Annotated in this window: 109 protein-coding genes and 2 tRNA genes (2 of these 111 cut by a window edge); 58 read left to right on the top strand and 53 right to left on the bottom strand. The window is 59.2% G+C overall.

All coding sequences use genetic code 11. The annotated features are described in order from the left end of the window. The 4 genes in view from moaC to P2W41_RS10470 are tightly spaced (at most 8 nt apart) and all read right to left on the bottom strand, a layout consistent with a single transcriptional unit that may run on beyond the window. Window positions 1–137: the 5' portion of a cyclic pyranopterin monophosphate synthase MoaC gene (moaC, locus tag P2W41_RS10485; protein WP_292895541.1), read on the bottom strand. It extends 364 nt beyond the left edge of the window; the window shows 137 of its 501 coding nt (coding positions 1–137); its start codon is at window positions 135–137; its stop codon lies off the left edge, out of view. Between the two features lie 3 nt (window positions 138–140). Continuing rightward, window positions 141–956: an indole-3-glycerol phosphate synthase TrpC gene (gene trpC / locus P2W41_RS10480; RefSeq protein WP_292895543.1), complete on the bottom strand. Its 816-nt coding sequence runs from the start codon at window positions 954–956 to the stop codon at window positions 141–143. Continuing rightward, complete coding sequence (trpD, locus tag P2W41_RS10475; protein ID WP_292895545.1) at window positions 953–1,990, bottom strand: anthranilate phosphoribosyltransferase; 1,038 nt, start codon at window positions 1,988–1,990, stop codon at window positions 953–955. The genes trpC and trpD overlap by 4 nt, the downstream gene beginning before the upstream one ends. 8 nt (window positions 1,991–1,998) lie before the next feature. Further along, window positions 1,999–3,885 carry a SurA N-terminal domain-containing protein gene (locus P2W41_RS10470; RefSeq protein ID WP_404933093.1) on the bottom strand — a complete coding sequence of 629 codons (1,887 nt, stop codon included), beginning with the start codon at window positions 3,883–3,885 and terminating at the stop codon, window positions 1,999–2,001. 175 nt (window positions 3,886–4,060) lie between these two features. Here P2W41_RS10470 and tpiA point away from each other — a divergent pair, with 175 nt between their 5' ends. The 16 genes from tpiA to P2W41_RS10390 all read left to right on the top strand — a co-directional run bounded on the left by tpiA (window position 4,061) and on the right by P2W41_RS10390 (window position 19,399). Next, window positions 4,061–4,807 (top strand): triose-phosphate isomerase, encoded by a 747-nt coding sequence (gene tpiA / locus P2W41_RS10465; protein ID WP_404933092.1) that lies wholly within the window; start codon window positions 4,061–4,063, stop codon window positions 4,805–4,807. A 257-nt stretch (window positions 4,808–5,064) separates the two neighbouring features. Further along, entirely contained in the window at window positions 5,065–5,451 is a 387-nt protein-coding gene (gene secG, locus P2W41_RS10460) for a preprotein translocase subunit SecG (RefSeq protein WP_292895551.1), read from the top strand. Window positions 5,452–5,587: 136 nt separating this feature from the next. Next, complete coding sequence (locus tag P2W41_RS10455; RefSeq protein WP_292895553.1) at window positions 5,588–7,225, top strand: CTP synthase; 1,638 nt, start codon at window positions 5,588–5,590, stop codon at window positions 7,223–7,225. 87 nt (window positions 7,226–7,312) lie between these two features. Beyond that, complete coding sequence (locus P2W41_RS10450) at window positions 7,313–8,218, top strand: VOC family protein (RefSeq protein ID WP_404933090.1); 906 nt, start codon at window positions 7,313–7,315, stop codon at window positions 8,216–8,218. Continuing rightward, complete coding sequence (gene kdsA, locus P2W41_RS10445) at window positions 8,215–9,045, top strand: 3-deoxy-8-phosphooctulonate synthase (protein ID WP_404933089.1); 831 nt, start codon at window positions 8,215–8,217, stop codon at window positions 9,043–9,045. The genes P2W41_RS10450 and kdsA overlap by 4 nt, the downstream gene beginning before the upstream one ends. A 106-nt stretch (window positions 9,046–9,151) precedes the next feature. After that, complete coding sequence (eno, locus tag P2W41_RS10440) at window positions 9,152–10,426, top strand: phosphopyruvate hydratase (protein ID WP_404933088.1); 1,275 nt, start codon at window positions 9,152–9,154, stop codon at window positions 10,424–10,426. 76 nt (window positions 10,427–10,502) lie between these two features. Next, window positions 10,503–10,823 (top strand): septum formation initiator family protein, encoded by a 321-nt coding sequence (locus P2W41_RS10435; protein WP_292895561.1) that lies wholly within the window; start codon window positions 10,503–10,505, stop codon window positions 10,821–10,823. Window positions 10,824–11,033: 210 nt separating this feature from the next. Beyond that, a complete protein-coding gene (gene pdhA / locus P2W41_RS10430) occupies window positions 11,034–12,095 on the top strand; it encodes a pyruvate dehydrogenase (acetyl-transferring) E1 component subunit alpha (protein ID WP_292895563.1) in 1,062 nt (353 codons plus the stop codon). Next, a complete protein-coding gene (locus P2W41_RS10425; protein WP_404933087.1) occupies window positions 12,061–13,503 on the top strand; it encodes a pyruvate dehydrogenase complex E1 component subunit beta in 1,443 nt (480 codons plus the stop codon). The genes pdhA and P2W41_RS10425 overlap by 35 nt, the downstream gene beginning before the upstream one ends. Before the next feature lie 14 nt (window positions 13,504–13,517). Further along, window positions 13,518–14,846, top strand: a complete 1,329-nt coding sequence (locus tag P2W41_RS10420; protein WP_404933086.1) for a pyruvate dehydrogenase complex dihydrolipoamide acetyltransferase — start codon at window positions 13,518–13,520, stop codon at window positions 14,844–14,846. A 33-nt stretch (window positions 14,847–14,879) separates the two neighbouring features. Next, window positions 14,880–15,518, top strand: coding sequence for an SGNH/GDSL hydrolase family protein (locus P2W41_RS10415; RefSeq protein ID WP_404933085.1), 639 nt, complete (start codon window positions 14,880–14,882; stop codon window positions 15,516–15,518). Window positions 15,519–15,534: 16 nt separating this feature from the next. After that, window positions 15,535–16,086 (top strand): HdeD family acid-resistance protein, encoded by a 552-nt coding sequence (locus P2W41_RS10410; RefSeq protein WP_292895569.1) that lies wholly within the window; start codon window positions 15,535–15,537, stop codon window positions 16,084–16,086. A 69-nt stretch (window positions 16,087–16,155) separates the two neighbouring features. Further along, a complete protein-coding gene (gene lpdA / locus P2W41_RS10405; protein WP_404933084.1) occupies window positions 16,156–17,601 on the top strand; it encodes a dihydrolipoyl dehydrogenase in 1,446 nt (481 codons plus the stop codon). A 73-nt stretch (window positions 17,602–17,674) separates the two neighbouring features. Beyond that, a complete protein-coding gene (locus P2W41_RS10400; RefSeq protein WP_292900152.1) occupies window positions 17,675–17,959 on the top strand; it encodes a GlsB/YeaQ/YmgE family stress response membrane protein in 285 nt (94 codons plus the stop codon). Window positions 17,960–17,966: 7 nt separating this feature from the next. Then, window positions 17,967–18,944 (top strand): lipoyl synthase, encoded by a 978-nt coding sequence (lipA, locus tag P2W41_RS10395; protein ID WP_404933083.1) that lies wholly within the window; start codon window positions 17,967–17,969, stop codon window positions 18,942–18,944. Then, a complete protein-coding gene (locus P2W41_RS10390; RefSeq protein ID WP_292895575.1) occupies window positions 18,944–19,399 on the top strand; it encodes a type II toxin-antitoxin system RatA family toxin in 456 nt (151 codons plus the stop codon). Before lipA ends, P2W41_RS10390 begins: the two co-directional genes overlap by 1 nt. Here P2W41_RS10390 and P2W41_RS10385 read toward each other — a convergent pair. After that, window positions 19,396–19,887, bottom strand: a complete 492-nt coding sequence (locus P2W41_RS10385) for a CinA family protein (protein WP_404933082.1) — start codon at window positions 19,885–19,887, stop codon at window positions 19,396–19,398. The genes P2W41_RS10390 and P2W41_RS10385 overlap by 4 nt on opposite strands. Beyond that, window positions 19,884–21,131, bottom strand: coding sequence for a bifunctional 2-C-methyl-D-erythritol 4-phosphate cytidylyltransferase/2-C-methyl-D-erythritol 2,4-cyclodiphosphate synthase (locus tag P2W41_RS10380; RefSeq protein WP_404933081.1), 1,248 nt, complete (start codon window positions 21,129–21,131; stop codon window positions 19,884–19,886). The genes P2W41_RS10385 and P2W41_RS10380 overlap by 4 nt, the downstream gene beginning before the upstream one ends. A 229-nt stretch (window positions 21,132–21,360) precedes the next feature. Between P2W41_RS10380 and dusB the strand changes: the two genes are divergently transcribed. The 9 genes from dusB (at window position 21,361) to hflX (ending at window position 32,959) form a co-directional block, all read left to right on the top strand. After that, complete coding sequence (gene dusB / locus P2W41_RS10375) at window positions 21,361–22,275, top strand: tRNA dihydrouridine synthase DusB (protein ID WP_404934962.1); 915 nt, start codon at window positions 21,361–21,363, stop codon at window positions 22,273–22,275. After that, on the top strand, window positions 22,272–23,420 hold the full coding sequence (locus tag P2W41_RS10370) for a nitrogen regulation protein NR(II) (RefSeq protein ID WP_292895583.1): 1,149 nt from the start codon (window positions 22,272–22,274) through the stop codon (window positions 23,418–23,420). The genes dusB and P2W41_RS10370 overlap by 4 nt, the downstream gene beginning before the upstream one ends. Beyond that, complete coding sequence (ntrC, locus tag P2W41_RS10365) at window positions 23,417–24,859, top strand: nitrogen regulation protein NR(I) (RefSeq protein WP_292895585.1); 1,443 nt, start codon at window positions 23,417–23,419, stop codon at window positions 24,857–24,859. Before P2W41_RS10370 ends, ntrC begins: the two co-directional genes overlap by 4 nt. A gap of 160 nt (window positions 24,860–25,019) precedes the next feature. Next, window positions 25,020–27,272, top strand: a complete 2,253-nt coding sequence (locus P2W41_RS10360; protein WP_404933080.1) for an ATP-binding protein — start codon at window positions 25,020–25,022, stop codon at window positions 27,270–27,272. A 3-nt stretch (window positions 27,273–27,275) separates the two neighbouring features. Further along, window positions 27,276–28,637: a sigma-54 dependent transcriptional regulator gene (locus tag P2W41_RS10355; protein WP_292895589.1), complete on the top strand. Its 1,362-nt coding sequence runs from the start codon at window positions 27,276–27,278 to the stop codon at window positions 28,635–28,637. A gap of 208 nt (window positions 28,638–28,845) precedes the next feature. Continuing rightward, window positions 28,846–30,222, top strand: a complete 1,377-nt coding sequence (trkA, locus tag P2W41_RS10350) for a Trk system potassium transporter TrkA (RefSeq protein ID WP_223020646.1) — start codon at window positions 28,846–28,848, stop codon at window positions 30,220–30,222. 96 nt (window positions 30,223–30,318) lie between these two features. Next, window positions 30,319–31,185: a D-amino-acid transaminase gene (locus P2W41_RS10345; protein ID WP_292895593.1), complete on the top strand. Its 867-nt coding sequence runs from the start codon at window positions 30,319–30,321 to the stop codon at window positions 31,183–31,185. A gap of 148 nt (window positions 31,186–31,333) precedes the next feature. After that, on the top strand, window positions 31,334–31,582 hold the full coding sequence (gene hfq / locus P2W41_RS10340) for an RNA chaperone Hfq (protein ID WP_007007454.1): 249 nt from the start codon (window positions 31,334–31,336) through the stop codon (window positions 31,580–31,582). Then, a complete protein-coding gene (hflX, locus tag P2W41_RS10335; protein ID WP_292895599.1) occupies window positions 31,583–32,959 on the top strand; it encodes a GTPase HflX in 1,377 nt (458 codons plus the stop codon). A gap of 44 nt (window positions 32,960–33,003) precedes the next feature. Here the strand turns inward: hflX and mazG are convergent, their stop codons facing one another. Both mazG and P2W41_RS10325 read right to left on the bottom strand, forming a co-directional pair. Further along, a complete protein-coding gene (gene mazG / locus P2W41_RS10330; protein ID WP_404933079.1) occupies window positions 33,004–33,825 on the bottom strand; it encodes a nucleoside triphosphate pyrophosphohydrolase in 822 nt (273 codons plus the stop codon). 118 nt (window positions 33,826–33,943) lie between these two features. Then, window positions 33,944–34,990, bottom strand: a complete 1,047-nt coding sequence (locus tag P2W41_RS10325) for a dipeptidase (protein WP_404933078.1) — start codon at window positions 34,988–34,990, stop codon at window positions 33,944–33,946. A 617-nt stretch (window positions 34,991–35,607) separates the two neighbouring features. On the opposite strand from P2W41_RS10325, the gene P2W41_RS10320 reads away from it, so the two are divergent. After that, complete coding sequence (locus tag P2W41_RS10320; RefSeq protein ID WP_292895605.1) at window positions 35,608–35,871, top strand: hypothetical protein; 264 nt, start codon at window positions 35,608–35,610, stop codon at window positions 35,869–35,871. Window positions 35,872–36,168: 297 nt separating this feature from the next. Continuing rightward, window positions 36,169–36,429 carry a DUF1488 domain-containing protein gene (locus P2W41_RS10315; RefSeq protein ID WP_404933077.1) on the top strand — a complete coding sequence of 87 codons (261 nt, stop codon included), beginning with the start codon at window positions 36,169–36,171 and terminating at the stop codon, window positions 36,427–36,429. A 789-nt stretch (window positions 36,430–37,218) separates the two neighbouring features. Here the strand turns inward: P2W41_RS10315 and P2W41_RS10310 are convergent. After that, window positions 37,219–37,401, bottom strand: a complete 183-nt coding sequence (locus P2W41_RS10310) for a hypothetical protein (protein WP_292895609.1) — start codon at window positions 37,399–37,401, stop codon at window positions 37,219–37,221. A gap of 482 nt (window positions 37,402–37,883) precedes the next feature. On the opposite strand from P2W41_RS10310, the gene P2W41_RS10305 reads away from it, so the two are divergent. The 18 genes from P2W41_RS10305 (at window position 37,884) to P2W41_RS10220 (ending at window position 53,088) form a co-directional block, all read left to right on the top strand. Continuing rightward, window positions 37,884–38,090 (top strand): cold-shock protein, encoded by a 207-nt coding sequence (locus P2W41_RS10305; protein ID WP_292895611.1) that lies wholly within the window; start codon window positions 37,884–37,886, stop codon window positions 38,088–38,090. Between the two features lie 280 nt (window positions 38,091–38,370). After that, window positions 38,371–38,460, top strand: a tRNA-Ser gene (locus P2W41_RS10300). A 91-nt stretch (window positions 38,461–38,551) separates the two neighbouring features. After that, the gene (locus P2W41_RS10295; protein ID WP_404933076.1) at window positions 38,552–38,755 is read left to right on the top strand and encodes a hypothetical protein; all 204 of its coding nucleotides are present in this window, start codon (window positions 38,552–38,554) and stop codon (window positions 38,753–38,755) included. A gap of 227 nt (window positions 38,756–38,982) precedes the next feature. After that, a complete protein-coding gene (locus tag P2W41_RS10290) occupies window positions 38,983–39,708 on the top strand; it encodes a FadR/GntR family transcriptional regulator (RefSeq protein WP_292895615.1) in 726 nt (241 codons plus the stop codon). 45 nt (window positions 39,709–39,753) lie between these two features. Next, a complete protein-coding gene (locus P2W41_RS10285) occupies window positions 39,754–40,716 on the top strand; it encodes a Bug family tripartite tricarboxylate transporter substrate binding protein (protein WP_404933075.1) in 963 nt (320 codons plus the stop codon). A 23-nt stretch (window positions 40,717–40,739) separates the two neighbouring features. Then, on the top strand, window positions 40,740–41,207 hold the full coding sequence (locus P2W41_RS10280; RefSeq protein WP_292895619.1) for a tripartite tricarboxylate transporter TctB family protein: 468 nt from the start codon (window positions 40,740–40,742) through the stop codon (window positions 41,205–41,207). Next, the gene (locus tag P2W41_RS10275; RefSeq protein ID WP_292895621.1) at window positions 41,207–42,715 is read left to right on the top strand and encodes a tripartite tricarboxylate transporter permease; all 1,509 of its coding nucleotides are present in this window, start codon (window positions 41,207–41,209) and stop codon (window positions 42,713–42,715) included. Before P2W41_RS10280 ends, P2W41_RS10275 begins: the two co-directional genes overlap by 1 nt. 4 nt (window positions 42,716–42,719) lie before the next feature. Further along, window positions 42,720–43,424, top strand: a complete 705-nt coding sequence (locus P2W41_RS10270; RefSeq protein ID WP_292895623.1) for an SDR family NAD(P)-dependent oxidoreductase — start codon at window positions 42,720–42,722, stop codon at window positions 43,422–43,424. Window positions 43,425–43,438: 14 nt separating this feature from the next. Beyond that, a complete protein-coding gene (locus P2W41_RS10265; RefSeq protein WP_404933074.1) occupies window positions 43,439–44,134 on the top strand; it encodes an RraA family protein in 696 nt (231 codons plus the stop codon). Window positions 44,135–44,178: 44 nt separating this feature from the next. Continuing rightward, complete coding sequence (locus tag P2W41_RS10260; RefSeq protein WP_292895627.1) at window positions 44,179–44,673, top strand: 2,4'-dihydroxyacetophenone dioxygenase family protein; 495 nt, start codon at window positions 44,179–44,181, stop codon at window positions 44,671–44,673. 354 nt (window positions 44,674–45,027) lie between these two features. Further along, window positions 45,028–46,269: a septal ring lytic transglycosylase RlpA family protein gene (locus tag P2W41_RS10255; protein WP_404933073.1), complete on the top strand. Its 1,242-nt coding sequence runs from the start codon at window positions 45,028–45,030 to the stop codon at window positions 46,267–46,269. A gap of 156 nt (window positions 46,270–46,425) precedes the next feature. Then, the gene (locus tag P2W41_RS10250) at window positions 46,426–47,529 is read left to right on the top strand and encodes a D-alanyl-D-alanine carboxypeptidase family protein (RefSeq protein WP_404933072.1); all 1,104 of its coding nucleotides are present in this window, start codon (window positions 46,426–46,428) and stop codon (window positions 47,527–47,529) included. Between the two features lie 125 nt (window positions 47,530–47,654). Further along, the gene (gene tmk, locus P2W41_RS10245; RefSeq protein ID WP_404933071.1) at window positions 47,655–48,320 is read left to right on the top strand and encodes a dTMP kinase; all 666 of its coding nucleotides are present in this window, start codon (window positions 47,655–47,657) and stop codon (window positions 48,318–48,320) included. Beyond that, the gene (locus P2W41_RS10240) at window positions 48,320–49,363 is read left to right on the top strand and encodes a DNA polymerase III subunit delta' (protein WP_404933070.1); all 1,044 of its coding nucleotides are present in this window, start codon (window positions 48,320–48,322) and stop codon (window positions 49,361–49,363) included. The genes tmk and P2W41_RS10240 overlap by 1 nt, the downstream gene beginning before the upstream one ends. 83 nt (window positions 49,364–49,446) lie before the next feature. After that, window positions 49,447–51,006 carry a methionine--tRNA ligase gene (gene metG, locus P2W41_RS10235; protein ID WP_404933069.1) on the top strand — a complete coding sequence of 520 codons (1,560 nt, stop codon included), beginning with the start codon at window positions 49,447–49,449 and terminating at the stop codon, window positions 51,004–51,006. 5 nt (window positions 51,007–51,011) lie between these two features. Beyond that, window positions 51,012–51,800, top strand: a complete 789-nt coding sequence (locus P2W41_RS10230) for a TatD family hydrolase (protein ID WP_404933068.1) — start codon at window positions 51,012–51,014, stop codon at window positions 51,798–51,800. Next, complete coding sequence (locus P2W41_RS10225) at window positions 51,797–52,621, top strand: MBL fold metallo-hydrolase (protein ID WP_292895641.1); 825 nt, start codon at window positions 51,797–51,799, stop codon at window positions 52,619–52,621. The genes P2W41_RS10230 and P2W41_RS10225 overlap by 4 nt, the downstream gene beginning before the upstream one ends. Continuing rightward, entirely contained in the window at window positions 52,618–53,088 is a 471-nt protein-coding gene (locus P2W41_RS10220) for a YbaK/EbsC family protein (RefSeq protein ID WP_404933067.1), read from the top strand. Before P2W41_RS10225 ends, P2W41_RS10220 begins: the two co-directional genes overlap by 4 nt. A 214-nt stretch (window positions 53,089–53,302) precedes the next feature. On the opposite strand, the gene P2W41_RS10215 is transcribed toward P2W41_RS10220, so the two are convergent. From P2W41_RS10215 to P2W41_RS10190, 6 genes are all read right to left on the bottom strand, one after another. After that, window positions 53,303–54,076 carry an aldose 1-epimerase gene (locus P2W41_RS10215; protein ID WP_404933066.1) on the bottom strand — a complete coding sequence of 258 codons (774 nt, stop codon included), beginning with the start codon at window positions 54,074–54,076 and terminating at the stop codon, window positions 53,303–53,305. A gap of 204 nt (window positions 54,077–54,280) precedes the next feature. Next, window positions 54,281–55,600, bottom strand: a complete 1,320-nt coding sequence (locus P2W41_RS10210) for an HlyD family type I secretion periplasmic adaptor subunit (protein ID WP_404933065.1) — start codon at window positions 55,598–55,600, stop codon at window positions 54,281–54,283. After that, the gene (locus P2W41_RS10205; RefSeq protein WP_404933064.1) at window positions 55,587–57,269 is read right to left on the bottom strand and encodes a peptidase domain-containing ABC transporter; all 1,683 of its coding nucleotides are present in this window, start codon (window positions 57,267–57,269) and stop codon (window positions 55,587–55,589) included. The genes P2W41_RS10210 and P2W41_RS10205 overlap by 14 nt, the downstream gene beginning before the upstream one ends. Before the next feature lie 114 nt (window positions 57,270–57,383). Next, window positions 57,384–57,617, bottom strand: coding sequence for a hypothetical protein (locus P2W41_RS10200; RefSeq protein ID WP_292895651.1), 234 nt, complete (start codon window positions 57,615–57,617; stop codon window positions 57,384–57,386). A gap of 162 nt (window positions 57,618–57,779) precedes the next feature. After that, entirely contained in the window at window positions 57,780–58,202 is a 423-nt protein-coding gene (locus P2W41_RS10195; protein ID WP_292895653.1) for a toxin-activating lysine-acyltransferase, read from the bottom strand. Continuing rightward, window positions 58,202–59,254 (bottom strand): hypothetical protein, encoded by a 1,053-nt coding sequence (locus P2W41_RS10190; RefSeq protein WP_404933062.1) that lies wholly within the window; start codon window positions 59,252–59,254, stop codon window positions 58,202–58,204. Before P2W41_RS10190 ends, P2W41_RS10195 begins: the two co-directional genes overlap by 1 nt. 382 nt (window positions 59,255–59,636) lie before the next feature. Here P2W41_RS10190 and speD point away from each other — a divergent pair, with 382 nt between their 5' ends. Both speD and speE read left to right on the top strand, forming a co-directional pair. After that, complete coding sequence (speD, locus tag P2W41_RS10185) at window positions 59,637–60,116, top strand: adenosylmethionine decarboxylase (RefSeq protein ID WP_404933061.1); 480 nt, start codon at window positions 59,637–59,639, stop codon at window positions 60,114–60,116. Continuing rightward, window positions 60,113–60,976 (top strand): polyamine aminopropyltransferase, encoded by an 864-nt coding sequence (gene speE, locus P2W41_RS10180; RefSeq protein WP_404933060.1) that lies wholly within the window; start codon window positions 60,113–60,115, stop codon window positions 60,974–60,976. Before speD ends, speE begins: the two co-directional genes overlap by 4 nt. A 32-nt stretch (window positions 60,977–61,008) precedes the next feature. Here the strand turns inward: speE and P2W41_RS10175 are convergent, their stop codons facing one another. The 8 genes from P2W41_RS10175 to P2W41_RS10140 form a co-directional block, all read right to left on the bottom strand. Further along, entirely contained in the window at window positions 61,009–61,644 is a 636-nt protein-coding gene (locus P2W41_RS10175) for a glutathione S-transferase family protein (RefSeq protein ID WP_292895658.1), read from the bottom strand. 140 nt (window positions 61,645–61,784) lie between these two features. Beyond that, entirely contained in the window at window positions 61,785–62,861 is a 1,077-nt protein-coding gene (locus tag P2W41_RS10170; RefSeq protein WP_404933059.1) for a BMP family ABC transporter substrate-binding protein, read from the bottom strand. Window positions 62,862–62,894: 33 nt separating this feature from the next. Then, window positions 62,895–63,809, bottom strand: a complete 915-nt coding sequence (locus P2W41_RS10165; RefSeq protein ID WP_404933058.1) for an ABC transporter permease — start codon at window positions 63,807–63,809, stop codon at window positions 62,895–62,897. Further along, window positions 63,802–64,899: an ABC transporter permease gene (locus tag P2W41_RS10160; protein WP_404934961.1), complete on the bottom strand. Its 1,098-nt coding sequence runs from the start codon at window positions 64,897–64,899 to the stop codon at window positions 63,802–63,804. Before P2W41_RS10160 ends, P2W41_RS10165 begins: the two co-directional genes overlap by 8 nt. Further along, window positions 64,899–66,485, bottom strand: a complete 1,587-nt coding sequence (locus P2W41_RS10155; RefSeq protein WP_404934960.1) for an ABC transporter ATP-binding protein — start codon at window positions 66,483–66,485, stop codon at window positions 64,899–64,901. Before P2W41_RS10155 ends, P2W41_RS10160 begins: the two co-directional genes overlap by 1 nt. Before the next feature lie 101 nt (window positions 66,486–66,586). Beyond that, window positions 66,587–67,312, bottom strand: a complete 726-nt coding sequence (gene pcsA, locus P2W41_RS10150; protein ID WP_404933057.1) for a phosphatidylcholine synthase — start codon at window positions 67,310–67,312, stop codon at window positions 66,587–66,589. Between the two features lie 9 nt (window positions 67,313–67,321). Then, window positions 67,322–67,936 (bottom strand): DUF1326 domain-containing protein, encoded by a 615-nt coding sequence (locus P2W41_RS10145; protein WP_292895668.1) that lies wholly within the window; start codon window positions 67,934–67,936, stop codon window positions 67,322–67,324. A 16-nt stretch (window positions 67,937–67,952) separates the two neighbouring features. After that, window positions 67,953–68,843, bottom strand: coding sequence for a DUF2182 domain-containing protein (locus P2W41_RS10140; protein WP_292895670.1), 891 nt, complete (start codon window positions 68,841–68,843; stop codon window positions 67,953–67,955). Between the two features lie 115 nt (window positions 68,844–68,958). On the opposite strand from P2W41_RS10140, the gene P2W41_RS10135 reads away from it, so the two are divergent. Continuing rightward, window positions 68,959–70,188, top strand: coding sequence for a UbiH/UbiF family hydroxylase (locus P2W41_RS10135; protein WP_404933056.1), 1,230 nt, complete (start codon window positions 68,959–68,961; stop codon window positions 70,186–70,188). Here the strand turns inward: P2W41_RS10135 and P2W41_RS10130 are convergent. Next, window positions 70,151–71,113, bottom strand: a complete 963-nt coding sequence (locus P2W41_RS10130; RefSeq protein WP_404933055.1) for an AEC family transporter — start codon at window positions 71,111–71,113, stop codon at window positions 70,151–70,153. The genes P2W41_RS10135 and P2W41_RS10130 overlap by 38 nt on opposite strands. Before the next feature lie 163 nt (window positions 71,114–71,276). Here P2W41_RS10130 and hspQ point away from each other — a divergent pair, with 163 nt between their 5' ends. Further along, window positions 71,277–71,609, top strand: coding sequence for a heat shock protein HspQ (gene hspQ / locus P2W41_RS10125; protein WP_007009885.1), 333 nt, complete (start codon window positions 71,277–71,279; stop codon window positions 71,607–71,609). A gap of 74 nt (window positions 71,610–71,683) precedes the next feature. Here hspQ and P2W41_RS10120 read toward each other — a convergent pair whose 3' ends face one another. Beyond that, window positions 71,684–72,310 carry an invasion associated locus B family protein gene (locus tag P2W41_RS10120; RefSeq protein WP_292895679.1) on the bottom strand — a complete coding sequence of 209 codons (627 nt, stop codon included), beginning with the start codon at window positions 72,308–72,310 and terminating at the stop codon, window positions 71,684–71,686. A gap of 274 nt (window positions 72,311–72,584) precedes the next feature. On the opposite strand from P2W41_RS10120, the gene P2W41_RS10115 reads away from it, so the two are divergent. Continuing rightward, on the top strand, window positions 72,585–74,417 hold the full coding sequence (locus tag P2W41_RS10115; protein ID WP_404934959.1) for an extracellular solute-binding protein: 1,833 nt from the start codon (window positions 72,585–72,587) through the stop codon (window positions 74,415–74,417). A gap of 10 nt (window positions 74,418–74,427) precedes the next feature. Continuing rightward, window positions 74,428–75,105, top strand: a complete 678-nt coding sequence (locus P2W41_RS10110) for a DsbA family oxidoreductase (protein WP_292895681.1) — start codon at window positions 74,428–74,430, stop codon at window positions 75,103–75,105. Window positions 75,106–75,135: 30 nt separating this feature from the next. Here P2W41_RS10110 and mfd read toward each other — a convergent pair whose 3' ends face one another. Beyond that, window positions 75,136–78,639, bottom strand: a complete 3,504-nt coding sequence (mfd, locus tag P2W41_RS10105; protein ID WP_404933054.1) for a transcription-repair coupling factor — start codon at window positions 78,637–78,639, stop codon at window positions 75,136–75,138. 12 nt (window positions 78,640–78,651) lie between these two features. Further along, complete coding sequence (locus P2W41_RS10100) at window positions 78,652–78,930, bottom strand: succinate dehydrogenase assembly factor 2 (RefSeq protein WP_292895685.1); 279 nt, start codon at window positions 78,928–78,930, stop codon at window positions 78,652–78,654. Window positions 78,931–79,037: 107 nt separating this feature from the next. Between P2W41_RS10100 and recG the strand changes: the two genes are divergently transcribed. Then, window positions 79,038–81,146, top strand: coding sequence for an ATP-dependent DNA helicase RecG (gene recG / locus P2W41_RS10095; RefSeq protein ID WP_404933053.1), 2,109 nt, complete (start codon window positions 79,038–79,040; stop codon window positions 81,144–81,146). Here the strand turns inward: recG and P2W41_RS10090 are convergent. The 14 genes from P2W41_RS10090 to P2W41_RS10025 form a co-directional block, all read right to left on the bottom strand. Beyond that, on the bottom strand, window positions 81,098–81,802 hold the full coding sequence (locus tag P2W41_RS10090; RefSeq protein ID WP_404934958.1) for a DUF502 domain-containing protein: 705 nt from the start codon (window positions 81,800–81,802) through the stop codon (window positions 81,098–81,100). The two genes, recG and P2W41_RS10090, sit on opposite strands and share 49 nt — an antisense overlap. A gap of 121 nt (window positions 81,803–81,923) precedes the next feature. After that, window positions 81,924–83,747, bottom strand: a complete 1,824-nt coding sequence (gene glmS, locus P2W41_RS10085; RefSeq protein WP_404933052.1) for a glutamine--fructose-6-phosphate transaminase (isomerizing) — start codon at window positions 83,745–83,747, stop codon at window positions 81,924–81,926. A gap of 137 nt (window positions 83,748–83,884) precedes the next feature. Beyond that, window positions 83,885–85,246, bottom strand: a complete 1,362-nt coding sequence (gene glmU / locus P2W41_RS10080) for a bifunctional UDP-N-acetylglucosamine diphosphorylase/glucosamine-1-phosphate N-acetyltransferase GlmU (protein ID WP_292895691.1) — start codon at window positions 85,244–85,246, stop codon at window positions 83,885–83,887. 72 nt (window positions 85,247–85,318) lie between these two features. Next, window positions 85,319–86,077 (bottom strand): cytochrome c biogenesis CcdA family protein, encoded by a 759-nt coding sequence (locus P2W41_RS10075; protein ID WP_404933051.1) that lies wholly within the window; start codon window positions 86,075–86,077, stop codon window positions 85,319–85,321. 170 nt (window positions 86,078–86,247) lie between these two features. Beyond that, window positions 86,248–86,323, bottom strand: a tRNA-Lys gene (locus tag P2W41_RS10070). 131 nt (window positions 86,324–86,454) lie between these two features. Beyond that, window positions 86,455–87,948 carry a glycerol kinase GlpK gene (glpK, locus tag P2W41_RS10065; RefSeq protein WP_404933050.1) on the bottom strand — a complete coding sequence of 498 codons (1,494 nt, stop codon included), beginning with the start codon at window positions 87,946–87,948 and terminating at the stop codon, window positions 86,455–86,457. A gap of 99 nt (window positions 87,949–88,047) precedes the next feature. Further along, window positions 88,048–89,778, bottom strand: a complete 1,731-nt coding sequence (locus P2W41_RS10060) for an ABC transporter substrate-binding protein (RefSeq protein WP_292895697.1) — start codon at window positions 89,776–89,778, stop codon at window positions 88,048–88,050. A gap of 127 nt (window positions 89,779–89,905) precedes the next feature. Then, the gene (locus P2W41_RS10055) at window positions 89,906–90,199 is read right to left on the bottom strand and encodes a DUF2160 domain-containing protein (protein WP_404933049.1); all 294 of its coding nucleotides are present in this window, start codon (window positions 90,197–90,199) and stop codon (window positions 89,906–89,908) included. A gap of 10 nt (window positions 90,200–90,209) precedes the next feature. Continuing rightward, window positions 90,210–91,010 (bottom strand): carbohydrate ABC transporter permease, encoded by an 801-nt coding sequence (locus tag P2W41_RS10050; RefSeq protein WP_404933048.1) that lies wholly within the window; start codon window positions 91,008–91,010, stop codon window positions 90,210–90,212. Continuing rightward, a complete protein-coding gene (locus P2W41_RS10045; RefSeq protein WP_292895703.1) occupies window positions 91,007–91,870 on the bottom strand; it encodes a carbohydrate ABC transporter permease in 864 nt (287 codons plus the stop codon). Before P2W41_RS10045 ends, P2W41_RS10050 begins: the two co-directional genes overlap by 4 nt. Beyond that, on the bottom strand, window positions 91,867–92,958 hold the full coding sequence (locus P2W41_RS10040; protein WP_404933047.1) for an ABC transporter ATP-binding protein: 1,092 nt from the start codon (window positions 92,956–92,958) through the stop codon (window positions 91,867–91,869). Before P2W41_RS10040 ends, P2W41_RS10045 begins: the two co-directional genes overlap by 4 nt. Before the next feature lie 9 nt (window positions 92,959–92,967). Then, a complete protein-coding gene (locus P2W41_RS10035; RefSeq protein WP_404933046.1) occupies window positions 92,968–94,050 on the bottom strand; it encodes an ABC transporter ATP-binding protein in 1,083 nt (360 codons plus the stop codon). Beyond that, a complete protein-coding gene (glpD, locus tag P2W41_RS10030; RefSeq protein WP_292895708.1) occupies window positions 94,043–95,602 on the bottom strand; it encodes a glycerol-3-phosphate dehydrogenase in 1,560 nt (519 codons plus the stop codon). The genes P2W41_RS10035 and glpD overlap by 8 nt, the downstream gene beginning before the upstream one ends. Before the next feature lie 102 nt (window positions 95,603–95,704). Continuing rightward, complete coding sequence (locus P2W41_RS10025) at window positions 95,705–96,478, bottom strand: DeoR/GlpR family DNA-binding transcription regulator (protein WP_292895710.1); 774 nt, start codon at window positions 96,476–96,478, stop codon at window positions 95,705–95,707. A 217-nt stretch (window positions 96,479–96,695) separates the two neighbouring features. On the opposite strand from P2W41_RS10025, the gene P2W41_RS10020 reads away from it, so the two are divergent. Continuing rightward, window positions 96,696–97,112 (top strand): DUF4864 domain-containing protein, encoded by a 417-nt coding sequence (locus P2W41_RS10020; RefSeq protein ID WP_404933045.1) that lies wholly within the window; start codon window positions 96,696–96,698, stop codon window positions 97,110–97,112. A 35-nt stretch (window positions 97,113–97,147) separates the two neighbouring features. On the opposite strand, the gene P2W41_RS10015 is transcribed toward P2W41_RS10020, so the two are convergent. From P2W41_RS10015 to coaD, 9 genes are all read right to left on the bottom strand, one after another. Then, window positions 97,148–97,876, bottom strand: coding sequence for a proteasome-type protease (locus P2W41_RS10015; protein WP_292895713.1), 729 nt, complete (start codon window positions 97,874–97,876; stop codon window positions 97,148–97,150). 35 nt (window positions 97,877–97,911) lie between these two features. Further along, window positions 97,912–98,706, bottom strand: a complete 795-nt coding sequence (locus P2W41_RS10010; RefSeq protein ID WP_292895715.1) for a transglutaminase family protein — start codon at window positions 98,704–98,706, stop codon at window positions 97,912–97,914. A gap of 10 nt (window positions 98,707–98,716) precedes the next feature. Beyond that, window positions 98,717–99,658: an alpha-E domain-containing protein gene (locus P2W41_RS10005; RefSeq protein WP_404933044.1), complete on the bottom strand. Its 942-nt coding sequence runs from the start codon at window positions 99,656–99,658 to the stop codon at window positions 98,717–98,719. An 11-nt stretch (window positions 99,659–99,669) separates the two neighbouring features. Continuing rightward, window positions 99,670–101,079 (bottom strand): circularly permuted type 2 ATP-grasp protein, encoded by a 1,410-nt coding sequence (locus P2W41_RS10000; RefSeq protein ID WP_292895719.1) that lies wholly within the window; start codon window positions 101,077–101,079, stop codon window positions 99,670–99,672. A 151-nt stretch (window positions 101,080–101,230) separates the two neighbouring features. Continuing rightward, window positions 101,231–102,361, bottom strand: coding sequence for a tRNA guanosine(34) transglycosylase Tgt (tgt, locus tag P2W41_RS09995; protein ID WP_404933043.1), 1,131 nt, complete (start codon window positions 102,359–102,361; stop codon window positions 101,231–101,233). Beyond that, on the bottom strand, window positions 102,358–103,434 hold the full coding sequence (gene queA / locus P2W41_RS09990; RefSeq protein WP_404933042.1) for a tRNA preQ1(34) S-adenosylmethionine ribosyltransferase-isomerase QueA: 1,077 nt from the start codon (window positions 103,432–103,434) through the stop codon (window positions 102,358–102,360). Before queA ends, tgt begins: the two co-directional genes overlap by 4 nt. A 56-nt stretch (window positions 103,435–103,490) precedes the next feature. Then, window positions 103,491–103,967: a peptidylprolyl isomerase gene (locus tag P2W41_RS09985; protein WP_292895725.1), complete on the bottom strand. Its 477-nt coding sequence runs from the start codon at window positions 103,965–103,967 to the stop codon at window positions 103,491–103,493. 28 nt (window positions 103,968–103,995) lie between these two features. Continuing rightward, the gene (locus tag P2W41_RS09980; RefSeq protein ID WP_292900162.1) at window positions 103,996–104,523 is read right to left on the bottom strand and encodes a peptidylprolyl isomerase; all 528 of its coding nucleotides are present in this window, start codon (window positions 104,521–104,523) and stop codon (window positions 103,996–103,998) included. Window positions 104,524–104,604: 81 nt separating this feature from the next. Beyond that, window positions 104,605–105,105 carry a pantetheine-phosphate adenylyltransferase gene (coaD, locus tag P2W41_RS09975; RefSeq protein WP_292895727.1) on the bottom strand — a complete coding sequence of 167 codons (501 nt, stop codon included), beginning with the start codon at window positions 105,103–105,105 and terminating at the stop codon, window positions 104,605–104,607. Between the two features lie 229 nt (window positions 105,106–105,334). Here coaD and P2W41_RS09970 point away from each other — a divergent pair, with 229 nt between their 5' ends. Next, complete coding sequence (locus P2W41_RS09970; RefSeq protein WP_255663312.1) at window positions 105,335–105,469, top strand: hypothetical protein; 135 nt, start codon at window positions 105,335–105,337, stop codon at window positions 105,467–105,469. A 46-nt stretch (window positions 105,470–105,515) separates the two neighbouring features. Here the strand turns inward: P2W41_RS09970 and gyrA are convergent, their stop codons facing one another. Then, the gene (gyrA, locus tag P2W41_RS09965) at window positions 105,516–108,302 is read right to left on the bottom strand and encodes a DNA gyrase subunit A (protein WP_292895729.1); all 2,787 of its coding nucleotides are present in this window, start codon (window positions 108,300–108,302) and stop codon (window positions 105,516–105,518) included. Window positions 108,303–108,533: 231 nt separating this feature from the next. Between gyrA and P2W41_RS09960 the strand changes: the two genes are divergently transcribed. Continuing rightward, on the top strand, window positions 108,534–109,166 hold the full coding sequence (locus P2W41_RS09960) for a MarC family protein (protein WP_292895731.1): 633 nt from the start codon (window positions 108,534–108,536) through the stop codon (window positions 109,164–109,166). A 98-nt stretch (window positions 109,167–109,264) separates the two neighbouring features. Further along, complete coding sequence (gene lexA, locus P2W41_RS09955) at window positions 109,265–109,984, top strand: transcriptional repressor LexA (RefSeq protein WP_292895733.1); 720 nt, start codon at window positions 109,265–109,267, stop codon at window positions 109,982–109,984. A 108-nt stretch (window positions 109,985–110,092) separates the two neighbouring features. Here lexA and P2W41_RS09950 read toward each other — a convergent pair whose 3' ends face one another. Continuing rightward, window positions 110,093–111,598 carry an NAD(P)H-hydrate dehydratase gene (locus tag P2W41_RS09950; RefSeq protein WP_404933041.1) on the bottom strand — a complete coding sequence of 502 codons (1,506 nt, stop codon included), beginning with the start codon at window positions 111,596–111,598 and terminating at the stop codon, window positions 110,093–110,095. Window positions 111,599–111,879: 281 nt separating this feature from the next. Between P2W41_RS09950 and P2W41_RS09945 the strand changes: the two genes are divergently transcribed. Both P2W41_RS09945 and glnA read left to right on the top strand, forming a co-directional pair. Then, a complete protein-coding gene (locus P2W41_RS09945) occupies window positions 111,880–112,218 on the top strand; it encodes a P-II family nitrogen regulator (RefSeq protein ID WP_292895737.1) in 339 nt (112 codons plus the stop codon). Window positions 112,219–112,290: 72 nt separating this feature from the next. Continuing rightward, window positions 112,291–113,700: a type I glutamate--ammonia ligase gene (gene glnA, locus P2W41_RS09940; protein WP_292895739.1), complete on the top strand. Its 1,410-nt coding sequence runs from the start codon at window positions 112,291–112,293 to the stop codon at window positions 113,698–113,700. 54 nt (window positions 113,701–113,754) lie between these two features. Here the strand turns inward: glnA and P2W41_RS09935 are convergent, their stop codons facing one another. After that, window positions 113,755–114,123 carry the 3' portion of a hypothetical protein gene (locus tag P2W41_RS09935; RefSeq protein ID WP_404933040.1) on the bottom strand. Its footprint extends 294 nt past the window's final position, so only the last 369 of its 663 coding nucleotides appear in the window; the start codon falls outside the window, past its right edge — the gene reads right to left on this strand; its stop codon occupies window positions 113,755–113,757.

Genomic DNA, 114,123 nt, shown 5'->3' with positions numbered 1-114,123 from the left:
TCAAGCGTCTGCGCCTGCATGAGCACAACGCCTTCGGCGACAGCTTCCCGGCTTGTCTCCTGCTTGCCGCTGACATCCACCATATGCGCTTCTCCGGAAGCGCCGATATGCGTCAGCTTCCCGGTTTCGCCGCTCATCGGTCAGTCTGCCTGATTGGCCGCATCGAGGCCCAACAGAACCCGCGTTGCTGCGGCGACATCATCCTGACGCATCAGGCTTTCGCCAACCAGAAAAGTGTTCATACCCGCACGCGCCAGGCGACGGCAGTCTTCATTGGTAAAGATGCCGCTTTCGCCGACCACGAGCCGGTCTGCGGGTACAAGCGGAGCGAGGCGCTCACTGGTCTGGAGGGAGGTTTCGAAAGTGCGGAGATTGCGGTTGTTGATGCCGATGAGCCGCGAGGACAGTTTGAGCGAACGCTCAAGTTCCTCTTCATCATGCACTTCTATCAGGCAGTCCATACCGAGTTCGAGCGCGGTGTTTTCGAGGGCGTGCGCTTCATCGTCGGATACGCTGGCCATGATGATCAGGATCGCGTCAGCACCCCAGCAGCGCGCCTCATACACCTGATAGGGCTCAAACAGGAAGTCCTTGCGCAGCGCCGGCAATCCACATGCGGAGCGCGCAGCTTCCAGAAAAGCCGGCGCCCCCTGAAAGGATGGGCCGTCAGTCAGCACCGATAGGCAGGAAGCGCCACCTTCCTCATAAGCTGCGGCAAGCCGGGGAGGATCAAAATCGGCGCGGATGAGTCCGCGTGAAGGGCTGGCCTTCTTGATTTCGGCGATCAGACCGAACCGTCCCGCCGCCTGTTTCTGGAACAACGCGTCAGCGAAACCGCGCGGCGCTTCCACATCACGTGTTTTGGCCACAAGCTCGGGCAGGGGCACAACGGACTTGGCGGCTGCAATCTCCTCGCGCTTGTAGGTTTCGATCTTGCGCAGGATATCGGTCGTCATTGCTCGTGGCCACCCTGGGGGGCTCCCCTGTTCGAAACGTCGATCAGTTGGTTCAAGGTGGTGAGTGCGTGCCCTTGATCAAGCGATTCAGCAGCCAGCGCAATTCCATCCTTCAGCGTCTTTACACGCCCCGCCACCACCAGCGCGGCACCGGAATTCAACAGGCAGATGTCACGGTAGGCGTTCTTCTCACCTTCGAGTACCGCTTTCAGCGCTTTCGCGTTGTAAGCTGCTTCGCCGCCTTTCAGATCGGCCATGGTGACCCGCTTGAGACCAACGTCTTCGGGCGTGAGTTCGAAATGGCGGATTTCACCGTTTTCCAGGGCTGCAACCTGTGTTGTTCCGGCGGTTGTCATTTCGTCAAGGCCCGCACCGTGGACGACCCAAGCGGCTTCCGTGCCCAATTGCTTGAGCACATTGGCGATCGGAGCTACCCATTCCGCAGAAAACACTCCGATCAACTGGCGTCGGACACCGGCCGGATTGGAAAGCGGTCCAAGAAGGTTGAAGATCGTGCGGGTTCCAAGTTCAACCCGTGACGGCCCCACATGCCGCATGGCAGAGTGATGTGCAGGCGCAAACATGAAGCCGAGCCCTGCCTCGTTGATGCAGTCGGCAATCCCCGGTGGGGTCAGCTCGATATTGATGCCGAGGGCGGCCAGCGTGTCAGCCGCACCCGAGCGCGATGAGAGCGCCCTGTTTCCGTGCTTCGCCACCGGGACCCCGGCACCCGCAACAATGAAGGCGGAACAGGTGGACACATTGTAGGAACCGGAAGCATCCCCCCCGGTGCCAACGATGTCCACCGCGTCGTCAGGCGCGGAAACCGGCAGCATCTTGTCGCGCATGGTTGCCACTGCACCGGAAATCTCTTCCACGGTTTCCCCACGCACCCGCAAAGCCATCAGAAAGCCACCGATCTGGCTTGGCGTTGCATCACCCGACATCATGATGCCGAAAGCCTGCCGCGCCTCGTCAAAGCTCAAAGGTGCACCGGAAGCGACCTTTGCGATGTATGACTTGAAAGCGTTCATCGCAGGCCTCAGAAGCTCAGTGCTTCCTGCATGGCGGCCCGGTTCACCGTTACCGGATATTTGCCTTGCAGGCGCGCTACCATCTGGTCGAGCAGATCATCGGCAAGCGCTGATCGCATGGCGGCCCGCTGATTGTCGGAAACGCTTTCGGCGGTTGCACTGGCGGGCTCGAACACTTCCGTCACCTTGAACAGGAACTGACCATCCCCTGCAGGATTGGTAAAAACGCCTGTTCCGTTGCGTGGGACGGAGAACACCGCAGCGACACCAGCCTGTCCCAGATCGGCGTCGTTGGCGTTGCGCTTGAGACCGCGCTTGATCTGTTTTTCCTGGCCGATTTCCTCTGCGATTTCGTCCAGAGAAGCACCTTCCTCAAGTCGCTTGGCGAACTGAGACGCACGTTCGGCCAGAAGCCGGTCCGTCTCGGCCTTCCGCCAGTCCTGCGTAACCTGGTCGCGCACTTCATCCAGCGAGCGGTCTCTTTCAGGGGTGATGCCCTCGACCTCATAGAAGACAAATCCATTTCCGCCCATGGAGAGAGGGGCGTTTTCAATGCCGGAATCGCTTTCGAACACCTCACGCAGAAGTTCAGCCGAAACGGGGAGATCTCCAACGATCGAGCCGTCGGGACGGCGGGCGCTGGCGTCAATGGCTTCAATCGTGCGCATGGAAAGTCTTAGCCTTTCCGCAGCTTCCGCCATCGATGCGCCACCGGCGCGCGCGTCTTCATAGGCATCATGCACGTCAAGCAGAACCCGGGCAGCCTCTTCCAGCGCCAAGTCCTGACGAAGCTCGCTTTCAACTTCGCTGAGTGGCTGCACGACCTCCGGCTGGATCTCTGAGACAGAAACGATCACGGGGCCAAAAGCACCGTCGATCACATCGCTGAACTGGTTTGCGTCCAGAGAGAACGCTGCTTCAGCCACGGCATCATCTGCCACTTCACTACGGGACAGGGTGCCGAGGGCGGTGTCGGCGCTGCTCTTGCCCGCCGATGATGCGACTTCCGTGAAACTCTTGCCGTCCAGCAGGTCTTTCAGCGCCGCTTCAGCTGCAGCGCGGTCGGCAAACACGATCTGGTCAATCGTGCGCTTTTCCGGTGTCGTGAATCGATCGCGGAGGTCTTCATAGGCCTTCTGCACCTGCGCGTCCGAAATGGCCTCGGGATCGGCGATGTCGGAGGGCTCGAGCTTGACATAGCTGAACTTGCGGTATTCGGGAGCCGCGTAGTTGTCCTTGCGCTCGTCGAACCATGCCTGCAAAGCGGCATCATCAGGATCCGCTACCGGCTCCACAAGAGAGCGCGGCACTGCGAGATATTCGACGGTGCGATCTTCACCGCGATAGAGCGCAAGATTCTTGAACAGCTCATCCGGAACACTCATGCCGTCCGTCGCAGCTTCGACGATCTGCTGGCGGATGGCCACCTGCTCGCGGTTCTTCAGATAGTCTTCCGGGCGCATGCCGATCTGGCGCAGCACGAAATCAAACTGTTGCCGGTCGAACCGACCGTCAGGTCCGCGAAACGCGGGATCGTCCGCGGTCAGCTGGGCAAGCTTGTCTCCGGAAAGGCCAAGGCCGAGGCGGCGTGCCTCTTCGTCCAGAAGGGCGCCGGCGGCGAGCTGCTGCAGCACCTGGTCATCCAGACCGAAGGCAACAGCCTGCTCGCGTGTCACGCGTGTGCCAAGTTGCTGCGACAGCGCATTGATCTGTCGATCATAGGCGAGACGGAAGTCCAGCATAGAAACGGAGGAATCTCCGGCTGACAGGACGTTGCGGGATTGGTCGTTCAGAACCTGTCCGGAGATGCCCCAGACAGCGAAGCTCACGACAAGAAGGCCCAGGAGCAGCTTGGCGATCCAGGTGGAGGCGGCATTTCTCAGACTGTCGAGCATGGCTTTTCCGAAGTTCCTTGGTGTGTTTGGGGTAGTGTTCCCAACGAAGCGCAATAGCGTCCCAGACGCCAAGTGTCGATAGCGGAGTGGGAATTGCCACCCCAATTGCTTTTGCATCAGCCCGTGTTTTTGCTAGGGAAGCTCCCGAGTTTGTTTTTGTTGAGGACATCGACCCATGACGCCCGGAATTCGCCCTCTGATCGCTGGAAACTGGAAAATGAACGGCATGAGCGCCGATATCGGCGAGCTGAAGGCAATGGCTGAGGGGGCGTTTGGCGGCGCCGATGCTCTGATCTGTGTTCCTGCCACCCTCATGACGCCGGCGCGGGAGGCGCTGGATGGCAGGGTTCACCTTGGTGGGCAGGATTGCCACACCGCCGCATCCGGCGCGCATACGGGGGACATTTCTGCAGAAATGCTGGCGGATGCGGGTGCGACCCATGTCCTGGTCGGCCATTCGGAACGCCGCACCGACCATGGCGAGACCGATGCTGTTGTGGCAGCAAAGGCTGAAGCCGCATGGCGCGCGGGTCTGACCGCGGTCATCTGCATTGGCGAGACCAAGGCAGAGCGCGAAGCCGGCGACACGCTATCGGTTCTTTCGCGACAGATTTCAGGATCGGTTCCCAAAACTGCACAGGCAGAGAATACGGTGGTTGCCTATGAACCGGTCTGGGCCATCGGGACGGGCTTGACGCCGACCGCCGAGGATGTGGCTGAGGCCCACCGACATATCCGCGACGAGCTGACATCTCTCTTGGGAGAAGAGGCCGGTAAAATGCGGATTCTCTATGGCGGTTCGGTCAAACCGGGCAATGCGACGGAACTGCTTTCGATCGAACATGTGGATGGTGCGCTGGTTGGTGGGGCGAGCCTGAAGGCGGTGGATTTTCTTGCGATTGCCGCCGCGTGTCCGGTTTGAGAGAACAGAAAACGCTTGCGTTGTCACCGCAAGCGCCTATGTGAGGGTGGGTTTGACGGGAATTCGGGAATTCCGGCGGGTTTGACCGAAAACCGTCACAAACGCCTTGAAAACGGTGCATTCTGTCCCGTTTTCTGGAAAAACACTCAGGTACCAGGATACGGATTTCTGCCGGTCTTGGAAAATCGGCAAAAGCCGTGTAATGAGCCGCGTCCGCACAGAGGCGGACGCTTCGAGCCGGAGAGCCGGAAGGAAACATGCAGACCGTTATCATCGTCATTCATCTGATCGTCGTGGTCGCGCTGGTTGGCGTCGTCCTCATGCAACGCTCCGAGGGTGGCGGGCTTGGCATCGGCGGCGGTTCCGGTTTCATGTCCGCACGCGGCGCTGCCAATGCCCTGACGCGCACGACGGCCATTCTGGCGGCAGCGTTCTTCGCGACGTCTCTCGCTCTGTCTCTGATCGCCCGTTACGGCGCGAGCCCCACGGATATCCTGGATCGCATCCCCGCCGGCAGCGAGCAGACGGAAGGTTCGGGCGGCGTTCTTGACCAGCTGGGCGGTGCGGGCGCTTCCGCGCCTACCGAAGAACCTACGGTTCCGGCTGACGCTGAGCCTGCAGATCAGGTTCCCACGGGGCAGTAAGCCCGGTTCGCGAGGTTGACCGGTCGCTTCGACAGCGGCCGGCTTTGCCAATCGCAGAACTTATTCACCGCGGTGCGCAAAAAGATTTGCGTCTCGTTATTTTTTGCTGGCGGAATCGCCTGTGTCCGGTTAAGCGATGAGTCCCATGGCGCGATATGTTTTCATAACCGGCGGCGTGGTCTCCTCCCTCGGAAAAGGCATTGCAGCAGCAGCCCTTGGCGCGCTGTTACAGGCCCGTGGGTACCGCGTTCGCATCCGTAAACTCGATCCCTACCTGAATGTTGATCCGGGCACGATGTCGCCCTATCAGCATGGTGAGGTCTTCGTCACCGACGACGGTGCCGAAACCGACCTGGACCTTGGCCATTACGAGCGCTTTACCGGGCGTTCGGCCAACAAGCAGGACAACATCACCACAGGCCGGATCTACCAGAACATTCTGGAAAAAGAGCGTCGTGGCGACTATCTGGGCGCCACGGTGCAGGTGATCCCGCACGTTACCGACGAGATCAAGCAGTTCGTCCTCGAAGGCAATGACGATTACGATTTCGTTCTGTGCGAAATAGGCGGAACCGTCGGCGACATCGAGGCGATGCCGTTCCTTGAGGCGATTCGCCAGCTCGGCAATGAACTGCCGCGCGGCAACGCGGTCTATGTGCATCTGACCTTGATGCCCTGGATTCCGGCAGCCGGCGAACTCAAGACCAAGCCGACGCAGCATTCGGTCAAGGAACTGCGCTCCATCGGCATTGCTCCCGACATTCTTCTGGTGCGCGCGGACCGGGAAATCCCCGCGGAAGAACGGCGCAAGCTGTCGCTCTTCTGCAATGTACGCGAATCAGCCGTGATTCAGGCGCTGGACGTGGCGCATATCTACGACGTGCCGCTCGCCTATCACCGGGAGGGGCTTGATTCGGAAGTGCTGGCCGCGTTCGGCATTGATCCTGCCCCCAAGCCGCGTATGGAGCGCTGGGACGAGGTGGCGGACCGGATCCACAATCCCGAAGGCCAGGTGACGATCGCCGTCGTCGGCAAATACACCGGGCTGAAGGATGCCTACAAATCGCTGATCGAGGCCCTGTCGCATGGCGGCATGGCAAATCGGGTACGCGTGAAGCTCGAATGGATCGAGGCGGAAATCTTCGAGAAGGAAGATCCGGCTCCGTGGCTTGAGAAGGTTCATGGCATCCTGGTGCCGGGCGGCTTCGGAGAGCGCGGCGCGGAAGGCAAGATTCTCGCCGCCAAGTTCGCACGCGAGCGCAAGGTGCCGTATTTCGGCATCTGCTTTGGCATGCAGATGGCCTGCATCGAGGCTGCCCGTTCGCTGGCAGGTATTGAAAATGCCTCGTCAACCGAGTTCGGCCCGACCAGCGAACCGGTCGTCGGCCTGATGACCGAGTGGCTCAAGGGCAATATGCTGGAGAAGCGCACGGCCTCCGGCGATCTCGGCGGAACCATGCGCCTCGGCGCTTACGATTCGAAACTTGTCGAAGGCTCCAAGATCGCGGCGATCTATGGTTCGGAAGAGATTTCCGAGCGTCACCGCCATCGCTATGAGGTCAACATCGGCTATCGTCAGAAGCTCGAAGAGTGTGGGCTTGTATTTGCAGGTCTGTCTCCCGACGGTGTGCTTCCCGAGACGGTTGAATATCCCGATCATCCCTGGTTCATCGGTGTGCAGTATCACCCCGAGCTCAAAAGCCGGCCCTTTGAGCCGCATCCGCTCTTTGCTTCCTTCATCGAAGCAGCTGTAGAGCAGTCGCGTCTCGTTTGATATTCTCACCCCGCCGCCGCAGCGGGGTGATCTTTCTTCACCGGTGGAGCACTTGCAAAGCGCCGGAGCTTGGGGCACATGCGGTGCATGGTTTCTGAAAACGACGTAACTTCCTCGCGCAATCTCGACCATTGTGTGTTGCCAACCGCTCATCTGCCGGTTGCGCGAGAGCGTTTAAAGACGCTCGGTTTTACCGTCGCACCCGATGCCGCCCATCCCTTTGGAACCGGTAATTGCTGCGTGTTTTTCAAGGACGGCTCCTATCTGGAACCGTTGAGCCGCGTCGATCCGAAGGCAGCACGCGAGGCCGAAGAAGCGGGCAACGTCTTCGTCAAGCGCGACCAAGAATTTCGGAAGCTGTTCGGCGACGAGGGCTTCTCCGCCGTTGTTCTTGGTACCGATGACGCCGACGAGGACCACGAGCGCTTTGTGGATGGCGGAATTTCGGCTGGCGACCCGCTTTCCTTTTCGCGTCCGTTCCGCGATGCTTCGGGAAAGGAGGCGACCGCATCATTTCGGCTTGCCTTCGCCGCCCCAAAGGATGCTGACGGGCATTTCTTCTTCACCTGCCAGCGTGTGAACCTGCCTTCGGGCGGGCGCGGCGCGCTGGAAACGCATCTAAATGGCGTTACCGGCACCGCGCGCATCATCCTGCTCGCCGCAAGCCCCGAAACGCATGCAGGATTTCTGAAGCGGTTCTCCGGCGCATCCCCTGAACCCGTTCAGGGGGACGGGCTCGATCTGCCACTAGGGAATGCGGTTTTGACCGTGATGACACCGGAACGCTACAAGGCCGACCTTGGCCTCGACCGTGCGGCTCCGCACGGCCAGCTCGATCTCGCGGCGATTGTCTTCCAATGTCCGGATATTGCCGGATTGCAGTCGCACCTATCCATGCAGGCTGTCCTGTTCGCCGAAGAACAGGGCAGCATCATCGTGCCGCCGGCAGCGGGGCAGGGCGCAGTTTTTGTCTTTGAGGAGTCTTCCCCATGAAACCCAATCCGCGTGTGACTGTCGGAAAGGTCGTGTTCGGCAATGACGCGCCGCTGGCGCTGATCGCCGGCCCCTGCCAGATGGAAACGCGTGAGCACGCTTTCGACATGGCAGGCGCACTCAAGGAAATGACCGACGAACTGGGCATCGGGCTCGTCTACAAGAGCAGCTTCGACAAGGCCAACCGCACGTCGCTCTCGGGAAAACGCGGGGCGGGGCTGGATGCTGCCATGCCGATCTTCGCCGACATCCGCAAGGAATTCGATGTCCCGGTGATTACGGACGTTCACACCGAGGAGCAGTGCCGGGTCGTCGCCGAAGTGGTCGATGTACTCCAGATCCCGGCATTTCTGTGCCGCCAGACCGATCTCCTGATCGCCGCAGCAAAAACCGGCAAGGTGGTGAATGTGAAAAAGGGGCAGTTTCTGGCTCCCTGGGACATGGAAAACGTGATCGCCAAGGTGACGGATTCGGGCAATCCAAATGTGATGGCGACCGAGCGGGGTACCTCGTTCGGATATAACACGCTTGTTTCGGACATGCGCGGCCTGCCGCAGATGGCGGCTATGGGCGCACCGGTTATCTTCGATGCGACGCATTCGGTCGCCCAGCCCGGAGGCCGTGGAGGTTCGTCCGGCGGTCAGCGAGAATTTGTGGAAACGCTTGCGCGCGCTGCCGTTGCGGTGGGTGTCGCTGGCGTTTTCATGGAAACACATCAGGATCCCGACAATGCGCCGTCTGACGGTCCCAATATGGTGCCGCTCCACGAGATGAAGGGGCTTCTTGAGCGCCTGATGGCCTTTGATCGTATCGCCAAGGCGAGCTGAAGCCTGTCTCGACATTGAGTTTTCGTCCGCCTGCGTTATGAAAAGCGCGAACATACCCTCCCGGTGACGGGCGCCGGGGACAACCTTCAGATCAGAGAGAGCTAAAATGACTGCCATTCTCGACATTGTCGGACGCGAAATACTGGACAGCCGGGGCAACCCCACCGTCGAGGTCGATGTGGTTCTGGAAGACGGTTCGATGGGGCGTGCCGCAGTGCCTTCGGGCGCATCGACCGGTGCTCATGAGGCCGTGGAACTGCGCGATGGCGGCAAGCGCTATCTCGGAAAGGGTGTCGAGCAGGCAGTCGATGCCATCAATGGCGAGATCTTCGAGACCCTGAGCGGGCTTGAAGCTGAAAAACAGATGCAGATCGACCAGGCGATGATCGATCTGGACGGCACCCCTAACAAGGGCCGTCTTGGCGCAAATGCGATCCTCGGCGTTTCGCTGGCGGTTGCAAAGGCGGCCGCCGAAGCCTCCAATCTCCCGCTTTACCGCTATGTGGGCGGCGCTTCCGCGCATGTCCTGCCTGTACCGATGATGAACATCGTCAATGGCGGCGCCCATGCCGACAACCCGATCGATTTCCAGGAATTCATGGTGATGCCCATCGGCGCATCCTCGATCCGCGAGGCCGTGCGCTGGGGCTCGGAAATCTTCCACACACTGAAAGCAGGGCTGAAGGATGCCGGCCACAACACCAATGTGGGCGATGAGGGCGGCTTTGCGCCGAACCTGAAAAGCGCCGAAGACGCACTGGATTTCGTTCTCGCCTCCATCGAGAAGGCCGGCTACAAGCCGGGAGAGGACGTGGCCATTGCACTCGACTGTGCTGCCACCGAGTTCTTCAAGGAAGGCAAATACGTCTACGAAGGCGAAGGCCAGACGCGCGACGGCAAGGCGCAGGCCGAGTATCTTGCAAAGCTCGTCGGCAACTATCCGATCATTTCCATCGAAGACGGCATGTCGGAAGACGATTTCGAGGGCTGGAAGATCCTCACCGACCTGGTTGGCGACAAAGCCCAACTCGTTGGCGACGATCTGTTCGTCACCAACTCGGCGCGCCTGCGCGATGGCATCAAGATGGGGATCGGCAACTCGATTCTGGTGAAGGTGAACCAGATCGGCACGCTGACTGAAACGCTCGACGCGGTGGAGACAGCGCACAAGGCCGGCTACACGGCAGTCATGTCGCACCGTTCTGGCGAAACCGAGGATTCGACCATTTCGGATCTGGCCGTTGCCACCAATTGCGGGCAGATCAAGACCGGTTCGCTGGCGCGCTCGGATCGCACGGCGAAGTACAATCAGCTCATCCGCATCGAGGAAGAGCTTGGCCCGCAGGCGCGCTACGCCGGAAAATCGATCCTGCGCGGATAAAGTCTTCAGGTGACCGTAGGGAAATAACGGTCCTTTAAGCAACATATGGTCACATGCGGGAGAAGGGTTTTTCCGCATGTGGACACGTCATCACAAACGCCGCAACACTGGCCGTCTGATCGTTCCGACGATCACGGGGCTTTTTCTCGCCTATTTTGGCTTTCACGCCTATCACGGCGATTATGGCATATACTCGAAATACAGGCTTGAGACACGGATCGCCGAAGCACAGGCCCGGCTTGATGAACTTGTCGCCAAGCGCAAGGAGCTTGAGCACAGGGTTGCTCTGGTGAACGATGGCAGTCTTGAAAAGGATATGCTCGACGAACAGGCGCGTCGTGCGCTCAATCTGGCGCGAGAAAATGAGGTCATTATCCTCATTGGCGCTGATCGTTGAATTAACTGAATTTCACTTAATCAACAATAATATGTGAAAATCCAATCGTTTAGCTGCATGGCAGCTATGCGGATTTTGAATGGCCGAATTTTGCTCCACGTGCTAGCTTCATCTACCATAAGCGGGAGATGACGGGAGGCTCACGGCGCAACCAATGCCTGACTCTACCGTTGCACAAATTCCCCGGAATGTCAGCTAGGGAGTAGAGGCATGGCGCGAGCCGCAAGCAAGACAAGTGCCGCAAGGTCACGCTCGACCAAGAAAGGGGCGTCAGGGAGTGCTGTTCAGGCACCCAAGCCACCCAAGCCGGAAGATTTTGACAAGGAACAGGAGCTTCACGCCTATCGTGAAATGCTTCTGATCCGTCGTTTCGAGGAAAAGGCCGGCCAGCTCTATGGCATGGGCCTGATCGGCGGTTTCTGTCACCTTTATATTGGCCAGGAGGCCGTGGTCGTCGGCATGCAGATGAGCATGAAGGACGGCGACCAGGTGATTACCGGTTATCGCGATCATGGACACATGCTCGCAACGGGCATGGAAGCGCGCGGCGTGATGGCCGAGCTTACGGGGCGCCGCAACGGCTACTCCAAGGGCAAGGGCGGCTCCATGCACATGTTCTCCAAGGAGAAGAAATTTTACGGCGGTCACGGCATTGTCGGCGCGCAGGTGCCGCTTGGCACGGGGCTGGCCTTCGCCAACCGCTATCGGGGCGATGACAGCGTTTCGATCACCTATTTCGGCGATGGCGCTGCCAATCAGGGCCAGGTCTATGAGAGCTTCAACATGGCGTCGCTGTGGAAGCTTCCGGTGGTCTACATCATCGAGAATAACCGCTACGCCATGGGCACGGCCGTGGCGCGCTCCTCCGCGGAAACCGATTTCTCCCATCGCGGTCTTTCCTTCAAGATCCCGGGTATTCAGGTGGATGGCATGGATGTGCGCGCGGTGAAGGCCGCCGGCGATCTGGCCGTGGAATGGTGCCGTTCGGGCAAGGGGCCGATCATTCTGGAAATGCAGACCTATCGCTATCGCGGCCATTCCATGTCGGATCCTGCCAAATACCGCTCCAAGGATGAAGTGCAGAAAATGCGCTCCGAACATGATCCCATCGAGCAGGTGAAGCAGCGTCTGGTGGCGAACAAATGGGCTGACGAAGACGAACTGAAGGCCATCGACAAGGAGGTGCGCGAGATCGTCGGTGATTCGGCCGAATTCGCGCAGACGGATCCGGAACCGGATGTGTCTGAACTCTACACCGACATTCTGCTTTGAGGGGAGGGCCGACATGCCAACCGAAATTCTCATGCCCGCGCTCTCTCCGACCATGGAAGAGGGCAATCTTTCCAAATGGATCAAGAAGGAAGGCGATGCCGTCGCGCCCGGTGACGTGATCGCCGAGATCGAAACCGACAAGGCGACCATGGAAGTGGAAGCCGTGGACGAAGGCACGCTCGGCAAGATCCTGATCGCCGAAGGCACCGAAGGCGTGAAGGTCAATACCGCCATTGCGCTTCTTCTGGGTGAAGGCGAAAGCGAGGCCGATCTCGACAAGACAGCCTCGAAGCCTGCCTCCGATGCATCGGGAGACGAAACGGCAAAGACGGAAACGGAAGAAAAACCCTCCGGCGGCGCTTCGGTCCCTGCTGCACCTGAAATTAAAATCGCCGCCGATCCGGACATTCCCGAGGGCACGGAGATGGTTTCGACCACCGTGCGCGAAGCCCTGCGCGATGCCATGGCGGAGGAAATGCGCCGCGATGGCGATGTTTTCGTCATGGGTGAAGAGGTGGCCGAATATCAGGGCGCCTACAAGGTGACCCAGGGGCTGCTTCAGGAGTTCGGCGACAAGCGCGTGGTCGACACGCCGATCACCGAGCACGGCTTTGCCGGCGTCGGCGTTGGTGCGGCCTTTGCCGGGCTGAAGCCGATCGTCGAATTCATGACGTTCAACTTCGCCATGCAGGCGATCGACCAGATCGTCAATTCGGCCGCCAAGACGCTCTATATGGCCGGCGGTCAGATGGGCGCGCCCATCGTGTTCCGCGGACCGAACGGGGCGGCTGCCCGCGTGGCCGCACAGCATTCGCAGTGCTACGCCGCCTGGTATGGGCATATCCCGGGGCTCAAGGTGGTGATGCCTTATACGGCAGCCGATGCGAAGGGGCTTTTGAAGGCCGCGATCCGCGATCCGAACCCGGTGATCTTCCTCGAAAACGAAATCCTCTACGGCCAGAGTTTTGACGTTCCGAAGATGGATGACTTTGTGCTGCCGATCGGCAAGGCGCGCATCCACAAGGAAGGCAGGGACGCCACCATCGTTTCCTTCGGCATCGGCATGACCTATGCGGTCAAGGCGGCAGAAGAGCTGGCGGGTGAGGGGATCGACGTGGAGGTGATCGACCTGCGCACGATCCGCCCGATGGACCTTGATACGGTGATCGCTTCGGTGAAGAAGACCAATCGTCTGGTGACGGTCGAGGAAGGGTTCCCGCAGTCTTCGGTGGGCGCGCATATCGCCAGCCAGGTGATGCAGCGGGCCTTCGACTATCTCGACGCGCCGGTGATCACGGTCGCGGGCAAGGATGTGCCGATGCCTTATGCGGCGAACCTTGAAAAGCTCGCGCTGCCGAACGTGGCCGAAGTGGTCGAAGCGGTGAAAGCCGTTTCCTATCGCAGCTAGAGGGGGAGGACACCATGCCGATCAAAGTCACCATGCCTGCCCTTTCGCCGACGATGGAAGAGGGTAATCTCGCCAAATGGCTGGTTAAGGAAGGCGATAGCGTCGCGCCGGGCGATGTGATCGCCGAAATCGAGACCGACAAGGCGACCATGGAAGTGGAAGCCGTGGACGAGGGCACCGTCGCAAAGCTGGTGGTGCCGGAAGGCACTGAAGGCGTGAAGGTGAATGCGCTGATCGCTGTTCTGGCCGAAGAGGGCGAGGATGCCGGTGCGGCGGCGAAAGCTGCCGAGAGCGGTTCCGACTCCACGCCTGAACCAAAGTCTGAAAAGCCTGCAAAGGAAGAAGCACCCGCTGCCAAATCCGAGGCAAAGCCTGCGGAAGCGAAAGCGGCACCGACAGGCGATGGCGGGCGTGTATTCGCCTCTCCGCTTGCGCGCCGTCTTGCGAAGGAAGCCGGGCTTGATCTTGCAGCGCTTTCAGGTTCCGGGCCGAAGGGCCGGATCGTCAAGGCCGATGTGGAAGCAGCGGCGAACGATGGTGGCGCGAAATCAGCCGAAGCAGCACCTTCTGCAGCACCCGCCGCACAGCCGACCATGTCCGACGATCAGGTCATGAAACTGTTCGAGGAAGGCTCCTACGAGCTGATCCCGCATGACAGCATGCGCAAGACCATCGCGCGCCGTCTGGTCGAGGCGAAATCCACCGTCCCGCATTTCTACCTGACGCTCGACTGCGAGATCGACGCGCTTCTGGCGCTGCGCAAGCAACTGAACGATGCCGCGCCGAAGGTGAAGACCGACGATGGCGAGAAGCCGGCTTACAAACTGTCGGTCAACGACATGGTCATCAAGGCGCACGCAAAAGCGCTTGCCATGGTGCCGGAGGCGAATGTCTCGTGGACCGAGAGCGCCATGGTGAAACACAAAAACGCCGATGTGGGCGTTGCCGTGTCGATCCCCGGTGGCCTGATCACGCCGATCATCCGCCGCGCCGACGAGAAGACGCTGTCGGCGATTTCCAACGAGATGAAGGATCTGGCAGCGCGGGCGCGCTCGCGCAAGCTGAAGGCGGAAGAGTATCAGGGCGGCAACACGGCCGTTTCCAATCTCGGCATGTTCGGCATCAAGGACTTCGCCGCCGTCATCAACCCGCCGCATGCGACGATCCTCGCGGTTGGCGCTGGCGAGCAGCGGGCCGTGGTGAAGGATGGCGAAGTGAAGGTTGCAACGGTGATGTCGGTGACGCTTTCGACCGATCACCGCGCAGTGGATGGCGCGCTCGGCGCCGAACTTCTCGCAGCCTTCAAGAAGGTCATCGAAAACCCGCTGACGATGCTGATATAGGGACCGTATGGACTGCTACCCCGGGGGCAAATGATGAAGACCATCCTGTGCTTTGGCGATTCGCTGACATGGGGGTATGACCCTGACGGCCCCGGGCGGCACGCCCATGACGTTCGCTGGCCGAGCGTTCTTGAAGCGGAACTTGGCGGCACGGCACGCGTGATTGCCGAAGGGCTGAATGGCCGCACCACGGTTTTCAACGACTTTGCCTCCGGTGCCGACCGAAATGGCGCACGGGTTCTGCCCACGCTCCTGACCAGCCATGCGCCGCTCGATCTGGTTGTCATCATGCTGGGCACCAACGACATGAAGCCCTTCATTTGCGGCCACGCATTTGGAGCCAAACAGGGCATGCAGCGACTGATCGATATCGTGCGCGGGCATGACTATCCGATGGGAGAACCGGCACCGAAGGTCCTCATCATGTCGCCTCCGCCGGCCTGTGAAACGCCTGATCCCGATTTCGCGGCTTTGTTTGAGAGCGCTCGTATCGAATCGGCCAAGCTGGCCACCCTCTATGCATCGCTCGCCAGGGAAACCGGTACGGGCTTTTTCGATGCCGCTTCTGTTGCACGCACAAGCCCGCTTGACGGCGTTCACCTGGACGCGGAAAACACGAGCTCCATTGGCCGGGGGCTCGCCCCGGTCGTGAGAGACATGCTTGGACTTTGAAAAAGGAGGGTTGAGCATGGCCAACACTTTGGGAAATGAAAGCGTACATGCGTCGTGGGGATGGCTGGCACTGCTTGGAGCAGTCTCTTTGATTGGCGGCATTCTGGCGCTTGCCAATCCGTTCGCCGCAACCATGACGGCAGCGATACTCGCGGCCTGGACTTTCGTTCTGTTTGGCGTGCTCCAGATCGTGCAGGCCTTCCGTGTTCGTGGCTGGGGCGGCTTTTTGTGGGCACTTCTGCTCGGGGCGCTGACGCTTGCCGTGGGCATATCGATCATCGTCAAACCGGCCGCGGGGATCATATCGCTTACCATTCTGGTCGCGATCATGTTTTTGGTGCTCGGTGTGGTGAAGATCATGTATGCGTTCGCATTCCGGCCGCTCTCCGGCTGGGGGTGGGTGCTCTTTTCAGGCATCGTCTCGCTGCTGCTTGGTGTGATGATACTGGCGGACATGCCATGGGCTGCAGCGACCATCCTGGGCATTCTGCTCGCCGTGGAACTGCTTTCCAACGGCGTGTTTCTATTGCTCATCGCTTTTGGTCTGCGCGGGGCTGCGCGGACCTGAAAACTCTCGGGGCGCGGCCGTTCCAAAGCTGCGCCCGGACAATGATACGACGACAAGGAGAAACCAGCTGTGGCTGAAAATTACGACGTTATCATCATAGGATCGGGACCCGGCGGCTATGTCACCGCCGTCCGTGCTGCACAGCTTGGTTTAAAAACGGCAATCGTGGAGCGCGAGCATCTGGGCGGCATCTGCCTGAACTGGGGCTGTATCCCGACAAAGGCTCTGCTGCGTTCGGCCGAGATCAAGCATTATGCCGAAAATGGCAAGGATTACGGACTGACCATTGAAGGCAAGATTTCGGCCGATGTGGACGCCGTTGTGGACCGTTCGCGCAAGGTGTCCCAGCGCCTGAATGGCGGTGTCGGATTCCTGATGAAAAAGAACAAGATTGATGTGATCTGGGGCGAGGCGAAGCTTTCCAAGCCGGGTGAGGTGGTCGTTTCCGAGCCTTCGAAAAAGGCGATGCAACCGCAGCCACCCATGCCGAAGAACACCAAGGGTGCCGGCACCTACAAGGCGAAGCACATCATTGTCGCCACGGGCGCGCGCCCGCGCGTTCTGCCGGGTATTGAGCCCGATGGCGACAAGATCTGGACCTATTTCGAGGCAATGGTTCCCAAGACGATGCCGAAATCGCTGGTCGTGATGGGTTCCGGCGCCATTGGCATGGAGTTCGCCTCCTTCTACCGCACCATGGGTGCGGAGGTGACCGTGGTAGAGCTGATGCCGCAGATCCTGCCGGTTGAGGATGCTGAGGTCTCCAAGTTCGCAAAGCGCCAGTTCGAAAAGCAGGGCATCAAGTTCAAGCTTGAGGCCAAGGTTGCGAAGGTCGAGAAGAGCAGGGACGGGATCACCGCCCATGTGGAGACCAAGGACGGCAAGGTTGAGAAGATTTCGGCCGAAAAGCTGATTTCCGCCGTTGGCGTGCAGGGCAATATCGAAAATCTCGGCCTCGAATCGCTTGGTGTGAAGACGGATCGCGGCTGCGTGGTCGTTGACGGATACGGGCGCACGAACGTCGACGGCATCTATGCGATCGGTGATGTGGCAGGCCCGCCCATGCTGGCGCACAAGGCCGAGCATGAGGGCGTGATCTGCATCGAAAAGATCGCCGGTGTGCCTGGCGTGCATGCTCTCGACAAGGGGCTCATTCCGGGCTGTACCTATTGCCATCCGCAGGTTGCCTCCGTCGGAATGACGGAAGCGAAAGCCAAGGAAGCCGGTCGCGACATCCGGGTTGGCCGCTACCAGTTCGTCGCCAACGGCAAGGCGATTGCCCTTGGCGAGGATCAGGGCTTCATCAAGACGATCTTCGACAAGAAGACGGGTGAGCTTCTGGGCGCGCACATGATCGGCGCGGAAGTGACCGAGCTGATCCAGGGCTTTGTCGTTGCGATGAACCTTGAGACCACGGAAGAAGAGCTGATGCACACCGTCTTCCCGCATCCGACCCTTTCGGAGATGATGAAGGAAAGTGTGCTGGACGCCTATGGGCGCACGCTCAACGCCTAAAACGGGCTGAACCCCTGTTTCCCCCGCACCAACTGGACTATATGCGGGGGAACTTTGAACGAGGAGCAGGATGATGGAAGAAAGCTACGGTCTTCTGGGCATGCCCGGCGTCGGCTTTTTCGGCCTTCTCGTGATCGGTTTTCTGGCCGGTTACGTGGCCGAGAAAACGATGAACCGCGAGCATGGGTTCTTCACCAACATCCTTGTCGGCATTGCCGGTTCCTTTGTCGGTGGAACGCTTGCCGGCCTTGTCGGAATTTCGTTCTACGGTTTTCTGGGCAATCTGGTGATCGCCATTGTTGGCGCGATCCTGATCCTCTGGGTATTCGGACGCTCGTCTTCCAGCCGGGCGCGATAGGACAAACATGGTCACGATTCTCGATACTGTCACTGCCAAGCCGCGTCCGCGGCACCCTGAAAAGGAGCACCGGCCCGACCAGGAAGTGCTGCGCAAGCCCAAATGGATCCGGGTCAAGGCACCGACCTCGCAGGGCTATCTGGAAACCCGCGAGATTGTGAAGTCCAACAAGCTCGTGACCGTGTGCGAGGAGGCCGGCTGCCCGAACATCGGCGAATGCTGGGATAAGAAGCACGCGACCTTCATGATCCTCGGGGAGATTTGCACCCGCGCCTGTGCCTTCTGCAATGTCGCGACCGGCATTCCCGGCCCAGTGGACATCAACGAGCCGGAGAACGTCGCCAAGGCCGTGCGCGAGATGGCGCTCAAGCATGTGGTTATCACATCGGTCGACCGGGACGATCTCGCCGATGGCGGTGCGCAGCACTTTGCCGACGTGATCGGCGCGATCCGCGCGGCATCGCCCGAAACAACCATTGAGATCCTGACACCGGATTTCCTGCGCAAGGACGGTGCACTGGAAATCGTGGTTGCGGCAAAACCCGATGTGTTCAACCACAATCTGGAGACTGTTCCGGGCAACTATCTGAAGGTGCGCCCCGGCGCGCGCTATTTCCATTCGCTGCGCCTTCTCCAGCAGGTGAAAGAGCTGGATCCGACCATGTTCACCAAATCCGGGATCATGGTGGGGCTTGGCGAGGAGCGCAACGAAGTATTGCAGCTCATGGACGATCTGCGCTCGGCCAATGTCGACTTCATGACCATCGGCCAGTATCTGCAGCCGACGCGCAAGCACCATCCGGTGAAAAAATTCGTCACGCCCGAAGAATTCAAGTCCTATGAAACCGTGGCTTACACGAAGGGCTTCCTCATGGTGTCGTCGAGCCCTCTGACACGCTCCTCTCACCATGCGGGCGAGGATTTCGCCAAGCTGAAGGCAGCGCGTGATGCGCGCCTGAACGCTGTGGGTCCTGCTGCGAACTGATGCCGAAATTCGAGACCGTGCGCCGGGTGGCGCACACGCCTGAAGACATGTTTGCGCTGGTCGCGGATGTGGAGAAATATCCCGAGTTCGTACCCATGTGCGAGGCACTGACCGTGCGCACTCGAAAAGAACGTGACGGGGTGACGCTTCTGGTCGCCGACATGACGGTTGGTTACAAGGCGCTGCGCGAGACATTTACGAGCCAGGTCACGCTCAAGCCGCAGGAAGCGGCGATCGATGTCCGCTACGTCGATGGGCCTTTTCGCTTTCTGAAGAACGAATGGCGCTTTGAGCCGGCCGGTGAGGCCGAATGCGACATCCACTTCTTCATCGAATATGAATTCAAGAGCCGCATGCTCGGCGCGGTCATGGGCGCCATGTTCGATCGCGCGTTCCGCATGTTTTCCGAAGCCTTCGAGCGCCGTGCCGATGTGGTCTACGGAGCAGCCGCTTAAGCGTTCTTCAGGGATGAAAGCACCAGATCCAGCGCCATTTCCACAGTGGAAGAGCGAACGGCTGCGCGATCCTGACCCGAGAAGATGTGCGATTGTGCAGTGGGCGGACGTCCCTCAAGCGCCAGACCGAACCAGACGAGACCGACAGGCTTTTCTGTCGAGCCGCCATCGGGACCGGCAATGCCGGTGACGGCAACCGCCACGCCTGCGCGCGAGCGATCAAGCGCGCCGGAGGCCATTTCGAGAGCTGTCTCTTCCGAAACGGCACCATGGGTGGCGAGTGTTTCGGGCAGGACGCCGAGCATGTCCATCTTGGCTTCGTTGGAATAGGTGACGTAGCCGCGATCGACGACCGTGGATGAGCCTGCGATGTCGGTGAGGGCTGCGGCGATCATGCCGCCGGTGCAGGATTCGGCGGTGGCCAGCATGATGCCGCGCGCTTTGCAGGCGGAAAGAACCGCGCGGGCGCGTTCCTCGTATTCGCTCATGCCGGCACCTCGCCGGGATAGACCACACTGGCCGTTGCAATGGCCGCTATGCCTTCCTCGCGACCAATGAAACCCATTTTTTCGTTGGTGGTGGCCTTGATGGAGATGCGGTGCGGCGCGATGCCGAGCATGGCGGAGAGTGCTGCCGTCATGGCTTCCCGGTGGGGGCCGACTTTTGGTGCTTCGCAAATGATTGTGACATCGGCATTGGCGATGCGTCCGCCCGCCTCGCGCACGATGCGGGCCGCATGTTCGAGGAAAATGTGCGAGGCAGCACCCTTCCACTGCGGGTCCGAAGGGGGAAAATGCGTGCCGATGTCACCGGCGCCACAGGTGGCAAGCAGCGCGTCAGTGAGTGCGTGCAGACCGACATCGGCATCCGAATGGCCGGCGAGACGCTTCGTGTGTGGGATGCTGACACCGCACAGAATGACGGCATCGCCATCGGTGAAGGTGTGGACATCATAGCCATTGCCGGTACGCACATCGGGGAATGCGGTCGGGCGGTTCAGGCGCTCATCGGCCAGAGCTATGTCGCGCGCCCAGGTGAGCTTGATGTTGTCGACGGCGCCGGCAACCAGGCGGACGGGTATCTTTGCCCATTCGGCGATGGAGGCGTCGTCTGTGAAATCCTCACGGCCGAGCTTGTGCGCGCGCTCATGGGCCGCAGCGATCAGCGCGAAAGGAAAGCCCTGCGGGGTCTGGGCGGCATGTAGATCGTGACGCGGCACGGTTTCGGCGATGAACCCCGCGGGGCCGGCCCGTTTGACCGTGTCGGCGACGGGCAGGGCGGGCAACGCGCCCTGGCCCTCCTCCACCGTGTTGATTATCCGGTCGATCAGCTCCCGGTCGATGAACGGACGCACACCATCGTGAATCAGGACGGTCTGGGGGGCGGGATCGTAGAGCGCAAGCAGGGCGAGCCGCGTGGAGGCCTGCCTTGAATGACCGCCATGGATCGCCTGGACACGCTGACTGGAAAGCCCGGCTATCGCCTCCGCAAAGAGAGCCTCGTCATCGGGATGGATCGCGACAACGATGCGCCCGATACGGGGATCGGAGAGGAAGGTCTCAAGCGTGTGACGCAGAACCGGCTTGCCACCGATCAGGCGATATTGCTTGGGTCCCTCGGTGGATTGGCCTGCGCGCTCGCCCCGGCCTGCGGCGACGATGACGGCAGCGACTTCTCCCGCCGAACGCGGTGCCACGGGGTTCGTCTCGGCAAGGGTCTCGGATTGGTGCATCTGCTTGTCCATAGGGCAGACGCATAATAAGACACGCCGCGAAAGGCCAGCCGAATTTGCATGCCACCTATTCCGCGCGAATTGTGTGTTGCAGGCCGGGCTTGAAGTGGCTAAATAATGAGCACAAACAAAAGGTGCTTTAATTTTGTGCATCTCATCCACTGAATTTCTTTCGACACCGCTCACGATCGGATCCGTGACGATCCGCAACCGGGTGTTTCTGGCGCCGATGTCGGGCGTGACCGATCTTGCCTTTCGTGCGCGGGCCCATGCGCATGGAGCCGGCCTTGTGGTGTCCGAAATGGTGGCGAGCGGCGAGCTCGCGCGCGGAAAAGCCGAATCGGCCCGCCGTCTGCGCCGTCCGGAGGTGGACGTGCACATGGTGCAGCTTGCGGGCAGGGAGGCGCGATGGATGGCCGAAGGCGCGCGGATCGCGGAAGCTGAAGGCGCCGATATCATCGACATCAATATGGGTTGCCCCGCCAAGAAGGTGACGGGCGGTTACTCCGGCTCTGCGCTGATGCGTGAACCCGGCCATGCGCTGAGCCTGATCGAGGCGGTTGTCGCGGCGGTGCGGGTGCCCGTTACGGTGAAGATGCGGCTTGGATGGGACGAGAATGCGCTGAACGCTCCGGACATCGCCAGCCGTGCCGAGGACGCAGGCGTTGCAATGGTCACGGTACACGGACGCACACGCTGCCAGTTCTACAAGGGCAAGGCGGACTGGCGGGCCATTTCGGCGGTGAAGGACGCCGTCGGCATCCCGGTCGTGGCCAATGGCGACGTGACCACGCCAGAGGATGCTGCGGGCATCCTGGCCGCATCCGGTGCGGATGCGGTGATGGTCGGCCGTGCGCATTACGGCGCGCCGTGGACGGCCGGAGCGGTTGCTGCCAATGCCGAACGCCGGCCTGAAAACCTCCCCGACTATGTGATCGATCATTACGAGGCGATGCTCGCCCTTTACGGCATCGAGCATGGCACACGGCACGCGCGCAAACATCTTGGCTGGTACATGGACCGGCATCTTGGCGAGATCGATGCAGAAAGCCGCAAGGCGATCATGACGGGGACCGATCATCGCGAGGTCTCGCGCCTTCTGCGCGGGCTTTTTCGCAGACACGAGGAGCGTCTGGCCGCATGAACAGACAGGAGGAGCCCACACGCATGGAGATCGGCCCCGCCAGTCTTCTCCTGAACACGCTGAGGCATCCGATGGTGATGATCGACCGCGATGGTTTCATGGTCGAGGTCAATGCGGAAGCGGAGGACTTCTTTCGCTCGGGCGCCTCCATCCTTGCCCGCAGCCGGCTGGAAGATTTCGTTCCCTTCGGGAGCCCCTTGATTGCGCTTGTGGAACAGGTGCGCGAGCAGCGTGTGGCCATCAATGAATATCGCGTCGACATTTCCTCGCCGCGGCTGGGGGCGGAGCGCATGGTGGATATCCATGCAGCACCTGTTTCGGAAGTGCCGGGCGCGGTCGCGCTTCTTCTGCAGGAACGCTCCATGGCCGACAAGATCGACCGGCAGATGGTGCATCGTGGGGCAGCCCGGTCGGTAACGGGATTGGCAGCCATGCTCGCCCATGAGATCAAGAACCCGCTTTCGGGCATTCGCGGTGCCGCACAATTGCTCGAACACGCGGTTTCCGACGAAGACCGGGCGCTGACACGCCTCATCACCGAGGAGACGGACCGGATCGTCGCGCTGGTGGATCGCATGGAAGTGTTCTCAGACGAACGCCCGGTGGAGCGCGACCCGATCAACATTCACCTGGTGCTTGATCACGTCAAGGCGGTCGCCAAAAGCGGCTTCGCCCGCAAGGTGAGCATTGTCGAGGACTACGATCCCTCCCTGCCGCCCGTATGGGCAAACCGTGATCAGTTGATCCAGGTGTTCCTGAACCTGGTGAAGAACGCCGCTGAAGCGATCGGCGACAGGGACGATGGCGAGATAAGGCTGACGACCGCGTTCCGGCCGGGTATTCGGCTGTCAGTTCCGGGCTCACCGGATCGCGTGGCCTTGCCGCTGGAATTCTGCGTTCATGACAATGGGCCGGGGATTCCCGAGGACCTGCGCCAAATCATCTTCGATCCTTTTGTGACTTCCAAACAGAATGGCTCCGGTCTGGGGCTCGCGCTGGTCGCCAAGATCGTCGGCGCGCATGGCGGCGTCATCGAGTGCGAATCGTCCGGCCAGCGCGGCACGGTTTTCCGCATCCTGATGCCTGCCTGGCGCGAAGCGCGCCGCAAGGATGTCCTTGTCAATGAAAAGGATACGCCCGCATGACCAGCATTCTCGTCGCCGACGACGACGCAGCCATCCGCACTGTGCTCAATCAGGCACTTTCACGCGCGGGTCACGACGTGCGGGTGACCTCGAACGTGGAGACGCTCTGGCGCTGGGTTTCTGCGGGCGAGGGGGATCTGGTGATCACCGATGTGGTGATGCCCGACGGCAATGCCTTCGACCTGCTGCCGCGAATCCGCAAGGCCCGTCCCGACCTCCCGGTCGTTGCCATGAGCGCGCAAAATACGTTCATGACCGCGATCCGGGCCTCGGAAGTGGGGGCCTATGAGTATCTGCCTAAGCCTTTCGATCTGACAGAACTCGTCAACATCGTCGGACGCGCGCTCTCGGAACCGAAATCGAATCAGAAGGAGAGCGCGAGCGCTGAAGCGCCCGACGCCCTGCCTCTCATCGGTCGTTCGGCTGCCATGCAGGAAATCTATCGCCTGCTGGCGCGCATGATGCAGACCGACCTCACTGTCATGATCAGTGGAGAGTCCGGAACGGGCAAGGAACTGGTGGCGCGAGCGCTTCATGAGTATGGCCGCAGACGAAAGGGGCCCTTCGTGGCGATCAACATGGCCGCCATCCCGCGCGACCTCATCGAATCCGAACTCTTCGGACATGAAAAAGGAGCATTTACCGGTGCGCAGGCGCGCTCCTTCGGTCGCTTCGAACAGGCGGAAGGCGGAACGCTCTTTCTAGACGAGATCGGCGACATGCCAATGGAGGCACAAACACGCCTCCTTCGCGTGCTGCAGCAGGGGGAGTATACGACCGTCGGCGGGCGCACCCCGATCCGGACCGATGTGCGCATCGTGGCTGCCACCAACAAGGACCCCAGAATGCTGATCGATCAGGGGCTTTTCCGCGAGGATCTGTTTTATCGGCTCAATGTGGTGCCGCTGCGTCTGCCTCCGTTGCGTGAGCGGGCCGAGGATATACCCGATCTCGTGCGGCACTTTTTTGCGCGGGCCGAGCAGGAGGGATTGCAGGCCAAGCGCATTGGATCGGACGGGCTCGACCGGCTTAAAAATTATCGCTGGCCGGGCAATGTGCGTGAACTGGAAAACCTGGTGCGACGCCTCGCGGCTCTTTATCCGCAGGATGAAATCTCTGCCGAGATCATTGAACAGGAGTTGCGCGCCGCTGGTGCTTTGCGGGTAAGCCAGCAGGAAGCGCTTCTCGAAGAAACAACACTGACGCAGGCCGTCGAGCAGCATCTTCAACGCTATTTCGGGCAGTTCGGCGACCAGCTTCCACCGGCCGGGCTGTATCAGCGGGTCCTTTCCGACGTCGAACAGCCGCTCCTGATCGCTGCACTTACGGCTACCGGTGGAAACCAGCTGAAGGCCGCAGATCTCCTCGGGCTCAACCGCAACACCCTTCGTAAGAAGATTCGCGACTATGGAATCAACATCTATCGTGGCGCTGGCTGACAACGCGGGAAAACTCGCCGGCTGACTGATCTCCGATCCCGCAGATCCCCATTTTGCCCCAGCAATGCCGCAATGTTGGGAAATGCAACTGTTGCCAGCGGGTGACAGTCGTTGCATATGTGCAACATTCGGGCGGTGCTGGAGAGCAGAAGCGGGAGTTATGGTAAGCTTGTCTGAAAGTTCGCCGACGCAGCCTTTTGTTGCGGCTTCGCCTGTGCGGCGTGGGCGTTCGGCCACGTTTTATGTCGGCGTCGCGGCAGCACTCGGTGCACTTCTGACGGCCGCAGTCTCTTTCACGGTGCTTCTGGGGCTGACGCCTTTTACACCGGATGAGCAGACAACGCTTCTCCTGATCACGGTGAATTTCGCCTTCATCATGCTTTTGTTCGGGCTGATCGTCCTCGAGGGCCTGCGCATCTACAAATCGCGGAAAGGCCAGAGGGCGGCGTCTCGCCTGCACGTGCGCATCATCGCGATGTTCTCTCTGGTGGCGGCGATACCCGCGATCCTTGTGGCGGTAATCGCCTCGGTCACGCTTGAACTCGGCCTTGACCGATGGTTCGAACTCCGCACGAAGGTAATCGTCTATTCCTCGCTCTCGATCGCCGATGCCTATGTGCAGCAGAATGCGCGAAGCCTGCAGGGCACGACGGAGAGCATGGGTGTTCGGCTTGATCAGGCGCGCACGCTGTACAATCTCGACCGATATGGCTTCCGCGATTTCATGACGCGCCAAGCCATGCTCCGCGGGCTGGCGGATGCCGAACTGGTCCGCGAAGACGGTTCTGTGATCATGAGCGCGCAGATGGTGGAAGATATTCCGCTGCCGCGTCCCGGAAGCAAGGCGATGGAAATCGCCAACAGCTCCCAGATCGCCTTCAATGAAATTGGCGGCACCAATCTGGTGACTGCTGTCTACAAACTTCAGGATATCCCCGACGCCTATCTTTATACCGGCGCGCTGCTGGATCCCGAGGTCTTGAAAGCACGACAGATCGTACGCACCAACACGGATGAGTATCGTTCTCTCGAAGGAAATCGCGGCAACACACAAATCGCTTTTGCGCTGTTATATCTCGTCGTGACACTGGCGATCGTCCTTGCAGCGATCTGGACAGGCATCGCTGTTGCGGACCGCCTGGTGCGTCCGATACGCCAGTTGATTGGCGCGGCAGGAGCGGTGTCCACCGGTGATCTCGACGTCACCGTTCCCGTACGATCCTCCGACGGCGATGTCGGTCTCCTCGGCGACACGTTCAACAAGATGACGCAACAGCTCAAATCGCAGCGCGATCAGCTCATCGCCGCCAAGGACGTGATTGACGAGCGGCGCCGCTTCACCGAGGCGGTGCTGTCCGGCGTCAGTGCGGGCGTTATCGGTGTGGAGGCGGACGGTTCGGTTGCCATGGTCAACCGCTCCGCCGAGGCTATGCTCGACATTTCCGCGCACGAAGCGGTGAACAGGAATCTCTCGGCTGTTCTGCCGCATCTCGGGCGCGTGTTCGAGACCGGGCGCAAGACGGGCCGACCCGTCTACCGCGAACAGGCTACTTTCTTTCGGGGGGGATCGGAACGTACCTTCAACATCCAGATCACAACGGAAGAGGGTGTCAACGAGGACGATGAGCATTCCTACGTGGTAACGGTCGACGACATCACCGATTTGATGCAGGCACAACGATCAATGGCCTGGGCGGATGTCGCACGGCGCATTGCTCATGAGATCAAAAACCCGCTGACTCCGATCCAGTTGTCTGCCGAGCGCATCCGCCGCAGGTTCGGGAAGGTAATCGAACAGGACAGGGAGATCTTCGATCAGTGTACCGATACGATCATCCGGCAAGTCGGTGATATCGGACGAATGGTCGATGAGTTCTCGGCTTTTGCGCGGATGCCAAAGCCGGACATCCAGCACCTCGATCTGAGGGAACCGCTGCGCGAGGCTTCATTTCTGGTGGAGGTCGCCCGCAACGAGATCAGCTTTGAACGACATATCTCGGAGACCCCGCTAATGGGGCGTTTCGACGCTCGTTTGATGGGCCAGGCCTTCGGTAACGTGATCAAGAACGCCGCAGAGGCGATCGACGCCGCCGAACGAAACAATGGTCAGCCGGGTGCGATCCGTATCAATGCGGGCATGAACGGCCGCTTTATCCAGGTTGAAGTGATCGACAATGGCAAGGGATTGCCGCGGGAAAACCGCCAGCGTCTGCTCGAACCCTATATGACCACGCGCGACAAGGGGACGGGCCTTGGCCTGGCCATTGTGAAAAAGATCATCGAGGATCACGGGGGGCGGCTGGAACTGCACGACGCACCGGCTGATTTCCATGACGGCATCGGCGCGATGATCCGCATCATACTTCCCGCCGCCGGAGACGCCGGTGGCACCGCTGAGACGACAAGAAGGTAGAAAATGGCTTCCGACATTCTGATCGTAGACGACGAGGAAGACATCCGTGAACTCGTTGCCGGCATTCTGAGCGACGAAGGCCATGAGACGCGAACCGCTCACGACAGCGACAGTGCGCTTGCCTCGATCTCGGAACGGGTTCCACGCCTCATCCTGCTCGATATCTGGCTACAGGGATCCAAGCTGGACGGACTGGCGCTGCTCGACAAGATCAAGGAACTGCACCCCCACGTTCCTGTTGTCATGATTTCCGGTCACGGCACAATCGAAACCGCGGTTTCGGCGATCAAGCGCGGTGCCTATGATTTCATCGAGAAACCGTTCAAGACCGACCGGATGATCCTGATCTGCGAGCGGGCACTGGAGATTTCCAAGCTCAAGCGCGAGATGAGCGATCTGAAGAAGCGGAGCGGCGCCTCATACGATCTCGTTGGCGAGTCCGCGGCACTAAACCATTTGCGCCAGACGATCGAGCGTGTCGCCCCCTCCAACAGCCGGATCATGCTGACAGGACCGTCCGGCTCAGGCAAGGAACTGGTCGCCAGGGCAATCCATGCCGCCTCACCACGCAGCAATGGACCATTCGTGACGCTGAACGCCGCAGCCATTACGCCTGAGCGTATGGAGATAGAGTTGTTCGGCACCGAATCCGACGGTGGCGAGAGAAAGGTGGGAGCCCTTGAGGAAGCTCACGGCGGCGTCCTCTATCTCGATGAAGTGGCTGACATGCCGCTCGGCACGCAGAGCAAGATCCTGCGTGTTCTCGTGGACCAGCAGTTCGAGCGCGTTGGTGGCACACGACGGGTGAGGGTGGACGTACGCATCATCTCATCCACGGCGCAGAATATTGAATCCCTGATCGCCGAGGGCCGCTTCCGCGAAGATCTGTTCCACCGTCTCGCCGTGGTGCCGGTGGTTGTGCCGCCCCTGGCGGATCGACGCGAGGACATCCCCCTGCTTGTCGATCATTTCATGCAGCAGATCGGTGAGCAGGCGGGTATCAAGCCGCGTCCGCTGGGCAATGATGCGATGGCCGTTCTCCAGGCGCACAACTGGCCGGGCAATGTCCGCCAGCTACGCAACAATATCGAGCGGCTGATGATCCTGACGCGGGGTGACGGGCCGGACACACCGATCACCGCAGACCTGTTGCCAGCAGAAATCGGCGATGTCATGCCGCGTCTGCCGACGCAGTCGGACCAGCACATCATGGCCCTGCCATTGCGCGAGGCGCGCGAACTCTTCGAGAAGGAGTATCTGCTTGCCCAGATCAACCGCTTTGGCGGAAACATTTCGCGCACGGCAGAATTCGTCGGCATGGAACGCTCTGCGCTTCATCGCAAACTGAAATCTCTGGGCGTTTAGACCCTGCCTTATCCAGGTGTTTTCATGTCACTGGAAAAGCGCTAGTGGTTTGTTCGCGCCCTTTGCCTCCGTCCGGAACGAGCCCGGGGGAAAAGGGCGAAGATCAGAACCGCCGCCGGACACCCCACAATTCCGGCGGGGCCTCTCAGGTTTTAGCAGGAGCCTTGCAGACCCGTCATTCGGTCATTGTTGAGGCAGGGAACAGGCGATGAAAGTCATTATTTGCGGCGCGGGGCAGGTCGGTTTCGGTATCGCGGAACGGTTGGCGGCAGAGCAGAACGACGTGTCCGTGATCGATACATCGCCGGAGTTGATTCGCGCCGTTCGCGATACGCTCGACGTGCGTGGCTTTGTCGGCCATGGCGCACATCCCGACGTGCTCGCCTCTGCCGGCGCAAGCGAAGCCGACATGATCATCGCCGTGACCCTGTTCGACGAGGTGAACATGGTCGCCTGCCAGGTCGCGCATTCGCTTTTCAATGTGCCGACCAAAATCGCGCGCATTCGCTCGCAGTCATATCTGCAATCGCACTATATGGACCTGTTCTCGCGCGATCATCTGCCCATCGACGTGATCATCTCGCCGGAAGTGGAAGTTGGCGAAATGGTGATGCGCCGCATCGCACTGCCCGGTGCGACAGATGTGGTGAGCTTCGCCGACGACAAGGTATCGATGGTAGCGATCGAATGCCTCGAGGAATGTCCGGTCATCAACACGCCGCTGGCACAGCTGACGGAACTCTTCCCCGACTTGCCATCGACCGTGGTGGGCGTCTCACGCGAGGGCAAGCTGTTCATCCCGCATTCGGGCGATCAGCTCATTGCCGGTGATCTGGCCTATGTGGTGACAACCAAGGATCAGGTGCGACGCACGCTTGGTCTCTTTGGGCATGAGGAGCGCGAGGCGACGCGCATCGTCATCGCCGGTGGCGGCAACATCGGCCTCTATGTCTCGCGCGCCATGGAAAAGAAACAGAGCCGCACCAAGGTCAAGGTGATCGAGAACACGCGCGAACGCGCGGTTGCGCTGGCCGACAAGCTGCGTCGCACCGTTGTTCTGCATGGAAGCGCGCTCGACCAGAAACTTCTTCTGGAAGCCGATATTCAGCATGCTGACCTGATGGTGGCGCTGACCAATGACGATCAGGTCAACATCCTGTCGAGCGTGATTGCCAAGCGTCTCGGGTGCCGCTCCAATCTGGTTCTGATCAACAATCCGACCTATCACGATTTTGCCAAAACGCTGGGGATTGACGCGCATGTGAACCCGCGCTCCGTGACAATATCCAAGGTTCTTCAGCATGTCAGACGCGGCCGCATTCGCGCCGTCCACAACATTCAGCGTGGCGCAGCCGAGGTCATCGAGGCCGAGGCCCTGGAAACATCGCCGCTTGTCGGCCCGCCGCTCAGCGAGGTGGAGTTCCCCGATGGAATGCGCATCGGCGCGGTCTATCGCGACGGTGCGGTGATCAAGCCGAGCGGGTCTCTGAAGATCAAGCCGAAGGACCGGGTGGTGATCTTTGCACTCGAAAGTGCGGTCCGTCAGGTTGAACAGATGTTCCGTGTCAGCCTGGAGTTCTTCTGAGCTGCTTGAAAAAGCTCCCGCAGAGCGGCAAAACAAACCATTCTTTTTTGCGGCGACGATTCCAGCCGGCAGATTTCATGAGACGGAGAGTGTGACATGCCACGCATTGCTTATGTGAACGGGCGTTATGCGAATCACGGTGACGCGATGGTTCACGTGGAAGATCGTGGTTATCAGCTCGCTGACGGCGTCTACGAGGTGTGCGAGATTTCCCGTGGTTTCATCATCGACATGAAGGGGCATCTTGACCGGCTCGACCGTTCGCTGCGTGAGCTTCGCATGGACTGGCCAGTCGAGCGCAAGGCGCTGGAATTCATCATGCGCGAAGTTATCCGCCGCAACCATGTGCGCAATGGCATGGTCTATCTGCAGGTGACGCGCGGCGTGGCCCCGCGTGACCACGCTTTCCCCACCACGCCGGTTCGCTCCGCCCTGGTGGTGACGGCAAAGCGCATGGATCCGAACGCCGCGGCAAAGAAGGCCGAAAAGGGCATGACGGTCATCACCGTGCCGGAAAACCGCTGGGAGCGCGTGGATATCAAGACCATCGGTCTTTTGCCAAACGTTCTGGCACGCCAGGCCGCGGTCGATGCCGGTGCGCAGGAAGCGTGGTTTGTGGATCCGGACGGAACGGTCAAGGAAGGCGCATCGACCAATGCATGGATCGTTACCAGGGACGGACATCTGGTGACCCGTCCGGCCGATTTCGGCATTTTGCGCGGAATAACCAGGGCCACCGTGATGAAGGTCGCCGACGATCTCGGGCTCAGGGTCGAGGAGCGTGCTTTTTCAGTCGAAGAAGCGCAGAACGCCCGCGAAGCGTTTGTGACGAGTGCCACGAGCGTCGTGATGCCGGTGGTCAACATCGATGGGAAACCGGTGGCCAACGGACATCCCGGCAGTGTCGCCCGCTCCCTGCGGGACGCGTTTTTTGCGATTGCGGAAAAAAGTCCTAGCTGTTAACCAACGCGCATGATGATGCGGCTCGGTGCAACCGATGAACATAGGCATCAATTGATCATGCAGTCCCTGTCACAGACTTTCTTGACAGGAGCGTGTCATATTTGCGCTACTGGCTGCCCTGAGGCAGCGAATGGGTGAAAGACCAAAAATGGCGGAACGAACTCAAAACCTGCAGGACCTGTTCCTGAATACCGTTCGCAAGAGCAAGAACCCTCTGACGATCTTCCTCATCAACGGTGTCAAACTGACAGGCATTGTTACTTCATTTGATAATTTCTGCGTGCTCCTGCGCCGCGACGGACATTCGCAGCTTGTCTACAAGCATGCGATCTCGACGATCATGCCGAGCCAGCCCGTTCAGCTTTACGACGCCGAGGAAAGCAATCGGGACTCCTGATTGACCGAAAAACGCAAGCCAGACGAAGCAGCGCGCGACGGCGATCGGTCGACTTTTGGTCCCGACTCCACGCGAGCCGCCGTCATCACGCCTGTCCTCCCGTCGGAGCGCCGTGCCACCGAGAGTGGTGCGGCTTCTTCGCGCGCGTCTGAAGCACGCCATGAAGAGGCGATCGGTCTTACGGAAGCGATCGACCTCGATGTGGTTTTTGCCGAGATCGTGAGTGTGCACACACCTCGGCCTGCGACATTGCTCGGCACGGGCAAACTGGAAGAGATCGCTGCGCGGGTGGAAGAGCAGGCGGTGGAAGTGGTGATCATCGATCATCCACTCACACCGGTCCAGCAGCGCAACCTCGAAAAGGCGCTCAAGGCCAAGGTTTTGGACAGAACGGGGCTGATCCTGGAGATTTTCGGGCGCCGCGCGCGTACCAAGGAAGGACGGCTTCAGGTCGATCTGGCCCATCTGGAATATCAACGCGGCCGCCTGGTCCGCAGCTGGACCCACCTGGAGCGGCAGCGCGGCGGCGGCGGCTTCATGGGTGGTCCGGGTGAGACACAGATCGAAGCGGACAGACGCCAGCTTCAGGAGCGCATCATGCGCCTGAAGAAGGATCTGGAACAGGTCCGGCGCACGCGCGATCTGCATCGTGCAAAACGAAGGAAGGTACCGTTCCCGATCGTTGCCATCGTCGGCTACACCAATGCTGGCAAGTCGACGCTGTTCAACCGGCTCACCGGGGCCAGCGTGATGGCAGAAGACATGCTCTTTGCCACGCTGGATCCTACCCTTCGCCGGGTACAGCTTCCTCACGGCACGACGGTTATTCTTTCGGACACGGTCGGCTTCATCTCCGATCTGCCGACCCATCTTGTCGCTGCGTTCCGCGCAACGTTGGAAGAAGTGATCGAAGCGGATCTGATCGTACATCTCCGGGATATCGCTGATCCCGATACGGCAGCTCAGGCTATGGATGTCGAGGCCATTCTCGGCGACCTGGGTGTGGACGCCGCGGACCGGACACGCGTTCTGGAGGTCTGGAACAAGATTGACAGGCTTGATCCGGAACGACGCCGGGCCCTGTTGGAGGGTATGCGCGCCGACGACGCCCCGCTGGCAATCTCCGCGATCACGGGAGAGGGCATTCCCGATCTCCTGGCGTTGATCGAGGAGCATATTTCCGGACAGATTGTCTTGACCTCGATCGATCTTGCACCGGAACGGATGTCACTCCTGGACTGGGTCTATCGCAATGGTGACGTCGTCGAGCGCACGAACAATGACGATGGAAGCATCTCACTGAAAGTACGGATGACGGAAGCGGCAAAGCAGGACATGCAGGAGCAGCTTTCCGGAAACAAGCCCTCCCGGCATTAGATACGTCAACGCGTGGTAGCCCTGGTGCTTTAACGGCAGCCCCTTCAGCGGGCTGCAGTCTTAGCGCGCTGCCAAAGCGTTTCCATTTCCTGCAGCTCCGCCTCCTCCAGTGAACGCCCGGCATTCTTGAGTTCACGTTCCACAAAGTCGAAGCGCTTGCGGAACTTGTCATTTGTGTGGGCGAGGGCGGCTTCCGCATCATAACCCAGATGGCGTCCCAGATTGACCACGGCAAACAGAAGATCACCATACTCCTCTGCCGCGTGAGCGTCATCCTGCTCCTTCAGGGCTTCACGCAGCTCACCGATCTCCTCCTCGATCTTGTCGAGGACCGGACCGTTCTCGCCCCAATCAAAACCGACGCGGGCGGCGCGTTGTTGAAGTTTGTGAGCACGCATAAGGGCGGGCAGGGCACGTGGGACATCATCCAGATAGGCCGCAGACTCCTCAGGGTTGCCATTCTGCAAACGCCGCGCAACACGCTCGGCCTTTTCCTGTGCCTTGATCTCATTCCACATGCCTTTCGCCATCCCGCGGCTCCGCGCCTCGGCATCACCGAACACATGGGGGTGACGACGGATCATCTTGCGGGTGATCGCCTCGACCACATCCCCGAAATCGAAATGACCTTCTTCCTCTGCCATGCGTGCGTGGAATACGACCTGCAACAGAAGGTCCCCCAGTTCCTCGCGCAGGTCGTCTAGATCATTGCGTTCGATCGCGTCAGCGACCTCGTAGGCCTCCTCGATCGTGTAGGGTGCGATGGAAGCGAAGTCCTGCTCCACGTCCCACGGACAACCGGTCTGTGGGGTGCGAAGTGCTTTCATGATTTCGAGGAGTCTTGCGATATCCCTTGAGGGCTGCATCTTGTGTTCCCGTATTCTGAGCATTCCGTTTATCGTTGACACGCGAAAACGCTCCAACTGACTCTTGTTGCGCATTCGGGATGAAAAATCGACCTCCATCCCCTGGAATTGCCCCGCCTCATCCGATCGTGCGTTCGAGCACGCGCAGCCAGTTGCGCCAGGCGATTTTCTCGATCAACTCCTCTCCATAGCCATGCGCGCGCATGGCCTCGATCAGTTTCGGCAGGCCGGTCACGTCTCCGATTGACCGCGGCACGAGGGCGCCATCGAAATCGGATCCGAGCGCCACACCCCCTTCACCAAGTGCCTCAAGCATCGCGTCAAGGTGCTTGAGGAGAATGTCGAGGCCCGTATTGGCGTTGGTGCCTCCGTCGGACCGCAGAAAGCTGACAGAGAAATTGAGACCTGCCAGACCACCTGTCTCACGGATCGCGCACATCTGCCAATCCGTCAGATTGCGGGACTGGGGACAGATGGCATGAGCGTTCGAATGGCTTGCGACAAGCGGCGCATCGCTGATCGCCTGAACGTCACGAAACCCCTTTTCGTTGAGATGGGAGAGATCGACCAGAATGCCAAGCCGATTGCACTTGCGCACAAGCGCCTTGCCGGCCTCGCTTAAACCCTCGCCGATGTCAGGAGAGGAGGGAAAGCGGAACGGAACGCCATGACCGAAAATGTTGGAACGGCTCCAAACCGGTCCGAGCGAACGCAAACCGGCAGCATAGAGAACGTCTATCAGGTCAAGATCGGCACCCACCGCTTCCGCGCCTTCGATATGGAATACGGCGGCCAAAGTGTCCGAGGCCATCGCCTGACGAATTGAACTCGCATTGCGGCATATGGCCAGGCGGCCCTCAGATGCACGTTCAAGACGCTGCAGCAATGCAGCCATGGCGAGCGTAGAGGTCAGCGCATCCGACTGCCCAAGCTGAGGAAAGGTTACATCCTGCGGACGTTTTCCGTTCACTTTCATGTTTGAAAGCGGCGGTGGAAAAATCGCGAAGAGCCCGCCCGCCAGACCTCCCTTTCGGGCTCGCGGAAGATCCACGTGCCCGCCATCCATTCCCTGCAGGAAAAGTTGTTCGGCATCCCGCCGTCCGCTCTGATAAAGTCTCAGAAGCGCGTCATTGTGACCGTCGAAAACGGGAGTCATGTCTGCCATGAAAAAGCTGCCTGTTGGCGCGCGTGCGCCGGTGAGTCTGCACCTCATTTTTAAGCATGCCCGGCATGGGAAGCAAATCGCTGGCTCTTCTCCCTGGAGGGCCTGCAACCAAGGCCCCGGCATCACTCGCGCCATCCTGAATGAAACGAGCTGCCGCAAGCCGGGGTTGCTCGCAAAAGCGCCAGACCGCGACCGGTGAAATGGTCGAGCGTTTGGAAGCCCGGAATTGACACTCGGTCAACCACGCAGGCCTTGTTGTGTGATGTCTCATTTCATCGTTTTACTTCAGAGCACTGGTGGTGCTTTTTTGTTGCCTGCCAATTCTTCAGGCGCTCCCGCCCCATTTTTTGGTCAACCCGACTGGAAAGCTCCCCGACTGGAGCTGCATACCAGGCGAAAGGGCGCCTCATTTCGAACTCAATGCAGGTAGACCATCAACATCAGGCGCTGCTGACGCCGCAGGTTGTTTTACGCTGCCTTCCAGTTACAAAGTCGGCCAGCGGCCCGGGAAACGCTCTGCAGGCGAATGGCTATCTCGCCCAAATCAGAAAACTCCTGAATTACGTCACGAAAGAACGGTCGAGCAGGAAGGCGCTCCTCCCGTAGGGAATGCAGCCATGCTTACACGCACAATCAGGTACACAGTTCGGTTTCAGGGGAGTTTTCTTCTGGGTGGCTTCGATCAGCAATTGCCGGCTGGCGAATATCAGGTTGAACGAGACGAAGAGATTATAGAGGGGTTGTCCTGGCTAGCTTGGCGAGGTGTATCGACCTTTATTCACCTGCCGGCTGTCGGCACGGAAACCCTCAAAAGCCAGATGAAGCAGATCGACCCCAGAGAACTCGAAGATGCGCTCGATAGAGATCGGAAACTGTCATGACACGCAGACCCGAAACAAGGTCTCCGCCGGACGACCTTGATACCTGGGAGAACGAGGGCGGGAAGATTGCCCCCGAAAGGCCCGACGCTGCTTTTGTTCGCAGGGTTGAAGCGGACCATGCCGGCATCGTCGGCAAGCTTTTCCAAGGTGCGGCGACAGCCAGAAAATTTCGCGCTGGTCTGGAGCGCCATAAGAACGTGAGCTGGCTTCCATCTCTAAAAAGCTGCTGATCGCGCGGTTTCATCCGGGCAATGGCTGGCATCGGTATGGCTCACACCTCTCGCAACGAAAGATGGAATGATGGTGCTGGATTTTCCAAACAAGGCCCGAAGCTATGACAGAAACAGACGATGCGTCCGCTTCCTCGGGTATGATGGATTGTTTGAAGTATCTTTTTTTGTTCAGGCCAACGCACTCGTCTCGACGGAGAACGGGATAAACGAGGGTGAACTTCTACAGGTCTTCGATGGCGCTCGTGGGACTGTCTACGATGCTGCCAGAAAGGTTTACGCACGCGGTCGCCAAGCGGCATACCTGGTCACCGCGAAGGACTTCTGAACCACGTGGTGGGTCAATGTCGGATTGTTTTCCCGCTCAGCATTTTCAGCGCAGCGGCGCCAAGGGAACGCGGACTGCGCCACACCGACGTCCTCATCGACTTCCCGGTAAGACCGACTGGTCTCTTCTGTCGTTGATTGTTCCGGATCATGAGGTCTGTTGCGACGATGCGCGACAGGCCAATCGCAGGAACTTCTGCCTGCAGGGCAGGGACGCCGGTGAAGACGTGATAGACTGTCCAGGTGCCGTCGACCTCGATACGCCGCCCGTATTGAGTGGTCTCTACCTCCTGGGAATCGGCCGGAGTTAGCCGTGGCAGACAATTTTGTTCAATGCCCGGATCAACATGCATCTCGGATATCCTGTTGCGCGAGAGACTGAAGCGCCGGCGCGCCACGTGGCACCGCCGTCTGATCCTGAGTTCACCAAGTAATGCTGATCAGAACGATGTATGCGAACCATGCACAAATCGAGATCATGATGCCGATGGCAACGAACCACGCCGTCTCTGATAGGATAAGGTGAATTGTTTTCATGAATTACGATGCGCCTGTTTCGCGCAAAAGTCGAGCTACAAGATTTTTTTCTTGCCATCCGGCAAGAAAAGGCCCATACGGTTCCAATCAGATGCTGGTCTGGTGCGGAACGTCCTGCAAGATGTGCGGTGAGGTTCTCCGGTGAACGGCTCTGGATTTGACCTGCAAGACTGTGTGGTGACCATGAAGGTACCGGCACCCGCGTAAGTCTCAGGAACGAAGGGAAGCGGGCTCTGGCCCGCTTTTTTGTTGCCTAGCGTGCACTGTCCTTGATCGCCGCGAGCTCAGCGGCAATCCGTGCCCGCTTCAGGCGCTCGGTTTTCTCACGACGCTCCGTGTCTTCATGCTGCAGGATTTTCCTGGCATTGGTGTTCGTCTCTTCAGCCCGCCGTTCCGATATCGATTGCCTGGCAGGGAGGGCCGAGACGGATTTCATTTTTCGCTTTTCCGGGCGCCGTAAGCCTGCTGTTCCTTCCGGCGGCGCTTCAGGTAGCCGGGAAGGGGGACCGTCACGTTGACCACTCTCCGGTAATCGGTTCCCATTGGCATCAAATCGCTGGCGCGCCGCGCTCATCCATTTATCGCGGAGATCCCAACTCTCGTCGGCCCAACTGCGTCCATTGCTGTCAGTGTAGAGCTTGCGGGCCAGATTTTCGAGATCAGAAGTCATTGACCAGCATAGGCACTGTCAGCCGATAATTGCCAACCATTTCTTTCGGAATCCGGCTGAGAACGAGTGGGCCTTGAATAAGCCATACTCCGGGCACAATCTCGCCTGATCGTTATTAGGGCCTGGCTTGGCTTCGGGCGGCGTCAACCAAACTCGACCCGCCATTCTCGTTCCTGAAATCGATATTTGTTGCGTCCTGCTGATTGCGGGGCGTGTTCTTCTGGTCGAGATTATAAAGGATCGCCACCATGCCAACGGGCAAAGTAAAATTCTTCAATGGTCAAAAAGGCTTTGGTTTCATCGAGCGCGACGATGGTGAGAGCGACGTATTCGTTCACATCAGCGCACTGGACCGGGCTGGACTGGGAGGCCTGGTTGAAGGTCAGTCCCTGACGTTTGATCTTGAGCAGGACAATCGCGGACGCGCGTCTGCTGCAAATCTGCAGGTAAACTGATCGCTTCTGCGATTTGGGGGAGGCCCGGTTGGCGAATTGCTTTCCGGGCCTTCGCACAGCGCTCCAGAGCCTGGCCCGCCGTTGTAAGCCTGAGGCACAGTCGCCCAATCATTATGGCACCTCATCCTGCGGACGCAGCCTGATGCATCGTAACAGGTTGACGCCGCAATACGAGGCGCGGTAAAGGCGAAGCCGTAAAAGGCATTCGGTAGCAAAGTGATCGCATCGCTCTGACCAGGCGATACTGCTGTTCCAAAAAAAGCTAACGAAATCAATGCCCGGAGGGATGGCCGAGCGGTTGAAGGCACCGGTCTTGAAAACCGGCAGGCGGGTGACCGTCTCGTGGGTTCGAATCCCACTCCCTCCGCCATTATCCTTTGCCGGGATTTCTCATATCTATCAGATAATTTAACAACATCATGCCTTTAAGGTAATGTCGCCTTACCGAAATCGAGGATGGGGTGGCGGTCAAGATGGCGCCGTTCAACCGTTATCGGACGCTCGACGCGGTGCGCGCGGTGATCGACGCGCGAGCGGAAAATCGTATTGCACTCTACACCGGCAATGACGATCACATCGTCTCCGATTTGATGACGAAGTTCGCATTTAAGCGCGACAACGCTCCCGCACATTGGCTTTGCGCAATCTCGGCTTCATGCCTGTAGAATTCGCACAACGCGCCCGAGCCGGCTCCCGCAGCAGCAAACAAACGTCGCGCTGCGGGCGATCATCCTAACAGATTTGCCCGCACCTGCCGGCCCCCAAAACCTCGCCTCCCGCAACATTCTCCCCGGGAGAGGGCAGCCATCAAACCACGGCTACCCATAAGCCCCCTTGACAGAATTTGAGATTCAAGGCTCATTGATCCTACCAATGACGGCAGGGAGGAGCCATGACGTCGCGGGTTGGGTCGCAATGGAGGTCGGGAGCCTTCATCACGGCAGAGGCCATCGGTCAGGCAATTGTTGAGGGAGAGTTTTCGGAGGGGCAACGTCTGCCTCTGGAGGCCGAACTCGCATCACGCTTTGCGGTTTCTCGAAATACGCTTCGAGAGGCAATGAAGCTGCTTGCGGCCAAATCGATGGTGGCCATTGCGCCGCGCCGGGGAACCGTGGTTCTACCGCGGGCAGAATGGAATGTGCTTGATCCCGATGTGATCGACTGGTTCGGCGCACTGTTTCGCGCCGACTCCGATTTCATGGAGGAACTTGTCCAGACACGCCAGACGATCGAGCCGGCGGCAGCCTTCGAGGCAGCCCGTTCAGCAGCTCCGAACCAGGTCGAAGCGATCGCCGCGGCCTATCGTGACATGGAAGAGCAACGCGGCAGCGGCAGCACCGCAGAACAGGTCAGGGTCGACGTCGCTTTCCATCTTGCTGTGGCAGATGCAGCGAACAATCGCTTCATTCAGTCCATCATTCGCTCGATCATCCACGCGGTGCGCGCCAATTTCGAGGCGCTCATCGAACAGCCGGGAAATTTCGAGGGCAATCTCAAGAACCACCGGCTCGTCTACGAAGCCATCGCCGCACACGACCCGGATCAGGCCCGCTCCGCCATGGAGCGGCTGCTCGAGCAGAGCCTGTCCGACACGAAGGAGCTTTTCGGTTCAGCGTGAACCGACAATCGGCATTGAGGAATGCCAATCAACGGAGGAGAAGCAATGAAATACGCAACCTTAACGACGCTGCTTGCAGCGACCGTGGCCTTCGCCGGCCCGGCGTTTGCAGAATACCCGGAGCGTCCCATTACGCTAATTGTTCCGTGGTCCGCCGGCGGCGGCACCGATGCCGTCGGGCGCATGCTCGCCAAAGGCCTGCAGGATGTACTCGGCACACCGGTCAACGTGGTCAACCGCACCGGGGCCGGCGGTATTGTGGGACATACGGCGATGATCGACGCCGATCCGGACGGTTACACGCTTGGGCTCGCTACTGCGGAACTGACCACCTATGCCGCGATCGGCACGTCTGAAGCGTCCCCGGCCGATGTGACACCGATTGCCCTGGTCAACTTCGACGCGTCCGCCTTCAACGTACGCGCCGATAGCGAGTGGGAAGATGCAGGCCAGGCGCTCGAGGCTATCAAAGCCAATCCGGGCAAGTTCAAAGCTTCCGGTTTCCCCGTTGGCGCTGCATATCATCTGGCATTCGCCGGTTTCCTGAATGACAACGGCGTCGACCCGACCGCTTTGACCGTTGTGCCCAGCCAGGGCGCTGCTCCCGGCTTTCAGGAACTGGTTTCGGGAGGCGTGGCTGTCGTTCCTTCCTCCCTGCCGGAAGCAGCATCCATGCGCGATGCGGGTCTTGTGAAGACGCTCGCCGTCCTGGCGGATGAGCGCCTTGCTTCCTACCCCGATGTACCAACCGCCAAGGAAGCCGTGGGCACCGCCTCGGTTGGTGGCACCTGGCGCGGTGTTGTCGGGCCAAAGGGACTCGACGCAGACATCGCCGGCAAGGTCGAGGCAGCGCTCGACAAGGTCTATCAGAGCGCAGAGTTTCAGGAGTTCATGAGCAGCCGCGGTTTCGGCGTGCGGTGGCTCCCTGCAGATGAGTTCGGCACCTTCATGGAGAATGCCTCCAAGAGCAACGCCGAAGTCATCGAGAAGCTTGGCCTGAAGCAGTAACCTTAAATGGGGAGGCCTGGATCATGCGTATGAACGACGCCGTGACGGGAGGCGTTTTCGTCCTCCTGTCGGCACTCATTCTATTTGCCGCTCGCGGCTTCCCCACTTTGCCGGACCAACCCTACGGGCCCGGCACGTTTCCCACCATTATTGCGGCTGTGATGATGGTGTGCGGACTTGCGCTGATCTGGAGCGGCGTTCGCAGCCACGCGCCGCTTCTTGTCGTGGCTGACTGGATGCGCGGTTCGGCCACATTTCATCGCATGGCCTGGGTCCCGGGTTTTGTGATCGCCTATACATATCTCAGCAAGCCGATCGGGTTTCCGCTTCTGGTGCCGGTGCTGCTTGGCGCATTCCTGACCGTCACGACGGGGAGGCCACTGCGTGCGGCCATCATCGCCTTGCTCGGCACCGCCGCTCTCTGGCTGCTGTTTGCCTATCTCCTGCGTGTGCCGCTGCCGCTCGGCCTTCTGACCGAGGTGATCTACTGATGGATGCCGTTCTGACAGCCTTTGGCGAGGTCCTTCAGCCGCAGGTCTTCTTCATCATCGTGGCCGCCTCCGCCTACGGTCTGATGATCGGCTCGATCCCCGGGCTGACCGCGACCATGGGCACCGCACTGCTCGTCCCGATCACTTTTTTTCTCGATCCGATCCCTGCCATCGGCGCCATTGTCGCAGCCACAACGATGGCGATTTTTGCCGGCGACATTCCCGGCGCGCTCCTGCGAATACCCGGTACACCCGCGTCAGCGGCCTATACGGATGAATCCTATCGCATGCGCGAGAAAGGGCAGGTAGAGCTGGCGCTGGGCGTGAACATGCTGTGCTCCACCATTGGCGGCCTTGTCGGTGTTGCCGTCCTCATTCTCGCCGCACCGCAGATTGCGGCGGTTTCGCTCGGCTTTTCGAGCTACGAGTATTTCTGGCTGGCTCTGCTTGGACTGTCCTGCGCCATATTCGTTTCCAGCAGCTCACCGGTCAAAGGCGTTCTCTCGCTGTGCATCGGCCTGATGCTGTCCACGATTGGCATCGATGTGGTGATGGGTGTCAAGCGCTTCACGTTCGGCGATACCGAACTGATCGGCGGCGTGTCCATCATCCCTGTTCTTATCGGCATGTTCGCCATCACCGAGATCCTGCGCAAGGTCGCGCGCCCCTCGCGCTTGCCTGCGCCGCCGCCAGTACGACTTGGCGCCATGGTGTCGGGTGTTGGCAGCACCATCTGGCGTTTCAAGGGCGGGGTCGTGCGTTCTTCCTTGCTCGGCAGCGTCATAGGCGCCCTGCCCGGAGCAGGCGCCGACATCGCGGCGTGGATTGCCTACGCGCTTTCCAAAAAATTCTCCCGTTCTCCCGAAAAGTTTGGCACCGGCTATCCCGAGGGCATTGTCAGCGCGTCAAGCGCCAACAACGCAGCACTGTCGGGGGCCTATGTACCAAGCCTTGTCTTCGGCATTCCCGGCGACACGATCACCGCGATCCTGATCGGCGTCCTCCTGATGAAGGGCATCACGCCCGGACCGATGGTTTTCGTAATGGACACCGGGTTGGTGAACGCCATTTTCGCGGTTTTCATCATTGCGAACCTGCTTATGCTGCCGCTCGGTCTGGCGGCAGTTTACGGCTCGCGCCGTCTGCTCAGCATCCCACAGGACGTTCTCTTTCCAATCATCCTTCTGTTTTGCGTCATCGGTGCCTTTGCAGCCAACAACACGCTTTTTGATGTGTGGGTCATGCTGGTTGTCGGCCTCATCGCCTTTGTTCTGGAGGAGAATGATTTTCCGCTGGCACCCATGATCCTGGCGCTGATCCTCGGACAATTGGTCGAGGAAAACTTCATGAAGTCGATCATCAAGGCGGACGGACAGCTGACGGAGTTTTTTGCGCGCCCCATCGGCGGAACGCTGGGCGTGCTGACACTGGCGATCTGGGCGCTGCTGATCGGTATGTCGCTTTACAGGGCAACCCGTGCGCGCCGTGCTGAAACAACTGGAGAGTGAACACATGACGAGAACTGTTGTCGTGGTCGGTGGATCAAGTGGCATCGGCTGCGCCATCGCCGCAGGATTCTCAGGCGAGGAGGGCACACGTGTTGTTGCCACGGGCCACGAAGACGGCGTATTCGCCAGCCTGCCGGAGAATGTCGAGCGGGCAGTGCTCGATGTGCGCGATGCCGACGCAGTTGCCGCATTCTTCTCCGGCTTCGGGCGCCTTGATGTGCTGATCAATTGCGCCGGGATCATCCGGCGCAACGGAGCGGAGTTCCGCCAAAAGGATTTCGCAGATGTGCTGGACATCAACCTCAACGGCACGCAGCGCTGTTGCGAGGCTGCCCATAAAGCGCTCAAGGCCGCCGGTGGCTGCATAATCAACACCGCATCCATGCTCACCTATTTTGGCAGCGCCACCTCACCGGCCTACGCCGCGTCCAAGGGTGGTGTGGCGCAGCTCACCAAGTCGCTGGCCATTGCCTGGGCAGCCGACGGCATCCGCGTCAACGCAATCGCCCCAGGCTGGATCGCCACCGACCTGACGCGGGCGCTGACTGAAGACGCAGCACGCAGCGAACAGATTCTGTCGCGCACACCCATGAAACGCTGGGGCAGGCCGGACGATCTGGCTGGCCCCGCCCGTTTTCTCGCATCTCCCGAAGCTGCCTTCGTCACCGGCGTCATCCTGCCTGTCGACGGTGGCTATTCGGCCTCTTGAAGAAGGATCCCCTGATGAACAAAACCTACGCCAACGACACGGAAATGTTCGCGCTGATGCGCGAGCGGCTTTTTACCGCTGTGCTCGGCGACATTCTCGATGAGATGGGCCTGCAAAACCAGTTCCTTCCGGCTGGCATCGCACCGCTGCAGCAGAAAATGGTCATGGTCGGTCGCGCCATGCCGGTTCTCGAAGCCGACGTGTTCGGAAAAGGGGGAGACGAGGCACGCGGTCCGCTCGCTCACAAGCCCTTTGGACTCATGCTTGAGGCACTGGACGATCTCAAGCAGGGAGAGGTCTATGTCGCCACCGGTGCATCACTGCGTTACGCGCTTTGGGGCGAGCTCATGGCGACAAGGGCCGGCTTTCTGAAAGCGGCCGGCGCCGTGCTCGACGGTTACGTGCGTGATGCCGACGGCATCGAAGCGCTCGGCTTCCCGACGTTTTGCCGTGGCGTTTATGCGCAGGATCAGGGTCCGCGCGGCAAGGTCATCGATTTCCGTTCGCCGGTTCAGATCGAGGGCATCAGGGTGGAGCCCGGCGCGCTTGTCTTCGGCGACCGCGAGGGTGTCCTCATCATCCCGCGCGATGCCGAGGACGAGGTGGTGCGCCGCTCGCTCGAAAAGGCCGAGACGGAAAACCGGGTCGGGAACGCGATCCGCGAAGGCATGCCCGCCGTCGAGGCGTTCGAAACGTTTGGCGTCATGTAAGCGAGGTAGTGACAGAAATGGCTCAGAGCGAAGACGAAAAGAGAATGCCATATCAACTGCCCATGCCACCGGAGGCGGGTAGTGACATCGTGGTTCCCAGCGTCATTCCGGAAGACGACCGGGTGTGGGTTCCGCAGGCCGAGCAGGTATGGTTTCGGCCGCTTTGCCTCAATGCTTCGCAGGGTTACTGGGTGAACCTTCTGAAGGTGCGCAAGGCGGGTGTTCTGGCCCGCCACCGCCATCCCAACCCTGTGCACGGCTATGTGATCAAGGGACGATGGCACTATCTCGAGCATGACTGGGTGGCCGAAGAGGGAGGCTATGTCTATGAGCCGCCGGGTGAAACCCATACGCTCGTTGTGCCCGAGGACGTCGAAGAGATGATCACGCTCTTTCAGGTGAACGGGGTGATGTATTACGTCGATCCCTGGGGCAGGCATGAGGGGTTCGAGGACGTTTTCACGAAGATCGAAATGTGTCGTAAACACTATGAAAAGGTAGGATTGGGAAGCGATTTCGTCGATCAGTTCATTCGTTAGAAAACGAAATGAAGCTTTTGATATTGCTTTATTAATTGAATCTGATGCCTGTTCGACTGGCTCGCTCGCAGAGCCTTTCGGCAGGCAACGCCCCTCGTGGGCGGGCTCGCCAGGTGTCGTGTCTGTCGCTACCGTAAACCTCATCCATGAAATGTCGCCACAGACCGCAATTTTGACGAATTGCCCCTTTGCTGCCACAAATGATTAACAGCTTGCTAAGGTATTTCGGGTCAGGGTGCGGAGGGCATCCTGTACTGTTGAAGACTGGAACGCCGTGATTCCGGTTATTTTTGATGAGTGGGGATATCTCGCGACCATGAACGAGATTTCGATGCCTGGGGGAGATGCGGGCGCATGAGTTTTCCGATTGCCGCGCGCCGCATATCAAGCCGACGCTTATCATCCGGCATTGCCATAGCTGCTTGTGCAGTGTTGCTTTCCGCATGCAACTCCACAACGCCGAAGGTTGCGGTCAGCAAAAGCAAATCCAAAGAATACTTCGCAGAATCCGAATATGGCGTGAAAGCCAGTCCGCGTATTTCCACCAAATCCTCCAATCTGCGCCGGGGCGGGGGGCGATATCAGGTCGGAAAGCCCTACCAAATCAAGGGAAAGTGGTACCATCCCAAGGAAGATCCCGACTATGAGAAGGTCGGTGCAGCTTCCTGGTATGGTGACGCGTTTCATGGCCGGCTGACAGCCAATGGCGAAATCTACGACATGACGCATCTGACAGCCGCGCATCCAACGATGCCGCTGCCCAGCTATGCGCGCGTAACCAATATGAACAACGGCAGTTCGGTTCTCGTACGAGTGAACGACCGCGGGCCTTTCGCGCACAACCGGATCATCGATCTGTCTAAACGTGCCGCACAACTTCTCGATTACCAGAGCGCCGGCGTGGCTCAGGTTAAGGTCGAGTATGTGGGTCCCGCTCCGCTGGAAGGCCGTGACGACGAATATCTGATGGCATCCTACAGGCCAGGCGGCGTCGCGCCCGATCCTTCCGATGGACTGGCCACCGGTGTGATGGTGGCCATGAATGGTCCCACACCGACAGCGACACTTCCAGGCGTGAGGGCCGCCGATGCCTTTGCCAGCCAGCCCGGCCTGACACCACCCACACCGATTGCGGCATCATCAGCGTTTGAATTGCCTAGTTCGGGGCCGATCGTGCCGGATCGTCCGCGCACGGCGCCGCTCGAGGCGGTTCCGCAGGATGTGGCGGCACTTTCCTATGCAGACCAGCGTGTCAGCGCTGCAGCAGGCGCCTTTGACAGCGTCCTGAAAGACAATGCGCTGCGTTCACAGGACGTCACACGCTGGTGGCGGCAGAAAAACGTAACGCTTCAATCCGAGCTTCCCAAGGATGCCGGCACGTTTGTGAGCGTGGGTGTCTGGAGGGAGCGGGCAGAAGCCGAGCTGCGGGCACGGGAACTGGCAGCCTACGGCAAGACGCAGATTGAAACCGTATACGATGAAGCAGATGAAGTGCATTACGCGTTGAAAGTCACCCCCAGTGGGCAGTCGCTTGTGGACACGCTTCTGCAGGCAGCCTGGGCGAGCGGCGCGGATGACGCATTCATCGTGCGATAGCCACGATACAGACCGCCGCCGGCGGTTGATTTTAAGGCTCTCATACCGCTAGTTTCAGGAGCTATTCCTGCGCTAGGGGGCGTTGTCTTGTTTGCCGCGTATAAAAGAACACTTGTTTTTGCCTGCTGCCTTCTGCTGCTGGGAAGCCAGGCAGTTATGGCCCAGCTTTTCGAAACCCGTGCAGCACAGGCTTATCTGGTCGAGGCAGAGACCGGAACGGTGCTTTTCTCGAAGAATCCCGACGAGCGCATACCGCCTGCCTCACTAGCTAAACTGATGACGATGGAAGTCGTCTTCAACGCCATCAAGAGCGGGCGGCTTTCGCTGAGCGACGAATTTTATGTCAGTGAGCATGCCTGGCGGACCGGCGGAGCGGTGTCCGGCACCTCCACCATGTTCGCTGAAATCAAGTCCTCCGTGCCGCTCGAAGCGTTGATCCAGGGCGTGATTGTCCAGTCTGCCAACGACGGTTGCATCATCATCGCCGAGGGAATGGCCGGTTCGGAAGAGAACTTCGCCCAGTTGATGACCGAGCGGGCGAGAAAGATCGGCTTGAGAGACTCGGTCTTTGTGAATGCGACGGGCCTGCCCGCCGAAGGGCAGTATGTCACGATGCGGGACCTGGTTACGCTGGCGATGCATCTGCAGCGGGAGTATCCGGAGTTCTACAAATACTATTCTCAGGAATCCTTCACCTGGAACAAGATTCTGCAACGCAACCGCAATCCGCTTCTGCGCATGGATATCGGGGCCGAAGGTCTCAAGACCGGGTTCACGGAAGCGTCCGGCTATGCAATCGTTGGTGCGGTGAACCGGAACGGGCGCCGCTTGTTTGCCGCCATGAGCGGACTTTCAACCGAAAGCGAACGGGCGGAGGAAGCCCGCAAGCTGCTGGATTGGGGCATTCGTGCCTTTGAAAAGATCGAGCTTTTCAAAGCCGGCGAAACAATTGGCCGGGTTTCGGTTTTCGGAGGTGACAAGCCCGAGCTGGCCGTGCGAGCCGAGGGGCCGATCGCCATTTTTCGCCCCATCACCAATGCAGACCGCTTGCGTGCGCGCATCGTTTATCAGGGCCCGATCCCGGCTCCCGTGGAAGAGGGCGACCGGGTTGGTACGCTCAAGGTCTGGATCGGCGATACGCTGAGCCAGGAGACGCCTCTCTATGCGGCAGAACGTGTGGGAAAAGGAGGGCTTCCAGACCGGGCGCTTGACGCTGTGGGTGAATTGTTGATCGGCTGGCTACGCAAATACCGCTCCTGACAGGGTCTCGGTTCAAACAGCCGTTTACACAACGCATATCAGCATGGACCTTCACCAGACGAAGGCCTAAGTAGGTTTCGGTCGGCAATGACGCCGCGCGCAATTTGGAAGAGGAACAACATCTCTTGTCTCGCGGATTCTTCATTACATTCGAGGGGGGCGAGGGGGCTGGAAAATCGACTCAGATCACGCAGCTTGCGGCCAGTCTGCGAGAGCAGGGGCACGATGTCATCATCACGCGTGAGCCCGGCGGCTCTTCGGGGGCAGAAGCGGTTCGGCATGTTCTCCTGTCGGGGGCGGCTGAGCCGTTTGGGCCGGCGATGGAGGCCATTCTTTTCGCGGCAGCACGTTCCGACCATGTAGAGCAGGTCATCCGCCCGGCGATCGAACGGGGAACTATCGTTCTGTGCGACCGTTTTTTGGATTCCTCGCGAGTCTACCAGGGTGTAACAGGCAATCTCGATCGCGATTTCATGCAAAGTCTTGAGCGTGTCACGGTCAATGACATGGTGCCGGATCTGACGCTCATCCTCGATATCGACCCTGAGGAGGGGCTGCGGCGGGCCAATGCAAGACGTGGAACCGAAGCGCCGGATCGCTTCGAGAAGGAAGCGCTCGCCACGCACCGCCGCCGAAGAAAAGCGTTTCTCGAAATCGCCAAGGCGGAGCCGGAGCGCTGTGTGGTGATCGACGCAGCGATGCCCGCCGACAGGGTCGCCACTGCCGTTCAGCGGGCCGTTCAACAGGCCATGGCCAAGTCCCAGATGCGCGGTGCAAGGAGCGAGGCCTGATGTTTGAACGCACCGCGCCGGAACGCTTCGATACATTGCCGGAAATCCCAGAGCCCTCGGAAAATCCGCTGCTGGTCGGTCATCAACGGGTGGCCGACATGCTGGCCGGCGCCTACCGGGCGGGTAAACTGCATCACGGGCTTCTTTTTGCCGGTCCTCCCGGCATAGGGAAGGCAACACTCGCCTTTCATCTTGCCAATCATCTTTTTGCCTATCCACGAGCGGAAGATGCACCAGAGCACCTGTCTGTGCCCGATCCCAAATCGCAGGCTTTCCGACTGATCGCGCAGGATGCACATCCCTCGCTGCTGCATCTGACGCGGCCCTTCGTGGAACGGGACAAGAAGTTCAAGACCGTCATCACAGTGGATGAAATCCGCCGCATCCAGCGGTTTTTGTCCCTGACGCCGCATGATGGCGGGTACCGGGTCGTGATCGTCGATCCGGCAGACGACCTCAACATCAGTGCCGCCAACGCACTTCTGAAGAGCCTTGAGGAACCGCCTCCGCGAACGGTCTTCATTTTGATCACCCATTCGGCTGGGCGGCTCCTTCCCACAATCCGCTCGCGCTGCCAGATCGTACGCCTTCAACCGCTTGCGGCAGCGGATCTTGCAGGACTGTTGCGCTCGTTGGGCACCGCCGATGGCGGCAGCGATGAGGAGATCGCTGCACGAGCGCAAGGCAGTGTGCGCAACGCGATTCTTCTTTCGCAGTTCGGCGGCGCCGAAATTGCCGATGTTCTGCACAAACTGGTCTCGGGACGCAATTTCGACGCCGCCGAAGCGCTGCGTCTCGGCGAAGCCGTCAGCGGACGCGAGCGGGACGTTCAATTCTCGATCTTCAACCGAACGGTGCTCGACATGATCAATCAGTTCGCCACAACGCGAGCCGAAGCCGGGGACACGCGGGGCGCCGCGGCGGCAGCCGACCTCTGGGACGAGATAAACACGGCAATCCGCGATGCGGAAACATTCAATCTCGACCGCAAGCAGCATGCCTCCGGCATTGCCGCGAAGCTTAATGCCGCATTCAACGCATGAAGACGTCCGTTGGGCTGGCATGAGCATGCGTGATGCGCTATCTGGGCGTCATCTAGCAATTTGTTTTCTGGACGTTCCTCCCAATGGCTCGCGATAAGTTTTACATCACCACGCCCATTTTCTATCCCAACGGCAAACCCCATATCGGGCATGCCTATACGGTGATCGCGACAGATGCGATGGCGCGTTTCCAGCGGCTTGATGGCAAGGATGTTTTCTTCCTGACCGGCACCGACGAGCACGGGCTGAAGATGCAGCAGACCGCGGACAAGGAGGGCATCACGCCCCAGGCGCTCGCCGACCGCAACACCGCCGTTTTCCGGGACATGATTGCCGCGCTGGGCGGCTCCAATGACCAGTTTATCCGCACCACCGAGGAACGGCACCATCGCGCCTGCCAGGCGATCTGGAAAATGATGGCCGACAATGGCGACATCTATCTGGATCGCTATTCTGGCTGGTACTCCGTACGGCAGGAAGCCTATTTCGACGAAAGCGAAACGACGGTCGGCGAGGATGGCGTACGCCGAGAACCTCTGGGTTCCCCCGTGGAATGGAACGAGGAGGAAACCTATTTTTTCCGTCTTTCCGCCTATCAGGACAAGCTGCTCGCCCATTACGAGGCCAATCCGGAATTTATCGGTCCGGCCGAACGCCGCAACGAAGTGATGAGCTTCGTGCGCTCGGGCCTGAAAGATCTCTCGATATCGCGCTCGACATTCAACTGGGGCGTTCCCGTGCCTGGCGATGAAAAGCATGTGATGTATGTGTGGGTCGACGCGCTCACCAACTACATCACCGCTGCAGGCTATCCCGACACGAATGCCGAGCGCTGGTCCTTTTGGCCGGCGAATGTGCACGTGATCGGGAAGGATATCGTGCGATTTCATGCCGTCTACTGGCCGGCATTCCTGATGTCAGCGGGCATAGAGCTGCCCAGGCGCGTCTACGCTCATGGCTTCCTGTTCAACCGCGGGGAGAAAATGTCCAAATCAGTCGGCAACGTGGTCGATCCCTTCGCACTGATCGAGCATTACGGGCTCGATGCGGTGCGGTATTTCTTCCTGCGCGAAGTGCCGTTTGGCCAGGATGGCAGCTACAGCCATGATGCCATCGTCAACCGCACCAACGCTGATCTGGCGAATGATCTGGGCAATCTTGCCCAGCGCTCGCTTTCGATGATTGCCAAGAATTGCGGCGGTGCTGTGCCCGAGAAGGGCACGCCTGGCGAGGAGGACCTGACCATTCTGAAGCGCGCTGGCGAGGCGCTCGAAACGGCGCGCACGGCCATGGAGACCCAGGCTCTGCATCAGGCGCTCGCTGCGATTTTCAACGTGGTGGCCGAGGCAAATCGCTATTTCGCAGGGCAGGAACCCTGGGCGCTAAAGAAAACGAACCCTGCGCGTATGCAGTCCGTCCTATATACGACCGCCGAGCTGGTGCGTCGTGTGGCCATCCTCTGCCAGCCCTTCATACCGGGTTCGGCCGAGAAGCTGCTCGACCTTCTGGCCGTCGACAAAGACGCGCGTTCGTTTGCCCATCTTGGAGAGGCAAACGCCCTGGTGTCCGGCACCGCCCTACCGGCTCCGCAGCCGGTCTTCCCACGCTATGTCGAACCCAAGGCGGACGGTGAGGGGGCCTGATATAGATGCTGGTCGACAGCCATTGCCATCTGGATTTTCCCGACTTCGAGGAGGATCGGGCGGGTTTCATCGAGCGTGCTGGTGAAGCCGGCGTCGGCCTCATGGTGACGATATCGACCCGCGTGCGTCAGTTCGACCGCATTCGGGCGATAGCCGAGGCGCATGAGAACGTCTTTTGTTCCGTTGGCACTCATCCGCACAATGCGGATGAGGAGCTGGACGTGACAGCCGACGAACTTGTTCAGCTTGCCGGCCATCGCAAGGTGGTCGCCATAGGTGAAGCCGGACTCGACTATTTCTATGACAAGGCTCCGCGCGACGCCCAGGCTCAGGGCTTTCGCAAGCATATCGAGGCGGCTCGCCAGACAGGTTTGCCGCTCGTCATTCATGCGCGCAATGCCGATGACGACACGATCGCCATTCTCAAGGACGAAACAGGGAAGGGGGCCTTTCCCTTCATTCTGCACTGTTTTTCTTCCGGCGCTTCCCTTGCCAAAGCAGGCGTCGAGCTGGGTGGCTATATCTCGTTCTCGGGTATTCTGACGTTCCGCAATTCGCAGGAATTGCGCGACATAGCCAAAACTGTGCCGCGCGACCGGCTGCTGGTCGAGACCGATGCGCCGTATCTTGCGCCCGTACCCAGACGCGGCAAGCGCAATGAGCCAGCTTTTGTTGCGCATACGGCGCATGTCCTGGGCGAAACCATCGGTCTTTCCGACGAAGAAACGGCTCGCCTGACAACGGAGAACTTTTTCCGGCTGTTCACGAAAGTGCCACGGGACGCCTTGCGGTGAACGATGTTCTGCGCCTGACCATTCTGGGATGCGGTTCGTCGCCAGGAACGCCACGGATCACCGGAGACTGGGGCGCCTGTAATCCTGACAATCCAAGAAACCGGCGCCGCCGCTGCGCTGCAATGGTCGAACGCATCTCCAAGAACGGCGGCACCACGCGTGTTGTGATCGACACGGGACCGGATTTCCGGGAGCAGATGATTTCTGCCGGCGTCGACAGGCTGGATGCGGCCGTCTACACCCATCCTCACGCAGATCACATACACGGTATCGACGATCTTCGCGGTTATGTCCTCAACCAACGCCATCTGATGGATGTCTATGCGGACAAGCCGACACTGGAGCGTCTGAACGAAGCCTTTGGCTATTGCTTCGAAACGCCGCCGGGCAGCAATTATCCGCCGATCCTGAAGGCATGTCCCATCAGTCACGAGGCGGAATTCTCCATTCAGGGCGCTGGCGGTAAAATCTCATTTATTCCGCTGCCTCAGATACATGGCGATATTCTTTCACTTGGATATCGCGTTGGCGGCTTCGCCTATTGTCCTGACGTCAGCGCGTTTCCAGACGACACTCCGGCGCTGATTTCAGGCGCCGACACATTGATCATCGATGCACTGCAGTATCGTCCGCACCCGAGCCATTTTTCGCTTGATGAAGCGCTGGACTGGATTGAGCGTCTCGCACCAAGACGCGCGGTGCTGACACATATGCATATACCGCTCGACTATGAGACCGTGTTGCGGGAGACGCCGGACCATGTGGAACCGGCTTTTGACGGCATGGTGCTCGAATTGCCCATTGAGGAGGACATGGAATGAGCAAGAGCATCAAACGCGTGCAGCAAGCGGCAGAATCTGCCGGGCTGACAATCGAAATCAAACGGATGGGCGAATCCACGCGAACCGCCGAAGAAGCCGCAAGCCAATGCGGCTGCAGTGTCGCGCAGATCGTGAAATCCCTGATTTTTCAGGGCGAACAGAGCCAGAAGCTTTATCTGTTCCTGGTTTCGGGCAGTCGTCAGCTGAACACCGCCAAGGCCGCGGCGCTGGTCGGTGAAACCTTGAAGCGCGCGGATCCGCGGCATATTCGAGATGTAACAGGTTTCGCGATCGGAGGCGTGTCACCACTCGGGCAGCCCGATGAGGTTGCGCGCTTTGGGGACGAGAGCCTTCTGGCGTTCGATGTGGTGTGGGCGGCGGCAGGAGCTCACGACGCGGTATTTTCCGCAGAGCCGGCCGCGCTTTTCAACGCCGCAGGCGTGGAGAAAGCCGATATCGCGCAATAAACGAGCAGTCGGACGACTGAAGCCATGCATATTAAGTTCCATAATCTATCTTATGCGATCTCTTGACGGATCGGGGTAGGTTCAAGGTTGAAGCACGACATGCGAATGAAGCCAACGTGTTGGCTTGCGAAATTAGGCCGCAATCAAGCGCCCTGATCACAGCTGCGCATCGCGGCTCCCGAAACGGGCCTTCCGGAAATGTGATCAGATTTGCCTACGCAATTTCTTCCACCGTCAGGCGCATGCTGCCCGCCAACGTCTCGCCTTGAGCAAGACGACGAAGGCCACCGAGATCGGCGTGATGAAAACCGTTTGCCGTATGAGACATCGGCTCAAAACAGACAAACTCGAAATCAGGCGGCGGTGAAAAGAGCATATATCGTGAGAAGATCGGGTCTGCATCGATGGTCGCCCCAAGCCCGAGCTCGGGCCAGTTCAGCCTGGCCCGGCAGTCCCATCCTTCAAAACAGTTGTTGAGCCCATGATCAGGCAGGAGCCGCGGCTCTGAAAAATCTACTGTTTCGGGCAGCGGCAGGTTCTCGTCCGGAACGTGGTAATCATCTTCCGTCCACCAGGACAGCGCGTGCGCCTGCAGGGTCATCCGGGGCGTTCGGGGAAAATATGGATGCAGGCCAAGGCCGAACGGCATGGCGCCCCCGCCCCTGTTCTCCACCTCGATCCACATCGTCAGACAATTACGGTCAAGCGTAAACCGCTGCGCCGCCCTATAGGTGTAGGGAGAGCATGAATTCCCCTCATGATGCATCTCAAGTGCAACGGAACAAGCAGTCCGCTCCATCACGCTCCAGTCGCTCTTCCAGCCCTCGCCGTGGATGTAGAATGGAGGTACGTCATTGGGTTCGAACGTATAGGTTTGACCTTCATAGTCGAATGTATTCCCGCCAACCCGGTTGGAAAAAGGCACCATCGGGAAACATGCCGTATCCGTCGGTCCGAACGCATCCTTCTCGCCCGCAAACGGCCGCATGAACGGCTGTCCATTACGATGATATCCGTCCAGAAGCACACCAAAGCGTGGTGACACCCGCACACGCAAATCCGTGCTTTCCAAAAAAATCGTACCGTCCGGCATTGTTCCCCCAAACATCTCACAGCCCGGGCCAAGCAATACAACAAGCCTGTCTGCGAAACCATCCGCCCAAGTGTCGGGAGAGTGATTTGAGAGGTCCGGTCAGCGCTCTCCCAGACTTTGGCTGAACTGAGCCGTGATTGGCGCCAGAAAATAGCTGATCAAACGGCGTTCCCCGGTGATCGCATCGACGCTGCCGGTCATTCCCGGTCGCAGGGCAAGACTGCCTGTCGGGGTTTGCAGCGCATCACCGTCGGGTCTCATGCGCACGACGAACCCCCAGCGGGCACCGCCTCCAACTTCAATCGAATCGCTCGCAATGTCGGTGATCGTAGCCATCATCGCACCAAATCGTTCGGCGGGGTAAGCATCAAGACGGATGCGTGCCTTTTGCCCCGTCTCAAGGAAGCCGCTGTCTTCATTAGAAAAAAGGGCTTCAAATTCGAGCGGGCTGTCCTTCGGCACCACCCGCAGCAAATCCTGTCCGGCCTGAACAACACCTCCAACGGTCGTTATGGCGAGCTGCTCGACCGTTCCCGATAGGGGAGCGCGCAGTTGCGCTGCCGCGACCCGCTCCTCCAGAGCCCTGCGCTCCTGGCTCAACGCGGCCAAACGCGCATCAGTCTTGTCCCGCTTCTGCATAACTCTGTTATAGTTCGCGCTGAAGAGCCCTGCCCGCTCAGCTTTCAAGACAGATGCCTCCGCTTTCGTTTTCGCAATCTGCCGCTCGACGACGTCTCTTTCGCTGCGAAGATCATCATAGGCTGAACGAACCTTCAAATAGGCCTCGCGTGAAGAAATGCCGCGTTTCATGAGTTTCTCAGCGGCCTGAAGCCGCTCCTCCTGCACGGCGAGTGCAGTGTCTGCCTGGGCAATCCTGCCCAGGAGCACGTCCAGGGCCTTTTGATTGACATCCAGGCGAGCATCGGCTGCCGCCAGCCCATCGGCAAAGTCCCTGAGCTCGGCATCAAGAAGGCGCGTCTGCATGGCCTCGTCACTGTCGTCTTCAGCCAAAGGCGGAAGAACATGCCCGTCAGGTTCTCGCGTGGTTTTCCCATCGCGCATTTCAACCAGTTCCGACAGAAAAATGGCGAGCCGGACTTTCTCGCGTTTCAGCCGGGTCGCCTCTTCAAGCAGTGTCGCGAGTTGCGCTTCATCTGAGGTGGCGTCAAGCGTGAGCAACAGTTCACCCTGCTTCACACTGACACCATCGCGCACGAGGATACCCGTAATCGAGCCGGGATATTCGGCTTGCACCACCTGGACCCTGTCAAGCGGAACGAGCCGGACAGACCCACGGGCGGTCACCTCGACACGCAGCAAACAGGCGGCGATGAGACTGATGATGAAGACGGCCGTACTGATGAACACGGTAAGATGCAGTGTCGGTGAGGCGGCGCCCGATTTGTCAAACACACGCATGATTGGTTCCCGCAGCAAAGTCGATGATCCGATCACGGTGCGCGAAAACATCCGGACGGTGGGTAATCACGATGACCGTCATCTTTTCCCGGAGCTGCATCAACGCACTGACCATTCGATGTTGTGTTGCTTCATCGAGCGCGCTGGTCGGTTCGTCGAGTACGAGAACGGAAGGACCTTGAAGTACGGCGCGAGCGATGGCGACGCGTTGCTTCTGCCCGCCAGACAAGGCATTCCCCTGCTCTCCCACTGGCGTATCGAGCCCGAGCGGCAATCGGTCAACAAAATCATCGGCGGCCGCGACCGCCAGCGCATCCCGCAGCGTCGCGTCGGTGGCGTTTGCGCATCGCAGCTGCAGATTTTCGCGGAGCGTCCCCGAAAAGAGATAGGGTTCCTGAGGAACATAAACGATCCGGGAGCGAACGCTCTCCGGTTCGAAGTCGCCGAGATCCTCGCCCCCAAAACAGATCGCTCCGGCCTGCGGCTTCTCCAGACCGGCTGCCAGGCGCCCGAATGTCGATTTCCCTACCCCTGATGGCCCGACCACAAGGGTGCATGTGTGTGGCTCCACAACAAGGTCGACACTATCCAGGACCGGCTGCTGATCGATAGCATAGGAGAAGGAGACGGAGCGGAACTCCAGCCGGGGTTCGAGCCCGTTCGGGAGCCGTTTTTTCTCACCGAATGGCTCACGCTCACTGCTCAGGATGTCGCCCAATCGCTGACGCGAGACACGAAGATTTTGCCAGTCCTGCCACAGTTTTGAGAAGCCCGCGATCGGCGCGGCGACCTTTTCTGCAATGAGCTGGAATGCGATGAGTTGTCCCAGTGTCAGCTCGCCGGCGAACACCTGCTGCGCCCCGACATAGATTACCCCGATGAAAACGCCTTTTTCACATATCATGGCCAGTTGGCCGCTGACGGCATTCATCGTGTAGACCCCGCGCGCCGCCTGCAGTGTTCTGGATAGCGTTTGACGCAGACGCCCCAACATCGCGGTCTCCGCAGTCAGGGCCTTCACCGCTGTCATCCCGGTGAGGTTCTCAACCAGCCGAGCCTGATGGCGAGCGCCCGTATCGAACTGCACACGCAGGCGTTTTCGGAGCACAGGGCCAAAGCACAGATACAAAGCCGCCTGAAGTGGGAGAGCCACGGCCACGACGAGAGTCAGCTTTCCGGAGATCGAGAGCAGGACCGCGACGTAGAGAAAAGTGAAGAACAGATCCAGTGAAGCGCCGGTTGTCAGACCAACCAGAAATGCCCGGATTGTGTCCGTCTCTCCGATCCGCGACAGAGTTTCTCCCACCGGCCATTTCCGAAAATGCCGCAGTGGCAGCCGGAAGAGATGATCAAACAACCGCGTTCCCAGTTCCAGGGTCAGACGGTTTGCAACTGAAACGCCCAAAAATGCTGCAAGCAGATTGAAGCAGACCTGGAACGCGTTGGCGCCAACCATGACAATGATGATGACGATCAGGGATGCTTCACGCTGGAACGGCAACACCCGATCAATCACCACCTGGAACACGAAGGGTTCCAAAAGCCCGATCAGCCGCACACAGACGGCCAGGAACGTGAGCTCTGCACACAACGGAATATGCTTGCGCAGCGTCGTTAGGAACCACGACAGGGGTACACCCTGTTCGTTCGGCGGCAATCGTATCGTCATATTGGAACCTGTCGAGCGGGGCATCCGCAGCCGGGACCGTGGTTCTTCCACGGCCCCGACCTTTTCAGTGCCGGCAATTCGGCTCTGACTTACATTTTCAGAAATGGCCTGGGATCAGGCCACCGCGCTTTCGATGGCACCGCCGATGAGGCCACCAACGGTGTTTCCAACCGTGCCACCGAGCTCGGCGCCCGGCACGCTTCCGAAATACCCACCAATGGCGCCGCCGACGAGAGAACCGACAGCCGCACCGACAGTGTGGCCCAGACTATCGGCTTCCTCACCGCCGCCGCCGAAGCTGACCGGTGCGTCAATACCAGGGTTATCAATCTGAAAATCTTCAAACATTTCCAATATCCCTATTTCAAATGTACTTTTGAGTATGAAGCCGGATAACCGGCGGTTTGACCGGCGAATAATGTTCGCCGGCATGCACCCGACATGGAAAGCATCGGGGGCATTCCTTCGAAGCCGAAGCCGCCCGAACGGCTCTCGGCTCGCATGTTCGATTTAGGCAGTGCTCTTCCAGTGTTTGACGCTGCGAAGCGCACCATCGGCGTGTCTGCGCACACTGGTCGCGCGGCGGCCGGGAAAAATATTCCTTCTCAGATCGGAGATGATTTCCCGAGCCGTGCCATAGGGGGCAAGAAAATCGTTAAAGAACAGACGGTCACCGCATCGCCACTCATGGAAAGCCAGTGCGCGCCCTGTTTCAAGGATGCTTTGCTCCGTATCCAGGTCGATAAACGCCCAACTGGCAAGACCGGTGGGCAGGCCGTCCGGGGTGAGATAAAATCGTGCCTGACCGAGATGCAGCGGCGGCAGGATCTCCACTTCAAGATAGCGCTTTACCGGGAAATCCCGGTGGTTTTCGGAGCGCGCCAGGAGTTCCAACGCGTACCCGACACCCGAATATAGATCAATCGGCGACATCACACAGGCCCTCCTGTAACGTGCCCAGATTTTGGACGACGGAGTTCAGCCGCCACCTGCGGGCAATGGCTTTCAAAGGAAGTGAGAAGGTCTGTAAGCCTTTGGGGCGTTGCGATCCGGCGCTCGAACCGAAAAGGTTCGCCCTCTTCGCCACGCTGCCAGAGGACATATCCGAGCGGCACCTGTTGACGATCGAGTGCCAGAAAGACCCTGCGTCCCTGCATACACTCGAGAAGGCGCGCATATCTCACACCGATGGCTTCATCGAAGGCGCCTGCCTCCGGATCCTGCAGGTCCAGCAACAGAAGCCCGCCGATCTGGCGGTAGAGACTGGCGACACTTCCGTCTGTATCGCCAAGCGCTGGCAGAACGTATCGCTGCGGAAGAATGCTGGGACGATCAAGAATGTCGGTTAGGAGTGAAGGTGCCTGCGCACCGCTTTTGAAGAGCGAAGCGATCTCGCTACCGGTCCACTCCTGCACAACCGCCTGTGCCAGAAGCCGGGCTATCGGGTAATTCCAGGCGTAGTCGTAAGCTTCCCCTCCGCACTCCAGTGCGCCGACGAGCGAGAGGAGATTTTTTCCGAGATAGCCGGAATTGTCGGCCATCCATGCAGTTTCCATCAGTGGCGATAATGAGGGCTGATGTTCGCGAATCCACCCCAGGAGCAGTCGCTCCCCCACAAAAGCGCACAGTTCGCGAGCCATTGGCGGCATCGTGGTGCGGCCCGAAGCGACAATTTGCAGGGCATGAGAGAACTCGTGCGTGACGGTGAGAATATCCGAAGCAGTCCCCCGGTAGGGACAATTCACGAGGGGTAAGCTCTTTCGCCCCCGGTCATAGGTGAAAGCACGGCCTCCCCCACCCTCCTGAACCTCAAAACTCTTCGGCACACGCGTTTCGACAGTTCGAATCAACCTGGATAATTCGGGGACCCCTGCCGCAAGCGCCCGCGCCGCCATCTCCCAGGCCACCTCTCCGGGCACGTCGAGATGTTTTTCGCCGGCTTCCGCCCCCACCCCGATCAAAAAAATCGGAAGCGGGCGATCCACCAGATTGCGTCGAAGAACGGCCGCATCTAAACTATTCGCGCATAACCAATCGGATAAAATATCATTCATGAAACTATACAGTGTATATTGATTTTCGAAATGCGTTACATGGTCAATATACATGACATTAGATTTACTAAAACTGTGAGATTTGTGAAATTTTGACCTCTTATATATTGATACAGGACCGATGATATTATAAAATCCATCGTATATTATATGAAATTATTTTCAGGCTGGAACGCTTCGTGAACCGTCACGGGAATGAATATGCCTTCTGAATGTCGCGCGTGATTGTGCTTGCGTCCCCAGTTTCGTTGCATATATACGGGCCACATTCCTGAATGATCAGGTTGAGCATCTGCTGGTTGGAGAGGACGCCATGTCTCAAGACGCCCTTTTCCAATTGGGGATGGATTCAGTTGTACTGAACACCGCCCAAAAGGAAGAAAGCACCACCGCGCAGGCCGCATCTGCGGTTTGCGACGACAAGGATCACTTTATCGAGAAGGACGGCGTTCTTTGCGCCGGCTCTCATTTTATCGTGGATCTGTTCGAGGCCGAACGCCTGGACGATCTGCCGTTCATCAAGAAGACGCTGATCGACTGCGTGAACGCAGCCGGCGCGACTCTTTTGCATATCCACTTGCACCCGTTCGAGCCGAATGGCGGGATAAGCGGCGTTGCCGTGCTGGCCGAAAGTCATATTTCGGTCCATTCCTGGCCGGAGAGGCAATATGCAGCTCTGGACATTTTCATGTGCGGTGACGCGCAACCGGAACGGTGTATTGACGTGCTGAAGAAAGCATTCGCTCCTGGCCGTATGGATGTGAACGAGCTGCTGCGGGGACGAAACGCGTGAGCGATCGAAAAACCATATCGGAAACCCTCCATGACGGCATCGGTATGGTTTTCGATGTCGACGAGGTGCTTTACGAGGAAGGAACGGGACACCATCAGCTGTCGCTGATCCAGAACCCGGTCTTCGGAAAAGTTCTCGTTCTCGACGGCGCGGTGCAGGTCACCAGCCGGGACGAGTTCATCTATCATGAGATGCTGGCGCACGTACCGCTCGCTGCTCATGAAAACCCCGCCGATGTTCTCATCATCGGCGGCGGCGACTGCGGTTTGGCGGAAGAAGTGCTGAAGCACAAGCGCGTCGGCACCCTCACCCAGGTGGAAATCGATGCCTCGGTGCTCGATTTCTCGCGTGAGCATTTCGCCGATTTCAATGCGCCAGTCTTTGAAGATCCCCGTTTCCAGGTAGAGATTGCCGACGGCGCGGTTTTTGCGGCGGAAACCGATAAGCGTTTCGACGTAATACTCGTCGATTCCACCGATCCCACAGGTCCGGGCGCGGTGTTGTTCACCACCGATTTTTACCGGAATCTGAAGCGCATCCTGCGCCCGGGAGGCATCGTCGTGTCCCAGAACGGTGTTCCCTTCCTTCAGCCTGAGGAGTTTTCCAAGGCGATGAAGGGCCTTTCTTCGGTATTCGAGACAGCGAGCTGTTACCTCGTTTCAGTACCCACCTATTTCGGCGGGCACATGACGTTGGGCTGGTCGAGCGACGATCCGAAAGCACTTTCGGTCAGTGAGGCGACGCTCACGGAACGGATGGCGGGGATCGAGACCCGTTATTACACACCGGCGCATCATCGGGCGGCTTTTGCCCTTCCACGTTTCATTGAAACGCTCCTTGAGGACGCCGTAAATACGTGAGAGATGGGCCTGACGGCCCATTTTTTCTTCTCTCAGCTCCCCTGCCCGGAAAAGAACGGTACGCTGGCAGCCAGTTCCATATCCAACTGCTGTGCCTTGCGATAGGCAGGTCGTGTTTCCACGCGTGCGAGATAATCCTTGAAAACCGGCTTCTCAGGCAGGGCGCGCAGGATGTTCATGGTGTAATTGATTCCGGATGCGAGCTGCGTGTCGGCGGCGGTAAAACGCTCTCCTGCGGCAAAAGGCTGGTTCTCGAGCCGGCGTTCGATATAGGCGAGCATATCGGCAAAAGTGCCGAACGGATATTCGTTGCTCGCGTATTTCAGTTTCTGCACTTGAGCGCAGATCGCCGGGTCAAAGACCGCATCACAATATACCAGCGCTGTCAGATAGGCCGCACGGTCAGGATCGTTCATCGCAGGCGCCAGTCCGGCCTGTGAAAACCTGTCGGCCAGGTAAATGGTTATGGCCGCGCGCTCGGTCACAACCTGCCCGTCATGAACAATAGCGGGAACCTTCTTGCTGGGTTGAATGGAACGGTAGCTCTCGGGCACACCCCCGCGCGCACGGATGTCAATCATCTCCAGTTCGTAAGGAATCTGCAACTCCTCAAGGAGCCAGAGAATACTGGAAGAGCGCGACCAGGGTGCATGGTAGAAAATCAACATCGGATATCCCTCTTTGTATGTGGCCCGACCTTACCACCCTGCTGCTGACAGGAGACTGTCAGCAGATTGCCCCGTTCGATCTGTTAGATTCAAAAAAGGCGGCCGAAGCCGCCTTTTCGCTCAAACAACGGTGAGCCGCCTCAGTTCGGCAGCTTGTCGTCGATGCCCTTGATGTAGAAATTCATGCTAAGGACTTCTCCGTCAGGTGCCACCTGTCCTTCTTCAAGCCAGAGCGTGCCATCCTGCTTGTAGACAGGACCGGTAAAGGGGTTGAAGCCCTCATCCTTGATCTTTGCCTCGATTTCCTCGGCAGCCGCCTTAACATCGTCGGGCATGTTCGTGTACGGCGCCATGACGACGTGGCCATCCTTCATCCCGCCCCAGACATCGTTCTGCTCCCAGGTACCGTCCATGACCGCCTGAACGCGCTCGATATAGTATGGGCCCCAGTCATCCACGATCGAGGTGAGCTGCGTTTCCGGCGCGAACTTGATCATGTCGGATGCCTGGCCAAACCCTTTGATGCCGCGCTCTGCTGCCACCTGAAGAGGTGCGGTGGAATCGGTGTGCTGGGTGATGATGTCGACGCCCTGGTCAAGCAGCGCCTTGGCGGCGTCGGCTTCCTTGCCGGCATCAAACCAGGTGTTGGCCCAGACGATCTTCACCTGAAAATCCGGATTGACCGACTGCGCACCGAGCATGAAGGCATTGATGCCCATGACCACTTCGGGGATCGGGAAAGAGGCGATATAGCCGGCTACGCCCTTCTCGGACATTTTCGCAGCGATTACGCCCTGAACGTAGCGCCCCTCGTGGAAGCGCGAGTTAAAGGTGGCGACATTTGGGTGATCGCGCTTGAAGCCGGTGGCATGCTCGAACTTGATGTCCGGGAACTTGGCGGCAACCTTCTGTACCGGATCCATGAAACCAAAGGACGTTGCGAAAATGATATCGCACCCCGAGCGGGCAAAACGCTCGAGCGCGCGCTCGGCATCCGCGCCTTCCGGGACGCTTTCAAGATAGGCTGTCTCGACCTTGTCGCCGAAATGCTCCTCCACATCAAGCAGGCCCTGATGGTGCTGGTAGGAATAGCCGAAATCGCCGATGGGGCCGACATAGATCCAGCAGGCCTTGGTCTTGTCCTGCGCGGCGCCGGGCGCGGCACCAAAGGCGATGGCCGCAGTGGTAGCGGCAAGTGCCAGAACGAGTTTTTTCATTTTGACGTCCTCTCTGTTGACTGAGTGCAGGGCTTATCTGGCAGGCACAAAGGGCCGGCCGAGGCATGCGGGCGTGTTGACCATTGTCAGTCGCCGGTTTCGCGAGATTAGTACAAGAACGGCGATGGTCGCCAGATAGGGCAACGCGGACAGGAACTGTGAAGGCACGGAAACACCGATCACCTGTGCATGCAGCTGGCCGATTGAGACAGCGCCGAAGAGATAGGCTCCCGCCAGCACACGCCATGGGCGCCACGATGCAAAGACGACCAGCGCCAGCGCAATCCAGCCGCGACCGGCTGTCATGTTCTCGATCCACTGCGGCGTGTAGACCAGCGAGAGATACGCGCCCGCGAGCCCGGCGCATGCTCCGCCGAAGACAACCGCCGCATAGCGCACCGCAATCACCCTGATGCCGAGCGCGTGGGCGGAATCGTGATTGTCCCCCACCGACCGCAGTGTAAGGCCGGCACGTGTGCTGAAAAGAAAATAGCTGACGCCAATGACGAGCAGGATCGAGATGTAGAAAAGCGGAGCCTGTGCGAAAAGGAAACGCCCGACCACGGGCAGATCGGACAGGACGGGAATAACCAGCGGGGCCATCTTGACACCCGGCAACCCGATAAAGGCCTCGCCGATCATGCCCGAAACACCGAGCCCCAGCAGCGTCAGCGCCAGACCCGTTGCCACCTGATTCGTAACGAGCGACAGCGTCAGAAACCCGAAGAGAAGCGCAAAGGCCGCACCGACCAGAATGGCCGCGAAGACACCGAGCCAGGGGGATCCCGTGGTAATGGCGACGCCGAAGCCGGTCACGGCGCCCATCACCATCATGCCTTCCACGCCGAGATTGAGAACACCGGAGCGCTCCACCACCAGTTCGCCGATGGCGGCGATCAGAAGCGGCGTTGCTGCGGTGGCGATGGTGATCAGAACGGACTCAAGCATTTCTGGCGGCCTCCCCGCCCCGCACCGCGCGCCCGGCGAGCCGGATTCTGTAGTGGATAAGAGTGTCGCAGCCAAGCACGAAGAAGAGCAGCATGCCCTGGAACGCTCGAGCCGCCTTGTCTGAAAGACCGAGTGAGATCTGCGCGGCCTCGCCCCCAAGATAGGAAAGAGCCAAAACGAAGCCGGCCGCCACGATGCCCATCGGGTTTAGTCGACCGAGAAACGCTACAATGATCGCGGTAAAACCATAGCCCGGCGAAATGGAGGGCTGAAGCTGGCCGATGGCGCCTGCGACCTCCGAGATACCGGCAAGGCCGGCCAGGCCTCCGGAGATCAGAAAGGCCATCATGACCATCCGCGAAGAGCTAAAGCCGGCAAAGCGCCCTGCCCTCGGACTTTGGCCCAGAACGCGGATCTCAAATCCCTTGCGGGTCTTGCGCAGCACGAACCACAGGATCACGGCTGCCAGAACGGCAAAGACGATGCCCCAGTTGGCCCTGCCCGCCGATGGCATCAGTTCGGGCAGAACGGCAAAAACATGAAAGTCTCGCGTCTCGGGAAAGTTCATGCCGCCGGGGTCGCGCCAGGGACCGCGCACGATCCAGTCCAGGAAGAGCTGGGCCACGTAAACCAGCATAAGGCTGGTCAAGATTTCATTGGTGTTGAAGCGGGCCTTCAGAAATGCCGGAACGGCTGCATAGGCAGCACCACCGGCCAGGCCCATGGCGAGCATCAGCGGCAGAACGAGCCAGTTCTGAAAATCTGGAAACACCACGGGCAGGATGCTGCCGGCAATTGCGCCTGCGATGAACTGCCCTTCGGCGCCGATGTTCCAGTTGTTTGACAGGAAACAGACCGACAGCCCAACGGCGATGAGGATCAGCGGTGCGGCCTTGATCGCCAGTTCATGCAGCGACCATGTCTCGCGCAGTGGGTCGATGAAATAATAATACAGCGCATCGATCGGGCTTTTGCCCAGTATGGAGAACATGATCGCACCGGCGATCATGGTAAGCACCAGCGCGATCAATGGCGAGATGGCGCTGAACAGAACGGAGTGCTGCGGGCGCTTGACGAGTTCCAGGCGCATCATGCGGTCTCCGTGTTTTCAGGCAGGCCTGAGCGTTCGGGCTCCGCACCGCCCATCAGGAGGCCGATCTTCTCAAAACTTGCCTCGGCAATCGGCATCGGCGCCGATAGACGTCCATCATGCATGACGGCTACGGTATCGCAGATTTCGAACAACTCATCGAGATCCTGAGAGATGACCAGAACCGCCGAACCCGAGCGCGCAAGATCGATCAACGCCTGCCGGATACGCGCAGCTGCACCGGCGTCCACGCCCCATGTGGGCTGGTTCACGACGATGACTGCAGGCTGGCGATCAAGTTCGCGGCCAATGATGAATTTTTGCAGATTGCCACCGGAAAGGGCCGAGGCCTCGGGATCCACCCCGCTTTTGCGGACATCCATGGCCTTGACGATGCGGGAAGCAGCCTTCGCCAGAGCACCCGCGCGCACCGTACCGAACATCCCGACGAGCGCGCGCTTATCGGTGACATGGCGCGACAGAAAAAGGTTCTCGGATAGGCGCATCTGGGGCGCAGCGCCATGGCCCAGCCGCTCTTCCGGCACAAAGGCCGCTCCAAGCAGGCGGCGACCGGAAATACCCGTTCGCCCTGCATTCGTACCGCGGATGCGAATGGCATCGGCCTTGTCCTGAAGCACCTCACCGGACAGCGCCTCGAACAATTCCCCCTGCCCGTTGCCCGCAACGCCCGCTATGCCCATGACCGCGCCGGCACGAACTTCGAGACTGATACCTCGCAGGGGCATCGCGAAAGGATTCGCGGCCGGCCGATTAAGCGCCTTGACTTCCAGAAGTGCCTCACCCTCACGATCCACGCTTCCGGTTCGCCGGACCGTATCGACATCGTCCCCGACCATCATTTTGGCGAGTGAGGCGGCCGTCTCCTGCCTCGGGTCGCAATGGGACACCACCTTGCCATGACGCAGCACGGTCGCACGATCGCAAAGCCGCTTCACCTCTTCGAGCCGGTGGGAAATGTAGAGGATCGACTTCCCCTCGTCACGCAGGGTTTCCAGCGTTTCAAAGAGCCGATCGGCTTCTTGCGGGGTGAGAACGGAAGTGGGTTCGTCGAGGATGATGAGATCCGGCTTTTGCAGCAGGCAGCGGATAATCTCGATGCGCTGCCGCTCGCCGACCGAAAGATCGCCCACATGGGCAAAAGGATCGAGCGGGAGGCCATAGGCCTTGGAAAGTTCGCGCGCCCGTTCCGCCACCTGCAGGATAGGCGTCTTGTCATCCAGCGACAGCATGATGTTTTCAGCAGCCGTCAGCGCTTCAAACAGCGAAAAATGTTGGAACACCATGCCGATGCCGAGACCACGAGCCTCGCCCGGCGACTGGATGGAAACCGGCTTTCCCTTCCAGCGAATGTCGCCCGCGGCCGGTTCCAGCGCCCCGAACAGCATTTTCACCAGCGTCGACTTGCCGGCACCATTCTCGCCGAGAAGCGCGTGAATCTCACCCCTGCCGATAGAAAGGTCGATCGCATCGCAGGCTCTCAACGCCCCGAATATCTTTGTCAGCCCACGAACTTCGAGAAGCTCGCCGCCCTTGCCTTCGTGTGAATGATCCACGCCGGCTCCCATTTCGGACATTTTTATTTTGTTCCCAACTCGATCATAGGCAGACGACTTTGCAGCGCATTAGAGCCGCGTTGCTTGAAAGAGATTCAAATGCGACCGCCCTATTACCCTTTACGCCCTTTGCCCAGATTCGGCCAAGCCTGCATGATCCCACCGACGACAAAGAGGTAAAGGCCAGTCGCGGCAATACCAATCCGCACCAGCGGATACGCATCGAGATTCTGAACCAGTCCGACAATGCCCAAACCACACCAGGCGAAAAAAACCGAAAGATTGAGTGCGCGCAACCGCTGCACACGAACAGGATGAAGAAAGAAAACCGGCAGGAAGGTCGTGACGGCGGAGATCAGCACCACGGCGAATGCGACATACTCACCTGGCTCGACCACAAACAGGGTAAAAACGACCATGTTCCAGACGACGGGAAAACCCTTGAAGAAGTTTTCCCGCGTTTTCATGCCTGTGTCGGCGTAATAGATCGCACTGGTGACAACGATGATAGCCGCCGACAAAAAGGATAGTCCCTCGCCCATAAAGCCGCTCTGGTAGAGCGCAAAGGCAGGAATGAGCACATAGGTGACGTAATCGATGATGTTGTCGAGCATATCACCCGACCATGTGGGCAGAACCTGCTTCACATCGAGCTTGCGTGCTATCGGGCCATCGATGCCGTCCACGAACAGCGCGAAACCGAGCCACCAGAACATGGCTACCCAGCGTTCCTCGCTGGCCGCCACCAGCGACAGGAATGCCAGAAATGAACCTGACGCCGTCAGGAGGTGAACGGAAAACGCCTTGGCTTGCGGGGCCGTTACTTTCTTGGTCTTCATGCTCTGTGCCTAAGGTCCGCGCCAGTCGAGCGGGCATATTTCCGCCGAACGCCCGGCAAAATTCCAGTTGCGTCCAAAGGCACGCATACGGCTCTTCTCAGACCGCGCGACCGTGATTTCCGGCGCAATCCAGTATTGTGAATTGGTGATCACGGTATCGCCATCGGAATCCTTGCCGGCAATGGGCGTGATCGCACCGTCGATGATCTTCGGAATCTGGAAAATTCGGGTCTTCCCATCGGTTTCATAGTGAACCGGCGCGCGTTGTATGCCCAGAAACTGACCGACGAGAATGGACAAAAGCCCGGTCGTTCCGCCCGCCTTGCCCGAAAAGATCCTGCCGATCGCCTTTTCGGCATAGATCGAGGCCCGCTCATCGAGAAAGATGCCGGCGGTCCAGTTGCCACGGCTCATATAGCCGGGAATTTCCATCACCAGACCGAGATTGATGCCTGAGAGATCCGTTTCGCCGTAATGCCCCTGATCGATCCGAAAACCGGCCCAGGTCTGGCAGTATCCTTCCGTGGGAGGGTGGTTGCCCAGCGAGAGCACGCAGGGACAGAACACGGTGCAATTGCACGACAGCACCAGCTCGCCTTTCAGCGCCCAGTCTTTCATTCCCATGGCGTCTGCCCCTCTTCTAGAATGAGATTACAAGAAGCGCGAGCGCCCACACAAGCAGGAGCCCGCCTGAAACGCGTGTGAAAACACGACTATGACCAGATTTTTCCACCATGGTGAATACACCCAGAAGCGCCATCCAGAACACATTCATAAGGCCAACGGCAAACATGACCAGCATCAGCGCCCAGCAGCAGCCAAGGCACCATGCGCCCTGCTCGAGCCCGAGACGATAGATCGATGCCGGCCGCATACTCCAGCGCCCGAACAGAGTGGCGAAAGGATTGCGACACTTGACGAGGCAGGCCTCCTTGAGGTCAGAAAACTGATAAAGCCCGGCAACTGCAAGAACGATAGCACCAGCAAGACCGCCCCATGGAGAGAGTGCTGAACCGCCGGGCAACAACCAGGAAACGACGAGCGCCGTAGTGGCGAAACCGAGTGACGCGGCAAGCCATACGGAGAGGTAACCAGCCACGAGCACAAATGGGTGCACTACACGCTCGCCCTTGCGGGCCGCAGTGTCAGCGATCTCGCAATAGGTGCGCAGCAGCGGACCTGCCGACGGCAGCATCATGGAAAACGCCATGAGAAACCACATGAACGTCAACACGAGGAAGGCCATCCAACCGCCGCCGGCGCCCACCGGGACAAGGCAAAGGGCCAGAAATGCCTCGAAGGAGGATGGCAGTACCAAATCTGGAAAGAGCTGGAGCCAGCCGGCACCCGGCCCCGCCGCCCGTGGGTCAGCCACCGCCAGCCGCATCCCCATCAGCGCAAGTGCAACCCAAGCAGTTGCTAAGGCTACAAGGAGTGCTGCAAGCGAGAGCGGATATGCGTGACGCGCGGTGCGGTAGACCGTGCGCCGGGAACCGGTCAGAGCGGTCAGGTCCTCATGCTCGCTGCTCATGTCGGCCCTCATGAAACTGACTGGGTTCTTTCGCCGCGTTGAAGCTTGCACCGAACCGCCCCATCATGACAAAGACAGGAAACGATCCTGTCGATCAAGACAGAAACTGAACTGGATGGAAGCAGTGGGCGATCAAGAGCGCAAAATTATCGTCGCTGGAACAGGGCCAGCCGGCCTGATCGCCGCCTTGATGCTGGCACATCACGGCCACGCCGTGACGCTGGTGGGCCCCCTCCCTGAGGGGCGTGACCGGAGAACCGTTGCGCTGATGCGCCCGTCACTTGATGCGATCGGGCCGCTCGGCGTCCTTGACGGACTCTTGCCGGAGACCGCACCGCTGCGCGCCATGAGGCTTGTGGACGCTACGGGGCGTCTGGTGCGCAGCCCCACCGTGACGTTTCACGCCGGAGAGATCGGCGAAGATTTTTTTGGCTTGAACATCCCAAATGCGCGCCTGACGGAAGAGCTTTCAAAGACGGCGAAGGCCTCACCATTGATTGAATGGCACGAAAGCCTTGTCGAAACATGGGCGTGCGAAAGCGACCACGTGATTGCCAGGCTTGCCAACGGTGTGCAACTCGCAGCAAAGCTAGTCGTCGCGGCTGACGGGCGCAGCTCGCCGGCGCGCGAGGCTGCCGCTATTTCGGCAAAGACACGCGCCCTGCCGCAGGCCGCCCTCGTGCTGAACTTCGAACATGCCCGTCAGCACGGCTTCGTTTCAACGGAGCTTCACACAACGAGCGGCCCATGCACGCAGGTTCCCCTTCCCGGAATGCGGTCCAGCCTTGTCTGGGTGCTTCGTCCCGAGGACGCGGAACGGATGAACAGCCTCGGCGACGAGGGATTGTCGCTCCGGATCGAGGAGCGGTTTTCATCGATGCTGGGTCGCGTCGCCGTGGAGCCTGGGCGCCAGATCTATCCGCTGAGCACGCTGATGCCGTCGCGTTTCGGGCAGAACCGGGTCGCGCTCGTCGGCGAAGCCGCTCATGTGTTCCCGCCCATTTCGGCACAGGGGCTCAATCTTGGTATTCGGGACGTGGAGGATCTCGTTGCAATGGCCAACGCGTTTCCCGACGATCCAGGCACCGCCGGTGCGTTAAGCCGCTATCATGCTGCACGGCGTCCGGACGTTCTGGCTCGCAGCAACTCTGTCAATCTGCTGAACGCTTCGCTTCTGTCGGGATTTCTGCCGGCACAGATTGCCCGTAGTGCAGGCCTTTCTGTCATTGGAAGCATTCCGCCGCTGCGGGCCCTCTTCATGCGCGAAGGCATGCGGCCCGGCAGCGGTTTTTCCGCACTCCTTCCGTTCAGGGGAAAAGATCCGGTGGCAGAATCCCGTTCGTGATGGCGTAAAGCAATGCGGTGACAGTCCCCACCGAAACAAGCGTGGTGATGAGCACGCTCGCCGATGCGCGCTCCATCCACACACCGTATTGCTGGCTGATGACGAAGACGTTGGTGGCTGTGGGGAGCGAAGCCAAAAGCACGGCTGAAAACACCCAGCTTTCCGAGAAATCGCCGATCCAGCTCAGCATGAGGTAGCAGATCGCCGGGTGGAGAACGAGCTTGAGACCGACAATGGCGCCCACCTCGTGCGGCACACGCTTCAGCGGCCGGAGCGCAAGGCTGACCCCCATGGCGAACAGCGCGCAAGGCGCCGCCGCGGAAGCGAGATAAGCAAGCAGACGCTCGACCGGCAACGGGGGCACGAAATGGAGAGCCGCCGCCGCTACCCCCGCCGCAGTCGCGACGATGAACGGGTGCAGCACGATCTTGCGCACCACTTCGAAAGCGAGCCGGCCCGGTTTCTCACCGTTACCGCCCGAGATCGCCATCATCATGGGGGCTACCGCAAAGTGGATCATGTTCTCGAAACAGAAGATCAGCGCGACGGGAACCGCCGCCTCTTCCCCGAAGGCAAGCAGCGCCAGGCCTGGCCCCATATAGCCGATATTGCCGTAGCTGGCGGCAAGCCCCTTGATGGTGCTTTCGGCGATCGAACTGCGGCTGATCAGCAGTGAGCCTGCGAACATGATGCCGAAGACAATATAGGTCGAGGCCACCGCACCGAGAATATAGCCCCACTCCGTCAGGCGCTCGATGGGTGTTTTGGCAAGAAGCTGGAAAAACAGCGCCGGGAGCGCCACATAAATGACGAAGGTGTTCATCCAGCCGAGAGCATCAGCCGGATGCGGTTTCAGCCGGGCAACGGCGTAACCGATAAAAATCAGTCCGAAAAACGGCAGAACAAGTCCTGCGACACTGGTCATGGCCCATCCCTGTTTGGGCCACCGCCCGGTTCACCGATCCGCGAAAACGGCGGGAAAACGCATCGCCCATGCGTGCCGGCTAGCCCGCAAGCGCCCTGTCCGTCAAGACTGCGGGATTGAATTGTCACCGCTGCTGCGCCACATAGGAAGCCAGAGGTACATTATGCAAACTATTGGAACTGCAAAATTTCGCATTGGCCAGGTCGTCCGCCACCGGGTGTTCGACTTCCGTGGCGTGATTTTCGATGTCGACCCGGAATTCAACAACACCGAAGCCTGGTATCAGGCGATCCCCGAGGAAGTGCGTCCACGCAAGGATCAGCCCTTCTACCATCTTCTCGCCGAGAACGAGGAGACGGAGTATGTGGCCTATGTTTCGGAGCAGAATCTGATGCCCGATGAATCCGGCGTGCCTGTCCGCCACCCGCAACTGGCGGAATTCTTCGTGGAAACCGGTGACGGCCACTACGAGCCCCGCGAGCGCATGCATCACTGACTTTTTTTGAAGCGCATATGAAAACAGGGCCGCGAAGGCCCTGTTTTTTTAGAGATTCCGAAGGAGAATGAAAATTATTCAGCCTTCTTCGCCTTCTCCTGCGCTTCGCGCAGCTTCTCGGTAAATTCTTCGTTGTTCTTGTTGACGAAGTCCTGAAGCTTCTTCTGGCGATCCTCGATGTCGGACTGCGGCAGCGGGTCACCGTCGTAGGCATTGGTGAAGCCGGAGAGCGTCATCTTGATCGGGTTGGGCTGGTTCTGGAAGTTGACGGATGTGAGCGTCAGTTCCGAGCCGCGCTTGAAGGAGGCGACGAGCTGATCGGTCAGCGGTGCTTCCGCAATGCAGCGATCCGGCAGGCAGATGGCATAGTCGATCTTTTGCGTCTGGCCACCGTCGATCTGCAGGCCGATGCCGGGAGGCACCATGCGACCGGTCGGCACGGTGATCTGGAAAACCTTGCGGTTTACCTTGCCCTTCACCTCGATGAGGCTGACGCCGGTGATCATCTGGCCGGTTTCTGCCACGAGAACATTCTGCACGTTGCAGATATCCACGTCTTCCTGTTTGGTGCAGGCCTTGAACCAGCCCTGCGGCGGCTGCTGCTGTTGCGCGGCGGCGACACCAACTCCGCTTGCGGCCACACAGGCGGCGCCGGCAAGGGCGAACAGGGTGCGGATTGCTTTCGCGTTCAGGCTTTTCATATGGCTCAGTTCCTCTAAATGCACAGCGCCAGAATATCGATCCATGCGTCACCTGTTGTTAAAATGCGGCGACAGCATGACCCTTGGCCGCGTGTTACACCGCCATGCGGTACGAATCCAGCCCGTCAAAGCATTTCGCTGGACTTTGTGACAAGGTGCGGCAAACATCACACGATCCGCCGGATGCCCCGGAAAACGCACGCGGTGTGTTACGCTCCCCGGCGAATCATGAATCCGCATGGATCCACTTGAGTTCCCCGCCAAAGGTGCGTCGATGTTTGCAGCCCTCAAAATCCTTCGTTTCACAATTTCTGCCAGCCTGATCGCATCCGGTGTCGCCCTGGCGCAAGCTGAACCGATGCACGGCGTCGCCATGCACGGAACACCGGAACTGCCGGCTGATTTCAAACATTTCACCTACGTCAATCCCGATGCGCCAAAAGGCGGAGACGTCACCTATTGTGTGGTCGGATCGTTCGACAATCTGAATCCGTTCATCCTGAAAAGCATGCGCACCACGGCGCGGGGCGTGATCGACACGATTTTTGGCAATCTGGTGTTCGAACCGCTCATGATGCGCTCGGCTGACGAGCCCTTCTCTCTCTATGGGCTTCTCGCCGAAAGCGTGGAGATGGACGAATCCCGCAGCTATGCGGAGTTCAACCTGAATCCGGATGCCAGTTGGTCCGATGGCGAGCCCGTCACGCCCGAGGATGTGATCTTCACCTATGAAGCCTACACGGAAAAAGGGCGGCCACCCTATTCCAGCCGGATGGCCAAGATCGAAAAGATCGAGAAAACAGGCGACCACAGCGTACGCTTCACCTTCAACGACAAGGCGGATCGAGAGTTTCCGCTGATCATCGCGATGACGCCGATCATTCCGACTCATGCCTTCGACATCGAGACCTTCGATCAGACGACGCTGAAACCGGTGATTGGCAGCGGCGCCTATCGCATCTCGGAAGTCGAACCCGGCCGCCGCATCGTTTTTACCCGGAACCCGGATTATTGGGGTGAAAACATCCCGTCAAAACGGGGCTTCGACAATTTCGACAAGGTCACGATCGAATATTTCCTGAACGCCAATTCGATGATTGAGGCGTTCAAGAAGGGGATTTGTTCGGTCTATGCCGAGTCCGATCCGGTCCGCCGCCAGCACGGCATCGACTTTCCGGCCGCGCGCGAGGGCAAGGTTGTCAGCGAAACCTTTACCAATGGCGTGCCGCCGGCAGTCACGGGATTTTTCTTCAACACCAGACGCGAGAAATTTTCCGACCCGAAGGTGCGCCGTGCCCTGTCCAAACTCTACGATTTCGGCTGGGTCAACACGAACGTGTTGCGTGGCGAATACGAACGTACGCTAAGCTACTGGCAGGGCTCTCACCTTTCGGCGCTTGGGAGACCCGCGGATGAGCGCGAGCGCACCCTTCTTGAACCCTATGCCGACCGGGTGACACCCGAGGTTATGGACGGCACCTATGGGAAGGCCGAGATGGGCGGCGATCCGATCGGACGCAATGAAATGCGTGAAGCGCTGAAAATGCTGAAGGAGGCCGGATACAGTCTCGAAGGCAACGCTCTGGTGAATGCCGAGGGCGAGGCCCTTACCTTCGAAATCCTCGTCACGTCCGAGGAAGGTGAGAAACTGGCCGCCGTTTTCCAGCGCGCACTGAGGAAGATCGGCATCGGTGTATCGATCCGACTGCTTGACGATTCACAGGCGCAGCAACGCAAACAGCGCTATGATTTCGATGTGATCATTGCATCGGTAGGCTTTTCCGGTTCGCTGTCACCCGGCATCGAGCAGATCAACCGCTGGGGATCTTCCGCCGCAGAGGCCGAGGGCAGTTTCAACCTGTCGGGCGCTGCCGACCCGGCAATCGACGCCATGATCGACGCGATGCTGAACGCGCGCAACATGGACGATTACGCTGCAGCCGTACGCGCGCTCGACCGGCTTTTGATGTCGGGTGCCTATGTCGTGCCGATGCAGCACGACAGCGACGAGTGGGTGGCTTACTGGAACGATCTGGCACACCCGGAAAAAACACCACTCTACGGATACAAACTGCAGACCTGGTGGCACAAACCAGACGCAGATTAAGGCAAAGACCATGTCTCTTCCCGTTACCATCGATGTCGTATCCGACGTTGTTTGCCCATGGTGCTATGTGGGGCGCGCGCGCCTGCAGAAAGCGCTGGAAGTCGTGCCCGAACTGGCTGTCGATATCCGTTGGCGGCCCTTTCAACTCGACCCCACCATACCTTCGGGGGGCAAGAGCCGTCAGGCATATCTGACGGGAAAGTTCGGGGACGAAGAACGCATCCGTCAGATGCATGAGCAACTCAGCACTGTCGGGGCGGCGGAAGGGATAGATTTCAATTTCGAAGCCATTGAGATCTCTCCGAACACGCTCAACGCACATCGGGTGATCCGATGGGCTGCGACCGCCGAACCGGGTGTTCAGGATTTGCTGGTTGGACGTCTTTTCGCGCTCTATTTCGAAGAAGGCGCGGATATCGGAGGCTCCGCCGTGCTCGTCCAGGCTGCACGGGATGCGGGCATGGATGCTGCCGTGGTCGAAACGCTGTTGGCAACCGATGCTGACAAGGCAGAGGTGGAACAAGAGATCGCCACGGCTCAGCAGATGGGAGTGACCGGAGTACCCTGCTTCCTCCTTGAAGGCCGCTACGCGGTGGTCGGGGCACAGGAATCGGCCACACTTGCCGATGCCATCCGGCAGGTCGCCCAGGCCAAGGCCGACGGCACTCTCGGCGAAGGCCAGGACTAAGACAAGTCCGTCATAAAGCAGAGCTTTCCCTCAGGCTGCCTTTTTCTCGGTCAGCCGCACAAGCTGCGTCATGATAACGGCGGAACCTGCAAGACGTTTTTCAGGCGTCGGCCAGTCGCGAATGAAAACGATGCTCTGGTCGGGCCGAATTTTTGCCAGCGAACCCTGTTCGCCAATGAAGCGTACGAGCCCCACCGGCTCGGGAAATTCCTGATTGCGGAAATGCACCACAGCTCCCTTGGGGCCGGCATCGAGCTTTTCCACATTGGCCTTGCGGCACAGAGCCTTGATGAAAACGATCTTCAAGAGGTGTTCCACCTCCTGAGGCAGCGGGCCGAAACGGTCAATGAGTTCCGCACCGAAGGCATCAATCTCTTCGGGCGATTCCAACTCTGCGATGCGGCGGTAGAGGCCGAGCCGCAACTGCAGGTCTGAAACATATGATTCCGGAATCATGACGGCAGTGCCGACCGTGATCTGCGGCGACCAGCCGGTATCGACCGCCTCGTCCGATCCCTTCAGTTCGGCAACCGCTTCTTCCAGCATTTGCTGGTAAAGTTCGTAGCCAACTTCCTTGACGTGACCGGACTGTTCTTCGCCCAGAATATTACCGGCGCCGCGAATGTCGAGATCGTGGCTTGCAAGCTGGAAGCCCGCGCCAAGCGTATCGAGCGACTGGAGCACCTTGAGCCGCCGTTCAGCGGTTGATGTGAGCGTCCGGTTGGGTGGCAGGGTAAAGAGCGCATAGGCCCTCACCTTGGAGCGCCCCACGCGCCCACGCAACTGATAGAGCTGCGAAAGGCCGAAGATATCAGCGCGGTGCACAATCAGCGTGTTCGCTGTCGGGATATCGAGGCCAGATTCCACGATTGTGGTGGACAGGAGAACATCATATTGCCCGTCATAGAAGGCGTTCATGATGTCATCGAGTTCGCCGGGCGGCAATTGCCCGTGGGCCGTGGCCACTTTCAGTTCCGGCACATGTTCTTCAAGGAACGCGCGCACCTCCGCCAGGTCCGAAATGCGCGGAACGACGTAAAAGCTCTGCCCGCCGCGATAACGCTCGCGCAGAAGCGTCTCGCGGATGACGAGCGGATCGACTGGTGAGATAAAGCTGCGCACTGCCATGCGATCCACGGGCGCCGTAGTAATGAGCGAAAGCTCTCGCACGCCCGTCAACGCCAATTGCAGGGTGCGCGGTATCGGCGTTGCTGACAGTGTGAGCACGTGAATATCGGATTTCAGCTCCTTCAGCCGCTCCTTGTGCCTCACGCCGAAGTGCTGCTCTTCATCGATGATGAGAAGACCGAGATTCTTGAACGAAACAGAACTACCCAGAAGTGCATGAGTGCCCACCACGATGTCGACCGTACCGTCGGCAATGCCTTTCCTGGTTTCTGAAAGCTCCTTCGTGCCGACAAGGCGCGATGCCTGCCGGACGCGCAACGGAAGGCCGGCAAAACGGTCGCGGAACGTCTTGAAATGCTGGCGGGCGAGCAGTGTCGTTGGCACCACCACAGCCACCTGCAGCCCCTCCATCGCAGCGACAAAGGCAGCGCGCAGCGCAACTTCCGTCTTGCCGAAACCCACATCGCCGCAGATCAGGCGGTCCATGGGACGACCCGACCCCAGATCGTCGATCACGGCGTCAATGGCCGCCTGCTGATCATCCGTTTCCTCATAGGGAAAGCGCGCGGCAAATTCGCCATAAAGCCCTTCTGGCGGAGAAAGCCTGACTCCGGGACGCATCTCGCGCTCAGCGGCGATGCGGATAAGATGCCCCGCCATCTCCAGAAGCTTTTTCTTCAGCTTGGCCTTGCGCGACTGCCAGGCCACACCGCCAAGCTTGTCGAGCATGGTGTCAGGCCCATCGGAGCCGTAACGGGACAGAAGCTCGATATTCTCGACCGGCAGGAACAGCCGGTCATCACCGGCATAGCGCAGCTCAAGACAGTCATGCGGCGCGCCCATCGCCTCAATGGTCTTGAGACCGATGAAACGGCCAATGCCGTGGTCGGCATGAACGACGATGTCGCCGGCCGAAAGTGCGGCCACCTCAGAGATGAAATCCGAGGCTTTTTTTCGTTTTTTGGCGCGACGCACCAGTCGGTCGCCCAGAATGTCCTGTTCACCAATGATGGCAAGGTCAGCCGTTTCAAAGCCAGCCTCCAGCGGCAGAACGCCGATACCTGCCGTTTCAGGCGCAAGTTTTTCCAGTTCTGCCAGTGTGTCGATGCGAGCGACATTGCCGAGATTGTGTTCGGCAAGGATCTGTGACAGCCGTTCGGCAGAGCCTTCGCTCCATCCCGCAATCATCACACGCTTGCCATTGGCGCGGAGCGCTCCGATATGCTTGACCGCGTGATCGAACACATTAGCTTTGGGGTCGGCGCGCTCCTCGGCAAAACTGCGCCCGGCCTCTGCGCCCGCATGGTAGATGCGCGCCTTGCTGGTCTCTGGCGTTGCAAAGGGCGTAAAGTGAATCACGCGCCTTTCGGCTGCAGCCGCATTTATTTCGTTCGGATCGAGATAGAGCGTCTCGGGCGGAACCGGCTTGTAAGGCACGGCGCCACCGAGCTCCGTGCCTTCCATCTGCGTACGGCGGGCCTCATAGTGATCGACAATCAGCGCATGCCGTTCGCCAAGCGCCTCTTCGGCAAGATGGTCGAACACGATGGGCGCTTCGGGCAAATAGTCGAGCACGCTGTCAAGCCGCTCGTGGAACAGTGGCAGCCAGTGCTCCATTCCGGCAAAACGCCGCCCCTCGCTGACTGCGCTGTAAAGCGCGTCATCGCGCGAGGGAGCGCCGAAGGTCTCGATATAGTTGCGGCGAAACCGACTTATGACCTCAGGAGAAAGCGTGATCTCGCTCATGGCCTGAAGCGAGACTTCCTTGCGCTGGCCGGTGGTGCGCTGGGTGGCGATGTCGAATGCGCGGATCGATTCGAGCGTATCGCCGAAGAAATCGAGGCGCAGCGCTTCTTCCCATCCGGGCGCAAAGAGATCGAGAATGCCGCCGCGCACCGCATACTCCCCCACATCGCGCACGGTGGAAACGCGTTCGAAACCACTTGTTTCAAGCCGCGCCGTCAGCGCCGTCATGTCGACCTGATTGCCCGGCCGGGCACAAAAGCCCTGTGCTCCGATCTGGTCTGCAGGTGGCATGCGCTGCAACAGCGCATTGGCGCTGACAATCACTGCCGCACGGTGTGGATTTTTGCGTAGCTCCGCCATCGCTCCCATCGCGGCGAGCCTGCGCGCTGCGGCATCGGCGCCGGGCGACACCCGGTCATAGGGCAGGCAGTCCCACGCCGGAAGATCAAGGACCGGCAGACCGGGTTCCACGAAGCGGAGCGTATCGACGAGCGATGGCAGACGCTGCCCGTCACGCAGGACGAAGATGATCGGCCCGTCAGGCGCCACCTCACGCGCAGCGGCGGCCAGGGCGAATGCTTCAAACCCGTCCGCAACGCCGTCGACGGTAACAGCGCCAGCACCCGCACGCGGCAGTTTCAAAGCTCTGATGAGTTTCATCGACGTCCTGCCTCAGCGTCCCTGCGATGCGATGATGCGGCCCCACAACGGCGTGTCATATTCTGGCGGCACCGGAAGTTCACCCGTGACCCACTTGAAGAGATTGGTATCCGGCACGTTCAAAATGGCTTCGAACTGATCCATTTCATCGTCGCTGAGCCGGTCGATTTCGGCATCTGCAAACCCACCCAGAACGAGGTCCATCTCGCGCATGCCACGGCGCCAGGAGCGCACGAGCGCACGTCGGCGGCGCGGGTCGAGATCGTGGCTGGAACGGGTGGTGCCTGTCATGGTTTCGCTTTCATGCACTGCAGCGGTCGGTCGCCCGGGCGGATATAGCGTGTGCATGAGCGTCTGTCAGCCTTGCGTCGGCGAATTTGACCCTTAATCATGACAGTATGCGTCCTACACTGCTCGATCCCCTTTTTGCTCCCGTGACTGCGCTCGATGGCGTTGGCGCGAAACTCGCCGATCTTCTGGCAAACATCGCCCCCGGCGATGCGGCCGGGCGTGAACTTCGCGTCGGCGACCTGCTCTTCGTGCTGCCGCACTCGCTCATCGACCGGCGCAATCGCCCTGGCATCGCCAATGCGCAGGAGGGAGCGATCGTCACGCTGGATCTGACGGTGGGGCGGCATCACCCCTCTCCCCCCGGACGCAGGAACGTGCCCTATCGGGTCTTCGCCTTCGACGAAACGGGAGAGATCGCCCTCACCTTCTTCCATGCGCGGACGCCGTGGATCGAGAAAATACTTCCGGAAGGCGAAAAGGTTTTGGTGAGCGGTCGGATGGAATGGTTCAACGGCCGCGCGTCCATGGTGCACCCCGATTTCGTCGTTCCGGAGGCTGACGCTCACACGTTGCCAATGCTGGAACCGGTGTATCCGCTGACCGCCGGTCTTTCGGCAAAAGTATTGCGCCGGGCCATCACACAAGCGCTGGAACGTCTGCCAGATCTGCCCGAGTGGCAGGATGAGAGCTTTCTGTCACGAAACCGGATGCCGTCGTTCAATGATGCGCTGAAAACGCTTCACCATCCGCAGGCACTGGAGGACGTTCAGCCCGAAAGTTCCGCCTGGCGGCGTATCGCCTATGATGAATTTCTCGCAGGGCAGCTTTCGCTCGCGCTGGTGCGTGCAAAGGTGAAACGCCTTTCCGGCCGACCACTGAATGGCGACGGGCGTTTTGAAACAAGCATCCGCCGAGCATTGCCCTATTCGCTGACGACCGCGCAGGAAGACGCTGTACGCGACATCCTCAGGGATCTGGCGAGCGATGAACGCATGGTGCGCCTGCTGCAGGGGGATGTGGGTGCAGGCAAAACCGTTGTGGCACTCCTCGCCATGGCCCGCGCTGCCGAGGCGGGCGGGCAGTCGGCTCTCATGGCACCGACCGAAATTCTTGCCCGCCAGCATGCAGCGACCATCACGCCCCTGGCAGAGGCCGCTGGCCTGAGCGTTGCAATCCTGACTGGACGTGAAAAGGGACGGGAGCGCCAGCGCATTCTGGAAGAGATCGCGTCCGGAGCGGTCGATTTCGTGATCGGCACGCATGCGCTTTTTCAGGAAACAGTACAATTCAGGGATCTCGCGCTCGCCGTCGTCGACGAGCAGCATCGCTTTGGCGTGCATCAGCGTCTGGCCATGACGGCCAAGGGTAATGCACCCGACATGCTTGTCATGACGGCTACCCCGATCCCCCGGACACTCGTGCTCTCCGCTTTCGGTGACATGGATGTTTCCCGCCTGACAGAAAAGCCCGCCGGCAGACAGCCGATCCGAACCGTCACACTGCCGGTAGAGCGTCTTCCGCAATTGGTGGACCGGATCAGAAGAGCGCTCTCAGAAGGCCAGAAGGTATACTGGATCTGCCCGCTCGTGGAGGAATCCGAAGAACTTGAACTGATGTCTGCAGAGGACCGTCACGCTTCGCTGCAGAAGGTGTTCGGAGACAGGGTCGGTCTCATTCACGGACGTATGAAAGCCAGCGACAAAGATGATGCAATGCGTGCCTTCAAGGACGGGCGGACACGCATTCTTGTCGGCACCACCGTGGTTGAGGTGGGCGTGGATGTGCCCGACGCGACGATCATCGTGGTCGAACACGCCGAACGGTTCGGTCTGGCGCAACTGCATCAGTTGCGCGGACGTGTGGGGCGCGGTGCGCTCGCCTCCTCCTGCGTTCTCGTCTACAAGGGGCCGCTCGGGGAGACAGCAACCCGCAGGCTCGAAGTAATGCGGGAAACGGAAGACGGTTTCCTCATTGCGGAAGAAGATCTCAAATTGCGCGGTGAAGGCGATCTTCTGGGGACAAAGCAGTCAGGGACGCCGGGATTTCGCGTCGCCCGGATCGAGGCCCATGTGGACCTTTTGCAGGCCGCGCGCGACGATGCGCGGTTAATCCTGTCACGCGATCCGGATCTCCAATCCCCACGTGGCGAAGCGCTGAGGCTTCTCCTTTATTTGTTCGGACGCGACGAGGCGATTCGCTTGCTGCGGGCGGGCTGAGCGGCTTTCGCCTTCGCCTCGGCGGCAAGCGCCTCTGTCTTTGCCTGATATTCCGGCGCCACAAGACCAGCCGAAATGACAAGCTTGGCCCCCTCCTCCACCGTCATTTTCAGCTCAATCACATCCTTCTTTGGCACGAATAAAAGGTAACCGGAGGTCGGGTTGGGTGTCGTCGGCAGGAAGACTGCGATTGTCTGTCCCATATCGTCATCGATCTTCGCCTGGACCTCGCCTCGCGTTTCGGTGGCGATGAAGACAAGCGCCCAAAGCCCCTTCCGGGGGTATTCAATGAGGCCGACTTTCTTGAAAGTGTCCGATCTTTCCGAAAGCACGGTTTCAAGGATTTGCTTCAGACCGCGGTAAACACTGCGCACCAGGGGCATGCGCCCCAGGATTTTCTCGCCGGTGGCGATGATTGTGCGCCCAATGAAATTCGCTGTAAGAAACCCGATCAGCGTGATCAGGACGAGAGCGACAATCAACCCGAAACCCGGAACCGCAAATGGCAGATAATTGTCAGGGTTATAGCGGAAGGGAATATAGGGTTTGACCCAGGAATCCACCCAGCCGATCATCGACCAGGCGAGATAGGCGGTAATCGCCAGGGGCGCGGTGACTATGAAGCCCGTGAGAAAGTAGTTGCGCAGGCGAGTCATCATGATGCGGAAACGGGCCTCGAATGTGATGGATTAAGGAAGAACAGCCCGGTGGACATTACGCCACCAGGCTGAACAATAGAATAGGAATTCGGGCCGCTGTATGACAGCCCCTTGCCTGCTATTCGACCGTAACGGATTTTGCCAGATTGCGGGGCTGGTCCACATCCGTCCCCATGATGACGGCCGTGTGGTAGGCCAGCATCTGGATCGGCAATGCGTAGACGATCGGCGCGACGAACTCAGGAACATCCGGCAAAACCACTGTTTCCAGAGCATCGAGCGTTGCGTTTTTCGCGCCTTTCTCATCCGTGATCAGAATGATGCGACCACCGCGCGCGGCGACCTCCTGCATGTTGGAAACGGTTTTCTCGAAAATACGATCATGTGGAGCGATCACGATCACCGGCATCTGTTCGTCGATCAGCGCGATCGGGCCATGCTTCAATTCGCCGGCTGCGTAACCCTCGGCGTGAATGTAGGAGATTTCCTTGAGCTTCAGCGCACCTTCCAGCGCCAGCGGGTAATTTGTGTCGCGGCCGAGATAAAGCACATGACGCACATGTGAGAGCTCGCGCGCGACTTTCTCGATGCTCGCGCTCAGCTTGAGCGCCTGCGACGCAAACCGCGGTGCTTCGGAAAGCTGGCGCACAAGCGTCTTTTCTTCGTCTGCGGTGATTGTGCCGCGCGCCCTGGCTGCCCTGAGCGTCAACGCTGCAAGAACGCTGAGCTGACAGGTAAATGCCTTGGTGGAGGCAACGCCGATTTCCGGGCCGGCGAGCGTCGGGAAAATGCCGTCGCTTTCACGCGCTATGGTCGATTCCCGCACATTGACGATAGCCGAGATCGGAATGCCCTCTCCCCGGCAATAGCGCAGCGAAGCAAGCGTATCGGCCGTCTCGCCGGATTGCGAGATGAAGAGTGCCGCGCTGTTCTTCGGCAGCGGCATTTCGCGATAGCGGAACTCGGAGGCAATGTCGATATCGACCGGCAGACGTGCATAGCGCTCCAGCCAGTACTTGCCGATCAATCCGGCCAGGTAGGCCGTGCCGCAGGCTGAAATCGCCAGACGCTCGATCTTCGCAAAGTCGAAGGGCAGATCGAATTCCGCCACTCCCCCCTCGGCGAAGTTGAGATAATGGGCGAGCGTGTGGGAAATGACTTCCGGCTGTTCATGGATTTCCTTTTCCATGAAATGCCGGTGATTGCCCTTGTCGACGAGAAGGCTGGTGCCGACGGACTGCTGACGCGCGCGTTCGACCGGCTGGCCATCCATGCCAAAGATCTCCATGCCCCCACGGCGCACGACCACCCAGTCGCCATCCTCCAGGTAGGTGATGGTGTTTGTGAAAGGCGCAAGCGCGATGGCATCGGAACCAAGATACATCTCCCCCTCGCCGTGGCCGACCGCAAGCGGGGGACCATTGCGAGCGCCGACAATCATGTCTTCGTCACCGCGGAACATGATCGCCAGGGCAAAGGCACCGCGCAGACGCTTCAGCGCCGCGAAGGCCGCGTCCTGCGGCACAGATCCGTTTTTCAGTTCGCTCGCAACGAGATGTGCGACGACCTCCGTATCGGTCTGCGAAGAAAACGAGACACCATCGGCTTTCAACTCGTCGCGCAATTCCGCGAAATTTTCGATGATCCCATTGTGAACGACGGCCACGTCGCCGGCGAAATGCGGATGCGCATTGGTCTCGTTGGGAACGCCATGGGTTGCCCAGCGCGTGTGGCCGATGCCAATCAGGCCCCCAAGCGGTTCTTCACCCAACCTCTTCTCGAGGTTCACCAGCTTGCCCTCGGCGCGGCGTCGATCGAGCCTGCCATTATCAAGGGTTGCGACGCCGGCGGAATCATATCCGCGATACTCAAGTCGCTTCAGCGCGTCGACGATGAGCGGCGCCACCGGCGTCTGCCCGACAATGCCCACAATTCCACACATATGGCTGTCTCAGCCTCCCACCAAACGGTCGATCCCCGATTCACGCAGTTCTTCTAGGACGCGGAAGAAGAGGATGAAAATCAACAAGTCTTTCACTTCGTATCAAGCCAGAAAGGCTGCTTTGCGATGCCCCTGCCTCATGTCTTTGAGCGACGCGCCTTGAGCCCCGCCAACCGGTCGCGCAGACGCTTTCCCAGCCCCTCCCGGTTGGACTGTCGGGCACGGCCAAAAGCCAGCGCGTCGGCGGGCACGGACTCTGTGATCACGCTGCCCGACGCCACATAGGCGCCCGCACCGATAGTGACCGGTGCAACCAGAGATGAATTGGTCCCGACGAACGCCCCAGGTTCGATATCGGTGAAATGCTTTGAGAAACCGTCATAATTGCAGGTGATGGTGCCTGCACCCAGATTGGCCTTCGCCCCCACGCGCGCATCACCCACATAGGACAGATGCGGGATCTTGGCACCCGGTTCCACGCGCGCTTTCTTGATCTCGACGAAATTGCCAACCTTCGCGCCATCCATGATCTCGGCTCCCGGACGCAAGCGCGCGAAGGGGCCAATAGAGGCGCCCGTATCGACACGGGCTTCCTCAAGATGAGAATTGGCTTTGAGGGTGACGTTCTCTCCGATCGTCACACCAGGACCGAAGAAAACATTCGGCTCGATGACCGTGTCGCGACCGATGACGGTGTCATGCGAAAAATAGACGGTTTCGGGTGCGATCAGGGTCACACCGTCAAGCATCACCGCGTTGCGGCGACGCTGTTGCCAGATTGCTTCTGCTGCAGCAAGTTCGGCGCGATTGTTGATGCCGAGCGCGCTTTCATAGTCGGCCTCGATCGCGCGCACCGTCAATCCTTGCGCGGTTGCGATCTCGACGATGTCCGTCAGGTAATATTCGCCCTTGGCGTTGTCGTTACCAATGGCCTCTAGAAGTTTGAGTGCCTGGTTTCCTGCAATCCCCATTGCACCGCCATTGCAGAAGGTGATGCAACGCTCCTCGTCGGTACAGTCCTTCTCTTCGCGGATTGCAATCAATGCCTCGCCATCTTCGATCAGCCGCCCATAGCCGGTGGGCTGCTCGGTGCGAAATCCCATGACGACAACGTCTACACCATCCGAAAGCCCCGCGCGCAGCGCCTCAAGAGCCTCTAGCGAGATAAGCGGTGTATCGCCAAAGGTGACGAGAACATCGTCGTAACCGCGGGCAATCGCAGCGCGTGCCGCCAGCACTGCGTGACCAGTGCCCAGCCGCTCCGATTGAACGAATGTCTCGGCACCGGGAGCAAAGCCTTCTGCTGCACGTGTCACCGCCTCGGCGCCATGCCCCACAACCAGCGCCTTGTCGCCGGCACCCGCTGCATCGAGCGCCCGGGTCACATGGCCTAGCATCTCCAGCCCGGCGATTCTGTGCAGCACTTTTGGCGTGGCGCTTTTCATGCGCGTGCCCTCGCCCGCTGCGAGAATAACCGAAAGGCAGGTGCGTTCGCTCATGGATTGATGCCCGTAATGCTTTTGACGATTCGTCTTTTCTTAGCATCCTGCCCTTACGGCACCAATCCACTCTCAGCCGAGTTTACCAAGCGCCGGAAAGGTTTCAAGAAGCCAGAAGGCCATGGATTGCATGCCGCCGGTTAAGAAAAGAACACCGGCCAGCACAAGCAAACCACCCATCACCTTCTCCACACGCCCCAGATGCATGCGGAAGCGGGAAAGGAATCGCATGAAGCTTCCGGAGAACAGCGCTGCGAGAAGAAAGGGCACACCAAGGCCCAGCGAGTAGACCGCCAGAAGCAATGCGCCATCGGCCACGGTTTCGCGCCCACCAGCCAGTGTCAGGATCGGGCCGAGCACCGGACCGATGCACGGCGTCCATCCGAATGCGAAGGCCAGCCCCATCACATAAGCGCCGATTTTGGTAGCCGGTTTTCCGCCCGCCTGTATGCGCGCCTCGCGCGACAGGAACGGAATGCGCAACACACCAAGGAAATTGAGCCCCATGATGATAATGACGATGCCCGCTACGATGGCGAGTTCCTGCTGCCATGTCCGCAGGACGGCGCCAATGGTAGACGCGCCGGCCCCCAAAAGCACAAAGACCGTGGTGAAGCCAAGCACGAATGAAAGAGATGCGGAGAAGAGCGCAAAGCGCGTGGTGTTCGTGGAGGAAGGACTGGCCTTGCCAGCCCCCTCACCCTGGAACTGCTCAACCGAAACGCCGGCCATGTAGCACAGATAAGGCGGGACGAGCGGCAACACGCAGGGTGAAAGAAATGACAGTGCTCCAGCACCCGCCGCGCTTAAATATCCGACATCAATCGCCATGCTTCGTCTCAAACTGAAAGCGCTAACCCGCGCGTCTTTGAATGCGTACCCCCTATAAGCAGACGCACTCACACACGCCAATCACCTTTGCGTGGCATACCGTCGCGATGGATGCCCTGCATCACATCGGGGTGCGGAATGATACTTTCAATCTGGATAGTGAAATTTTTTGGTGAGCGCGCAGGGGCTCGAACCCTGGACCTACTGATTAAAAGTCAGTTGCTCTACCAACTGAGCTACGCGCTCCCGCCGGGTTCGAAGGAACCCCGGAAATTGCGGCGGAACATAGAGAGGGGCTTATCTGCGGTCAACCGGAAAAAAGCGTCTTTCGCCCGACTTTTTTGTTCCCGTGTCAAAGCGCCCTGTCCACAAGGGATTCACGTCGTGCTAAGCGTCCTGCGCACCGCATCACGCCAGCCCTTCAGCCTGTTCTCGCGTTCGGCAGCATCCATCTGCGGGCAGAACTGACGGTCAAGCTTCCAGCCGGCAGCGAATTCCCGGGCGCCAGGCCAGACACCGGCCCGCGATCCCGCAAGCCATGCAGCACCCAGAGCCGTGGTTTCGAGTTGAGTCGGCCTGTCGACCGGAGCGTCCAGCATGTCGGCCAGGAATTGCAGCATCCAGTCGCTGGCAACCATACCGCCATCGACCCGCAGCACGGTGTCGTTTTCCCCGTCGTGCCAGTCCTTGCGCATGGCATCAAGCAGGTCGCGTGTCTGGTACGCGACCGATTCGAGCGTGGCGCGCGCGAATTCTGCCGGGCCCGAATTGCGTGTCAGGCCGTAGATCGCCCCGCGCGCTTCCGCATCCCAGTGCGGGGCCCCAAGCCCGACAAAGGCAGGAACGAGATAAAGCTGCTGCGTACGGTCTGCTTTGGCGGCCAGAGCGCCCGAATCGGCAGCCTTGCCGATGATCTTCAACCCGTCGCGCAGCCACTGGACGGCAGCACCGGCAACAAAGATCGAGCCTTCAAGCGCGTAGGTCGTCTCGCCATTCAACCGGTATGCAATGGTGGTGAGGAGACGGTTTTTGGAGGACACCATCGTCTGCCCGGTGTTGAGCACGGCAAAGCAACCGGTGCCATAGGTTGCCTTGAGCATGCCAGGCTCGAAACAGGCCTGACCGATGACGGCTGCCTGCTGGTCGCCTGCAACGCCAAGAATCGGCATCGCCGAACCGAACAGCTTCTTCTCGGTGACGCCAAAATTGTCCGCACTGTCCTTCACCTCGGGCAAGAGTGCCTTCGGCACACGCAAAATTTTCAGGAGTTCGTCATCCCAGCCATTGGTCTCGATGTTGAACAAAAGCGTGCGCGAGGCATTCGTGGCGTCCGTGACATGCGCCTTGCCGCCGGTCAGGCGCCAGATCAGAAACGTGTCGATGGTGCCGGCAAGAAGCTCCCCCTTCTCCGCCCGCTCGCGCGCGCCGTTCACCTCATCGAGGATCCAGGCGAGTTTGGTTCCGGAAAAATAGGGATCGAGAAGCAGACCGGTTTTTGCCGTAAAGGTTTCCTCCAGCCCTTCCGCCTTCAGCTTTTCGCACATGGGGGCGGTGCGGCGGTCCTGCCAGACGATTGCGTTGTGGATCGGCTTACCCGTGTCACGGTCCCACACGACGATGGTTTCGCGCTGATTGGTGATCCCGATGGCTGCCACATCAGACGCTTCCAGCTTTGCCTTGCGCAGGGCGCTGCGCGCGGTCGACACGACACCCTTCCAGATGTCTTCGGGATCGTGCTCCACCCAGCCAGAATTCGGGTAGTGCTGCTGAAATTCCTTCTGCCCGGTCGCCACCGGCTGCATTGAAGCGTCAAACACGATTGCCCGGCTGGATGTCGTGCCCTGGTCTATCGCCAATACAAAACCGCTCATTGGTCCTCCGGATCGGTCTGAAGCTCTTTGGCAAACGGGGAGCCGGGCGTGCCGGCTCCCCGTCCATTTTGATGCCATTCAGGCGTGTTGCAACCGGCTCTATTGCCAGCGCTTGACGATTTCCTCGTAAACGATGGTCTCGCCCTGGGGCTTTTCGTTTTCGAGTTTGGCTTTTGCGCCGCCCTTACCGATCCACTCGGACGGATCCTTTTCCTCGTTCAAGCGTGGACCGCAACCGCCATAGACATTGGCGCTTTCGTCAGCGGCCTGCATACGGGCCATGGTGATATCCATTTCACCGGCCAGTCGATCCATCGCCTCCTGCGGGGTGAAGGCGCCGGAATTCACGTCGCCGATCTGCTGCCACCAGATCTGGGCGAGCTTTGGATAGTCCGGCACATTGACGCCCGTGTCCGTCCACAGAACCCGGTCCGGCGAGCGATAGAACTCGACCAGCCCGCCGAGCTTCGGAGAGCGCTCGGTGAAGGATTCGTGATTCACCGTGGAATCTCGAATGATCGTGAGACCGACATGGCTCTTCTTCACGTCCACCGTTTTCGAGGTGACGAACTGGGCGTAGAGCCAGGCCGCCTTGCGACGATCGACGGGTGTGGACTTGAACAGCGTCCAGGAGCCCACATCCTGATAGCCGAGCTTCATGCCCTCTTCCCAATAGGGGCCGTGCGGTGACGGTGCCATCTTCCAGAGCAGATTGCCTTCGTCATCGACGGTGTTGTTGCCCTCGCTCTTCGGCTTCACCATATCGGCAGTGAAGGCGGTGTACCAGAATATCTGCTGGGCGACGTTGCCCTGGCTGAGCGCCGGCAGCGACTGGTAGAAGTCGAGGTCGGCGGCACCGGGCGGCGCATACTGGCGCAGCCACTCATCCCATTTGCGGATGGCGTAGACGGCGGCAGGTCCATTTGCGGCACCACCACGGCTAACGGAGGCGCCGGCAGGGTTGCACGACCCCTCCTCCATGCGGATGCCCCATTCATCGATCGGGCGGCCATTGGGCAGGCCTTTGGAACCGGCACCGGCCATGGAGAGCCAGGCATCGGTCATGCGCCAGCCGAGATCCGGTGCCCGCTTGCCGTAATCCATGTGACCGTAAACACGAACGCCGTCGATTTCCTTTACGTCATTGGTGAAGAAATCAGCGATGTCCTCATAGGCCGACCAGTTGACTGGAACGCCCAGTTCGTAACCGTATTTCTCCTTGAATTTCTCTTTAATTTCAGGACGATCGAACCAGTCTTTCCGGAACCAGTAGAGATTGGCGAACTGCTGATCAGGCAGTTGCCAGAGCTTGCCGTCCGGTCCCGTAGCAGAGGCGACGCCGATAAAATCCTCAAGATCGAGGGTCGGAGACGTGACGTCTGCACCCTCGCCTTCCATCCAGTCGGTGAGGTTGACTGCACTTTGCAGGCGCGAATGCGTGCCCACGAGGTCTGCATCGTTGACATAGGCATCATAGAGGTTGCGGTTGGTCTGCATCTGGGTCTGTACGGCCTGCACCACCTCGCCTTCGCCCAGAAGCTGGTGGTTGACCTTGATGCCCGTGATCTCCTGAAATGCCCTGGTCAGCGTTTCGGACTCGTAGGAATGGGTAGGGATGGTCTCGGAGAGTACGTTGATCTCCATTCCCTGAAACGGTTCCGCTGCCTTGATGAACCATTCCATTTCCGCCAGCTGCTCCTCACGGCTGAGAGAGGAAGGCTGGAATTCACTGTCGATCCACTTTTCCGCAGCCGCCATGTCCGCCATCGCCTGGCCGGGCAGCCAGAGCAAAGCAAGCGCTGCGACAGAAGTCTTCAAATGCGCTTTCATTTCAAACTCCTCCTCCTGTTTCCACATTCACGGTGTGAACATGGTCTGGCGGTTGTAGAGCCCGTTTCGAGACCCCTGTCCGCCGGTTCGCGGGACGCCTTGCGCCCCGCTTTGCTTTGTCCGGGACCTACACCCAGCGGAAGACCGCGTAGGCATAGACCAGAGACAAAATCGTGCCGCCCCAAAGCGGCATGTCGGACAACCCAAGCCATCCCAGGTGGATAAAGGCGCTGCCCAGCAATGAGATGAAAAGACGGTCGCCCCTTGTGGTGTCGAGACCAAGAACGCCGTGCCGTGGCCCGCCTCCAGGGCTTGCCCACTCCCAGATCGTCATGGCGCACAGAAACGCGAAGATGACGAGGAAGAATGTGGCCGTCTGCCACGTCCAGGCCATCCATGTGAGATCGAGCCAATGGGGCATCATTTTCTCCCTACACGCGCCCGAGGGCAAAGCCCTTGGCGATGTAATTGCGTACGAACCAGATCACGATCGCGCCCGGGATGATCGTCAACACGCCGGCGGCCGCCAGAAGGCCCAGTTCGTAACCGGATGTGCTGGCGGTGCGGGTCATCACGGCGGCGATCGGCTTGGCTGCGACGGAGGTCAGTGTCTTGGCCAGAAGCAGTTCCACCCATGAGAACATGAAGCAGAAAAAGGCCGTGACCCCGATACCCGACGCGATCAGCGGCATGAAGATCTTCACGAAGAAGCGCGGAAACGCATATCCGTCGATATAGGCCGTCTCGTCGATCTCCTTGGGCACGCCAGACATGAAGCCTTCGAGGATCCAGACCGCCAGCGGAATGTTGAAGAGGCAATGCGCGAGCGCCACGGCCCAGGGCGTATCGAACAGGCCGACGGCGGAATAAAGCTGATAGAACGGAAGAGCGAAAACCGCCGGCGGCGCCATTCGATTGGTCAGAAGCCAGAAGAACAGGTGCTTGTCACCCAGAAAACGATAGCGCGAGAACGCATAGGCGGCAGGCAGCGCGAAGGCGACAGAAATCACAGTGTTTATAAGAACATAACTGATGGAGCTGATGTAACCGTTGTACCAGACGGGATTGGTGAGAATCTCCACATAACTGTCGATGGTGAAGTTCTTCGGCCAAGGGCTAAAGCCACCAAGTATCTCGTTGGTCGTCTTGAACGACATGTTCACGAGCCAGTAGATCGGCAGAAGCAGGAAGATGATGTAGAGCGTTGGCACGAGCCAGCGGGTCACTCTCATTGGTCTTCTCCCCGGGTCATCAGCGTGTAGAAGATCCAGCTCACCAGAAGTGTCATCAGAAAATAGATGATGCTCATGGCGGCAGCGATGCCGAGATTGAACTCACCAAGCGCCGCCTTCACCAGATCGATGGACAGGAAGGTCGTGGCATTACCCGGCCCACCGCCGGTCAAGACGAAGGGCTCGGTGTAGATCATGAAGGAATCCATGAAGCGCAGGAGAATTGCGATCGTCAGAACGCGGTTCATCTTGGGCAGCTGGATGTAACGGAAGACCGACCAGCGCGACGCGCCATCGATCTTGGCTGCCTGGTAATAAGCCTCCGGGATGGAACGCAGGCCCGCGTAGGCCAGCAGCACCACGAGAGACGTCCAGTGCCAGACATCCATCAGGACCACCGTGAACCAGGCGGAGATGGGCTGGCGAGTAAAATTGTAGGGGATGCCGAGTGCATTGAGCCCATAGCCGAGAAGGCCGATATCCGGCAGGGCCATGATATTCCACATGGCGCCCACCACATTCCACGGGATGAGCAGCGGCAGTGCCATCAGCACGAGGCAGACCGACACCCAGGGGCCAGAACGGGGCATGGTGAGAGCGATGGCAACACCAAGCGGCACCTCGATGAGCAGGATGATCCCAGTGAAGAGAAACTGCCGGAACAGCGAGGCATGAAAACGCTCGGAAGTGAGCACGTCCTCATACCATTTCGTTCCCTCGAAGAAGAACAGATTGTTGCCGAAGGTTTCCTGTACCGAGTAGTTCACAACGGTCATCAGTGGGATGATGGCATTAAAGGCCACCAGCAACAGGACCGGCAGGACGAGAAACCAGGCGCGGTTGTTCCATGTCTTGGTCATGCCGCCCCTCCCTGACGCGCGGAGACTGGATCAACGCGCCATGAATCCGCATAAATGTTGACACCTGCGGGATCGAAACTGATGTGTGGTTCGCCTGGCAGGGCAGCACCTTCGGGAACGATCGCCGCCACGGTCTCTCCCTCGACGGTCGCATGAACGATCTTGCGCCGCCCGGTATCCTCCACGCGCACGATCTTAGCGGGGATGCCCTTTTCGCCAATACGCACATACTCCGGACGCACACCCAGCTCCATCCTCGCATCCCGTATTTCCGGGATCTGCCCTTCCAGAGCGATGGAATGGTCGCCGATATGAACGCCCTGCCCGTCGATCCGGACGGGAAGAACATTCATGCCCGGAGAGCCTATGAAATAGCCGACAAAGGTGTGGTTGGGGCGCTCAAAAAGCTCTTCCGGCGTGCCGATCTGAACAATCTCGCCCTCATTCATGACCACGACCTGATCGGCGAAGGTGAGCGCCTCGGTCTGATCATGGGTGACATAGACCATGGTGAAGGCAAAACGCCGGTGCAGCTCCTTCAACTGAGAGCGCAACACCCATTTCATATGCGGGTCGATCACCGTCAGCGGCTCGTCGAAGAGAATGGCGCTCACATCGGAGCGAACCAGCCCGCGGCCGAGCGCGATCTTCTGTTTGTCGTCGGCGGTCAGACCCCTGGCTTTCTGATCTGCCCGGTCTGCCAGATCGATCATGGTGAGCGTCTCGCGCACCCGCCGTTCGATCTCGTCGGCCGCAACGCCGCGATTGCGCAGGGGAAAGGCAAGATTCTGGTAGACCGTCATCGTGTCGTAAACGACCGGAAACTGGAACACCTGCGCAATATTGCGGGCTTCGGTGGACAGGTCCGTCACATTCTGCCCATCGAACAGTATCTCGCCCTCCGTCGGACGCAGGAGGCCCGAAATGATGTTCAAAAGCGTGGTCTTGCCGCAACCCGATGGACCGAGCAACGCATAGGCCCCGCCATCGTCAAACGTGTGGTGGACCCGCTTCAGGGCATAATCGTCATCGCTCGCAGGGTTGGGCAGATAGGCGTGGCGAATGTTGTTGAGATCAATTCGCGCCATTCCCGCCTCCTATGCAGCCCGGCTGTTGCCGGTCGTGACACGCCGGTTCGCCTTATCGAACACCAGCATGTGGCGCGTATCGATGAACACATCGACGGTTTCGCCCACCTCCAGACGGTGAATGCCCTCTTCCAGCATCACCCATCGGTGGCCCGCGAAATCAAGATGAACGAAACTTTCAGACCCGGTGATTTCGGTCACCGACACACTGGCACGAACACAAACTGCATTGGGCTCGCGAGGCGCAAGAGAAAGGTGATGCGGCTGGAAGCCAAGCGTGTACGGACCGTCGGGCGCACTTTCATGGCCCTGCGGCACAGGCAACTGAACAGTATTGTCGAGTGAAAAATGTCCGCCCGCCTTTGACACCGAAACCGTATTCAAAGGTGGGTCGGAGAAGGTACGCGCGGTCACGAGATCGACCGGTTTGCGGAACACGTCGATGGTTGGCCCGAACTGCGTCAACCGGCCCTGGCTGAGGGTCGCGGTATTTCCACCAAGAAGCAGCGCTTCGCTGGGCTCGGTGGTGGCGTAGACGAAGATGGCGCCGGACGCTGCAAATATCTTCGGCAATTCGGCACGCAGCTCTTCTCGAAGCTTGTAATCCAGATTGGCCAGCGGTTCATCCAGAAGCACGAGACGCGCTTCCTTGACCATGGCGCGGGCCAGCGCCGTGCGCTGCTGCTGACCGCCGGAAAGCTCCAGCGGCGTCCGACCCAGATGCGGTGTCAGGTGCAGAAGGTCGGCGGCCTGCCGTACCTTCTCCTCGATGACCCGTTTTTCCAAGCCCGCGACACGCAGCGGGGATGCGATGTTTTCGTAAACCGACATCGCCGGATAGTTGATGAACTGCTGGTAGACCATGGCGACGCTGCGCTTCTGGACGGGGATGCCGGTAACATCCTCTCCTTCCATCCAGACACTTCCGGATGTGGGCCGATCGAGCCCGGCCATGAGCCGCATCAGGCTGGTTTTGCCAGCAAGCGTCGGTCCGAGCAGCACATTGAGTGAGCCCGGCTCCAGCCGCAGCGAAACATCATCTATGTGCGTTTCGCCGGAAACGACCTTTGAAACATTGCGCAGTTCAAGCATGTCCTCCCCCAGCGTTGGCCGCCTGGTCTTGCATTCCCGAAATCTCACGCATGTAATTGTCGACTTCTGCCGCCTCCTCCGGCGTCAGCCGCAAACCGCGCTTGGTTCTGCGCCAAAGCACATCCTCCCCACTGACCGCCCATTCATGAGCGGCCAGATAGCGCAATTCAGTTTCGTAAAGATCGACGCCGAAATGCCGTCCGAGATCGCCCAGCGATTGAGCATCCCCGAGAATCTCTCGGGCACAGAGGCCGTAAAGCCTGACTAGCCGGGCCGCATGATGACGATCGAGAAACGCGTAGTCGCGCAGCAGCGCTTCTACCTGCGCTTCATAACCGTCAAAAGCGAACTCGCCACCCGGTAGCGTGGCCGAATGGGTCCATGGTCGACCTTTTGCGCCGATGGATTCGGCGATTTTCTCCAGCGCAGATTCAGCCAGCTTGCGATAAGTCGTTATCTTGCCGCCGAACACATGCACCATGGGCGCCCCACCCCGCGCAGTCTCCGATTTCAGCACATAATCCCGCGTAGCTTCCTGCGCTTTCGAGGCGCCGTCATCAAACAGCGGACGCACGCCGGAATACGTCCACACGATATCGTCGCGTCTTACCGGTTCGGCAAAATACTCGCTGGCGGCAGCGCACAGATAGTCGATCTCGCTGTCGCTGATCGCGACCTCCCTGGGGTCGCCTTCATAGTCCTGATCGGTGGTACCAATGAGCGTGAATTCGCCCTCATAGGGTATGGCAAAGATGATCCGCCCATCGGCGTTCTGGAAGAAATAGGCGCGAGGATCGTCGAACTTTCCCCGAACAACGATGTGACTGCCCTTCACCAGACGCACATTTTGAACGTCATTCTGACCGAGCACCCCCGAAATGACATGATCGACCCACGGGCCGGCGGCATTGACGAGGTAGCGCGCACGCACTGTTTCTTTCTCACCCGTCAAAAGGTTCTGAATCCGGATTTTCCAGATACCGTTTTCGTCTTCTGCTGAAACCACGCGTGTGCGCACCCGCACATCGGCACCCCGGTCGGCAGCGTCCCGGGCATTGAGTACGACAAAGCGGGCATCGTTGACCCAGCAATCGGAATACTCGAACGCCCGGCGATAGGACTCTTTCAGCGGCTCTCCGGCCGCATCGGTGCGCATGTCGAGCGTGCGGGTCTTGGGAAGCAGCTTCCTTCCGCCGATATGATCATAGATAAAAAGCCCGATGCGGATGAGCCAGGCCGGCCGCAGGCCCTTGTGCAAGGGCAGAACGAAACGCATGGGCCAGATGATGTGCGGCGCGTTGCGCCACAGTATCTCACGCTCCATCAGAGCTTCGCGAACGAGACGAAACTCGTAATATTCGAGATAGCGCAGCCCGCCGTGAATGAGCTTGGTAGAGCCTGATGAGGTCCCGCTCGCCAGGTCGTTCATTTCCGCCAGAAACACGGAGTACCCACGCCCGACAGCATCGCGGGCGATGCCGCATCCATTGATCCCGCCGCCAATGACGAACACGTCGAAAATCTCGGAACGGGCGAACTTGGAAGCGGGCACGCGTTTCTCCCCTGCCTCTCGGATCACAGGAAACTTTCCTGCCTTGGAGATAAAAGAATTATTTCGAAAGAAAAATGAATGTCAAACGAAAATCATTATTCGTTAACATTCTGTCTCGATCAACCGGACACCCACCTCTTCGCAGAGCCCCCGCATGGCCGGCAGAGGGCAACGGTCCGTGATGAATGTGTCGACCTGGGACAAGTGACCGATCCGAACCGGCGCACCACGTTCGAACTTGGTGGAATCCGAAACCAGGATCACGTGCCGCGCATTGGCGATGATGGCCTGCGCCACCTTCACCTCGCGAAAATCGAAATCGTAGAGCGCGCCATCCGGATCGATGGAAGAGACACCAATGACCGCGTAGTCGACCTTGAACTGACGGATGAAATCAACCGCAGCTTCGCCAACGATCCCGCCATCCGATCCGCGCACCACACCACCGGCAATGATGACTTCGAACGAAGGAAAAACCCGCATCCTATTGGCAACATTTATATTATTTGTGATGACCATGAGACCTTCATGATCAAGAAGCGCATCACTTACGGCCTCAGTGGTGGTACCGATATTCACAAAAAGCGACGCTCTGTCGGGGATGATCCGCGCCGCTGCCTGGCCTATCGCCCGTTTTTCCTCCGAGGCGATTTTGCGCCGCGCTTCATATTCCATGTTTTCTATCCCGGAAGGCAGGAGGGCTCCGCCGTGAATCCGGGTCAGGAGGCGTCGATCGCAAAGCTCGTTGAGATCACGCCGTATCGTCTGCGGTGTCACACCGAATTGTTCGGCTAAATCGTCGACCAGAACGCGGCCATGCTCCTTTGCCTGCTCGAGGATTTCTGCCAGCCGTGGCGTCAGGAAGGAAGGGTTCATCGGGATCTCAATGTTCGTTTTGGCAATTTAATTCTAAAAACGAAAATAGAGCAAGGTCTCTGCGACCCCAATCGCCCCCAAAACACATTGCAGTCATAGCGGCCGTCATCACGCGTGAAACCATTCCCGCGCGCACCTCGTGACTTCAAACCGGACTGAAATGCGGGACTGTCTCAATGAAAAAGTCGGTCACGCTCAGAAATGGGAGAACCGCAAAATGAAAAACTTTCTGCCGACCATCACGCTGACACTGCTTGCACCTGTTTTCGCTTTCGCAGGCGAAGCAGAAATCCGCGCGGCGCAATCCTCCATCAGAAACCAGATCGAAGCCTTTCGGGCCGGCGACGATGCGCGGGCCTACACCTATGCCGCACCGAATATCAGGGAGCTCTTTCCGACGGTCGACCGGTTCATGGAGATGGTCACACGTGGCTATCAACCGGTCTACCGTCCCCGCAGCTTCACTTTCGGCAAAGCGATCGAACCGGATGTAACAACCGTTGTCCAGCGCGTACTGACGACCGGCCCGAACGGCAAAAGCCATGAGGCAGTCTACACATTGAAACGACAGCCCGACGGCACCTATCGGATCTCAGCTGTCAGCTTGAGAGAGGCAGCAGACCTCGCGATCTGACGTGCGCAAAAACATGAGCCGGGTTGCCGGACACGTTAGCGCTTGAAATCAGGGAGACTCTTGAAAGCCCTCTTCAAAGCGTCGGACCAGCCCTCCGAGATTTCCCGCAGATAGGGATCGTCGGCTTCGATACGCTTTTCGTAGCCGATGCGGAATGTGTCGTTCTTATAGTATAAAAGATCGATTGGCAGGCCGACGGACAGGTTGGACTTCAGCGTGGAATCGAAGGAAACCAACAGGAGCTTCACCGTTTCCTCCAGGCTCATGGCCGGATCGAACGCACGCACCAGAATGGGTTTGCCATATTTGGTCTCGCCAATCTGGAAGAACGGCGTATCGGCGCTCACCTCGATGAAATTCCCCTCCGGGTAAATCAGGAACAGGCGCGGTGCCATGCCGCGGATCTGGCCGCCGAGGATGAAGGAAGCACCGAAAGCGTCAGCACTCTGTCCGACGGGCGCCGACTGACGGATAACTTCCTTAACCGTATCACCGACCAGACGGGCCGCCTGATACATGGACGGCGTTTCGATCATGGACGGGGTTCGTTCATCGGGCGCCTTGGTGCGCTCGTCGAGCAGGCTGACCACGGCCTGCGTGGTTGCCAGATTACCCGCCGAAAGCAGTACCAGAACGCGATCGTCCGGCTTTTGCCAGCAATGCATCTTGCGAAAGGTGGAAATGTTGTCCACGCCGGCATTCGTCCGCGTGTCCGACATGAACACCAGGCCATGCTGCGTTTTCAGCCCGACGCAATAGGTCATCTGGACCGTGCCTCATTCAGATTCGTTCAGAAAGACTACTGCTCCACCGTGATCTGAACCGCAAGCTCTTCCTGAGCCTGGCCGATCCGGATCCCCATCACAGGCATCGCATCGCGGTAGTCACGGCCCGTAGCAACGCGGACATAACGGTCGTCTGCCGAAATTCCGTTGGAGCAGTCAAAGGCCACCCACCCGAGCCCCTCTAGATGCGCCTCGGCCCAGGCGTGGCTCGCGGCCTGATCATCACTGTCATCCATCCGCAGATACCCGCTTACATACCGCGCCGGAAAGCCCATCAGTCGAGCAGACGTCAGAAAAATATGCGTATGATCCTGGCAGACACCTTCACCATTTTCGATTGCATCCTCCGCCGTGGTGGCTGCATCCGTCACCCCGACCCGATAGGCAACACGCTCGCGCACCTCACTCATAAGCGCGTGCAGACGTTCTACATCCGTGGCGCCTGTGATATCCCGCACGAGTGCTGATACGCCACGTCCAACTGTGCAAAGGGCGGTCTGCTGCTCAAATAGCCATAGCGGAGCGAGCCCCTGGTGTTTGCCCGTGACGCCTGCAGTGTCACGGGTTTCCACGACACCCGATGCTTCGAGCGTAATCGTGTTCTGCCCGCCTTCTATGCTCACCAGCCGCGTGTCATTCCCGAACCCGTCGATGAATTGCGCTTCCTGTGTTGCGCCTTCAGTATTCAGCGACCACTCGAGCACGTCCTGGGTCGGGCCACTTTGAGGGCACAACCGAAGGCGCTGCAACGCATAGGAAAGAGGCGCATCATAGCGATATTCTGTGCGGTGCGTGATTTTCAGACGCATCGGACTGCCCTCAGTAGAAGCGGAAATCTGTCGCGATCTGATTGCCCAAAGCGGCATTATCGCGGATGAAATCGCTCAGGAATTCGTGCAAGCCTTCATCGAATATATCCGAAACTGCGGCCGTTTTCAGTTTCTCGTACTTGGCATCAGCCATCTCGTTGCAACGTTGTCGCACACCATATTCATCTGCCAGATAGCCCAAAGAATCGCAGATTTGCCGGTAACAAAACGCCAGGGAGCGCGGCATACGCCGGTTCAATATCAGATAATCGGCGATGTTCGCCGGATTGAAATCGCCTTCATGGGTCCAGCGGTATGACCGCAAGGCAGAAACTGAACGCAAGATCGTTTGCCACTGGATGTTATCGAGTGGGGAACCGACCCAAGCAGCCGATGGCAGCAGCACATAGTATTTGACATCGAGTATGCGGGAAGTGTTGTCGGCGCGTTCGATCATCGTACCCATTTGCGCGAAATCGAAGATCTCGTTGCGCAACATGGTGCCCTGAAATGCACCGCGTATAAGTGCGGTTTCGCGTTTGACCGCATCGAGAACGGCAGGCAGGTCCTGCTCGTCCACTCGGCGCTTTAGCATGCGATGCATGGCCATCCACGCTTCGTTGACACTCTCCCAAGTTTCCCGCGTCAGTGCGGTTCTCACCATCCGTGCATTCATGCGCGCCGTATCCATGGAGGACAGTACGCTCGAAGGGTTCGCCGTGTCCCGGAGCAGGAAATTTGTAACCGTGGCCGTATCGAACGTATCATTGTCCTGTTCGAACAAATCACGCACACCAGCGCTCGTGAGAACCGAGGCCCATTCGTCGGATGAGGCGCTTGTCTGCGTCAACGCCAGCCTCAGCCCGGTGTCGACCAGACGCGCCATATTCTCCGCCCGCTCGATGTAACGGGCCATCCAGTAAAGACCGTTGGCTGAACGTCCAAGAAGCATGTCAACGCGCCCTAATCATCGAGAACCCAGGTATCCTTGGTGCCCCCCCCTTGCGAGGAGTTGACCACGAGTGATCCCTTCTTCAATGCCACTCTCGTAAGTCCACCCGGTACGATCCGTATGCGATCCGACACGAGGACGAAGGGACGCAGATCCACATGGCGTGGCGCCAGCCCCTTGCTGGTCAGGATTGGACAGGTGGAGAGCGACAGCGTCGGCTGGGCGATGTAGTTTTTCGGGCGGGCCTTCAGTTTCTTTGCAAAAGCCGTCCTCTCCTTCTTCGAGGCCGCCGGTCCCACGAGCATGCCGTAACCACCGGATCCGTGGACTTCCTTGACCACCAGTTCGTCAAGGTGCTCCAGAACATAAGCAAGGCTGTCCGGCTCTGAGCAGCGCCAGGTGGGCACATTGGGCAAAATCGCCTTGCGCCCCGTATAAAACTCCACAATATCGGGCATATAGGAATAGATCGCCTTGTCGTCGCATATCCCGGTCCCCGGAGCATTCGCAATGGTGATCTTGCCGGCGCGATAGACATCCATGATGCCCGGCACACCAAGGACCGAATCCGGCCGGAAGGTCAGCGGGTCGAGATAGTCGTCGTCAATCCTGCGATAGAGAACATCAATACGCCTGTAGCCCTGTGTGGTCCGCATGGCCACATGGCCGTCCACCACGCGGAGATCCGATCCCTCCACCAGTTCCACGCCCATCTGGTCGGCGAGGAAAGCGTGCTCGAAATAGGCTGAATTGAAGCTTCCGGGCGTCAGAACGGCAATGGTAGGCTTTCCATCGCAAAGTTCCGGCTTAACGCAGGCGAGAGAATCACGCAGGAGCTGCGGGTAGTTCTCAACCGGCCTCACCTTCACCTGCTGAAACAGCTCGGGAAAGAGCTGCATCATGGTCTCCCGGTTTTCCAGCATATAGGAGACCCCGGAAGGGGTGCGGGCATTGTCTTCCAGAACGAAGAAATCGTTTTCACCTGTGCGCACAATGTCGACACCGGTGATGTGGGTGTAGACCCCTCCAGGTGGTTTTACGCCGATCATTTCCGGCAAGAACGCCTCATTGCCGGAGATGATTTCGCGGGGTATGCGCCCCGCACGCAGAATTTCCTGTCGATGATAGATGTCTTCGAGAAACGCATTGAGCGCCTGAACACGCTGCTCGATACCCTGGACCAGCCGGCGCCATTCCTTGCCGGAAATTATGCGTGGAACAATGTCGAACGGGATCAGCCGCTCCGCCGCCTCCTGATCGCCATAAACTGCAAAGGTGATACCGGTTCTGCGGAAAACCCGTTCCGCGTCGCCCGCCTTCTGCTTCAGGCGTTTGGCATCCTGCCGGTCAAACCAGCTCTGGTAATCTTCGTAGGGATCTCGGGCCTGGCCCCCCAGGCGCATCTCGTCAAATGGCGTCAAGAAATGCTCCTCTCAGGAGTATTTCAGCGGGGAAGCCGGAAAAAAGCAAGTTGTTTCTAAATGTTACGACAGCGGGAGCAGAGAACGGAAGACAATGCCCAATTCATACGCTGCAAATGGCCAGTCCTGCTCATTATCTGAGCAAACCTGTTCAAAGCGGCGGAATATCGCCTTCCTCCCAGGCCGTGCGGATTTCCGCTGATCGCTTGGCAAAGCGACCGGTTTCGATGGCGTCGCGGATATCCTGCATGAGAGACTGGTAGTATGCGAGGTTGTTCCAGGTGAGCAACATGCCGGCAAGCGACTCTCCTGCTTTCACCAGATGATGAAGATAGGCACGCGAATAATCCCGCGCAGCCGGGCAAGCGCTCTCTTCATCCAGCGGACGCGTATCCTCGGCATGGCGGGCATTCTTGAGGTTGATCTTGCCGCGCCGTGTGTAGGCAAGTCCATGCCGCCCCGCACGGGTGGGCATCACGCAATCGAACATATCGATGCCGCGCGCAACCGATTTCAGGATATCGTCTGGGGTTCCAACGCCCATCAGATAGCGCGGTTTTTCGACCGGTAGAACCGGACAGGTGGCCTCGAGCATCTCGAGCATGACCGCCTGCGGTTCACCCACGGCCAGCCCGCCGACGGCATAGCCTTTCAGATCCATTGCAGCGAGAGCCCGCGCGGAACGCTCGCGCAAATGTGGTTTGTCTCCACCCTGGACGATGCCGAACATCGCTTTGCCAGATTGATTACCGAACGCCGACTTGCAGCGGTCCGCCCAGCGCAGCGACAGCTCCATGGCGCGTTCGATTTCGGCGTCTTCCGCCGGCAATGCAACACATTCATCGAGCTGCATCTGGATGTCTGAGCCGAGCAAGCCCTGAATCTCGATCGAGCGCTCGGGCGACATTTCAAACACCTGGCCATCCACATGCGAGCGGAAGGTAACGCCTTTTTCGGTGATTTTACGCAGGTCCGCCAACGACATGACCTGAAACCCGCCCGAATCCGTCAGGATGGGGAATGGCCAGCGCGCGAATTCGTGCAATCCACCAAGCCGCGCCATCCGCTCCGCACCCGGACGCAGCATAAGGTGGTACGTATTGCCGAGGATGATGTCCGCACCCAGGTCACGCACCTGATCCATATACATTGCCTTGACCGTGCCTGCGGTTCCCACCGGCATGAAAGCGGGGGTACGGATCGTACCGCGCGGCATGGAGATTTCGCCACGTCGGGCATCGCCATCCGTCGCCAGAAGGCGGAAGGTGAACTGGTCACTCACGACTGATCGTCCCTGAAAAGCAGGCTGGCATCACCATAGGAATAGAAGCGGTATTCATTGCGGATCGCATGATCATAGGCGCGCTTCATGGTCTCTGTTCCACAAAAGGCCGAAACGAGCATAAAAAGCGTCGAGCGCGGCAGATGAAAGTTCGTCATCAAGATATCAACCGTGCGGAAACGATATCCAGGCGTGATGAAGATGTCAGTCGCGCCTGACCATGCCTCAAGTGTCCCGGTGCGCTGTGACGCGCTTTCCAGGAGCCGCAACGAGGTGGTGCCTACCGAAACAATGCGCCCGCCCCGTTGCCGGACCGCCTTCAAGGCTTCCGCCGTCTCGGCATCCACCTCACCCCATTCGGAGTGCATCTTGTGGTCGTCCGTATCGTCAACCTTGACTGGGAGAAAGGTACCCGCTCCTACATGCAGGGTCACGAAATGGCGCTCGATCCCGGCTGTGTCCAGCTCCTGCATCAGTTCCGGGGTGAAATGGAGACCGGCCGTCGGTGCCGCAACCGCACCCTCTTCACGGGCATAAATCGTCTGGTAATCGACTTCGTCGCGCTCGTCCTCTGCGCGTTTGCCTGCGATATAGGGTGGCAGCGGCATGTAGCCCGCAGCCGCGATCGCCTCGTCCAGAACCGGACCTGAGAAATCAAACACGAGGAGCGCTTCGCCCCCTTCGCCCTTTTCCGTTACTGTCGCTTCAAGCGTACCGAGGAAACAGCTTTCACCATCATGGCCAAACTGGATGCGCTCGCCTGCGTTCACGCGCTTTGCCGGCTTCAGGAATGCGCGCCAGCGATCCGGCCCTTCACGCATATGCAGCGTTGCCTCGATGCGCGCCTCGGTCTCCCCTCGCCGGCGAACACCACTGAGGCGGGCGGGAATGACCTTTGTGTCATTGAAAACCAGCGCATCGCCGGGCTGAAGTATTTTGGGAAGCTCCCGGACCACGTGATCGCTCAGGGCCCCGCCCTCGACCTTCAGAAGCCGTGCGGAATCGCGCGGACTGGCAGGTCGCAGCGCAATCCGCTCCTCCGGCAGCTCGAAATCAAAGATGTCTACACGCATCGCAAACCGGCCGGCAAACAGGACCGGGCGACCTTTCCGCCGCCCGGTATAAAAACTCAGGCAACGTCCGCCGCGACCCGCATGGAGATGATGGAATCGGGCTCTGAGACCGGCTCGCCACGCTTGATCTTGTCGATGCTGTCCATGCCCTCGGTTACCTGCCCCCAGACAGAGTACTGCCGATCAAGCCAGGGTGCCTTGTCGAAGCAAATGAAGAACTGGGAGTTGGCGGAGTTCGGATTCTGCGACCGGGCCATCGAACAGGTACCGCGCTCATGGGCCATGTTTGAGAACTCGGCCTTGAGATCCGGCTTGTCAGATCCGCCCATGCCCGTGCCGGTCGGATCTCCTGTTTGCGCCATGAAACCATCGATGACGCGGTGGAAAACGATGCCATCGTAGAACTTGTCGCGCGTCAGTTCCTTGATGCGCTTCACATGTTCGGGAGCAACGTCCGGAAAGAGCTGGATGATGACCTTGCCCTTGGTCGTCTCCATCACGATGGTGTTTTCCGGATCCTTGATATCAGCCATTCTTAAACCTTTTCTATTGTCGATGCGCTTAATTCGCGTCGTCGCCTGCCATGCGTGCGCTCAGAATCCTGTCCGGGTTCTGCACCATACCGTTCTGCGCCGCGTCGCCCTTCTTGATCGCATCGACCAGTTCCATGCCCGATTCGACCTCACCGATCACCGTGTATTGTCCGTTCAGGTGCTCCGCAGGCGCAAACATAATGAAAAACTGAGAATTGGCGGAATTTGGATCCTGAGACCGCGCCATTCCGACGGTGCCGCGCGTGAATGCTGCCTCAGAGAACTCCGCCGGCAAATTTGGCTTGTCCGAACCACCGGTACCGACGAGCCGGGCATCAAAGCCGTCCTCGACATCGCCGTACTGAACATCACCCGTCTGCGCCATGAACCCGTCGATCACCCGATGGAAAGCGACATTGTCATAGGCCCCTTCCTCGACAAGGGCCTTGACCTGCTCAACGTGCTTCGGCGCAAGATCTGGCCGCAATGCGATGGTCACCTCACCGTTCCTGAGCTTTAAAATCATCGTATTCTCCGGCTCGGCGGCTGAAGCCATGCCGAGGCCGGCAATAAGGGCACCGACCACGAGCGCAGACGAAGCGAGCTTGCGAAGCTGCATAAAACTCTCCTTTTGGTTTCAGGCGGGGAATTTGGCCTTAAGCGCTGCCAGTACCACGGAAGGCACGAATGGCGCGATGTCTCCACCCATGGAAGCGATCTGACGGACAAGTGTGGCGGTAATGGTGCGCACGGACGGGCTGGCCGGCAAAAAAACCGTTTGCAGGTCCGGCGCCATGGTCTCGTTCATGCCGGCCATTTGCATCTCGTAGTCCAGATCCGTGCCGTCGCGCAGACCGCGGATCATGATCGAGGCACCCTGTGTGCGCGCGGCGTCGATCACCAGTTTGTCAAACGCCACGACCTCGATCCGCCCGGCGTCTTGACCCAATTCGGCCACCGCAGAACGCTCAATCAGCGAAACGCGCTCTTCGTAGCTGAAAAGCGGCTTTTTGCCCGGATGAACGCCGATCCCGACGACCACTTTGTCGGCCACAGTCAACGCACCCTTGAGCACATCGAGGTGGCCGTTTGTGAGAGGGTCGAATGACCCCGCATAGAAAGCTGTTCGCTCGGTCATGGCGTGCTTGTATCCATCTTAGCAGGCGTTGGCAATTCGCCAATCGCGCCTCTTGGGCTCGGGCCAGAACCGCTTCGGCGGAAAAAGATGAACCACGCCTGAACGCCTCATTCAACAGCGGTTTGAACCAAATCGGCTAGTCAGGTCACCAATGCCTGCAGGGGCGCCGCGTTGAAGAATGAAACCAAATCGCGGCTCTCTACGTTAATAGACCAAAAGGAGACAAGCCATGCTGATCTTTACGCTCGCTGCCGCAATGACCGTCGCGATGCTGATTGCCACCGTCGTCGGTCTCCATGAAGAAGCCAGCCGCATCAAGCTGGAGAATCGCGTCCGCAGCTCTGCCAACCGTCGCTTTCATTAAACCCGGAGCGAGGCGGTGAAAAAGTCTGAGTTGGTACCGCAGCCGATCACTCTGCAGCACCATCTCCCTGTTCCGTAACCACTTCGCTCTCTACGGCTTCATCGCCTGTTGAAATTTCATCTTCGGTCTGCGTGTCCGAAATGCGCTCTACCGAAACCACCTTCTCGTCCTTTGCGGTATTGAAGATGGTAACACCCTTTGTGGCTCGGCTGGCAATACGTATTCCGTTCACCGGAACCCGGATAACCTGCCCGGCATTGGAAACCAGCATGATCTGATCGTCCTCCTCCACCGGGAATGCGGCAACCAAGGGGCCGATTTCATCGGTTTTGCTGACATCCGTGGCTCGAATGCCCTTGCCGCCTCGACCGGTCACCCTGAAATCATAACTTGAAGAACGTTTTCCGTAACCGAATTCGCTGACGGTCAAAACCATCTGTTCGCGAGCTTTCAGTTCCTCATAGCGTTCGGGCGAAAGGCTCTCTTCCTCTCCCAGTTCCTCATTGGTGAGAGCAACTTCTTCCTCATCCCCGTTCGCCTGCCTGCGTTCTGCCGCTGCCTGCTTCAGATAGGCGGCACGTGCGGCAGGGCTTGCTTCGACGTGGGAAAGTATCGCCATGGAGATTACGCGGTCGCCCTCTGCCAGATTGATGCCGCGCACGCCGATCGAATTGCGGCCTGCAAAGACGCGCACATCCGAGACACAGAAGCGGATGCACTGGCCCGAAGCTGCGGTCAGCAACACGTCATCATCCTCTGTACAGGTGTAGACACCGAGGATCTCGTCATTTGGATCGTCCAGCTTCATCGCAATCTTGCCGTTGCGATTGACCTGTACGAAATCTGAAAGCTTGTTGCGGCGCACCGTTCCCCGGGTGGTGGCGAACATGACGTCAAGCGCGCCCCAGCTTTCCTCGTCTTCAGGCAGCGGCATGATCGTCGTGATGCTTTCGCCCTCCTCCAGCGGCAGCATGTTGCGCAGAAACTTGCCGACGGATTGCGGCGTTCCGACCGGGAGGCGCCAGACCTTTTCCTTATAGACGATACCGCGCGAGGAGAAGAACAGAATGGGTGTGTGCGTGTTGGCGACAAACAGCCGCGTGACGAAATCCTCGTCCTTGGTCGACATGCCCGAACGGCCCTTGCCGCCCCGCGCCTGCGCCCGGTAGATCGATAGAGGCACGCGCTTGATATAACCTTTGCGGGTGACGGTGACCACCATGTCCTCGCGCTGGATCAGGTCCTCATCGTCGAGGTCTGCTCCACCTTCGGTGATTTCGGTCCGGCGAGGTGTGCCGAATTCGTCCCGTACGGCAATGAGTTCGTCTTTGACGATCTGCTGAATACGGGCGCGCGATGCCAGAATTTCCAGGTAATCGCTGATTTCTGCACCGATCTGGTTCAACTCGTCGGCGATTTCATCGCGACCGAGTGCTGTCAACCGCTGCAGACGCAGTTCGAGGATCGCGCGGGCCTGCTCCTCGGAAAGATTGTAGGTGCCATCCTCGTTGATCCGATGCCGCGGATCGTCGATCAGAAGGATCAGGGCTTCCACGTCAGCCGCGGGCCAACGACGCTCCATCAATTGCTCGCGCGCCGTCTGCGGATCCGGCGCATGGCGGATAAGCTTGATCACCTCGTCGATATTGGCGACAGCGATGGCAAGACCGACCAGCACATGCGCGCGGTCGCGCGCCTTGCGCAGCAGGTATTTGGTGCGGCGGCTGACGACGTCTTCACGGAAATGGACAAAGGCCTTCAAGAGATCGAGCAGGTTCATCTGCTCAGGCTTACCGCCATTCAGCGCAACCATGTTCGCACCGAATGAAGTTTGCAGCGGCGTGAACCGATAAAGCTGGTTCAGCACGACATCGGCAACTGCATCGCGCTTCAACTCGACCACGACCCGATAGCCCTGGCGGTCGCTCTCGTCACGGATATCGGAGATACCCTCGATGCGCTTGTCGCGCACCAGTTCAGCCATCTTCTCGATCATCGAGGCCTTGTTGACCTGATAGGGTATTTCCGAGATCACGATGGCTTCACGATCGTTGCGCGCCGGCTCGATGGCCACCTTGCCGCGCATCATGATGGAGCCGCGGCCGGTTTCATAGGCACTGCGGATTCCGGACCGTCCGAGGATAAGGCCCCCGGTGGGGAAATCCGGCCCCGGAATCAGCTCCTGCAGTTCAGGCAGACTGATCGCCGGATTGTCGATCATGGCCACGCAGCCATTGATGACTTCCGACAGATTGTGCGGCGGAATGTTGGTCGCCATGCCAACCGCGATGCCACCGGAACCATTGACCAGAAGGTTCGGATAACGGGCCGGAAGCACTTTGGGTTCACTGCCGGACCCGTCATAGGTGTCCTGGAAGTCGACCGTCTCCTTGTCGATATCCTCGAGAAGCTCGTGGGCGCCCTTTGTCAACCGGGACTCGGTATAGCGCATCGCCGCCGGCGGATCGCCATCGATGGAACCGAAATTGCCCTGACCGTCGATCAGTGGCAGGCGCATGGACCAATGCTGCGCCATGCGCACAAGCGCATCGTAGATCGCCGCATCTCCGTGAGGATGGTATTTACCCATCACATCGGCGACAGGACGTGCCGACTTCACATATTTGCGGTTCCAGTGATAGCCGCTTTCGTGCGAGGCGTAGAGAATGCGCCGGTGCACCGGTTTCAAACCGTCGCGCACATCCGGGAGTGCGCGGCTCACGATGACGCTCATCGCGTAATCGAGATAGGAGCGCTGCATCTCCTCGATGATGGAAATCGGCTCGATATCGTCGGGCTCGCCCGGTCCGGTCGGCGTTGTCTGGTCAGTCAAATCGGATCACACACAAAATAAGGAATCACTGACTTCTTATATATGAAACGCCATTGATTCTCCAATCGGAGCAGAGATTGGCGCAAAGGAAATCCAACGCAATTTCAGATGCATATGGCAGGTCTGTGAATGGAGGCACCGACAAATCGCCGCAGTCAGGCGCCTGGAGGTGGCAATCAGGGCTTTTCCGAACCCTCCTGGCTGGGCTAGACAGTCACAAGGGAGGACCCCATGTCAGGTTACGAGACCCTGTTCAACGCGTTCGTCACATTGCTCGTGACCGTGGACCCACCAGGTCTTGCGCCACTCTTTCTTGCGCTGACGGTCGGCATGAACCGTTCAGAGCGCAATCAGGTCGCCGTCCGCGCCGCAATCATCGGCTTCGCCGTTCTTGCGCTCTTCGGCGTGGCTGGCAGCGCCATACTTTCCGTTTTCGGCATCACACTTCCGGCGTTCCGCGTGGCCGGCGGTCTGCTTCTCTTCTTCATAGCGTTCGAGATGATTTTTGAACGCCGCCAGGAGCGCCACGAAAAAAGCGCCGAACGCGCCATCACCCGGGACATGATCCGAAATATTGCGGCATTTCCGCTGGCAATCCCCCTGATCGCCGGCCCCGGAGCGATTTCTGCCACCGTGCTTCTCTCCGGATCCTTCAGCGGCCTCACCGGAACCGCTACATTGCTGGCAATTCTTCTCACTACGATCGCCATTACCTACGCTGTGTTCACACTTGCAGAGCGCGTGGACCGCTTCCTCGGCGAGACAGGACGATCGATCCTGACAAGACTTCTGGGCGTGATACTTGCAGCTCTGGCCGTGCAGTTCGTCGCGGACGGCGCAAAGGCCCTGTTCCATGCGCCATAACGCAAGAAATCGAAAGAAAATGCCGGGAGTTGCGGAACACAACTGGAACATATAGAGTATGTTCTGGTTTTGTTTTTAACTGATTCTCGGTGGCTACCATGCTGACCCGCAAGCAGCACGAACTTCTCCTGTTCATTCATGAGCGCTTGAAGGAGACCGGAATTCCACCATCCTTCGACGAAATGAAGGAGGCGCTGGACCTTGCGTCCAAGTCGGGCATCCACCGGTTGATCACCGCCCTGGAGGAACGCGGCTTTATCCGCCGGCTTCCCAATCGGGCCCGTGCGCTCGAGGTGTTGCGCCTGCCCGATTCGATTGCGCCGGGCCTGAATGCCGGCGCACGCAGGTTTTCGCCGAGCGTCATTGAAGGCAGCCTCGGCAAAGCGCCACCATCCCAGCCCAAGCCGGCAGCCAGCAATGACGACTCGCTTGCCGGTGTCGTTTCGGTGCCGGTCATGGGGCGCATCGCTGCGGGTGTTCCGATCGATGCCATCCAGCACCAGACCCATTCCATCGCCGTCCCTCCGGACATGCTGAGCGGTGGCGACCACTATGCGCTGGAGGTCAAGGGCGATTCGATGATCGAGGCAGGCATCTTCGACGGCGACACCGTCATCATCCGCGAAACCCAGACTGCCAACCCCGGCGAGATCGTGGTTGCCCTTGTGGATCAGGAAGAAGCAACCCTGAAGCGCTTTCGGCGCAAGGGAGCGTCGATCGCCCTTGAGGCTGCCAATCCGGCATATGAAACACGGATATTCGGTCCTGACCGGGTGAAGGTTCAAGGGCGTCTGGTTGGCTTGATGCGCCGTTATTGACCTGCGGCGGAGAGGCATTTTTCCTCTCGCACATGGCTTCCTGAAACGTGAGTGTGGCCTGAAACTTGAATGTGGAAGGAAGCCCGGGGTGTTGCCGATGCCTGCAGGTCAGGACGGGTTTTCTCGAAACAGTTCCTGCAACACATTCGGCAGCGTTTCAGGCAGGTCTTCGGCGATCAGACCGCGCCCGAATGACCGACCGCATTCTGCGTGAATCCAGACGCCCGCGCATGCCGCTTCAAAAGCCGGCATCGCTTGAGCCATAAGGCTTGCGATTATTCCCGACAGTACATCGCCCGATCCGGCCGTTGCCAAGTGTGGCGTGGCGTTGACATTGATCGCCGCTCGCCCGTCGGGTGCCGCCACAATCGTATCAGGTCCCTTGAGCACAAGGGTCGCCCCGGATCGCACGGCCGCCTCCCGTGTTCGCTGCAGTTTCGAAGTTTCTGTTCCGTCGTGAAGATCGGGAAAAAGCCGGACGAATTCTCCCTCATGCGGGGTGAGAACAACCTTGCCGGCGGAAGCCCTGATCATGCCAAAAAACACATCCTGCATGCCGCCAAAGGCCGTGAGTGCGTCGGCATCGAAGACCAGTCCGCTTGCGTCATTCGCCTTGTCGAGAAGAGCGCGTGCGAAACTGCGCGTTCGTCCCCCTGTGCCGGCGCCTGGCCCGAGAACGGTCCCGGTGGGTCCCCGGTCGACAAAAAAGGCCCGCAACTCGCTTACGGTGTCGGCTTTGCGCAGCATGATCGACGTCAAATGCATCGCATGAACCGAAAGCGCGTTGGCGGGCGAAAGAACCGTTACGGCCCCTGCCCCTGTGCGCGCCGCTGCCCGCGCAGCAAGTCGCGCCGCCCCTGTCGAGGTGGCCCCGCCAGAAATCACGGCCACATGACCGCGCGAATATTTGTGAGCGCTGACGCGAAGTTTCGGCAAGGCTTCCCGCCACAAAGCAGGCTGGTTTTCCCAAAGTGCCTGACCAACAGTATCAAGCGCGCTGTCTGCAATGCCTATATCCGCAACAACGAGATCACCGCACATTTGCCGCCCCGGCACGAGCAGATGTCCGGGCTTTTTGCGAAAGAAGGTGACGGTCAGATCCGCCGACAAGGCCGCGCCAAGTGGCTTTCCTGTCAATCCGCAAACACCTGAGGGCAGATCGATGGCGACCACAGCAAGCCCGCTGCTGCTTACCTTTCCGATGATCCCGGCCTCCATTTCTTCCAGGGGACGCGTCAGACCTGCGCCGAACAACGCATCCACCACAAGCCACCCTCGACTGGCTTCGAAAGCCGCCAATGGCTCCGGTTTAACCGGACAATCCATAAGTGCGATCGCGGCATCGCTGCCCGAGGCCGGTTCGGCGTTGGCAAAAACGCGAACGCTCAGGCCTCGTTCTGTCAGGAGGCGCGCAACGACATAGCCGTCACCCCCATTGTTACCCGGGCCGCACAGGACGAGAAAGCCCTCCGCATCAGCATGACGAGCAAGGATTTCATCCACCACCGCCGCCCCCGCATTCTTCATGAGGCCATATCCGTCAAGCGCCCCCGCAGCGATCGCAGCGCGATCCACCCTGCGCATCTCTTCAGGCGTTAAAATCTCTAATTGCATCACATATTGCCGCTTTCTTCAGCGCATTGCATATTTTTTAAGCAGCCGCCAAACTGTACAGCGCACCGCATGTGTCCCTTGATGTTTTTCAGAGGCACAGCACGCGATGTTTCGCTGCCCGAAAACCCGTGTGATTATGCCTTTCGGGAGGCACAATGCAGCGATTGGCACGGATCGTGCAAGGCTCTGATCGGAGTTGGCATGTTTCGTGCCTTATTCGAACCGGAACAACAAGGGGCACGGGCTCACCGTTCCTGAACTCATTTGGAGGCCACCGAGGCATGAAAAAGGTCGAAGCGATCATCAAACCCTTCAAGCTCGACGAAGTGAAGGAAGCCCTTCAGGAAATCGGTCTTCAGGGCATAACTGTGATCGAAGCGAAGGGGTTCGGGCGCCAGAAAGGGCACACCGAGCTCTATCGCGGGGCAGAATATGTCGTCGACTTTCTCCCGAAGGTGAAGATCGAAGTCGTCCTGGCGGACGAAACCGTGGATGCGGCAATCGAGGCGATCCGCAAGGCTGCCCAGACCGGTCGCATCGGCGACGGGAAGATTTTCGTGACCAACGTGGAAGAAGTCATCCGCATCCGTACCGGCGAGACCGGTGCCGACGCCGTTTGATCCGCAATCATTCTCTTTCCCGGAACACCTCCGGGATCATCAGGCAAGACCATCGCAAATAGGAAGGCGAATATGACCACTGCACAAGACATCATGAAGCAGATCAAGGAAAACGACGTGAAGTTTGTCGATCTGCGCTTCACGGATCCCAAAGGCAAGCTGCAGCACGTCACCATGGATGTCTCCGCCGTGGATGAGGACATGTTCGCCGACGGCGTTATGTTCGACGGCTCGTCCATCGCCGGCTGGAAAGCCATCAATGAGTCCGACATGGTATTGATGCCGGAAACCGATACGGCCCATATGGACCCGTTCTTCGCCCAGTCGACCATGGCGATCTTCTGCGACATCCTCGACCCGATTTCGGGTGAGGCCTACAACCGCGACCCACGCGGAACGGCGAAGAAGGCAGAGGCCTTCTTGAAGTCGGAGGGGCTTGGCGACACCGTTTACATCGGCCCGGAGCCGGAGTTTTTCATCTTCGACGATGTGAAGTACAAGGCCGATCCGTACAACACCGGCTTCAAGCTCGACTCGAGCGAACTGCCAAGCAACGACGATGCCGAGTATGAGACAGGCAATCTTGGCCATCGTCCGCGCGTCAAGGGTGGTTATTTCCCGGTTCCTCCAATCGACTCGGCTCAGGACATGCGCTCGGAGATGCTGACGGTTCTCTCCGAGATGGGCGTGATCGTCGAAAAGCATCATCACGAGGTCGGCGCTGCCCAGCATGAGCTGGGCATCAAGTTCGAGACGTTGCTGAAGAGCGCGGACAGCGTTCAGAAGTTCAAATATGGCGTCCATCAGGTTGCCAACGCCTACGGCAAAACAGCCACTTTTATGCCGAAGCCCATCTATGGCGACAACGGCTCGGGCATGCATGTGCACCAGTCGATCTGGAAGGAAGGCAAGCCGACCTTCGCTGGCAACGAATATGCAGGCCTGTCGGAAAACTGCCTGTTCTATATCGGCGGCATCATCAAGCACGCCAAGGCTATCAACGCTTTCACCAACCCGATCACCAACTCTTACAAGCGTCTGGTTCCGGGTTTTGAAGCCCCGGTCTTGCTCGCCTACTCGGCCCGCAACCGCTCCGCTTCATGCCGCATTCCGTTTGGATCCTCACCAAAAGCCAAGCGCGTCGAGGTCCGCTTCCCCGACCCGGGCGCAAACCCTTATCTCGCCTTTGCAGCCATGCTGATGGCCGGCATCGACGGCATCAAGAACAAGATCCATCCCGGCCAGGCCATGGACAAGGATCTCTATGACCTGCCGCCGAAGGAGTTGAAGAAGGTCCCGACCGTCTGTGGCTCGCTGCGCGAAGCGTTGATGAGCCTCGACAAGGACCGTGGCTTCCTGAAAGCAGGCGGTGTGTTCGACGACGATCAGATCGATGCCTATATCGAACTGAAGATGGCGGAAGTGTTGCGTTATGAGATGACGCCGCACCCGGTCGAGTTCGAGATGTATTACTCGGTCTAATCGCTCCTCCCAAGGCGATTGCAGGGCTCCGTCCACGGACGGAGCCCTTTTTCTTCAACCGTTTTCCTGCTGGTTCATCCAGCCCCGGGCCAGAGCGGGCAGATCGGCACGCTCACGAAAGGCGCGCGTCACTTCGCCAAACGCGAAGCGGATCGAGTTCTCCACGATTTCCCTGTCATGACGTTTCAGTTGATCGGCGATCGGCGCCCAACGGAAAAGCGCCTGAGGGCTCTCGGTGAAAGCCCCTCCATCGACGGCGACATTCTGCCAGTGGGTATCGGCGATGCGCTTTTCAAATGTTTTGCGCCATTCATCCACCGTTTCCGACTGGGGAAGTGCCTCCCGGTTGTGGGCGAGCCCCTGTGTATGGCAGTGGCGGGCAAGCGCGGACGCATCTTCCCGCTCCAACGCACCGCTGGAAGC

Origin of the sequence: Nitratireductor sp. L15S-10 (assembly GCF_045011005.1) — a bacterium.
Taxonomy (GTDB): Bacteria; Pseudomonadota; Alphaproteobacteria; order Rhizobiales; family Rhizobiaceae; genus Nitratireductor.
This window is presented reverse-complemented; position numbering and strand designations above follow the sequence as displayed.

Excerpts from the sequence above, each read along its gene's own strand:
- trpC (WP_292895543.1), bottom strand. The coding sequence starts at position 956 with ATGACGACCGATATCCTGCGCAAGATCGAAACCTACAAGCGCGAGGAG.
- trpD (WP_292895545.1), bottom strand. The coding sequence starts at position 1,990 with ATGAACGCTTTCAAGTCATACATCGCAAAGGTCGCTTCCGGTGCACCT.
- P2W41_RS10470 (WP_404933093.1), bottom strand. The coding sequence starts at position 3,885 with ATGCTCGACAGTCTGAGAAATGCCGCCTCCACCTGGATCGCCAAGCTG.
- tpiA (WP_404933092.1), top strand. The coding sequence starts at position 4,061 with ATGACGCCCGGAATTCGCCCTCTGATCGCTGGAAACTGGAAAATGAAC.
- secG (WP_292895551.1), top strand. The coding sequence starts at position 5,065 with ATGCAGACCGTTATCATCGTCATTCATCTGATCGTCGTGGTCGCGCTG.
- P2W41_RS10455 (WP_292895553.1), top strand. The coding sequence starts at position 5,588 with ATGAGTCCCATGGCGCGATATGTTTTCATAACCGGCGGCGTGGTCTCC.
- P2W41_RS10450 (WP_404933090.1), top strand. The coding sequence starts at position 7,313 with ATGGTTTCTGAAAACGACGTAACTTCCTCGCGCAATCTCGACCATTGT.
- kdsA (WP_404933089.1), top strand. The coding sequence starts at position 8,215 with ATGAAACCCAATCCGCGTGTGACTGTCGGAAAGGTCGTGTTCGGCAAT.
- eno (WP_404933088.1), top strand. The coding sequence starts at position 9,152 with ATGACTGCCATTCTCGACATTGTCGGACGCGAAATACTGGACAGCCGG.
- P2W41_RS10435 (WP_292895561.1), top strand. The coding sequence starts at position 10,503 with ATGTGGACACGTCATCACAAACGCCGCAACACTGGCCGTCTGATCGTT.
- pdhA (WP_292895563.1), top strand. The coding sequence starts at position 11,034 with ATGGCGCGAGCCGCAAGCAAGACAAGTGCCGCAAGGTCACGCTCGACC.
- P2W41_RS10425 (WP_404933087.1), top strand. The coding sequence starts at position 12,061 with ATGTGTCTGAACTCTACACCGACATTCTGCTTTGAGGGGAGGGCCGAC.
- P2W41_RS10420 (WP_404933086.1), top strand. The coding sequence starts at position 13,518 with ATGCCGATCAAAGTCACCATGCCTGCCCTTTCGCCGACGATGGAAGAG.
- P2W41_RS10415 (WP_404933085.1), top strand. The coding sequence starts at position 14,880 with ATGAAGACCATCCTGTGCTTTGGCGATTCGCTGACATGGGGGTATGAC.
- P2W41_RS10410 (WP_292895569.1), top strand. The coding sequence starts at position 15,535 with ATGGCCAACACTTTGGGAAATGAAAGCGTACATGCGTCGTGGGGATGG.
- P2W41_RS10400 (WP_292900152.1), top strand. The coding sequence starts at position 17,675 with ATGGAAGAAAGCTACGGTCTTCTGGGCATGCCCGGCGTCGGCTTTTTC.
- lipA (WP_404933083.1), top strand. The coding sequence starts at position 17,967 with ATGGTCACGATTCTCGATACTGTCACTGCCAAGCCGCGTCCGCGGCAC.
- P2W41_RS10390 (WP_292895575.1), top strand. The coding sequence starts at position 18,944 with ATGCCGAAATTCGAGACCGTGCGCCGGGTGGCGCACACGCCTGAAGAC.
- P2W41_RS10385 (WP_404933082.1), bottom strand. The coding sequence starts at position 19,887 with ATGAGCGAATACGAGGAACGCGCCCGCGCGGTTCTTTCCGCCTGCAAA.
- P2W41_RS10380 (WP_404933081.1), bottom strand. The coding sequence starts at position 21,131 with ATGCACCAATCCGAGACCCTTGCCGAGACGAACCCCGTGGCACCGCGT.
- dusB (WP_404934962.1), top strand. The coding sequence starts at position 21,361 with ATGTCGGGCGTGACCGATCTTGCCTTTCGTGCGCGGGCCCATGCGCAT.
- P2W41_RS10370 (WP_292895583.1), top strand. The coding sequence starts at position 22,272 with ATGAACAGACAGGAGGAGCCCACACGCATGGAGATCGGCCCCGCCAGT.
- ntrC (WP_292895585.1), top strand. The coding sequence starts at position 23,417 with ATGACCAGCATTCTCGTCGCCGACGACGACGCAGCCATCCGCACTGTG.
- P2W41_RS10360 (WP_404933080.1), top strand. The coding sequence starts at position 25,020 with ATGGTAAGCTTGTCTGAAAGTTCGCCGACGCAGCCTTTTGTTGCGGCT.
- P2W41_RS10355 (WP_292895589.1), top strand. The coding sequence starts at position 27,276 with ATGGCTTCCGACATTCTGATCGTAGACGACGAGGAAGACATCCGTGAA.
- trkA (WP_223020646.1), top strand. The coding sequence starts at position 28,846 with ATGAAAGTCATTATTTGCGGCGCGGGGCAGGTCGGTTTCGGTATCGCG.
- P2W41_RS10345 (WP_292895593.1), top strand. The coding sequence starts at position 30,319 with ATGCCACGCATTGCTTATGTGAACGGGCGTTATGCGAATCACGGTGAC.
- hfq (WP_007007454.1), top strand. The coding sequence starts at position 31,334 with ATGGCGGAACGAACTCAAAACCTGCAGGACCTGTTCCTGAATACCGTT.
- mazG (WP_404933079.1), bottom strand. The coding sequence starts at position 33,825 with ATGCAGCCCTCAAGGGATATCGCAAGACTCCTCGAAATCATGAAAGCA.
- P2W41_RS10325 (WP_404933078.1), bottom strand. The coding sequence starts at position 34,990 with ATGGCAGACATGACTCCCGTTTTCGACGGTCACAATGACGCGCTTCTG.
- P2W41_RS10320 (WP_292895605.1), top strand. The coding sequence starts at position 35,608 with ATGCTTACACGCACAATCAGGTACACAGTTCGGTTTCAGGGGAGTTTT.
- P2W41_RS10315 (WP_404933077.1), top strand. The coding sequence starts at position 36,169 with ATGATGGTGCTGGATTTTCCAAACAAGGCCCGAAGCTATGACAGAAAC.
- P2W41_RS10310 (WP_292895609.1), bottom strand. The coding sequence starts at position 37,401 with ATGAAATCCGTCTCGGCCCTCCCTGCCAGGCAATCGATATCGGAACGG.
- P2W41_RS10305 (WP_292895611.1), top strand. The coding sequence starts at position 37,884 with ATGCCAACGGGCAAAGTAAAATTCTTCAATGGTCAAAAAGGCTTTGGT.
- P2W41_RS10290 (WP_292895615.1), top strand. The coding sequence starts at position 38,983 with ATGACGTCGCGGGTTGGGTCGCAATGGAGGTCGGGAGCCTTCATCACG.
- P2W41_RS10285 (WP_404933075.1), top strand. The coding sequence starts at position 39,754 with ATGAAATACGCAACCTTAACGACGCTGCTTGCAGCGACCGTGGCCTTC.
- P2W41_RS10280 (WP_292895619.1), top strand. The coding sequence starts at position 40,740 with ATGCGTATGAACGACGCCGTGACGGGAGGCGTTTTCGTCCTCCTGTCG.
- P2W41_RS10275 (WP_292895621.1), top strand. The coding sequence starts at position 41,207 with ATGGATGCCGTTCTGACAGCCTTTGGCGAGGTCCTTCAGCCGCAGGTC.
- P2W41_RS10270 (WP_292895623.1), top strand. The coding sequence starts at position 42,720 with ATGACGAGAACTGTTGTCGTGGTCGGTGGATCAAGTGGCATCGGCTGC.
- P2W41_RS10265 (WP_404933074.1), top strand. The coding sequence starts at position 43,439 with ATGAACAAAACCTACGCCAACGACACGGAAATGTTCGCGCTGATGCGC.
- P2W41_RS10260 (WP_292895627.1), top strand. The coding sequence starts at position 44,179 with ATGCCATATCAACTGCCCATGCCACCGGAGGCGGGTAGTGACATCGTG.
- P2W41_RS10255 (WP_404933073.1), top strand. The coding sequence starts at position 45,028 with ATGAGTTTTCCGATTGCCGCGCGCCGCATATCAAGCCGACGCTTATCA.
- P2W41_RS10250 (WP_404933072.1), top strand. The coding sequence starts at position 46,426 with ATGGCCCAGCTTTTCGAAACCCGTGCAGCACAGGCTTATCTGGTCGAG.
- P2W41_RS10240 (WP_404933070.1), top strand. The coding sequence starts at position 48,320 with ATGTTTGAACGCACCGCGCCGGAACGCTTCGATACATTGCCGGAAATC.
- metG (WP_404933069.1), top strand. The coding sequence starts at position 49,447 with ATGGCTCGCGATAAGTTTTACATCACCACGCCCATTTTCTATCCCAAC.
- P2W41_RS10230 (WP_404933068.1), top strand. The coding sequence starts at position 51,012 with ATGCTGGTCGACAGCCATTGCCATCTGGATTTTCCCGACTTCGAGGAG.
- P2W41_RS10220 (WP_404933067.1), top strand. The coding sequence starts at position 52,618 with ATGAGCAAGAGCATCAAACGCGTGCAGCAAGCGGCAGAATCTGCCGGG.
- P2W41_RS10215 (WP_404933066.1), bottom strand. The coding sequence starts at position 54,076 with ATGCGGCCGTTTGCGGGCGAGAAGGATGCGTTCGGACCGACGGATACG.
- P2W41_RS10210 (WP_404933065.1), bottom strand. The coding sequence starts at position 55,600 with ATGCGTGTGTTTGACAAATCGGGCGCCGCCTCACCGACACTGCATCTT.
- P2W41_RS10205 (WP_404933064.1), bottom strand. The coding sequence starts at position 57,269 with ATGACGATACGATTGCCGCCGAACGAACAGGGTGTACCCCTGTCGTGG.
- P2W41_RS10200 (WP_292895651.1), bottom strand. The coding sequence starts at position 57,617 with ATGTTTGAAGATTTTCAGATTGATAACCCTGGTATTGACGCACCGGTC.
- P2W41_RS10195 (WP_292895653.1), bottom strand. The coding sequence starts at position 58,202 with ATGTCGCCGATTGATCTATATTCGGGTGTCGGGTACGCGTTGGAACTC.
- speD (WP_404933061.1), top strand. The coding sequence starts at position 59,637 with ATGTCTCAAGACGCCCTTTTCCAATTGGGGATGGATTCAGTTGTACTG.
- P2W41_RS10175 (WP_292895658.1), bottom strand. The coding sequence starts at position 61,644 with ATGTTGATTTTCTACCATGCACCCTGGTCGCGCTCTTCCAGTATTCTC.
- P2W41_RS10170 (WP_404933059.1), bottom strand. The coding sequence starts at position 62,861 with ATGAAAAAACTCGTTCTGGCACTTGCCGCTACCACTGCGGCCATCGCC.
- P2W41_RS10165 (WP_404933058.1), bottom strand. The coding sequence starts at position 63,809 with ATGCTTGAGTCCGTTCTGATCACCATCGCCACCGCAGCAACGCCGCTT.
- P2W41_RS10160 (WP_404934961.1), bottom strand. The coding sequence starts at position 64,899 with ATGCGCCTGGAACTCGTCAAGCGCCCGCAGCACTCCGTTCTGTTCAGC.
- P2W41_RS10155 (WP_404934960.1), bottom strand. The coding sequence starts at position 66,485 with ATGGGAGCCGGCGTGGATCATTCACACGAAGGCAAGGGCGGCGAGCTT.
- pcsA (WP_404933057.1), bottom strand. The coding sequence starts at position 67,312 with ATGAAGACCAAGAAAGTAACGGCCCCGCAAGCCAAGGCGTTTTCCGTT.
- P2W41_RS10145 (WP_292895668.1), bottom strand. The coding sequence starts at position 67,936 with ATGGGAATGAAAGACTGGGCGCTGAAAGGCGAGCTGGTGCTGTCGTGC.
- P2W41_RS10140 (WP_292895670.1), bottom strand. The coding sequence starts at position 68,843 with ATGAGCAGCGAGCATGAGGACCTGACCGCTCTGACCGGTTCCCGGCGC.
- P2W41_RS10135 (WP_404933056.1), top strand. The coding sequence starts at position 68,959 with ATGGAAGCAGTGGGCGATCAAGAGCGCAAAATTATCGTCGCTGGAACA.
- P2W41_RS10130 (WP_404933055.1), bottom strand. The coding sequence starts at position 71,113 with ATGACCAGTGTCGCAGGACTTGTTCTGCCGTTTTTCGGACTGATTTTT.
- hspQ (WP_007009885.1), top strand. The coding sequence starts at position 71,277 with ATGCAAACTATTGGAACTGCAAAATTTCGCATTGGCCAGGTCGTCCGC.
- P2W41_RS10120 (WP_292895679.1), bottom strand. The coding sequence starts at position 72,310 with ATGAAAAGCCTGAACGCGAAAGCAATCCGCACCCTGTTCGCCCTTGCC.
- P2W41_RS10115 (WP_404934959.1), top strand. The coding sequence starts at position 72,585 with ATGTTTGCAGCCCTCAAAATCCTTCGTTTCACAATTTCTGCCAGCCTG.
- P2W41_RS10110 (WP_292895681.1), top strand. The coding sequence starts at position 74,428 with ATGTCTCTTCCCGTTACCATCGATGTCGTATCCGACGTTGTTTGCCCA.
- mfd (WP_404933054.1), bottom strand. The coding sequence starts at position 78,639 with ATGAAACTCATCAGAGCTTTGAAACTGCCGCGTGCGGGTGCTGGCGCT.
- P2W41_RS10100 (WP_292895685.1), bottom strand. The coding sequence starts at position 78,930 with ATGACAGGCACCACCCGTTCCAGCCACGATCTCGACCCGCGCCGCCGA.
- recG (WP_404933053.1), top strand. The coding sequence starts at position 79,038 with ATGCGTCCTACACTGCTCGATCCCCTTTTTGCTCCCGTGACTGCGCTC.
- P2W41_RS10090 (WP_404934958.1), bottom strand. The coding sequence starts at position 81,802 with ATGACTCGCCTGCGCAACTACTTTCTCACGGGCTTCATAGTCACCGCG.
- glmS (WP_404933052.1), bottom strand. The coding sequence starts at position 83,747 with ATGTGTGGAATTGTGGGCATTGTCGGGCAGACGCCGGTGGCGCCGCTC.
- glmU (WP_292895691.1), bottom strand. The coding sequence starts at position 85,246 with ATGAGCGAACGCACCTGCCTTTCGGTTATTCTCGCAGCGGGCGAGGGC.
- P2W41_RS10075 (WP_404933051.1), bottom strand. The coding sequence starts at position 86,077 with ATGGCGATTGATGTCGGATATTTAAGCGCGGCGGGTGCTGGAGCACTG.
- glpK (WP_404933050.1), bottom strand. The coding sequence starts at position 87,948 with ATGAGCGGTTTTGTATTGGCGATAGACCAGGGCACGACATCCAGCCGG.
- P2W41_RS10060 (WP_292895697.1), bottom strand. The coding sequence starts at position 89,778 with ATGAAAGCGCATTTGAAGACTTCTGTCGCAGCGCTTGCTTTGCTCTGG.
- P2W41_RS10055 (WP_404933049.1), bottom strand. The coding sequence starts at position 90,199 with ATGCCCCATTGGCTCGATCTCACATGGATGGCCTGGACGTGGCAGACG.
- P2W41_RS10050 (WP_404933048.1), bottom strand. The coding sequence starts at position 91,010 with ATGAGAGTGACCCGCTGGCTCGTGCCAACGCTCTACATCATCTTCCTG.
- P2W41_RS10045 (WP_292895703.1), bottom strand. The coding sequence starts at position 91,870 with ATGACCAAGACATGGAACAACCGCGCCTGGTTTCTCGTCCTGCCGGTC.
- P2W41_RS10040 (WP_404933047.1), bottom strand. The coding sequence starts at position 92,958 with ATGGCGCGAATTGATCTCAACAACATTCGCCACGCCTATCTGCCCAAC.
- P2W41_RS10035 (WP_404933046.1), bottom strand. The coding sequence starts at position 94,050 with ATGCTTGAACTGCGCAATGTTTCAAAGGTCGTTTCCGGCGAAACGCAC.
- P2W41_RS10025 (WP_292895710.1), bottom strand. The coding sequence starts at position 96,478 with ATGAACCCTTCCTTCCTGACGCCACGGCTGGCAGAAATCCTCGAGCAG.
- P2W41_RS10020 (WP_404933045.1), top strand. The coding sequence starts at position 96,696 with ATGAAAAACTTTCTGCCGACCATCACGCTGACACTGCTTGCACCTGTT.
- P2W41_RS10015 (WP_292895713.1), bottom strand. The coding sequence starts at position 97,876 with ATGACCTATTGCGTCGGGCTGAAAACGCAGCATGGCCTGGTGTTCATG.
- P2W41_RS10010 (WP_292895715.1), bottom strand. The coding sequence starts at position 98,706 with ATGCGTCTGAAAATCACGCACCGCACAGAATATCGCTATGATGCGCCT.
- P2W41_RS10005 (WP_404933044.1), bottom strand. The coding sequence starts at position 99,658 with ATGCTTCTTGGACGTTCAGCCAACGGTCTTTACTGGATGGCCCGTTAC.
- queA (WP_404933042.1), bottom strand. The coding sequence starts at position 103,434 with ATGCGTGTAGACATCTTTGATTTCGAGCTGCCGGAGGAGCGGATTGCG.
- P2W41_RS09985 (WP_292895725.1), bottom strand. The coding sequence starts at position 103,967 with ATGGCTGATATCAAGGATCCGGAAAACACCATCGTGATGGAGACGACC.
- P2W41_RS09980 (WP_292900162.1), bottom strand. The coding sequence starts at position 104,523 with ATGGCTTCAGCCGCCGAGCCGGAGAATACGATGATTTTAAAGCTCAGG.
- coaD (WP_292895727.1), bottom strand. The coding sequence starts at position 105,105 with ATGACCGAGCGAACAGCTTTCTATGCGGGGTCATTCGACCCTCTCACA.
- P2W41_RS09970 (WP_255663312.1), top strand. The coding sequence starts at position 105,335 with ATGCTGATCTTTACGCTCGCTGCCGCAATGACCGTCGCGATGCTGATT.
- P2W41_RS09960 (WP_292895731.1), top strand. The coding sequence starts at position 108,534 with ATGTCAGGTTACGAGACCCTGTTCAACGCGTTCGTCACATTGCTCGTG.
- lexA (WP_292895733.1), top strand. The coding sequence starts at position 109,265 with ATGCTGACCCGCAAGCAGCACGAACTTCTCCTGTTCATTCATGAGCGC.
- P2W41_RS09950 (WP_404933041.1), bottom strand. The coding sequence starts at position 111,598 with ATGCAATTAGAGATTTTAACGCCTGAAGAGATGCGCAGGGTGGATCGC.
- P2W41_RS09945 (WP_292895737.1), top strand. The coding sequence starts at position 111,880 with ATGAAAAAGGTCGAAGCGATCATCAAACCCTTCAAGCTCGACGAAGTG.
- glnA (WP_292895739.1), top strand. The coding sequence starts at position 112,291 with ATGACCACTGCACAAGACATCATGAAGCAGATCAAGGAAAACGACGTG.